We start from the raw sequence: 114,233 nt of genomic DNA, 5'->3' as shown, positions 1-114,233 counted from the left end.
TTCGCTCGCGGTCCACATCCGGTCGAACGTCTCCAGCAGGACGGGGTTCCCGCAGCCGTCGAGCAGGGTGCGGTGGAAGACGCGATGGGCTTCCGACCACGCGGCGCTGAGGTATTCGCCTTCTTCGGGAACGAACGGCGGCGTCCGGCTCAGCCGGTGATGGGCGGCGCGGACGCGGGCCTCCCAGTCGAGGTCGCCGCGTTCGACGGAGAGGCGCAGGACGAGCGGCTCGATGGTCCGGCGGGCTTCCGTGATCTCCTGCCAGCGCCGATCGGAGAAGGCGGGGACGGCGAAGCCGCGGTTGGGGAGCCGGTCGGCGAGGCCGTCGCCGACCACGCGGACGAGTGCCTCCCGGACGACCGCCAGGCTCACGCCGTGTTCCTTGGCGAGGTCCTGCGGTTTGAGCGCGGCGCCGGGGGCGTGGTCGCCGCGCATGATCGCGTCCCGCAGGCGGGTGTACACCTGCTCGGAGAGCATCTGCTTGTCCGGTGAAGCCATCTTCGGAGCATAGACGAACGGGCAGATAATCGATTATTTATGTTATGGTCGATTTATGAACGATCCCTTCGCGAGGCTTCCTGAGGTGGCCTCCTTCACCGTCACCAGTGCTTCTGTCGCCGACGGCGCCGCCTGGTCACCCGAACAGCTGGCCGGGAAGGACGTCTCACCGCAGCTGAGCTGGAGCGGTGCTCCGCGTGGCACCAAGAGCTACGCCGTCACCGTCTACGACCCCGACGCGCCGACCGGCTCCGGTTTCTGGCACTGGGCGGTCGCCGACATCCCCGCCGCCGTCACGGAACTGCCCGAAGGCGCCGGTGACGACGCCGGCTCCGGGCTGCCCGAAGGCGCCATCCAGGTACCCAACGACGCCCGTCTCGCCCGCTTCCTCGGTGCGGCGCCGCCCGCCGGGCACGGCGTGCACCGCTATTTCGTCGTGGTGCACGCCCTCGACGTCGAGTCGCTCGGCGTCCCGGCGGACTGCACGCCCGCCTTTCTCGGCTTCACCATGGCCTCGCATGTTCTCGGTCGCGCGGTCCTGGTCGCCACGTCGGAAACCCCTGGCCCCGAACGCATCGAGGTCTCCCGGCTCGTCCCCGCCTCCGCGGACGCGATCTTCGCGGTCTTGAGCGATCCGCAGGGACATGTCGACATCGACGCGTCGGGAATGCTCATCGACGCGGAAGGCGATCCGGTCGAGCGGGCGGGCGACCGGTTCGTGGTCCACATGGACCGGGAAGCGCTCGGGGACGTGCCCTTAGGCAAGTACGACGTCGAGGTCGTCATCACCACGCTCGTTCCTGGCGAGGAGATCGCCTGGACCGTGGAGGGCCGGATCCGGCCGCATGCCCGGCACATCTACGGCTACCGGCTGGAGCCCGCCGAGGGCGGCACCCTCGTCACGTCGTACTACGACTGGTCGGAGGTGAGCGAGGAGTGGAAGAACCGCATCACCTTCCCGGTGGTTCCCGAGTCCTCGCTCAAGGCCACGCTCGGGATTCTCGAGCGGACCGTGCGGCGTCGAGGCGATTCACCCACGCGCTGACGCCGAACACGACAGAATGTCCCGGTGCGGAACATCCTCGTAGCGATCGCCCTCGTCCTGCTCGGTGTCACCGGTTGCCAGGGCGGGGTTTCCGGTCAAGCCGAACCCGAAGGCGACAGTTTCGCGATCAAGGACGGGTCGCGGCTGCGGTTCCGTCCGGTCCTGGCGGAACTCCCGCCCGGCCCGGCGACGGGCGCGGCGACCGACCGCCAGAGCACGGATCCCGCCGCACAGCAGGCCGCCGCGGCGGCGTTGGACTGTTCGGAGGGGCAGGATCCGCTGGACGGCCGCGACGACCCGGCGCTCCCGCTGGTCAGCTGCGACCGTGTGCAGGGCACGAAATACCTGCTCGGCCCGGCGTTCCTCACCGGAGCCGACCTCAGCCGGGCGAACGCTCGCCTCGACACACAATCCGGGGGTCCGCTCATCGGGCTCAGCTTCACCGACGCGGGCGCGCGGACATGGGCCGACTGGACCGCGGCGAACGTCGGCAAGCAGGTCGCGATGGTGCTGAAGAGCCGGGTGCTGACCGCGCCGTCGATCCAGTCGGCCATCACCGGCGGGGAAACCCAGATCACCGGCAAGTTCACCATGGACGACGCGCGTCGGCTGGCGCGCGACATCGCCGGCGGCTGAGCCCGCGGAATACGATCACCGCACCCGACGTTTGAGCGTTCAACTACTTGAGGAGTTGGACATGGGTTACGAGATCCTGGGCACCCCGCAGGCGCCGACCTTCGGCCTGGACACGTTCGGCGACGTCGGGAACGACGCGAACGGCCAGCCGGTGAGCCAGGCCGAAGCCATCCGCGAGGTCGTGGCCGAGGGTGTCCTCGCCGACCAGGTGGGCGTGGACTACTTGGGCGTCGGCGAACACCACCGCGCGGAGATGGCGGTGTCCTCGCCGGACGTCGTGCTGGCCGCGATCGCGGGTCGGACCGAACGGATCCGGCTGGGCACGGCGGTCACGGTGCTCAGCTCGGACGACCCGGTGCGCGTGTACGAGCGGTTCGCCACGCTGGACGCGGTTTCCCGGGGACGCGCGGAGGTCACGCTCGGCCGTGGCTCGTTCACCGAGTCGTTCCCGTTGTTCGGGTACTCGCTCGAGGACTACGAAGCGCTGTTCGCCGAGAAGCTCGACCTGTTCACGCATCTGCAGGAGGAGAAGCCGGTCGACTGGTCCGGGACGGTCCGCCCGGCCCTCGAAGGCGCGCAGGCCTTCCCGGTCACCGAATCCGGCAGCCTGCCCGCGTGGGTCGGCGTCGGCGGCACCCCGCAGTCGGTCGTCCGCGCGGCGGCGTACGGCCTGCCGCTGGTGATGGCGGTGATCGGTGGGTCGCCGGAGCGGTTCACCCCGCTCGCCGACCTGTACCGGCGCGCGCTGAAGGAGGCGGGCCACCAGGAGCTCCCGATCTCGATGCACAGCCCCGGCCACATCGCCGAGACCGACGAACTGGCCGTCTCGCAGCACTTCTCGCACCACCAGGCCGCTTTCGCCAAGATCGGCGCCGAGCGCGGTTGGGGTCCGATGTCCCGGGCCGACTACGACGTCATGGCGGGCCCGCGTGGCGCGCTGTTCGTCGGCTCTCCCGAGACCGTCGCGCGGAAGATCGCCTGGGCGGTGCGGACGCTGGGCCTCTCGCGGTTCCAGCTCAAGTACAGCGTCGGCGCGCTTCCGCACGAGCAGCGCCTGAACTCCATCCGGCTCTACGGCGAGCAGGTCGTCCCGCGGGTGAAGGAACTGCTCGGTTAGGGTCGAAGCCGTGGTGTTCGATTCCGCGCGATTCGACCTTCAGCCCTACCTCGGTTTCGACATGGCCCGCTATGTCCGGCGGACCTATTGCAGCTGGGAGGATTCCGGCTGGGAGTCGCTGCTCGTCCAGCGGTTCGAGCACGTTCCCGTCGCGGAGGACATGCGCCTGCCGGCCGTCGCGGATCTGCATCTGGTCCTGCCGCTTTCGGGGCGGGCGGTGATGGAGACCCGCGGCGAAGGCCGGTGGAACCGGCACGAATGGGGGCCGGGACGGCTCGAACTCGCCGTTCCCGGCAAGCCCCTGCGGCGCCGCTATCGCGGGGACGAAGCGATGCGCAGCCTGCAGGTGCACATCCCGGGCACGACGGTGGAATCGGTCGCCGCGCGGCTCGGCGGCCGCGCGGTGGACCACGAGGCGATGGCGGCGTCCGTGGCCGAGGGTGATCCGCTGCTCGACGAGCTGGTCCGGGCGGTCGGGAACGCGAGCGAGGACGACGACCTCTACGCCGAATCCGCGGCCGCCTTCCTCACCGTGCACCTGCTCACCCGGCATGCGCGGAAGCCGGGCCCGCCAAGCGCTGGCCGGGAGGACGACCGGGTCCGCGCGGCCGTCGCGATGATGCGTGACCGCCTGGCCGATCCGCTCAGCGTCGCCGAAATCGCCGGCGAGGTACATCTGAGCGTCTACCACTTCATCCGGGTCTTCAAGGAGAAGACCGGTGAGACACCGCACCGTTTCCTCGGCGGGCTCCGGATCGAGGAGGCGCGAAGGCTGTTGCGGGGCACCGATCTCCCGATCGCCGCCATCGCGGGAAGGTGCGGGTTCGCCACCCCCGGCGCCCTGTCGGCCGCTTTCCTGAAGCACACCGGATCGCGGCCCTCGGAGTACCGCAATTCCTGATCACCGCGGCGCAATCCGGCGCATGGTGGCCCCGCCCGGCCGTTCCTAGGGTGATCCTTGTGAGTGGAACGCAGTCGTACGACGTCACCGCCGAATCGTCCGCACCGCCCGCCGCGGTGTGGGCCCTGTTGCTGGACGCCCGCAGCTGGCCGGTCTGGTCACGGGTCGGTTCCTTGGAAGTCGCCGCGTCACAAGGGCTTTCCGCCGATGGCCGGGACGAGGTCGGCGCGGTTCGCGCCTTCCGGACCGGCAAGACGGTCACCAAGGAGCGGATCACCGCCCTCGACCCGGAGCGCCGGTTCGCCTACGAGGGCGTGGACGTTCCGGTGATGCTGGACTATCAGGCCTCGGTCGATCTCTGCGAAACGCCCGGTGGGGGAACGCGGATCCGTTGGCACGGAACGTATCGCGTGGGCAAGGGGAGCGCGTGGATCTTCCGGTGGTACCTCCGCCGCTTCATGCGCGACATGGCGACCGGGCTCGCCGGTCACGCCGGCGGCCCGGTCCGGAGGCCATGACGGGGGATCAGTGCCGATGGGCGGCTTCGCGGTGGAAGCCCGCGATCATCGCTTCGGTGCTCGGCGGGTTGAACGGCTGGCCGAGGGTGCGCATGAGCGAGTTCACGCTGGGGCGGTACATCCCGGTCTTGCAGTAGCGGGAACCCTCGAAGACACCGACCGTGCCGCCGTCGGGAGAAGGCTTGCCGAGCCACTTGTACCACTTGGCTTGGCGGTCCTTCATCTGCTGGGCCGTGAGCGCGGAAGCGTTGGGCTCCCGGGGTTCCCGGGTGTCGCAAGTGCCGTAGTCGTACTCGTCGGCCAGCCCGCCGATGGAGTGCCCGAGTTCGTGGGCGACGATCTGGCTGGCCTGGATGTTGCCGCCGGAAGACGTCGCGACCCCACCGCCCGCGCCGCCGTACTTCGTGGTGTTCGCCAGCATGATGACCTGATCGACGTCCGGCGCCGCCGCGGCGTACTGGTTCGCCTTGGTTTCGTTGACGCACAACAGCCGTTCGATGCCGCCGCACCAGAAGTACGAGCCCAGCGCGGTGTTGCGCCGGATGCCCTGGGTCGGGTCGTTCGTGATGCCCGACTGGGGCGAGACGACGTCGACCTGCCAGAGGTTGAACTGCTTGCGGTAGCTCTTGTACGGCTCGATGGCGAACAGCGCCGCGATACTGGAGCGGACGTGCTGTGAGTACGTGCCCAGCTGGGTGGAGGTGTAGCCGTCACCGACGAAGACCAGGTCGAAGGTGGTCTCGCTGGGACCGTTGGTCTCGATCGGGGTCACCGCGGCGGCGGCCGCGATCTGCTGCGGCGCGGCCGCCCGGTCCGAAGCGGGCCGGGTGACGTCCACCCGGGTGATGGTTCCTCCGGGCTCGAAGGCCTCCATCGACGTCGTGAATCGGGGAGCCGCCGACGCCGTCGCGGGAACGAGCCCGGCGACGAGGACGGCGGTCAGCGCGACCATGAGGCAGGCGCGTCGCATGCGTACTCCTTGCGGGGAAGGGAGAGAGGGGAGTACGAAAAACGATCCCGACTTTCGACGGCTTCCGGCACATCCCAAGTGGCCATAAGGTCCGCGTGATGGACGTCGAGTTACGTCATCTGCGAGTGGTGTGCGCCGTCGCCGACGCGGGCAGCATCACGCGTGCGGCGATCGGGATCGGGAGCACCCAGCCCGCGCTGACCGCCGCCGTGCAACGGATCGAGCGCGCGTTCGGGGGAACCTTGTTCGTCCGGGGGCGCGACGGCGTCTTCCCGACGGCGTTCGGCGAATGCGTCCTCGTCCGCGCCCGTGCCGTCCTCGCCGCGGCGGACACGATGCACCGGGACGCCGCGCGTTTCCTGACGGAAGGCGAGAAACGTCCTGTCGCGCTGGGTGGGATCGGCGGGTCCATGGTCGTCGAGCTGGCGGACCGGCTCGGGGATTCCGGCCGGGGACAAGCGGTTTCGGTGACCACCGAGTTCTCGCCGTTGCGGCTGCTGGATCTCGTGGCCGGCGGGCAACTCGACGCCGCGGTCGTCGCCGACTATCCGGGCCATCTCCTGCCGTCGGCGCCAGGTGTGGCGTCGCGGCCGCTGGCCACGCAACCGGTGTTCGTGGCGATCGCCGCGGACCATCCCGCGGCCCGCCGCGCCGAGATCGACCTCGCCGAGCTCGCCGGGGAACGGTGGGTGCTCGGGCCGTCCGACGGTGCCGGATGGCCGGAGTGCTTCGAAGAAGCCTGTGCCCGTGCGGGATTCCGGCCGCAGGTCGCGCATCGGAGCACGGAATTGCGCCCGCTGCAACGCCTGATCGCGGCGGGGCGGGCGATTTCCCCGTGCCAGGTCACCTTTCCCTCGTCACCCGGGATCGCGATCCGGCCCCTCGCGGGGGATCCGCTGTGGATGCGGTATCTGATCGCGTGGAACGCGGACGGCGCCTTCGGCGGGGACACCGACGCCTTGATCGCGGCGGCCGAGGCGGCTTACCGCTCCGATACCGAAACCAGCCTCCCCTATCGCCACTGGCTCGCCCGCCGCGCGGGACCGGTCAACGGCAGACGTGCCATCGGGTGACACCTGGTCGGGGAATTCCCCTTGTCGGGCAAAGGGTCCTAGCCTCGGATCACCTCATCGACGAAGGGTAAGAAATTGCGTCTGCGCGCCCTGCTGGCCGCTGCTGTCCTGACCATCACCACCGCTCCGGCCGCGCTCGCCGCGCCGGACGTCGCCCACGGCACCGATGTCCCACCGGGGCGGTTCGGGTTCGTCGCGAAGATCGCGATGACGAAGATCCCACGTCCCGACGGTTCGACCTACGGCAGCTACTGCACGGGCGCGCTGATCGCGCCCAGCTGGGTCGTCACCACGGGGCACTGCTTCCACGACGCGCACCGCAAGCGGGTCGCGGGCAAGACGCCGTATCCGACGATGGTGACGTTGGGCCTGGTCGACGAGGCGGTCGAATCGGGTGTGGCCCGCAAGGCGACCGAAGTGCTGCAGGCGAAGGAAAACGATGTCGCCCTCATCAAGCTGGACACCCCGGTGACGACGGTGTCCCCGTTGAAGGTGAGCAGAGTGCTCCCGAAGGTCGGCCAGCAGCTGACCTTGGCGGGCTGGGGGAGCCTGACCGCCACGAATCCCGCTCCGGCCACCCGGATGCAGCAAGGCACCGTGCAGGTGGCGACGGTGGCACCGACGACGATCGGCGTCCGCGGCGCCGCGCCGTCGATCACGACCAGTGCCTGCACGTACGACTCGGGGGCGCCGTACTTCCTCGCCGAGGGCGCGGGTGGCGCGTTGGTCTCGCTGGAGGCCACCGGGCCGGCTTGCCCGCACGCCGGGATCGAGACGACCTCCCGCGCGGACGTCATCGCGGACTGGATCGCCACCCATACGGGCTAACGGACCGTTTCGGCCGGTGGCGCATCGGGTAGGTGGCGTGATCAGGAGGTATGTGCGATGACGAATCCTCGAACGACCGCCCCTCCGGCGCCGCCGGACCCCATGCCGCCGGACCCGGGTATTCCCGAACCGGTGCCTGATACGGGCAAGCCGGAACCGGTCCCGGACCCCGGGGTACCCGAACGGGTCCCCGCTCCGGCGCCGGACCGCCCGCTGCCGGAACCCGAGAGCCCGCCGGAATCCCAGCCGGGACCGGCGGGTCTCAGAGGGTGAACGCGAGCCAGAGCGCGAGCCAGGCGCAGGCCGCGATCGCGACGACGACCGCGAACACCCGCAGGCCGGCGGTGGCGATCCGGAGCGACGCCGTGCCGGTGTGGTGTCGGTGATTCCCCATGATTCCGCCCTCCTTCCAAGATCACCATCCGCTCCCGGCGCGCCCGGCGCAGCGGGGAAGGTCCATCCGGGTGACCCCGGCCGGGTGAGTGATACCCGCATTCAGAGGACGAAATGCGGGGGTTTCAGAGCCAGTTGTTGTGCGTGGCGAAGACGCCCAGCTGGAACCGGCTGGAGACGCCGGCGCGGTCCATCAGGGTTTCGAGATAGCGGAACAGGGTGCGTCTGCTGACACCGAGTTCGGCGGCGATCTCGTCGTCCTTGCGCCCGGCGGCGAGCAGGATCAGCAGCTCCCGCTCGACCGGCCGGATCGGTTGCCCGGACGTCCGGCCACGCCGGTCGATCGGGAGCGCGGCCGCCCAGGACGTCTCGAACAGTCCCTCCAGCGCGGAGAAAAGGCTGCAGGGGCGCACGATGACGATGGACTGGTTGCGATCGGCCTCACGGATGGTCAGCGCGATGGTGGCCGCACGGTCGTCGAACAGCGTCAGTTTGACCGGGAGTTCGGGCAGCAGACGGGCCTGCTCACCGGCTCGCAGGCACGGCAGGATGTTCGCGGCCAGATAGCCGGGATCGCCGAACGACGCTCCACTGTAGACACAGCGGTAACCGATCCCGCGCCGCAGTTGCTCCTCCTCCAGGAGATTCCGGCGGCCACCGGTGAAATAGGGCGGGGAATCGAGACGGCGCACCTGATGCCGCACCGTGGTCGCGAGATGCTGCAGCCGGGGGATGATGGCGTCGCCGGTGACCACTTCGAGCAGGTCCTGCGCGTTCGGCATCCCCGCGTGCGCCCGCCTGAACGCGCGGTACGCGGTCTGGACCGCGAGCCGCGCGTCGTGCAGTTCGGCCTGTCTTCGCGTGGTCAGCGCGGTGAGCGCCTCGCTGGGGTTCGCCGGGACGTACTCGTCTCCGTCCACTCCGGACGGCACCGCGAGACCGGCGTCGGCCAGTTCCTTCAGCGCCAGCTCGACGTTCTCCGCGTCGTCCTCCCGCCAGGCCAGCTCCGCGGCGGTGACGGGCGCGCTTTCGAGCATCCGCCGGTAGATCCGGGCGGCGGTTTCGCCGAGGCCCAGCCTGCCCAGTTGCGGGCCGAGCCCGTCCGGAGTCGCCGATGCCACTTCCTAGACGCCCGAGGTGTTCCGGATCCAGGTGCGGTTCGCCGAGATGCTGGTGTGCGTCGAGCTGTCCACCTTGTTGCCCGCGATGTGCACGCCGACCTGCTTGCCGCCGACGAAGACCGGCCCGCCCGAGTCGCCGCCGTTGGTCAGCCCGTTGCCCCGGCGGGCCTTGATCAGTCCATTCCCGACACTGGTCACCGTCATCCGGGCGACCTTGAGGTAACGCTGCAGATCGCCGTCTTCGTTGTAACCCCAGCCATAAACGTATTCGGTGTCGCCGACCGCGACGGAGGTGCCGAGGGACGCGTACGTCGTGGTCACGGAACGGTCCAGTTTCAACAGTGCGATGTCGGCGCCGCTGGACGGCGTGTAGATGTCGGCCACCACCGCGTACGTGCCGGCCTGGTGGTCGACGTCGCCCACCCGGACGGAGTATCCGGCGCCGGGTTCGTCGATGCAGTGCTGGGCGGTGAGCACCCAGCGGGCGCTGATGATCGAACCGGAGCACCACTGCTCGCCGTTCTGCTCGATCATGGCCGCCCACGGGCCGGACTGGGCGTATTCGCCGTCGATGATGGGGGCCGCGACGGCGGCGGGCGCGACCGTCGTGAGACCGGCCGCGCAGAGCAGTGCGGTGAGGAGACCTCGGATACGCATGGGTGCCTTCCAATGCAGGGGAATCAGGGAAATCGACGGGTCACCCGTTCACGGCCACGGCGGATCGCCGGGGATCGCCCGGCCGGATCCGATACCGGTTTTCCCATGCTAGGCAAGCGGATACGGCGGTTGATAGCGACTAAAGACGGGAGAAGACCGCGGCGGGCGGCGCGGGACCCGGGCTTTCGGCACTCGTGTGCCGGTGGCACCGATGTGCCAGGGAAGGGTTCTTTGGGTACGAGGTCGCCACTCACGCGGCGGTCGGGCGGCTGAGGTACATGAAGGCCCCCTTCCTGTACCTAGGCGCAAGGATGGGGGCCTTCATGTACTTGGGAAGGTGTGAAGGTCGAGTTTCCTCGGCTGAGCCGGGGGAAGGGGGCCTTCACGCGCAACCCGCCGTGTTTGGATTCGTTGATGAAGGATTTGGGACAGTGAACGTCCCAAATCCTTCATGGACAGGGCTCGACCCGGTCTGGTACGGAGCGAATCCCCTCACGTACAGGTCAGACGTAGATCAACGAATACCCGGTCGACTAGCGACGTCGGCGGCGCTCGGACGGCCGCGGATCGAGCAGTTCCTCGGCGAGCAGGATGGCCCGGTCCGAAAGTGTGACGGACAGCCGCTCCACCGACTCGCCGATCCGGCCCGCTTCCCGGCGCACGCCCTCGCCCACAGGTTTGCTGTGCCGATCGGCGAGGCCCGCGAGCCTGCTCCCCGAGACCAGCACCAGATCGGCGAGCCGCTCGCCCAGTTCGGTCAGCCGGTTCGCCGTCCTGCCCGCGCGGCGCGCCACGAGATCTTCGGTCTCCCGTCGCAGCTCACGGACCGCGGACCTCGACTCGGTCGTCGTGCCGGTGAGTGCCGACCTCAAGGTTTTCGTCACGTCCATCAGGGTTCGACCTCCACGCGGCTCGCCTGCGTTGAGTGTACAACTGTGCACCGTTTCTGGGGAATACGTGACCACGCCTTCCTGTGTTCCCTCGTATTCGGAGAACAAGTGTGTCGGTCAAGAGGTCAATACTGACCGGTGAACACATGTCGCAAAATTTCGGAAACAAGTCAACTTCTTGCATTTTGTCTCCGAGTTGTTGCATGCTCGTACGGCTCTGGCTCCCTCCCCGCCGTCTCAAAGAAGAGAAGACGCCATGACACGTATGCGCCTGTCCCGGATAGTCGCCGGTTTCCTGGTCGCCGGGCTTTCCGTCGCCGGACTCTCCTTCGCCTCCGCCGCGAGCGGGCCACCCGATCCCGCCGCCCCACCCGGTCCGGCGGCGCTCGCCGAAGTGCCGTTGACCCGCACGGTGTCGGCGAGCAGCGCGTTGCCCGGTTATCCCGTCGCGAACGCCGTCGACGGAAACCGGGAGAGCTACTGGGAATCCGCCAACAACGCGTTTCCTCAATGGATCCAGGCCGACCTCGGAGCGGCCAAAACCCTGTCGCGGATCGTGCTGAAACTGCCGTCCGGCTGGGAATCCCGCACTCAGACGCTCGCCGTGCGCGGAAGTACCGACGGCGCGGCGTTCACCGACCTCGCCGCGCCGACCGGTTACGCGTTCGAGTCGGGGACCAACACCGTCACGATTCCGATGACCGCGTCGGCCCGCTACGTCCGGCTGCAGGTCACCGCGAACACGCGCTGGCCCGCGGCGCAGCTTGCGGAATTCGAGCTGTACGGACCGGACACCGGTGACACCCAGGCGCCGAGCGCGCCCGCGAATCTCGCGCTGACCGAGCCCGCCGCCGGTCAGATCCGGCTGACCTGGGCGGCCTCGGCGGACAACGTCGGGGTCACCGGGTACACCGTCTACCGCGACGGCACGCCGGTCACGACGATCACCGGCACCACGTTCACCGAATCCCGGCCCGCCGGGACCCGGGTCGAGTACTTCGTGCGCGCCAAGGACGCGGCGGGCAACGAGTCCGGCGACAGCAACCACGTCGTGCGCTCCGGGACGAGCGCGGGCGCGAACCTGGCGGCGGGCAAACCGATCGAGGCCACCTCGGCGGTCCACTCGTTCGTCCCCGCCAACGCCAACGACAACAACACCGCCACGTACTGGGAGTCCGCCGCGGGCTATCCGAACTCGCTGACGGTGAAGCTCGGCGTCGACGCGGAGGTCGACTCGGTCGTGGTGAAGCTCAATCCGGACGCGATCTGGGGCGCGCGGACGCAGAACTTCGAGATCCTCGGCCGCGCGCAGGGTGCGACCGCGTTCACCTCTCTTTCAGCACGGGCTGATCACCGCTTCGACCCGGCCACCAACCAGAACTCGGTGGTCGTACCGGTCAGCGGACGCGCTTCGGACGTGCGCCTGCAGTTCTTCGCCAACTCCGGAGCGCCCGGCGGTCAGGTCGCGGAATTCCAGGTGATCGGCACGCCCGCGCCGAATCCGGACCTCGTCGTCACCGGCACGACGTGGACGCCGTCGAATCCGACGGAGACCAGCCAACTCGCCGTTTCGGCGACGGTGAAGAACACCGGCACCGCGAACGCGGCCGCCACGACCGTGAACGTCAGCCTCGGTGGCACCGTCGTCGGCGAAGCCGCGGTCGGGGCACTCGCCGCCGGCGCGTCCACGACGGTGACCGTCGACGCGGGAACGCGTCCACAGGGGACGTACACCGTGGCCGCGACCGCGGACCCGGCGGGCACGGTGGCCGAGCAGAACGAAACCAACAACACCTACACGTCGCCGACCGCGCTGGTCGTCGCGCAGGCGCCGGGGCCGGATCTCGAGGTCACCGGCATCACGTCGAACCCGCCCAACCCGGCGGCGGGTTCGGCCGTGTCCTTCACCGTCGCGGTGCACAACCGCGGCACGAGCCGCGCGGACGCTTCGGTGACGCGGCTGGCCGTCGGCGGCACCACGCTGACCGGCACCACCGGTGCGATCGAGGCGGGGGCCACCGCGAACGTCGCGATCGCGGGCACCTGGACCGCCGCCGACGGTGGCGCGACCCTGACCGCGACGGCCGACGCGACCGGCACGGTCACGGAGACCAACGAGTCCAACAACAGCCTCTCGCGGGCGATCGTCGTGGGCCGCGGCGCGGCCGTCCCGTACGTCGAGTACGAGGCGGAAGCCGCGCAGTACCAAGGACAACTGCTGGAAACCGACCCGTTGCGCACCTTCGGCCACACGAACTTCGCGACCGAGTCCTCCGGCCGCAAGTCCGTACGGCTGGCGAATCAGGGGCAGTACGTGGAGTTCACGTCGGCGAACGAGGCGAACTCGATCGTCGTGCGCAACTCCATCCCGGACGCCCCGGGCGGTGGCGGGCAGGACGCGACCCTCAGCCTCTACGTCAACGGGACGTTCGCGCAGAAGCTGACACTGTCGTCGAAGCACAGCTGGCTTTACGGCAGCACCGACGACCCCGAAGGCCTGACCAACACCCCGCAGGCCAACGCGCGGCGCCTGTTCGACGAGTCGCACGCGCTGCTGTCCCGCTCGTATCCGCCGGGCACGAAGTTCAAGCTGCAGCGGGACAGCGGTGACAACGCGGCGTTCTACATCGTCGATCTCATCGACTTGGAGCAGGTCGCCCCGGCGTCGGAGAAGCCCGCGAACTGCACGTCGATCACGGAATACGGCGCCGTGCCGAACGACGGGAACGACGATTCGGCGGCGATCCAGCGCGCGGTGACCGACGACCAGAACGGCGTGATCGCCTGTGTCTGGATCCCGGCGGGGCAGTGGCGGCAGGAGAAGAAGATCCTGACCGACGACCCGAACGTGCCCAACGGCGGCGGCCAGTACAACCAGGTCGGCATCTCCAACGTGACGATCCGGGGCGCCGGGATGTGGCATTCGCAGCTGTACTCGCTGATCGAGCCGCAGAACGCGGGCGGCATCAACCATCCGCACGAGGGCAACTTCGGATTCGACATCGACAAGAACACGCAGATCTCCGACATCGCCATCTTCGGTTCCGGCCGGATCCGGGGTGGTGACGGTGGCGCGGAAGGCGGCGTCGGTCTCAACGGCCGGTTCGGCACCGGCACGAAGATCACGAACGTCTGGATCGAGCACGCCAACGTCGGCGCGTGGGTCGGCCGGGACTACAGCAACGTCCCGGCGCTCTGGGGACCGGGCGACGGCCTCGAGTTCAGCGGTATGCGGATCCGGAACACCTACGCCGACGGCATCAACTTCACCAACGGCACGCGGAATTCGAAGGTGTTCAACTCGTCGTTCCGCACCACCGGTGACGACTCGCTCGCCGTGTGGGCGAACCAGTACGTGAAGGACCCTTCGCAGGACATCGCGCACGACAACGTGTTCGCCAATAACACGATCCAGCTTCCTTGGCGTGCCAACGGGATCGCGGTCTACGGCGGCTACGGCAACAAGATCGAGAACAACATCGTCCACGACACGATGAACTACCCGGGCATCATGCTGGCGACGGATCACGATCCGCTGCCGTTCTCCGGGGAGACGCTCATCGCCAACAACGCCCTGTACCGCTGTGGCGGCGTGTTCTGGGGCGAGCAGCAGGAGTTCGGCGCGATCACGTTCTTCGCGCAGGGCAAGGACATTCCCGGGGTCGTGCTGCGGGACACCGAGATCCACGACTCGACCTACGACGGTGTCCAGTTCAAGACGGGCGGCGGCGTCGTGACCGCGGCTCTCACCAACGTCAAGATCGACAAGTCCAACAACGGTGCGGGCATCCTCGCGATGAGCGGCGCCCGTGGCAGCGCGACCTTGACGAACGTGACGATCAGCGGCTCCGCGAACGGTGATGTCGTCCGTGAGCCGGGGTCGCAGTTCGTGATCAACGGCGCTCAGGTGCCGGCGGTGGTCTCGTCGGGCCGCCGCGGCACCCGGTAAGCGGAATCCGTGCCGGGGGCCGGAGTGGGCGACCACTCCGGCCCCTTGTCACGTCCCGGGGCTCAGCCCCGCCACGGCCAGCCGGAACAGCCGGTCCGCCCTGGTAGCCGGATCCGGGTGGTGCTCGGTGGCCAGGACGATGCCGACGATCAGCGTGATCAGATCCGCGACGGTGACGTCCGGCGGCACCGCGCCGTCCCGCGCGGCCCGCCGCAGGAGCGGTTCCCCGGCGGCCTCGATGGCGGCGGAACAGGAGTTCTCCTGTGCGGGGCCGTCGTAGGAGAGCGCGGCCGCCAGCCCACGGGCGGAGACGCAGTAGACGACGACCTCGTCGAGCCAGGTCAGGAGCGCTTTCCGGCTGTCTTCTTCGCCGGTCAAGGCGGCCGCGCGGGCGCACAACGCGGCGATCCGGCTCGCGGAGACCGCCTCCAGCAGCGCCCGGCGGGTGGGGAAGTGGCGGCGCACGGTCGCCGAGCCGACGTTGGCGGTGCGGGCGATCTGCTCCAGCGAGGCGCCGGAGCCGTGGGCCGCGACCTCTTCCTCGGCCACCGCGAGGATGCGCGCGTAGTTCCGCCGCGCGTCGGCGCGCTGACCGTCGGACATGCCTTCACCTCGGTGTTTGCGTAAGTGGCGGGGCCCGCCATATTGTAGCGGACGATAAGTGGCGGGCCCCGCCACTTAGTCGAGCGAAGGAGTCACCATGTCCGCAGCACCCGTTCTGGTCACCGGCGCCACCGGCAGGCAGGGCGGTGCGACCGCCCGCGCCCTGCTCGCGGCCGGCGTTCCCGTCCGCGCCCTCGTCCGCGATCCGGCCAGGGCGAAAGCCGTCGAAGCGCTCGGCGCCGAGCTCGTCGTCGGCGATCTCCACGACGTCGAGTCCGTGATCCGCGCGGCCAAGGGGGCCCGCGCCGTTTTCTCGGTGCAGATGCCCGGAATGAACGAGGACGGATTCGACTTCGCGGGCGAGGTGACTCAAGGCGTCAACCTCATCGAGGGTGCGAAGGCGGCGGGCGTGCCGCAGTTCGTGCACACCTCCGTCTCGGGAGCCGGTCAGCACGTCGAGGCGGACGGTTGGGCCGAAGGTCGCTGGGCATCGATGGAGCCGACGCTGGGCGCCAAGGCGGCGATCCAGGATCGCCTCCGCGAGGCGGGCTTTCCGCGGTGGACACTGCTCAAGCCGGGTTTCTTCATGGAGAACTTCTTGCCCGACATGAAGTTCCTGTTCCCGCGCGGGGTGGACGGCGGCCTGGTGAGCGTCATCAAGCCCTCGACGTCCCTTTCGCTCGCCGCCGTCGACGACATCGGTGCCGCCGCCGCGGCGGCCATCGCCGAACCGGACCGGTTCGCCGGGGTCGAACTCGAACTCGCGAGCGACTTCCTGACCATGACCGAGATCGCCGAGGTCCTGTCCGGTGCGCTGGGGACGAGGCTGACGGCTCCGAATATGAGCGTCGATCAAGCGGTCGCCGCCGGGATGCCGCCGATGGGCGCTTCGCACGAGTGGCTGAACGTGATCGGTCAGCCGGGGCGCCCGGAATTCGCGCGTGACCTCGGCATCCCGCTCACCGGCTTCGACGGCTGGGCGCGGAAATACCTTGCGTAGCGGGTGATCGTTGAGGCATGAGCATCAAGCCCCTGCTGGACCATCTCGACCGCGAGGATCCCGGAGGCGTCCTCGGGTTGTACCTCTACGGTTCCGCCGCGGCCGGCGGGCTCAAACCGGACAGCGACGTCGATCTGCTGCTGGTCACCCGCCGCTCGCTCGATGAAGAGGAACGCGCCGCTCTGGTGTCGCTGCTGCTGCGGCTTTCGGGCTGGCGTGGCCACGCCGACCGGTTTCCCGACGCGGCAGACCGGCGTCCGATCGAACTGACCGGGATCGTGGCCGGAGGCGAACCGGCTCGCCGGGATTTCCAATACGGGGAATGGCTTCGGGAAGATTTCGTCGAGGGCCGTCTTCCCGGGCCTGCCGAGGATCCCGATGTCGTGATCCTCGCTGCCACGGCCCATGCGGCGCACCGGGTTCTGCGCGGCGCCGCGCTCGCGGAGGTCGTCGATCCGGTGCCGCCGGATCAGCTCCGCGACGCGGCACTCGGCGTCATCCCAGGCCTTCTGTCCGAGATCGAAGGCGACGAACGCAACGTCCTGCTCACGCTCGCGCGCATCGTCGTGACCGTCGAAACGGGACGGATCGTCTCGAAGGACATCGCGGCGGAGATGGTCGACGGTGGTGTGCTGCTGGAACGCGCGCGGGCGGGGTACCTCGGCACGGCTTCCGATGACTGGACCGGGCTTTCGGCGGACGTGGCCTCGCTCGCGAGTGCTCTCGCGGACCGGGCGAGGGGCGTTTGACAAAGCGGAACACTGCTCCGTATGTTTGTGGAACAGTGTTCCGCTTAACTCACGAAGGAAGTTCACATGAATACGCCAGTGATCTCGATCGCCCCGGTGCAGCTGTCCACGCCGGACCGGTCCGTGGACCTGTGCCTGCGGATCTCCGTGCCGGCGACCGGGAACGAGCTGCCGATCATCCTGCTGTCGCACGGCCAGGGACCTTCGAACCATCTCTCGTCGTTGCACGGCTACGCCCCGCTCGTGAATCACTGGGCGGCGCACGGATTCGCCGTCGTCCAGCCGACCCATCTGAGCTCGCGGTCGCTGAACCTGCCGCCCGGCGACCCGGAAGCGCCGCTGTACCAACGGTCCAGGGCCGAGGACATGATCCGGATCCTCGACCGGCTCGACGAGATCGAGGACGCCGTCCCGCTGCTGCGCGGCAGGCTGGACCGGGGGAGGGTCGCGGTCGCCGGGCATTCGATGGGCGGGCACACCGCGAGCCTTCTGCTGGGCGCGCGCTACACCGATCCCCGCAGTGGTGAGGAAGTACGCCTCGCCGATTCGCGGATCTCGGCCGGTGTCCTGCTCGCCGCGCCCGGCCGCGGCGGCGACGCGGTCACCGGATTCGTGGCCGAGAACTATCCGTTCTTCGTCAGTACGGACTTCTCCGCGATGACGACCCCCGCGCTCGTCGTCGCCGGGGACAAGGACGACTCCGGCCATCTGACGGTCCGGGGCCCGGAATGGCACGCCGACCCGTACTTCCTTTCGCCGGGCCGGAAAACGCTGCTGACTCTCTTCGGTGCCGAGCACGGGCTCGGCGGGGTGTCCGGCTACGACGTCGCCGAGACGACGGACGAGAATCCGGATCGAGTGGCCGCGGTGGGGCGTCTCACCTGGGCTTATCTCCGCTCCGAGCTCTACCCGGGAGACACCGCGTGGCGGGCGGCCTGCGAGGAACTGGCGGCGGCGCCGGCTCCGCTGGGCCGGGTCGAGTCGAAGTAGTTCAGCTCACCGGGATCTCCGCCCACACCGTCTTGAATCCCGCGCCGGTGTCCACGCCCCATTCGGTGCTGATCGCCTCGACCAACGCCAGCCCTCGGCCATGCGGACTCGTCGGGTCGGTTTTGATCACCCGGTGCGGCCGCAGCCGAGGGCGGCGGTCGTCGACCTCGACGCGGACGACGTCCCGTCCCGAGGGGACGGAGACCCTGAGTTCGGCGACGCCGTCCGCGTGTTCGTGCGCGTTGGTGACCAGTTCCGTGGTCAGCAGTTCGGTGTCCGCGATGGTGGTGCGTCCGACCTCGCTCAGCCGCTCGCGCAGCCAGGCCCGGACCTCTCCCAGTGGCGGGGCGATGCCGGTGGGGAATTCGTACGTCTGTCGTGTTCTCGTGATACCCACGCGTTCTCCTTAGCGGGTTTCCCAGCTGGGCCAAGAGCATGGGCGCAGCCATGGAGTACCCAAGGAGCGCCGGATTCACACGCGGGCGTCCCCGGCGATCGCGGTGACCCTGATCTCGACCCGCATCTTCGGCGCGCCGAGGGCCGCGACGCCGATCTCGGTCCAGATCGGCGCCCGGTCGCCCATGTGCTCGCGGAACTGCGCCACCATCACGCGGTTGTGGGTCTCGCCGATGAAGCCCGGGATCTCCGGGACGTGGTACGAATCGACGGAGACGACGTCGCGCCAAGTGGCGCCCGCGGTGGCGAGGGTGCGGGCGACGTTCTCGAAGGCCTTGACGATCTCCTCCTCCAAGGATTCCGGGAAGGTCAAGTCGTCGTCCCAACCGCCCTGTCCCGAGATCTCGATGCGATCGCCGACGCGCACCGCCTGGCTGTAACGCATTTCGGTCAGTTGCCGGTCGCCGTAGCCGGGCGTGGCGAAGAACTCCGGCTGGGTCATGGTGGATCCTCTCGTTGACTTCATGCTTGAAGTCAAGCTAGCACGATTTCACTTCACGTGTGAAGTCACGCCGTTCTGGGTAAGGTTCCGTCATGGCCACCCAGGACCCGGACGAAGCGCTGTGGCTGACCCCTGCCGAAAAGGAGGCCTGGACCGGGCTGGTCTCCTTGGTCCTCCTGCTGCCGGGGCGGCTCGAGTCGCCGTTGCAGCACGATGCCGGGTTGACGCTGTTCGAGTATTTGACCCTCAGCCATATTTCGGAGGCCCCGGAGCGGCGGCTGCGGATGAGCGAACTGGCGTACCTCGCCAACGGCTCGCTCTCCCGTCTGTCGAATGTGGTCAAACGCTTCGAGCAACGCGGCTGGGTGGAGCGGACGCCGGACCCCGGCGACGGCCGGTACACCCTCGCCGTGCTCACCGACGACGGCTACGACGTGGTCGTCGCGGCCGCGCCCACGCACGTTCGTTCGGTACGGGAGCTCGTCCTCGACCCGCTGACTTCGGACGATCAGCAGGCGCTGGCCCGGATCGCCGCCAAACTGCGGACGCGGCCCGTCGATCTCGACTAGTGAACCGAAGGGTGAACGTGTCTTGCCGGGCGGAGTGTCCAGGACCAGGGCGGCACCTGCGACCGAACCGCCGCTCCCCGTAGCCGGCCGGGGGCGAAGGCTCCTTTCGTCGCATCAGACTCGGTGAAGGGAGCCTTCAGCCCACACCACTCCGCTAACGGCCCACGTTTGCCCTGCCTCTCGCCTAGTACTTCGAGGCGGTCGAATGTGCGCGCGAAGGTACGTTGTGCGCGCGTCGCGGAACCTGGTCCCCTGGCGGAGTTCATTCCGCACGAAGAGGGGGAACTCTCGTGGTCAAGAAGATATTGGCCGTCTTGTCGGTGTTCTCGATGGCGCTCCTGGGGCTCGCGGGAACGGCGCAGGCCGGGATCGTGCAATGGTCCGATGGTTACGAATCGAACCCGTTCGGTGTATGGGAACGGGGAATTCAAGGCGGTGACGGGCATTCCTGGTTCGATATCGGTATGGGAGTGGCCCGGACCGGCAACAACAACGGCTGGCTCTTCGCGGACAACGGCTGGTCGGCGATGCGGACGGCGAAGTCGCTCAGCAGTTTTCCGTCGAATCGGTCGAATTGCGCCGCCGCGATCCACGCCGACCCGGTCGGAGGCGGAGCGAACATCGGACTCGAGATCTGGGACCCCAACGGCTGGCGGAAAATCTCCCACACGGTGAAATGGATCGACGACTGGGCGGGCTATCAGCTCATCACGCTGCCCAATCTGAATCTGAACGGCGTGGGTACCGTCTATCTGCAGCCGATCTACGGCAACAACGGCGGACCGGCGAAGTACATCCGCTTGGATGACGCGATCATCCAGTGCGTCTACTGAGCGGACCCGATGTCTCGCCGCGGTATCGATCGGCGCGTCACGTTGCGACATTCGGTGACTGTTCGCCGGGTTGATACGGATTCCGTCCGGCCGAGGTGATCACGGAAAAGCAGGAAACTTCGACATCTCTCACGCTGAAGAGTGAGAGATGTCGAAGGTCCTTCGGCTGGACGGTGCAATGCGGACCTGGTCCGAGTAGTGCGGATTCGCGGTAACAGCCCGTTGGACGGCTTGACACAGGGCGCTCCGGGTGAAGCCCGGCTCTCGCGCTAACGAAAATCGAAATATTCCGTCTTTTCGAGGAAGCCCACAGCAATTCCGGCTCCGGCCGGGTCTGAGGAGGGAAGTCCATGTCACGAAGACCACTGCTCGTCGTCCTGGCCGCCGTCACGGCGATGTTCGCGTCCACCGCGGTCGCCGCCGCGGCCCCGCCGGGAGTCGACCCGGCCACGGTCGACCTCACCCTCAACGCGGGGCAGAGCACGACCGTGACCAAGAACGTGACGACCTCGGCCGTGCCGCCCAATCCCGACCTCGTCCTGCTCGCCGACACCACGGGCAGCATGGGCGGGCCGATCGGCAACGTGCGGTCGAACGCCAGCGCCATCACCGGTGACGTGCTCGCCGCGCAGCCGACCGCGCAGTTCGGCGTCGCCGAGTACAAGGACTTCACCGACTCGGTGCCGTTCAAGGTCAACCAAGGCATCACCGGGGACACGACCGCCGTCCAGGCGGGGATCAACCAGTGGGTGGCCACGGGCGGCGGGGACACGCCGGAGGCCAACCTGAACGCGCTTTACCAGCTGGCCACCGGCGCGGTCGCGTTCCGGCCGGACGGCACCCGCATCATCGCGTGGTTCGGCGACGCGCCGTCGCACGACCCGAGCGGCGGGCACACCCTGGCCCAGACCATCGCGGCGTTGCAGGCGGCGAAGATCCGCGTGGTCGCGGTCAACGTCGGCGGCCTCGACGCCACGGGGCAGGCATCCGCCATCACATCCGCGACGGGTGGCGTCCTGCTGAACAACGTCCCGGCCGGCCAGGTGTCGCAGGCCATTTTGGACGGGATCAAGTCCATCGAGGTCACGGTGACGCCGAAGGTGACCAGCTGCGACCCGCAGCTCACCGTTACCAACGATCCCGGCAGCGTCAAGGTGACCAGCGGCGAGGTCGCCACGTTCACCGAGACGATCAAGGCGGCGGCCGGCGCCGCTCCCGGCACCTACCAGTGCGTCGTCGACTACCAGGTCGACGGGGTTTCCCGCGGGTACATCGAGACCACCACGGTGCGCGTGCTCGGCTTGAGCATCAACGACGTGACGGTCGACGAGGGATCCGGGGGCGCGCAGGTCCCGGCGACGTTCACGGTGTCGCTGCTCGGCGGCCCCAGCCCGAACCCGGTGACGGTCCAGTACGCGACCGCCAACGGCACCGCGACCGCGCCCGCCGACTACGCGGCGGCGAGCGGGACGGTCACGTTCGCTCCCGGGCAGACGGCCAAACCGGTGACCGTCCTGGTCAACCCGGACACGGTCGACGAGCCGAACGAGACCTTCACGGTGAACCTCTCGGCCCCGTCGGGTGCCGGTCTTCTCGACGCGACCGGAGTCGGCACGATCGTCGACGACGACCGTGACGGCGTCTTCTCCTGCACGGGTACCGCGGCGAACGTCCTCGGCGTGACCGCGGCTCGGGCCAACCCGGCGAACCTGCCGTGTGCCGACGACCGCAGCACCGTCGCCGCCGCGACGCTCAACGCCGGTCTGATCAAGGTGGACACCAAGGTGCTGACCGCGTCGACCGATCTGACGCCGGACGACCAGTCGGCGGCTCCGGCCGCGGGCGATCGCGCGCTGGCGTCGGCCAAGATCGACAAGACGGTGATCAGCACGCTCGGGCTGACCATCGAGCTCGGCGTGATCCAGTCGCAGGCGACCGCGACCTGCCAGCCGTCGGCGGGCGGGCTCGCGCCGGTGCTGGCGGGCAGTTCGAACGTCGCCTCGCTGAAGATCAACGGTGAGTCGATCACGGTGGGCTCGGCGCCGCTGACCATTCCGCTGGTCATCGGTTCGCTGAAGCTCAACGGCCAGACCGTGGCGAACGGCGTCGTGAAGCAGCAGGCCGTCGCGCTGGACACCGCGCTCGCGAAGATCGTGCTCGCGGAGTCCCAGGCCGACGTGCACGGAACCTCGGCGCATCCGGCGGGCAACCCCTGCCGTCGCTGAGCCGCTGAACCCCGCCGGGACGGACGGATCCTCGTCCGTCCCGGCGGGACCGGTCAGGGGAGGGCCTTGATCGCGGCCGCGGTGGCGTCGGCGAGGAGCTTGTTGTCGATCTTGGCGTCTTTCTCCGCCCGGTCGGTGAGCACCGAGACGACGATCGGCGCGCGATTCGGCGGCCACACGACCCCGATGTCGTTGCGTGTGCCGTAAGCCGCCGTGCCGGTCTTGTCGGCGACCGCCCAGCCCGGCACGCCGGCGCGGATGTTCTGGTCGCCGGTGGTGTTGGCGCGCATCATGTCGACGAGGATCTTGCGCTTGTCCTCGGGGAGGGCGTCGCCGAGCGCGAAGGCGCGCAGGCCCACGGCGAGGGCGCGGGGCGTACTGGTGTCCCGGCTGTCGCCGGGCGCCGTGTCGTTGAGCGCGGGTTCGATCCGGTCGGCGTGGCTCGTGGTGTCGCCGATCCCGCGGAACACCGCGTTGAGTCCTTCGGGGCCGCCGAGTTCGCGGAAGAGCAGGTTCCCGCCGGTGTTGTCGCTGTACCGCAGGGTCGCGTCCATGACGGCGCGCAGCGGCAGGCCCGTCGCCACGTGCTTCTCCGTGACCGGCGAATTGGTGACCAGATCCTGCTGCCCGTAGGTCACCGTGCGGTCCAGTTCGGCGACCGGCGTCCGCTGCAGGACACCGCCGGCGCTGAACACCTTGTGTGTCGAGGCGTAGGCGAAGCGTTCGTCGGCGCGGAAGGCGACCTCGCGGCCGGTCGCGGTGTCCACCGCGTACACCCCGAGCCGGGCGCCGAAGGTTCGTTCGAGCTGTTCGAAATCGGTGCTCGCGGACGGCGCGACCGGGGTGGCGGCGGGCGGCTGTGCCGGAGCGGGCGTGGAACACGCGGCGAGTGACGCGACCGAGAGCGCCAGCAAGGCGGCCCACCGGCGAGAAGTGACGGACACGAGGATTCCTTTCAAGATCGTTCGATGTCCGCAGTCTGGCCAGCGCCGGTCATGCTGTCCAAGACACGAATGACGTCTTTCATGCGAAACGCGCATAGTATGTGGTCGTGGACCTGATCGGGAGTTGCCGGGCGTTCGTGAGCGTGAGCGAGGCCGGGACTTTCACCGCCGGAGCCGCCCTCGCGCGTATCCCGCAGCCGGTGGCGAGCCGCCGGATCGCCGCGCTGGAACGGCATTTCGGCGAGCGGCTGTTCGACCGCTCCACCCGGCGCGCCCTGCTCACCCCGTTCGGACGGGACATGCTGCCGTCGGCGAAACGGCTGGTGGCCTTGGCCGACACCCTGGAGCACGACGCGCGGCGCGCCAGGCTGCGGCCGATGCGGCTGGCGATGCCGGAAACCTGCACCGTCCGCGAGCTCGCCGAACTCGACGCGGCGGCGCGGGAGCTGGACGTCTTCCTGGAGTTCCGGCAGGCGCCGCCGAGGGAACGGGCGGAACTCGTGCGCACGCAGGAGGTCCGCGCCGCGCTCACCGCCGTCCCCGGCGAGGAGGGCAGCTGGAAGGTGCCGCTCGGGCTGGCGGGCGGAGGCAGGCCGCGGACGGACGTCCTCCATCTGGAAACGCTGCGGGTCGGCCGGTCCGGCGGTTCGCCTCGGCGGGTTTGGATCCAGCCGGAAGACGACGTCCCGCATCTGCGCGACCGTCTCTTCCGGATCCGCGACGCGGTGGGGCTGCGGCCCGCGCAGGTGTCCGTCGCCGATTCGCTCACCGCGGCCGCGGCGGCCGTGTTCGGTTCGGACGATCTGCTGTTGTGCTCGGCGGCGCAGGCGACCGAGCTCGGCCTGAGCTGGCGGACCATCGGCGAGATCCGGCTCGTGCGCGGGTTCGAGATCATGGCGGGGCCCGGCGAGGACGCGCAGCGGCTCCGGGCACGATTGGGGCCGGACATCGCCCGGTGTCTCGGCGCGGAGGAGACGACGTGAACACGGAAACGCTGCTCCTGCGGCTGCGCGCCGACTTGGCCGACGGAGGCCTGCGCGGTTCGTTCCTCGTGCGTGATCTGCGGACCGGCTTCGAGACCGGCATCGACCCCGACCTCGAGTTCCCGAGCGCCTCACTGGTGAAGATCCCGCTCGCCGCGGCGACCCTGGAGCGGATCCGGCGGGGCGAGCTGGACGGTTCGGCGGCGCTCGACGTCGAGCCGGGGCGGGCCACCGCGCCGGGGCCGACCGGGCTGACGCGGTTCCGGCATCCGGCCAGGGTGGCGATCGACGACCTGCTCTACCTGACCATGGCCATCAGCGACGAGACCGCCGCGGACGCGCTGTTCGCGCTGACGCCGCCCGCCGAGGTCACCAGGATGACGCGGGACTGGGGCATCACCGGGATCACCGCTCGGCATCCGGCCGCGGATCTGAGCGACACTCCTGCCGAACGCTTCGACCCCGCCGACGTCCACCTCGCGCACGCGCTCGCGATCAACGCGGGTACCGCGGGGCAAGGTCATCCCGTTCCGCAGCTCGACGTCACGCGCGCGAGCTCCGGTTCGGCCCGCGCGTTCGTGAACCTGCTCGAAGCGCTGTGGAAGCCGTCCAAAGTGGACGAACAGGTCGCGGCGCGGGTGCGTGAGCTCATGGGGCTCAACCTGTTACGTCAACGACTGAGCCCGGATTTCGTCTCCGACGCCACGAAATGGTCGTCGAAGACGGGCACCGTGCTGAACCTGCGGCACGAGGTCGGGGTGGTCGAGCACGCCGACGGCGGGATGTTCGCGATCGCCGCGCTGACCGAATCCCAGGTGCCCGCGGCGATCCAGCCGGAGGCCGAGGTGCTGATGGCCCGCGTGGCGCGGGAGCTGCGGGATCACCTGCGCGAGGGGTGACGTCACGTTCTCCGCCGCTGTCCGGTTCTTGAGGGAAAGGACCGGCGAAGTGGAGGATCGGCATGAAGGTCGTCATCGTGTGCGTTTCGGTGTCGCACGGCAACACGGAGAGGGTCGCCGAGGTCATGGCGGGGGTGCTCGGCGCCCGCGTCGTCAGCCCCGAGGAAATCGAGCCCGCCGACCTCGATTCGTGTGACCTGGTGGGATTCGGCTCGGGGATCTTCGGCATGGACTTCCATCCGCGGCTGCTTCGGTTCGTCGAGGAGTTGCCGGGGGAGCAGCGGCGGAAGGCGTTCGTGTTCACCACGAGCGGGCTGCCCGAACCGCCGTTCCGGCGCTACCTCCGCCGCCTCGCGCGGCTGCTCGGCCATAAGGGATTCGACGTGGTGGGCACGTTCTCGTGCCGTGGTTTCGACACGTGGTTCCCGTTCCGGCTCGTCGGTGGCATCGGCAAGAACCGCCCTGGCACGGCGGATCTCGACGCGGCGCGGCGGTTCGCCGAACGCCTTACGGCCTGAGCTGGAACGTGAGCAGGCTCGGTCCGTGGTCGTGCCCCGTCCCAGCTCCCGAGGCCTCCGGGCGGGGCAGGCAAAAGCGAGTACCCGAGAACTGAGGAAATGCTCATAATAGTGCCATGACCTGCAAAAATACCGAGGGCGCGCGATGATCCCGCGCCTCAAGGCCCCGGTCTCGCGCAAGATGACCACGCTGGAGGTCCGGGAGCGCGTCAGCCTCAGCCCGAACTTCGCGTCGGTCACACTCGGCGGGCCGGAGCTGAAAGATCTCGTCGTCACGGGCGCGGACCAGACGGTGCGGCTGTTCTTCCCCCGTGAGGGACAGCGCGGGCTGCGGATGCCCACCTTTTCGAACGAGACGTGGATGCCGGAGCTGATGTTGCTGCCCAAGTCGGTGCGGCCTTGGGTGCGCACGCTCACCATCCGCCGGGCTAGGCCCGCCGACGACGAGGTCGACATCGAGTTCGCCCTCCACGGGAAATCGCCGATGAGCGAATGGGTCCGCCGGGTGCGACCGGGCGATCCGGCCGGGATCTTCGACATGGGCACCACCTACCGGCCACCGGACGACGTCGGCGCTCAGCTCATCGTCGCCGACGAGAGCGCGCTGCCCGCCGCGTTGGCGATCCTCGACGACGCCCCGGAATCCCTTGCCGCGCAAGTGTTCCTGGAAGTCCCCGCCGCCGCGGACATCCGGCGGTACGACACGGCCGACGACGTCCGCGTCCACTGGCTCAGCAGGGACGACCCGGGACTTCGTCCAGGAACTTCGGCGCTGGAGGCGGTTCAGCGGGCATCGTTGCCGCAAGGGCGGTTCTACACCTGGGTCGCGGGCGAGTCCCGGCTGGCGACGTCGTTGCGCCGCCATCTGGTGTCCGAGCGAGGTGCGGCGAAGGCTGACATCTCGTTCGCCGGATATTGGCGGCACGGCTGGAGCTCTCCGGGCTGACCGTTCGTGTCGAGATCCCGCCATGTCGGGTATCCGCCAGCTCGCGGCCGTGTGGGAAACCTGATCACCCGTCTTTACTTCACGTACGGACGTCGGGGGGCTCCTGTCGAAAGGGTTCATGGTGATCAGTAGGACGAGAAAGACGCGGAGAGGCACGGTGGCCGTGGTCGCCGGCGCGTTCCTGGCCTCGGGCCTGGTACTGGCCCCCGCCGCGGGTGCGGCTCCCGCGGCCAAGGCCGAGCCGGACACCGCCGCGCTCGCCGGTGCGCTGACCAAGCAGGCCGTGGCCTGGGGCGAGTGCTCGTTCCCGTCCGTCGCGCCGGCGACGGAAGCGGAACTGAAGAAGGTCAAGGGCCTGGCCTGCGCCACGGTCCAGGTGCCGCGGGACTGGCACAACCCGCAGGACGGCAACACGATCGGCGTCCGCGTCTCCAAGACCGGGACCGCCTACCCCGGCACCGGCAGGCAGGGCATCGCGCTGGTCAACCCCGGCGGCCCCGGCGGCGAAGGCCTCCCGTGGGGCGCCGCGATGGCGATGCGGAGCCCCGTTCTGGCCTCGCAGTACGACTTCGTCGGCTTCGACCCGCGCGGCGTCGGCCAGAGCACCCCGCTGACCTGTAGCTACACCGTCCCGGACAGCACGGACCAGAACGTGATCAGCCGGGCGAAGGTCGAGGGCTGCCTGAAGAACCCGCTGACGAAGTTCATCACGACCGAGCAGACCGCGTACGACATGGACTTCATCCGGGTGCTGCTCGGGGAGAAGAAGACCAGCTACATCGGCTACTCGTACGGCACGTGGCTCGGCACCTGGTACGCCACCACGTTCCCGAGCAAGGCGCACCGCTTCCTGCTCGACTCTTCGACCGACGCGAGCCGCCCGACCCTGGAGAAGACCTGGGACCTGCAGCCGCGCAGCCGTGACCGCCAGTTCCAGGAGGCGCTGCTGCCCTACGTCGCGCGCAACGACGCCAAGTACAAGGCGGGCACCGACCCGCTGGAGATCCGCCGCAACTGGGAGAAGGCGGGCGGCACGCGGGAATTCGCGGGCATGCTCTACGCCGCGTGGTTCATCATCCCGGCGATGTACGACACCACCCAGTATCCGTCGGCGGCCTCCATGGTGGCCGCGCTGGCGAAGGGACCGGCGCCCACCGGGACCGACGCGGAGAAGCTGGAGCAGGTCGTCGCGAAGGCGCTCGCCACCCCGGGCCTGACCGACGCGAACAAGGCGTTCCTGAACAAGGCCAAGGGCAACGCGCTCGAGGCCATCGCGAAGAAGGACTCGGTCGAGCGCAAGGCCTCGTACCAGGGCGGCGCCGAGGTGGAGACCTGGGACGCGGCGTTCGAGGCGATCCGCTGCCAGGACGGCCAGTGGAACCAGAATCTGCACTACTGGACCTACTGGCAGGCCGACCTGACCGTGAACGCACCGTTCATCGCGCCGATCATGGCCCTGTCGGGTGCGCCGCTGTGCGCGTTCTGGCCGACCACCAACGCCAAGCCGGCGCCGGACGCCAAGACGTTCCCGAAGCTGCTGATCGCGCAGACCGAACTCGACGCGGCCACGCCGTACGAGGGCGCGCTCGCCACCGCGAACGGTCTGCCGGGCGCCAAGATGATCAGCGTCGACAACGAAGGCAGCCACGGGATCTTCCCGTACAACACCGACTGCGTCGACGACCCGATCGTCGCCTACTTCCAGACCGGTCACACGCCGAAGAAGAAGTTCACCGGTTGCCAGGGCCTGCCCTTGCCCGGTGAGGACAAGACGGTCGAGGTCGGCGGCAACCTCGGGCACGACGGGAAGATCAAGATCAAGATGATCACGCCCCAGGTGCGCAAGGCGAACGAGATCGTCCGTGAGCTGCTCGAAGGCACCGCCACGCCGGAAGCGGACGAGAAGGGCCTGCCCGCCAACGCCTGATCCCCGGCAGCGTCGCACAAGGGCTCCCGCGAACCGCTTTGGTTCGCGGGAGCCTCTTCGGCGTGATCCGTGACGGTTTCGTTATCGGTCCAGGCGCACGATCCGGCCGGTTTCCTCCTCAAGAAGGGTGAGGCGTGACATCGATGTCACGCCGATCGATCCTGGGGTGGGGGAGGAGAAGCGTCATGCTCGCCGAGTCGCGAGGCTTGTCGGTGGAGGCCGAGCAGCTGTATCGGGCCCTGTTGGAAGGGCGTCCTGGCCCGCCCGGTGCCGAACTGGCGGAGCTGGAGCGGTTCGGCCTGATCCGCGCCGGCGAGTCCGGTGTCGAGGTGTGCCCGCCGCGTGCGGCGCTGTCGGCGTTCGCGGCGCAGCACGAGGCCGCGGCCGTCCGCGCGCGGGAAGCGGCCGAGGTGCTCGGCGCCGCCTACTCCTTGCGGACGGGCCGCGACGCGGACTTCGTCGAGGTGCTGCGGAGCCGGGACGAGGTGATCGCCACCTTCGAAGCCATGCAGACGCAGGCGGGGGTGGACATCGTCGCGCTGGACCCGGGGTCGTACATGAGCCCGAAGGCCGAAGTGAGCACGGTGCAGCCGGGATCGATGGCGCGCGGCATCGCGTACCGCGTCGTCTACGACTCGTCCGTGCTGCGGACCGACGACGGATTCGCCCAGGTGCAGTCGAGTATCGCGCTCGGGGAGCAGGCCAGGGTGTTCCCCAGGCTGCCGCTGAAGCTGGTGATCGCCGACAGCAACCGGGCGCTGATCGCCGTCCCGAACTCCGACGCAGGTGACGTGCTGGCCTTGCTGATCCATCCGTCGATGCTGCTGAGCGCGCTGATCGAGTTGTTCGAATCGTTCTGGCGGATGGGGGTGCCGGTGCGGGCGGGTGGTCCGGACGACGCGGAAGCGACGCAGGAGCCGACCGTCGCCACGCGCCGTCTGCTCGCGTTGCTGAGCGGCGGCCTGACCGACGAGGCGATCGCCCGCGAGCTCGGGATCAGCGAACGCACCGTCCTGCGGCGGATCAGCCGCCTGCAACAACTGCTGGGCGCGCAGACCCGGTTCCAACTGGGAGCGCAGGCTTCGCGGCAGGGGTGGCTTTGAGTTTTATGGCGTGAGTGCCACTGGGGGCGCCCGGAATTGTCACGAGAGACCGGGGCCGGGTTTCGCGAGTGGTAAAGACGGTGCTCGGGGTATCGGACTCGCGAGTTCGGAGACGGATCTCGCGTGATCGGAGACGGATCTCGCGTGATTGGAGGCGTATCTCGCGTGAGTAGAGGCCGCACACCGAGTGCGGCCTCCGATCACGTGAGTTACGCCTGCAATCACGCGAGTTCGGCGTCTGATCACGCGAGTAACGACTTCGCCCCGGCCGCGAACCGTCTTCACTCACGAGGAGCCGAAATGCGAGCGACGCTCCTCATGATCGGGCTCGGGGCCTTCGTCACCACCCTCGACAACACGATCGTCGCGGCGGGCGCGCCTTCGCTCGCCCGGGAACTCGGGCTCGATCTGCCCACGCTGCAATGGGTGAGCATCGGCTACATGCTCCCGTTCGCCGGGTTGCTGCCGGTGGCGGGGACGCTGGTGGACCGTTCGGGCCAGGCGGCGACCCTGCGGGCGGGGCTGCTCGCGTTCGGTGCCGGTGCGGCCGCCGGAGGATTCGCCACGACGGCGTGGCTCGTCGTCTCCGCGCGGATTCTGCAAGGCGCGGCGGCGGCGTTCCTGGTCCCGGCCCTGCTCAGCCTGCTCCGCACCAACCTCGACGCGCGAAGACGCGCTGTGGGAGCGACGGTCTGGACCGCTTGCCTCGCGGCCGCCCTCGCTCTCGGCCCGACGCTCGGCGGGCTGCTGAGCGAATATCTGGGCTGGGGCTGGATCTTCTTCGTCAACCTCCCGTTCGTGGCGGCGATGCTGCTACTGGTGCGCAAGGTCGCCCTCGCCGATCGTGATCCGGCGGCGGGGAGGCCCGCCGTGCTGTCCATGCTGGTCGTGACCACCGCGATGGTCCTGACCACCGCCGCCGTGGTGGAACTGAGCGTCGTGCTCGGTGCGGTGGGGACGGCCTTCGCGATCTGGTTCGTGCTCAGGGAAAGACGCGCGCGTGTGCGGCTGGTGCCGAAGGCGCTGACCGGAACGCGGGTCTTCACCGGCGCGCTCACCGTGCAGCTGCTGTGGGGGCTGGGGGTTTCGGGAGTCTTCTTCTTCACGCCGTTGCTGCATCAGGAATCCCTCGGTCTCGGGCCGATGCTCGCCGGATTGCCGCTGGTCGTGGTGGCGGTCGCGGTCGTCGCCGCCACCCCGCTGGTGCCTTGGGCGGTACCGCGCTGGGGTCCACATCGGACGGTCGCGGCAGGGCTGACCACGGTGGCCGCCGGACTGCTGGCGCTCGCCGCGGTCAACCACCTGCCGGAAATACCGCCCAGGATTCCCGGGCTGGTGCTGATCGGCGCCGGATCGGCCCTGACCACCCCGCTGACCTCGTACGCGCTGGAAATCGTCGCCGAACGGCACGCGGGCACCGCCTCCGGACTGCTCACCGCGTCCCGTGAACTGTCGAGCGCGCTGGGCGTCGCGCTGATCGGGGCCGTGCTGTCCGTGGTCCGCGTGGCCCGGCTCGACGAAGGTGCCGCGGCCGCGCTGGCCGACGGCTACACGGCGGGCCTGCTGACCGCGGCGGCACTGCAACTCGCCGGAGCGCTCCTCGCGCTCCGGCTCCTGAACCCCCGAAGTTCGTCCCGAAGTGACAAGCGGGGTGCCCCCTTTCTCACTTCCCGGTGAGCACGTCCGCACGCGCACCGGCGTTCCATCATCCTTTCATTGACACCCTTCCCGGGACGTCCATACAGTTCCGGGCAGATAAAGAACGGTCTCCGGAATGGAATCCGCTTTCGGCAACGGCGCCGTTCCGAATTCACCCGCTCCTGCTCACGTCGTCAAACGAGGGGCCATGGAAACCATTTCGGAAACGGTCGTCGCCGCCCGCGGCACGGACGACGCACCCGGTGGGGAATCGTTCGCGACACTGCTGCGGTACTGGGCGTGGCGGCTCGGCGACGAGGTCGCGGTGACCTACCTCGACCATCGCGCCGGAGCGGACGGCCGGGCGATCACCCTGTCCTGGCGGGAACTCGACGAGCGTGTCGACGTCCTCGCCACCCGGCTGACCTCGTTCACCGGCGCGGGTGACCGGGCCGCGATCCTGGCGCGGCAGTCCGTCGACTACGTCGTCGCGTTCCTCGGCGCGATCCGCGCCGGGCTGGTCGCGGTCCCGCTGTTCGCCCCGGACCTCCCCGGGCACGCGGGCAGGCTGGCCGCCGTGCTCGCCGACTGCGCGCCGAGGGTCGTGCTCACGACCACCGACGGACTCGACGCCGCCGCCGGTTTCCTCGCCTCGACGGCGATCGAGCGCCCAGCCGTGCTCGCCGTCGACACCACTGCTCCGGTCGCGGCCGGTGACCGCTCCTGGCCGCGACCGGAACCGGACGGACTGGCGTACCTGCAGTACACGTCCGGTTCCACGAGGACGCCGGCGGGCGTGATGCTGACCCATCGCAACGCGCTCACCAACGCCCGCCAGGCGTGCGACGCCTACGCGATCGAAACCGGGACGACGTCCACGGTCAGCTGGCTGCCGCTCTTCCACGACATGGGCCTGATCCTCGGGATCGGCGCGCCCATGGCGGCGGGCGCGTCGTCGGTCCTGATGGATCCGCTCGCCTTCCTCGAACGTCCGTCGCGCTGGCTGCGCGCGCTCTCGGCGAGCCCCGGCGCGATCAGCGCGGCGCCCAATTTCGCGTACGCCTACAGCGCTTCCCGCGTGACCGAGGCCGAGAAGAGCTACCTCGAACTGAGCCGGGTCGTCTCGCTGATCAACGGCAGCGAGCCGGTCCTCCCGTCGACGATCGCGAAATTCCACGGCGCCTTCGAGGAGTGCGGGCTGCGCCCGGAGGTGCACCGGTCGTCCTACGGGCTGGCCGAGGCCACCGTGCTCGTGTCCGTCACCGAGGCGGGCAAGGCGCCGCGAGAGGTCGCCTTCGACCGCGATCAGCTCGCCACCGGCCTGGCGACGCCCGCGCTTCCCGGCGCGACGTCCACCACGCTCGTTTCGTGCGGGTTCCCGGTGGGGCAACGGGTCCGCATCGCCGATCCGGTCACCGGCGCGCTGGTCGAACCCGGCAGGGTGGGGGAGATCCAGGTCAACGGCCCGAACGTCGGAGTGGGGTATTGGGGACGGCCGGCCGCGGACGGTGTCTTCGGCCTGCCGCCGATCGACCCGGAGTCCGGCGCGGGCTGGCTCGCGACCGGGGACCTCGGCGTGCGCTACGACGGCGAACTGTTCATGACCGGCAGGCTCAAGGATCTCGTCATCGTCGACGGCCGCAACCACTATCCGCAGGACATCGAGCAGACCGTGGAGATCCATCCCGCGGTCCGGCCGCATTCCGCCGCGGTGTTCGCGATCGAGCGCGAAGACGGCGAAGCGGCGGTCGTGCTGGCGGAGCGTGCCAAGGGGAGCGAGACCGACCTCGTCGTGGCGACCGGCGAGATCCGGCGGGCGGTCTCGGCCGCGCACGGTCTGCGGCCGTACGACGTCGTCTTCCTCGCCCCGGGCGAGATCCCGCGCACCTCCAGCGGCAAGATCAGCCGGGCGCGGTGCCGGAAGTCCTATCTGGACGGTTCGCTGACCGTGCGGCGGCTCGGGTGACCGCGGAGATCCGCGCCTGGCTCATCGCGCGCGTGGCCGAGCGGACCGGCTCGCCCGCCGACCAGGTCGACCCCGATCGGCCACTGCACGAGAGCGGGCTTTCCTCCCGCGAGTCGATGGAACTGGCGGCGGAACTGGGCAGGCACCTCGGCCGCCCGATGCCGCTGACGCTGGTGTGGCAGTACCCGACGATCACCGCGCTCGCCGCCCGTCTGTCCACAGTGGAGGAATCCACGGCCGTCGTCGGTGAAGGCCGCGAAGAGGAACCGATCGCGATAGTCGGCCTCGGCTGCCGTCTGCCGGGCGGCGCGGACTCCCCGGAGCGGTACTGGCGGCTCCTGGACGCCGGACGCGACGGCATCCGCGAGGTCCCGGAAGACCGCTGGGAGACCCCCGTCCGCGGCGGGTTCCTCGACGACATCGCCGGTTTCGATGCCGAATTCTTCGGTATCACGCCGGGCGAGGCCGAGACGATGGATCCCCAGCAGCGGATGCTCCTCGAAGTCGCGTGGGCGGCGCTGGAACACGCCGGGATCCCGCCGTCCACGTTGCGCGGGAGCCGGACCGGGGTGTTCGTCGGGCTGTCGGCCGGCGAGTACGGCCACCTGACGATGGCCGATCCCGCCGCCGTCGACGTCTGGTCCGCCACCGGTGCCGCGACGAGTATCGCCGCGAACCGGCTGTCGTATCTGTTCGACCTGCGCGGACCCAGCCTCACCCTCGACACCGCGTGCTCGTCGTCGCTGGTCGCGGTGCACCAGGCGGTGCAGAGCCTCCGCCGCGGCGAATGCGGGGCGGCGCTCGTCGCCGGGGTGAACCTGCTGCTCTCACCCGCGGTCACGGCGTCCTTCGAGCGGGCCGGGGTGCTGGCTCCGGACGGGCACTGCAAACCGTTCGACGCCGCCGCCGACGGTATCGCCCGCGGCGAGGGCTGCGGGGTGATCGTGCTGAGACCGCTGAAGGCCGCTCGCCGTGCGGGCGACCGGGTGCTCGCGGTGATCCGCGGCAGCGCGGTCAATTCCGACGGCCGGTCGAACGGTCTCGTGGCACCCAGCCCCGGCGCGCAGGCGGACCTGTTGCGGGACGCGTACGCGGCGGCGGGCGTCGAACCGTCCTCTGTGGACTATGTGGAGGCGCATGGGACCGGGACCGAGGTGGGCGACCCGATCGAAGCCGGCGCGCTCGGCGAGGTGCTCGGCGCCGGCCGCGAACCCGGCCGTCCGCTCCTGATCGGCTCGGTGAAGGGGAACCTGGGGCATCTGGAAGGCGCGGCGGGGATGGCCGGGCTGATCAAGGTCGTCCTCGCGATGGTCCACCGGCGGCTGCCACCGACCCCGCATCATCACGAACCCAGCCCGCATATCGATTTCGCCGGTCTCCGCCTTCGCGTGGTGGACACCGGGACGGACTGGCCGCGCTACTCCGACGTCGTACGCGCCGGGGTCTCCGCGTTCGGTTTCGGCGGCACCAACGCCCACGTCGTCCTCGAAGAATGGCCTGCCGCGTCGTTCGCCGCCCGGGGGAAGGAGACCGAGAGGGCCCACGTGTTCGCGCTGTCCGCTCGTTCGGCCGAGGTGCTCCGGGCGCGGGCCGCCGATCTGGCCGACTGGCTCGAAGACCCTGCCCACCGGTCCGTCTCGCTGGACACGGTCGCCGCGACGCTGGCCAGGAGCCGGGACCATTTGCCTGTCCGTGGCGCGGTCATCGAGGAGGGACGCGACCGGGTGGCCGCCGCCTTGCGGGCGATGGCCGCCGGACGCGAGAGCGCCGACGTCGTCCTCGGCGAGGCCGCACCCGTGTCCGACGTCGTGTTCGTCTTCTCCGGCTACGGCTCCCAGTGGCCCGGGATGGGCCGTGTCCTGCTGCGTACCGAGCCCGCGTTCCGGGCCGAGGTGGAGGCGCTCGATCCGGTGTTCCGGGCCGAAGCCGGATTCTCCCTGCGCGCGGTGTTCTCCGGCGACTACGACCCGCCGGACCTCGGCGCGACGCAACTCGCGTTGTTCGGCATGCAACTCGCCCTCGCCGGGCTCTGGCGTGCGCACGGTGTCGTCCCGGCCGCGGTGCTCGGGCATTCGATGGGCGAGGTCGCGGCCGCCGTCGTCGCGGGCGCGCTGGACGTCGCCGACGGTCTGCGCGTGATGGCCACCCGCGCCCGGCTGCTGGCCGAGGTCGACGCCTCCGGCGAGGGCGCGATGGCGGTGGTCGAGCTGTCCCCGGCCGAACTCGCCGACCTGGAGGCGGACTTCCCCGGGATCACGGTCGCGGTCTACGCCTCGCCGGTCCAGTGCACCGTCAGCGGTGGAGCCGAGCAGGTCGAGGCGCTGGTGTCGCACGTCGAGAGCCTCGGCAGGCTGGCGAAGCGGCTTCCGGTCGGCGGCGCGGGCCATTCGGAAGCCGTCGACGCCGTTCTCGGCCGGTTCCGCGCCGAGCTCGCCGGGCTGTCGCCGCGACCGGTCGAAATCCCCTGCTACAGCAGCGTTCTCGACGATCCACAGTGGATGCCGGTGTTCGACGTCGACTACTGGGCGGCGAATCTGCGGCGTCCGGTGCGGTTCAGCCAGGCGCTGGCGGCGGCGACCGCCGACGGATACGGCGTGTTCGTCGAGATCTCGCCGCATCCGGTGGCACTCGCCGCGATCGAGCAGAGCACCGGAGCGCTCGCGGTGCCGTCCGCGAGCCGCAAGGTCGACGAGCGGCAGACGTTCCTCACCACGCTCGCCCGGCTCCACACCCTCGGGCTGCCCGTCGTACTCGACGACGGCGCCCCCCGCCCGCTTCCGGTCGAACTGCCCGGTCCGCGCTGGCGGCACCGGCGGTTCTGGCCGCGGCGCCCGGCGAACCGATCCGGTGGCACTCATCCGTTGCTGGGTGTCCACATCGAACAGCCGACCGGCGGCGGGCACCTGTGGCACGCGGACGTCGGGACCGAGACGCTGCCCTGGCTGGCCGACCACGCGGCGATGGGCGTCCCGCTGTTCCCCGCCGCCGGATTCCTGGAACTCGCGCTCGCGGCGGCGAAGTCGGTCCTGCGGCCTGGCGGGCAGCTTCGCGTCGGCGGCCTCGAACTGCACCGGGTCCTCCCGCTGGCCGCGCACACCGAGGTGACGACGAGCCTCAGCACCGGACCGTCCGAAGTGGACGTCTACGCGCGGTCCGCGGACGGCGGCTGGGTGCGGCACGCCACGGCCCGCGTCCGCGACGGGAACACCGCGGTGGTGCCGTTCGGCGCGGTCGGCGACGACGCCTGGCCGACCGACCTGTATCAGGTGCTGGCGGGAATGGGGCAGAGTTACGGTCCCGCTTTCCGCGGGTTGCGCGATGTCCTGGCGGCGCCCGGCCGGGCCTCGGCGTCGATCACCCTGCCCGCCGACGATCCGGCGTACGTCCTGCATCCGGTGATCGCCGACGCCTGCCTGCACGCGCTGGCCGCGGCCGCCGGAGACGTGCTGCGCGAAGCCGACGGCGTGTTCCTGCCGCTGACCTTGGGCGAAGTCGTGCTCACCGGCGACCCACGCCGCGGTGTCCGGGTCGACGCCGTACTCGACTCGCTCGATCCGGCCGGTGACGGCCTGGTCGGCGGGGTCCAGCTGGTCGACGCCGACGGTGTCGTCCTGGTCGAGTTCCGCGAGGTCTACTGCCGCCGGTTCCAGCGTTCGGCGCTGCCGGTGCCGATGGCGGATCTGCTGTTCGAGACGGTTTGGCGGCAGGCCGACCTGCCCTCGGCCGCGCAGGGCCCGCGCCGCTGGGTCGTCCTGCACGAGGACGCGCCGTGGCTGACGGCGTTGCGTGACCGGCTCGCCGGGGACGAACTGGTGACCGTCCCACTCGGGGATAGGGCGGCGCTGGCGGAAGCCCTGCGAGCCCGTGAGGTCACGGGGGTTCTGGCTTGCCTCGCGTCCGGTGACTTCGACCCGATGCGGGACGCGCGGATGGTCGCGACGCTCTCGGGTGTCGTCGCCGAACTGGTCGAACGGGCGCCGAGGCTGTGGCTCGTCAGCGCGGGCGCGTCGGCCGTCGAACCCGGCGAGCGCGGAGACCCCGGCCAAGCCTGGCTGCGCGGGCTGGTCCGCGTTCTCGCTTTCGAGCATCCCGAACTGCGGGCGAGCCAGGTCGACTTCGACGCCGAGCCGGATCCCGCCCTGCTCTGGGTCGGCAAGCTGGCGGCGGAGCTCCGCGCGGACGCGCCGGACGACGAGATCGCCTGGCGCGAGGGCGTCCGCTACACCCGGGTGCTGGCCCGGCCGGAACTCGGCGAACCCGGCCGTGAAACCGTTGTGCGCGAAGGCGCTTACGTGATCACGGGTGGTCTCGGCGGCCTCGGCCTGGTCGCGGCGGACTGGCTGGCCGGACGCGGCGCGACCAGGCTCGTCCTCTCCGGACGGCGTGGTGCGAGCCCCGCCGTCGAACCGTTGCTGGCGGATTTGCGTGACCAGGGCGTCGACGTCCGCGTGGTGGCGGCTGACATCGCGGCGCCCGGGACGGCTGAGGCGTTGGTCGCGACGGCGACCGAGGGCGGCCTGCCGTTGCGTGGTGTCCTGCACGCGGCCGGTGTGCTGTCCGACGGTGCCGCCGTCGGCCTCGACGACGACGCCGTCGAGGCCGTCTGGCGGGCGAAAGCGTTGGGGGCGTGGCGTTTGCACGAAGCGACGGCGGGCCACGAACTCGACTGGTGGCTGACGTACTCGTCGGCGGCCGCACTGTTCGGATCGCCGGGGCAGACCGCCTACGCCACCGCGAACGCGTGGGTGGACGCGCTCGTCGCGTGGCGCCGGGCCGCCGGATTGCCGGCGGCGACCATCGGCTGGGGCGCCTGGGGCGAGGCCGGAGCGGCCGTCGGCAACCGCAACCCCGTCCTCGAACCGCTCGGCACGGAGGAGGCGCTGGCGGCGCTGGACGCGGTGCTGCGCCGCGACCGCGCCTCGACCGGGATCGCCCGCGTCGACGCGGGGACCGTCCTGGCCCTGTTCCCGCGGCTGGCCGGACGGCCCTTCTTCGAAATCCTGGTACCGGGCGACGAACCGGTCACCGGACAGTCCACTTGGGACGGGCTGGACGCGCTGCGGGCCGTCCTGCCCGAAGCGGCCCGCGAGATGCTGGCCGACTACCTGGCCGGGCTCGTCGCCGGGATGCTCGGCCTCGCCGCGGACGAGATCGACCGGAACGCGCCGCTCACCCGGCTCGGCCTGGACTCCCTCACCGCCATGCGCGCCAGGGGAGTGGTGGAGCGCGACTTCGGCCTACCGCTGCCGATCCCGCTGCTGCTGCGTGGCGCGAGCCTCGGCGAACTCGCCGACCATCTCGCGGAACAGGCAGGGTTCGGCGAGGCGGGGTCGCGACCCGCCGTCCCGAGTGCTGCCGTCGGGCCCCGCGATCCGGCCGAACGCTGGATCGCCCGGCACTGGCAGGCGGAACTCGGCGGCGCGGAACCCGGCGTCCACGACGACTTCTTCGCCGTCGGTGGCGACGCCGAAGCAGCCGAGCGGTTGCGCGCCGTTTTCGCCGGGCAACTCGGAGCCGTCCCGGAACGGCTGTTCGCGACGCCGACGATCGCTGCGATGGCGGATCTGCTGCGCGACGCGATCGAGGGACGCGGAGGCTGTCCTGTCCGCCCGCTGCGCGAGGGTGGCGCGGATCCGGTGTTCCTGTTCCATCCGGCGGGTGGTCCGACGAGCGTCTACGAAGGGCTCGTCCGTCTGCTGCCAGAGGGCAGGCCCGTCTACGGGCTGGAACGGATCGACGAAGAGGACACGGTCGAGGACAAGGCCGAGTGCTATCTCGAGCTGATCCGGGAGATCCAGCCGCAGGGCCCGTACCGGCTGGGTGGCTGGTCGTTCGGCGGTTGCCTCGCCTACGAAACCGCCAGGCGGCTGACGGCGGCGGGGGAGCGGGTCGATCTGGTGTTCATGATCGACAGCATCCTGCCGCTGCCCGCGCCGGGGAAGCCGGCGCACGAGATCCTGCTGGACCGGTTCGACCGCTTCGCCGAACACGTCGAGCGGACCTACGGCGTCCCGCTGGACATCCCGCGCGAGGACCTCGTCCGGCTCGGCGACGACGAACAGATCCGGCTGGTGATCAGCAGGCTGGCCGCGCAGGTGCCCGGGATGGGGCACGGCGTGCTGCGGCATCAGTACGAGTCCTATGTGGACGCGCGCGTGGCCGAACGGTACGAGCCGGAACCGTATGCCGGGCCGGTGCTGCTGATGCGCGCGCAGGAGCCGCATCCGCTGACCACCACCCTCGATCCGCGGTACCTGCGCACCGACGAAGCCCTCGGCTGGGACGCCTTCTGCGCGGATCTGGAGGTCGTGCGGGTGCCGGGCGATCACCTGTCGATGATCGACCCGCCGCATGTCGAGGTGGTCGCCGCCGCGCTCGCGGCCCGGCTCGGGGCGCCCAAGGCGGCGCGGCCATGACCGACACGACGGCGTTCCGGATCGCGGACCTCGCCGCCCGCCGGGAAGATCTCCGGATCGCCGAGAAACGAGCCGTCGACCGGCAGCACGCCAAGGGCAAGCTCACCGCGCGCGAACGCGTCGAACTGTTGCTGGATCAGGATTCCTTCGTCGAACTCGACCAGTTCGCCCGGCACCGGTGCACCGAGTTCGGGATGGACGCCAACCGGCCGTACGGCGACGGCGTGGTGACCGGGCACGGCACCGTCGACGGCAGGCAGATCTGCGTGTTCTCCCAGGACTTCACCGTGTTCGGCGGCAGTATGGGGGAGGTCTTCGGCGAGAAGGTCCTCAAGGTGATGGATCTGGCGATGACGCTGGGCTGCCCCGTGGTCGGCATCAACGACTCGGGCGGCGCCCGGATCCAGGAAGGCGTCGTCTCGCTGGCCTACTACGCCGAACTCGGCAGGCGCAACGCGCTCGCGTCCGGTGTCATCCCGCAGATCTCGTTGATCATGGGGCCGTGTGCGGGCGGGGCGGTGTACTCGCCGGCGATCACCGACTTCACCGTGATGGTGGACGAGACCGCGCATATGTTCGTCACCGGCCCGGACGTCGTGCACGCCGTCAGCGGCGAGCGGGTGTCCGCTCAGCGGCTCGGCGGAGCCGCGGTGAACAGCGAGGTCTCCGGGAACGCCCATCACCGGGCCGCCGACGAGCACGACGCCATCGATTGGGTGCAGACCTTGCTCGGCTACCTGCCGTCCAACAACCTCGACGCCGCACCGGAATACGCCGACGAGACCGATCCGGAACTCACCGCCGCTGATCTCGAACTTGACCGCCTGGTGCCCGACTCGCTGAACCAGGCCTACGACATGGCAGAGGTAGTCTCGCGGCTCGTCGACGATGGCGAGTTCACCGAGATCCACAGTGCCTTCGCGCCGAACATGATCTGCGCGTTCGGCCGGGTGCGGGGCCGCACGGTCGGGGTCGTGGCGAACCAGCCGCGGCATCAGGCCGGCGTGATCGACATCGACGCCTCGGAGAAGGCGGCGCGCTTCGTCCGGTTCTGCGACGCCTTCGGCATCCCGATCCTCACCCTCGCCGACGTCCCCGGCTATCTGCCCGGTGAGGCGCAGGAACGGCACGGGATCATCCGGCGCGGCGCCAAACTGATCTACGCCTACGCCGAAGCGACCGTGCCGAAGGTGACCGTGGTGATCCGCAAGGCCTACGGCGGCGGGTACGCGGTGATGGGGTCGAAACACCTCGGCGCGGACGTCAACCTGGCGTGGCCCACCGCCGAGATCGCGGTGATGGGCGCCGAGGGCGCGGTGCGGGTGCTGCACCGGCACGAACTCGCCGCGCTGCCGCCGGAGCAGCGGACCGCGGAACGACGGCGGCTCACCGAGGCATACCGCGAACGGCATTCGAACCCGTACCTGGCGGCGGAACGCGGCTATGTCGATCAGGTCATCGCGCCGTCGCACACCCGCCTTCAAGTGGCGAGGGCCATGGACGCGCTGCGGACCAAACGGCAGACCCTCCCGGCCAAGAAACACGGAAACATCCCGTTGTGAGCAAGGAGAAGTGATGAAGCGAACCCGGCGGTGGGGTCTGCTGGCGCTGGCCATGGTGGCCCTGCTCGGAAGCTCGATCCCGGCGAGCGCGGCGCCCGCACCGGTGTCCGCCGACAACGGGGCGAAGGTCGTCGAGGAGACCTGGCTGGACGCGCGCACGGTCGACCTCAAGATCAGTTCGCCCGCGCTCGGCACCACCGGCATGGTCCGCCTGCTGGTCCCGACCGGCTGGGCCGCGCAGCCCACGCGGACCTGGCCGACGCTGTACCTGCTGCACGGCTGCTGCGAACCGGTCGACTACCGCTCGTGGGACCAGTTCACCGACGTCAAGGCGTTCACCGCCGACAAGGACGCCCTCGTCGTCATGCCGACGGGCGGGCCGGCCGGTATGTACACGAAGTGGTGGAACTTCGGGCTCAGGAGCACTCCCGACTGGGACACCTTCCACACCTTGGAGGTGCGGCAGATCGTCGAACGCGGCTACCGGGCGGGCACCCGCCGGGCGGTCGCCGGACTGTCGATCGGCGGGTACGGCGCGCTCGCGTATTCGTACAAGCACAAGGGGATGTTCACCGCGGCGGCGTCCTACAGCGGGGTGCCGAACACGCTCAACCAGGGAGCGCCGCTGTTCATCCAGGGGATCCTGGCCCGCGCGGGGATCTTCAACTACCTGGAGCTCTGGGGCGACAGCTGGGGGATGCGGCCGATCTGGACGGCGAACAACCCGTACGACAACATCGACGGCCTGCGCGGCACGGCGCTCTACATCTCGTGCGGGAACGGCAAGACCGGCCCGCTCGACCCGCCGGGCCAGTCCGACATCTTCGAACCCCAGGCGCTGGCTTCGTCGGTGACCTTCACGGATCGGTTGAAGGCCAAGGGGATTCCGGCGACCGTCGACTACTACGGCGACGGTACGCACAGCTGGCCCTACTGGCAGCGGGCGCTGCGGAACTCCTGGCCGGTGCTGGCGGGCGGGCTTGGCCTGTGAGCAGCCGCCGGACTCGCGTGATCAGACGCGGCACAGCGAGTCCGGCCTCCAATCACGTGAGTTCGGCGTCTGATCACTCGAGTCACGCGGTCGGCCCTCGCCGAGGCGTTGCGAAAGCCGCTTTCGCAACCTTCAACGTTGCGAAAGTGGCTTTCGCAACGTCAGTCGGTGGGCGCGGGGGCGACATGAGGTGGGGAATGCCGTGAAAGCCACTTTCGGGACACCAGACGTCCCGAAAGTGGCTTTCGCGACACCAGCACCGCGGGTCCTCCACGGACAGCCGCATTCAGAGGACGAAATGCGGAGACGTCAGCCGGCGATCAGTTCGGCGAAGCGTTCCGGGCTGACGTTCCCGCCGCTGATGATCACCCCGACCCGGCCCGGCGCGGGAATCCGACCGCTGAGCAGCGCGGCGAGACCGGTCGCCCCGCTCGGCTCGATGACCAGCTTCAGCCGTTCGAACGCGAACCGCATCGCGTCCCGGACCTGCTCGTCGGTGACCAGCGCGATGTCGTCCACGAGCCGCCGGTTGATCGAGAACGTCAGTTCGCCGGGGATCTCGGCGGCCTGGCCGTCGGCGATGGTCCGCGGCACCGGGATCGACACGCGTTCCCCCGCGTCCAGCGAGCGTTTGGTGTCGTCGCCCGCGGCGGGTTCGACGCCGATCACCCGGATGCCGGGCCGCGCGGCCTTCGCGGCGGTCGAGCTGCCCGCGATCAGGCCGCCACCGCCGACCGGGACGACGAGCGTGTCCAGGGATTCGGTGTCCTCCAGCAGTTCCAGCGCCGCGGTGCCCTGTCCCGCGATCACGTGCGGGTGCTCGTAGGGCGGGATGAGCGCGAGACCGCGGTCGGCCGCCAGCGCCTCGCCGATGGCGACGCGGTCGCCGGTGTACCGGTCGTAGGTGACGATCTCGGCGCCATAACCCGCGGTGGCGTCCTTTTTGGACTGCGGGGTGTCCTCCGGGATCAGGATGACCGCGCTGCTCCCGAGTTCGCGCGCGGCCAAGGCGACGGCCTGCGCGTGGTTGCCCGAGGAGTACGCGGCGATGCCCTTGGCCAGCTGTTCCGGCGAAAGCCGGGAGGCGGCGTTGTACGCGCCACGGAACTTGAAGGCCCCGACGCGCTGGAGGTTCTCGCATTTGATGAAGACCTCTGCGCCGACGAGCTCGTCGAGGGTGCGGGAACGCACGACCGGGGTCCGGTGCGCGACCCCGGCCAGGCGGGCGGCCGCGTCGCGGATGTCGTCGATGGTCACGGGGGCGGTCATGATGCTCCTTGTTCACGGATTTCGGCGAGATAGTTGTAGGCGGAGGCGCGGGAGATCCCGATCCGCGCCGCGACCTGGGGCACGGCCCGCCGCACGGCGAAGACTCCACGCGCGTGCAGGCTGCGGAACAGGTCGAGACGTTCTTCGCGGCTGAGCGCGGTCCACGGTTTGTTCAGCCGGAGTTGATGCTCGTCGACGATCGCGTCGACCACCGCGTCGACGTCGTCGCCGAAGGTGGTGGTCGGCGTTTCGGCGGCGGTGCCGACGTCGGCGAGTTCGCCGACGAGGGTCCGCAGCTGGCCCAGCGCGGTGACGTCGAGGTTCACGCACAACGCGCCGAACACCGAGCCGCCGCTGTCGCGCAGCAGCATGGTCGAAGACTTCACGAGCTTCCCGGACGCGGTCCTGGTGACGTAGTTCAGCTGGTCTTCGGCGTCGTCGCCGCGGGCGAGCAGGCCCATGCCGATCTCGCTCATCGATCCGCCGACGGTGCGGTCGGTGACCGAGCCGGCGATCGCGACCACCGACTGCTCCGGACGGCGGAAGTCGTGCACCACGACCTCGCAGAACGAGCCGAGTGTCGCCGCGATGCCGTCGGCGACCGGGGCGAGCGCGTCGAGGATCGCGTCCTGCTCAGACATCGCGTACCCGGGCGAGGGCTTCGACTTCGACGACGCCGCCGTACGGCAGGGACGCCACCCCGACACAGGTGCGGGCCGGCCTGGGCTCGGAGAAGAACTCCTCGTAGACCCGGTTGAGACCGTCGCGGTCGGCGATGTCGGTCAGGTAGACGACGACCTTCACCACGTCCGCGCGGGTCGCGCCCACCGACCGCAGCGCGGCGTCGAGGTTGGCGAAGGCCTGCGGGCATTCGGCGTCGAATCCGCCGGATACCAGCGTCCCGGTCTCGGTCACGCCGAGCCGTCCGGACACGGAAACCAGGTCGCCGCTGCGGAAGGCGGGCGGATACGGATGCTCGTTGGTCACGAGACCGACTGTATAAGTGCTGGACGGATTGTCCAACCGAATATGAAGTGACCTACCGCTCACGCGCGACGACGGTGATTGATATACCGTATACAGACAGGGAGGGGTCCGTATGACCATGAGTTCCGTGCAGGACGAGGACGGCCGCATCGTCGCGCCGCCGAGTATGGCCGACCTGGCCACCCAGGCGCTGCGCGCGATGATACTTTCCGGCGAACTCCCGCCCGGCACGCGTTTGGTCGAGGCCAAACTGACCGAGCGGCTCGGGGTGTCCCGCCCGCCGCTGCGGGAAGCGTTGCAGATCTTGGCCTTCGAGGGACTCGTCGTACCCCATCCGCGGCGTGGCGTCATCGTCCGCCCGCTGACCCGCCATGACGTCTACGAAATCGTCACCCTGCGCGAAGAACTCGAAGCCTTCGCCGTCCGGATCGGGATCCCGGTCCGCTCGCCGGAGCGGTTGCAAGCGTGCCGGGACGCCCTCGCGGCGTTCGAGCAGGCGGGCCGTGACGGCGACGAAGGTGTGTTCACGCAACGGAAGTACGACTTCCACCAGTCGATCGTCGCACTGGCCGGGCACGAGCGGGTGACCGAGGCCTATCGCGCGCTTTCCCTGCAGATGCAGCTGTGCATGGCCCTCAACCGCAGCGCCCGCCGCGACGGCGAATCGTTGATGCAGAACGTCGAACGGCACCGCGAGCTGCTCACGATCATCGAGGGCGGCGACCCCGACGCGGTGTTGCAGGCGCTGGCCGATCACGGTCACGGCAGTTTCCTCGACGCGGTGGTGGATCAGCTCGACGGCGGCACTCCCGATTCGGAACGCTGGCTGGCCGAGCGCCGGAGCCGGTAGCCGGCTCAGCCCCAGCCGGGCAGGATGAACAGCAGCCAGGTCGCGATCGGCGCGATCGCGCACATGCTGAATCCCCAGATCATCAGGCCCCGGAACACTTTGTCGTTCTGCCCGGCGGGCGCGTTCGCCACGACCAGTGCGCCGCTGGTGGAGAACGGCGACGAGTCGACGACCGAGGACGAGATCGCCAGCGCGATGATCATGCCGACCGCGCCGACCTCGCCCGCCAGCAGGAACGGCACCGCGAGCGGGATGAGCGCGCCGAGGATCCCGGTCGTCGACGCGAACGCCGAGACCACCGCGCCGATCGCGCAGATCAGGATCGCGGCCAGCAGCGGCGAACCGATCCGCGTCACCAGGTTGCCGAGCCAGTCGATCGTGCCGACTCGCTCCATCAGCGAAACGAAGGTGACGATCCCGCAGATCAGCAGCACTGTCGGCCACGCTACTTCGCCGATGGCCGCCTTGGCCGATCCCGGCGAGACCAGTGACAGCACGGTCGCCACGGTCAGCGCGGTGAAACCGACGTCGAGTTTGAACACCAGCGCGCCCACCGCCAGGGCCGCCAGCCCGATCAGCGTGAACACGTGGTCGCGCGTGAGTGGAAGACGCTCTTCGGGCTCCTCGGTGCCACCGCTGGAAGGTGCGCCGGTCATCGTCGTCACCGTCGAGGAACCGCTGTGGGCGAGCGCGGCGATCTTGGGCTTGGCCGACGACCGGCGGATCAGTTCGCGGCCGCCGAAGAGGAAGAACACCACGACACTCAGCGCCAGGTTGAAGACGAACGACGACACGAACAGCAGCCCCGGATCGCTCGGCAGGTTGTCGCGGGCGACGACGCCGTTGACGATGCTGCCGAAGATGCTGATGGGGGAGAAGCCGCCCGCGCTGGCGCCGTTGATGATCAGCAGGCCCATCAGCATCGGGTTGATCGAGTAGCGGCGGGCGAACCCCATCCCGATCGGCGCGATGATCGCCACCGCCGCCGGCACCACCGCGCCGACCGCGGTCAGGGCCGCGGTGACCACGAACATCACCCACGGGATCAGGGCGATCCGCCCGCCGACGGCGCGCACCACCAGGCGCACGAGCCGGTCGACGGTGCCGTTGCCTTTGGCGATCGCGAACAGCAGGGTCACCCCGACCAGGATGACGAAGAGATCGCCGGGAAAGCCCGAGACGATGTCGTCGGTGCTCTCCCCGGCGAAGACCGTGCCGATCACGAAGGCGGCGACGAACGCCAGCGCTCCCATGTGGACGGGGAGCACGGTCGCGATCAGGAAGACCAGGGCGAGCGCGACGACGGTGACGAGTTGTATGGACATCGGAATCCTCTGCGGTCGGCGCTGACACATTCAGGGAATCGGGTCGAAGTTGTTCCGGGTAGCCCCTCGACGGAGTTCGGTACACGGTATACCGTTCAAGCGGCGAGACCAAGGTCTCGTTCCCGAAACCTTCGAAGCCGAGCGTGGAGGCGCACATGACATACGCGGCCGGACGGCACTTCCTGCAGATCCCGGGGCCGACGAACGTGCCCGACGTGGTGCTCCGGGCGATGTCGGCGGCGACCATCGACCACCGCGGACCGGAGTTCCAGGAGCTGGCGACGCGGCTGCTGCGCGACATCAAGCCGGTCTTCGGCACCACGAACCCGGTCGTCATCTACCCCGCCACCGGGACCGGCGCGTGGGAAGCGGCGCTCACCAACACCCTCAGCCCCGGCGACACCGTCCTGGCCTTCGAGACCGGCCATTTCGCCACGCTGTGGCAGGAAATGGCGCGGGGGCTCGGCTTGCACGTCGAGTTCGTGCCCGGTGACTGGCGACGTGGTGCCGATCCCGAGGTGGTCGCTGACCGGCTCGCCGCCGACACCGCGCATCGGATCAAGGCGGTCTGCGTGGTCCACAACGAGACCTCCACCGGTGTCAGCAGCCGGATCCCGGAGATCCGCGCCGCGATCGACGCCGCCGGACATCCCGCGCTGCTGCTGGTCGACACCATCTCGTCGCTGGGCTCGATCGACTACCGGCACGACGAATGGGGTGTCGACGTCACCGTCGCGGGCTCGCAGAAGGGCCTCATGCTCCCGCCGGGCATGAGTTTCAACGCGATCAGCGACAAGGCCCTCGACGCCGCCAAAACCGCGAGCCTGCCGAAGATCTTCTGGGACTGGGGCCCGATGCTCACCGCGAACGAACGCGGATTCTTCCCCTATACCCCCAATACGAACCTCATGTACGGCCTGCGGGAGGCCTTGCGCCTGCTCTACGACGAGGGGCTCGAAAACGTCTTCGCGCGCCACGCCCGGCACGCGGCAGCGACGCGCGCCGCCGTCCGCGGCTGGGGCCTGGAGGTCCTGTGCCAGGACGAGCGCGAGCATTCCGGTGCGCTGACCGCCGTCCTGATGCCCGAAGGGATCGACGCCGACAAGGTCCGCGCGATCATCCTCGACCGGTTCGACCTGTCCTTGGGCGCGGGATTGGGCAAACTCGCCGGCAAGATCTTCCGGATCGGGCATCTCGGCGCGTTCAACGATCTCACCCTCGCCGGCACCCTCGCGGGAGTCCAAATGGGACTGACACTCGCCGGCGCCCCCGCCGATCCACGCGGGCTGCAGGACGCCCTCGAACTGCTGCAGAACGACTGAGGGCCCGCCGATGACCAGCCTTCTCGAAGAAACGTTGCGTGCGCGGATCACCGGGGAAGTCGCCTTCGACGACTACACGCGCCACCTGTTCTCCCGCGACGCGAGCATGTACTCGATCATGCCGCGCGGGGTCGTGTTCCCCGTCGATCAGGAGGACGTCGCAGCGGCCGTCGCCACCGCGGCGGAGTTCGGCGTGCCCGTCGTCCCGCGCGGGGCGGGTACCAGCCTGGCCGGGCAGACCGTCGGTCCCGGTCTGGTGCTCGACCTTTCGCGGCACATGAACCGCATCGTCGCACTCGATCCCGTCGCGCGGATCGCCGTCGTCGAACCCGGCGTCGTCCAGGACCAGCTCAACCAGGCGGCGGCCGCGCACGGGCTGATGTTCGGGCCCGACACCTCCACCAGCAACCGCGCCACGATCGGCGGCATGGTCGGCAACAACTCGGCGGGTTCCGGGTCGCTGACCTTCGGCATGACCATCGATCACGTCCGCGCGCTGGACGTCGTCCTCGCCGACGGCTCCACCGCCCGCCTGGAACCGGTGAGCGAGACCGAACGCCAGCGGCGCGCCGAGGCGGACACACACGAAGGCCGCATCTACCGCGAACTCCCCGAACTCGTCACCGCGCACGAGGACGCGATCGCCAAGGGCATGCCGCTGTTCTGGCGGCGTGCGTGCGGCTACCGGCTCGACCGGCTCTCCGGATTCGGCGAAGATAAACCCTTCGACCTGGCCAAATTCGTCGTCGGCGCGGAGGGCACGCTCGTGCTGGCCACCCGGATCGAAGTCGATCTGGTGCCCAAGCCGAAGAAGACCGTCTACGCGGTCGGGCATTTCGAAACGACGCACGGCGCCATTTCGGCGACGCTCGACGCGCTCAGCTGCGGGCCGCATCAGGTCGAGATGATGGACAAGACGATCCTCGACCTGTCGCGGCGGAAGATCGAGTACGCCGATCTCGGCAACCATCTCGTCGGCGATCCGGAGGCACTGCTGTTCGTGTCTTTTTCCGGCGACGACGAGACCGTGCTGGCGGCCAAACTCGACGAGGTCGCCGCGCTCTGGGAGCGCAACGGGCGCGGCTACCACACGCTCAAACTCGTCACGGCCGCCGAACAGGCGGCGCTGCTCAAGGTGCGCAAGTCCAGTCTCGGCCTGTTGATGGCGGCGGGCGAGGGGACCAAGCGGCCGCTGGCGTTCATCGAGGACACCGCCGTCGACCCCGAGCACCTCGCGGAATACACCGCGCGGTTCAAGGAAATCCTCGACGAGCACCGGCTCGAAGCCGGGTTCTACGGCCATTGTTCGGTCGGCTGCCTGCACATCCGGCCGTTCGTCGACCTCACCGACCCCGCCCAGGTCGACACGATGCGCGCGGTCGCGGAGAAGATCAAGGATCTCGTGGCCGAATTCGGCGGCGTGAACTCCTCCGAACACGGCGACGGCCTCGCCCGCTCGGAGTTCAACCGCGAGATCTTCGGCGACGAACTCTACGAAGCCATGCGCCAGGTCAAGAAGCTCTTCGATCCCGCGGGCACGATGAACCCCGGCAAGATCGTCGACGCGCCCTCGATGACCGAGAACCTGCGCGACCGCGACGCCCTGCCGCCCGCGCCGCCGCTGCGGACGATGCTGTCGTTCGAGGTCGTCGGCGGGATGCGCGGCGCCGCCGACCGCTGCATGAACATCGGTCTGTGCCGCAAGACCACCGGCGGGGTGATATGCCCGTCGTACCAGGTCACCCTGCAGGAGGAGCATTCCACGCGCGGCCGGGCCAACGCGCTGGTCAAGGCGCTGTCCGAACCGGATCCGAAGGCCGCGCTCGGCGGGGAACGCCTGCACGAGATCCTCGACCTGTGCCTGATGTGCAAGGCGTGCAAGAGCGAATGCCCGATGAGCGTCGACATGGCCTCGCTCAAGGCCGAAACCCTGCACCAGCACCACGAGGAGCACGGCACACCGCTGCGGTCGCGGATCTTCGGTTCGATCCGGTTCCTCAACCGGCTCGGCTCGGCGACCGCGCCACTGTCCAATGTGCCCGGTCGGATCGAGCCGCTCCGCAAGCTCATGGAACGGACCGTCGGCATCAAGGCCGAACGGCCGCTGCCGAAGTTCGCGCGGGAGAACCTCGTGCGCTGGAGTCGCCACCGGGTGACGGCGCCGGGGGCCGCGGGCACAGTGAACTGGCTCGCGGATTCCTTCACCACCTTCACCGAACCGCAGATCGGCAAGGCGGCGATCGAACTGCTCGAAAGTGCGGGCTGGGCGGTGGAACTCGCTTCCGGGGGCTGCTGCGGACGGTCGAGCCTGTCCAAAGGCCTGCTGGACGACGCCAAGAAGAAGGCCACCGGATTGGTCACGTCCTTGGCACGTGACACGGAACCGGGATCGCCGATCGTCGGCTGTGAGCCGTCGTGCGTGTTCACCTTGCGCGACGAGACTTTGGCGCTGCTGCCGGACCTTCCCGAAGCGCGGCAGGTCGAGGCACGGGTCCGCCAGGTCGAGGAACTGCTCGTCGAGGCCATCGACGACGGCAGGCTGAACCTGCCGGAACGATCGTGGCTGAGCGGGCGGCGCGTGGTCTTCCACGGCCACTGTCACCAGAAGGCGGAGGTCGGCACCGCCGCCACCATGGCGCTCCTGCGCCGCATCCCGGGGCTGGAGGTCGCCGAGATCGACTCCGGATGCTGTGGGATGGCGGGTTCGTTCGGTTTCGAGGCCGAGCATTACGAGACCTCGATGGCCGTCGGCCGCGACCGGCTCTTCCCCGCGCTGGAGCGGGAACCGGCCGGAACACTGGTCGCCGCCACCGGCGTTTCGTGCCGTCAGCAGATCTTCCACGGTGCAGGCCGCACGGCGTGGCATCCGCTCGAACTGGTCCGTGAAGCGCTCGGCGGTCCGGCATGAGGCTGATCCGCTTCGGCCGGGAGGAGGCCGCCAGGACGGGCTGCGTCGAAGGCGACGTCGTCCGCGCGTACGACCCGGCCACCGGCCCCGGCGAGGTCGTCGGTCCGCTGTCCGATATCCGGCTGCTCGCGCCGTGCGAGCCGCGCACGATCGTCTGCGTCGGCAGCAACTATCCCTGCCAGCTGAAGGAAAAAGGCCGCCCGTGGCCCGAGCGGCCCGCCCTGTTCCTCAAGGCCCCGAACGCCGTCACCGGGCCGGGGCAGCCGATCCTGCACCCGCGAGAGGTCGAACGCCTGGAGTACGAGGGCGAACTGGCCGTCGTCATCGGCAGGACCGCGCGGAACCTGACCGTCGGGAACGCTTTGGCGCACGTCCTGGGCTACACCTGCGCCAACGACGTCACCGCGCACGACTGGCGGGCCGACGGTCAATGGGCGCGGGCCAAGAGCGCCGACACGTTCCTGCCGCTCGGCCCCTGGATCACCACCGGTATCGAGAACGGAGACCTCGAGGTGACCACGCTGATCAACGATCGGCTCGCCCAGCGTGCCACCACGCGGGAGATGATCTTCGGCGTGCCGGAGATCCTCGCGTGGGTGACCCGCTGGTTCACCCTGCGCCCCGGCGACGTCGTCCTCACCGGCAGCCCGGCCGGGGTCGGGCCGATGGAGCCGGGGGACGAGGTCACCGTCGCGATCGAGGGGATCGGGGCGTTGACCAACCCGGTCCGCTAGACCACCTCGAAGTTCGTCATCATCGCCATGTCCTCGTGTTCGGCGTTGTGGCAATGGAAGACGTACCGGCCGCGATAGCCGTCGAAGCGGGCGATGACCTCGACCGATTCGCCCGGGGCCAGGTCGACGGTGTCCTTGATACCGCCGTCGAACGGCCCCGGCGGCCGCCCGCCACGCGAAAGGATCCGGAATCCCACCAGATGCAGATGCACGGGATGGTGGATGTCGGCGACGAATCGCCAGATCTCGGTGTCGCCGAGGCGCGGGCTCGCCGACATGAGGTCCGGCGAGAACGGCTCCCCGCCGATCACCCAGCCCGAACGACCGTGGACAGCGCCCGCGCGGAACGAGAAGTCGCGCGTGGTCGTGGCCTGCTCGCGGGTGAGCGGCGGGATCTCGCTGAGCTTGGCGGGAACCCGGCTGTCGTCCGCTGCACGGCGCGCGACGACGAACCGCATGACCTGGGCGGTCGAGCCGGTGCCGAGCCGGTTCACGAGGGTGACCTCGGTGCCGACCGGATACCGGCCGAAGTCGACGACGACGTCGTACCGTTCCGCCGGGGCGATGGGGAGATGGTCGTGTGCGCGCGGCGCGTCGAGCAGGCCCTGGTCGGCGCCGATCTGCACGAAACCGCCTCCGCCGGGCGGCGGCGGGTCGAGCGCCAGGTCGTACCGCCGCGCGTTGGAGCCGTTGAGGAGACGCAGCCGATACCGCGTGGCCGCGACTTCGTGCACCGGCCACGGCGCGCCGTTGACGAGGATCACGTCACCGAAAACACCCTCCACGTAAGCACTTTCGACTCCCGGCGTGGTCCGCAGCGAGCGGTCGAGGGAGGGATAGGCGAACTCGCCGTGCTCGTCGAAGGAACGGTCGGCGATCATCAGCGGCAGTTCACGTTCGCCCGACGGGAGGCCCAGGGCGTCTTCCTCGTCGTCGCGGACGAGGTGGAATCCGGCCAGGCCCCGGTACACGGCCGGACCGGTGAAGTCCATGCGATGGTCGTGGTACCACAGCGTCGCGGCCCGTTGCCGCAGCGGGAAGACGTAGTCGCGTTCCCCGTTCGAGATCCGGGCACGGGCGTCGACCATGCCGTGCCCGGCGTGCGCGGCGCTCCAGCCGGACCGCGGCAGGACGAGATCGGTCGGGTAGCCGTCGGATTCGGCCGGCGTGTGCCCGCCGTGCAGGTGGACCACCGTCGGCACGGGAAGCTCGTTGCGATGGTGCGCCACCACGGTCCGATCCCGCCGCGATTCGATCGTCGGGCCCGGGAAGATCCCTTCGTAGCCCCAGATCGGCGTCCGGACGCCGGGCAGGATCTCGGCCGTCGCCGTCCGTTGGGTGATCGTGTAATGATCGGCGTCGGCCGTCCTTTGTGGACGCAGGATCGGCGGGATCGGCAGCGGCACCCGGTAGGGTTCCGGCAAGGGGAGCCCGCTGCGCAGCAACTCGCCGGTCCCCGGCGCGCCTTGCGCGAGCAGGCGGGGAGCCGCGATCCCGGCGGCGGCGAGGACACCGGCCCCGCCGGCGAGCCCGAGGAAGGTCCTGCGAGGAAGGCGGCGGCTCATCGGCGTGCCCGCCAGATCTGCGGTCGCCAGACGGCGATGGTCGTCAGCACCGCTCCGGTGACCAGCGCGACGCCGAGGGGGATGTGCAGATCGAGCGCGCCCGCCATCCCGGCGAGGTACTGGCCGGTCTCGCCCGCGGCGAGCAGCAGGCTGATCCAGAACAGCCAGCGCGGTCCGCGCACCAGCCAGAGGACCAAGGCTGCGATGATCTGCGCGTACGCCAGGTACGAGACCGCGTCGGCACCCCAGCGGTGCAGCCAGAGCATGTCGTAATCGCCGCCGAGGTAGCCGCCCGCGAACACCGGCTGGCCGATGATCGCGACGGCGTGGGCGCTCACCAGCACCCGGTTCACCACCAGCGTCCCGTTCGCCTTCCGGCTCGGGCTGGTCAGGGTTTCACTCACGCGATCGAACGTAAGAGCCGAGGCCTTATGCTGTCCAAGACAAGATCGGTTATCTGTTCATAACAGGTGAGGTATCAGCAGTGGATCTTCTGGCCCTCCGGTACTTCCAGACCGTCGCCCGGCTCGAACACGTCGGCCGCGCGGCCGAGAAGCTGCGGGTCGCGCAACCCTCGCTCAGCCGGACCCTGGCCAGGCTGGAAAACGAACTCGGCGTACCGCTGTTCGACCGGCACGGCCGCCGGATCAGGCTCAACCGCTTCGGCACCGCGTTCCTCCGCCGCGTCGACCGGGCGCTGGCCGAACTCGACGACGCCCGTCAAGAGCTCGACGACGCCGCCGGGCTGGAGCGCGGCACCGTCACCGTCGCGGCCGAAAGCCTGCTCGCCCTCACCGATCCGCTTCGCACGTTCGTGCCTGGGCATCCGCTGGTGGACGTCCGGCTGTCCCAGGCGTCGGCGGAGGGCATGACCGAGAAGCTGCGGGCCGGCGACGTCGACCTGTGCATCTCGTCGCAACCCTTGGCGGGTAACGACATTCGCAGCCGCGTGCTGCTCGACGAACAGGTGTTCCTCTGCGTGCCGTCCGGGCACCGGCTCGCCGGGCGTGGTCACATCGGCCTGGCGGACCTCGAAGGCGAGCCGTTCCTCACCACGCGCCCCGGGTACTGGCAGCGCGCGCTCGTCGAGCGCCTGTTCGCGAAGGCCGGGCTCGAACTCCACATCGTCTGCGAGGGCGACGAAGCCGCCGTGCTCTTCCAGCTCATCGACGCGGGTCTCGGACTCGCGCTCGTGCCGTCGCTCGGACTGCGCCCCGAGACCAGCCAGACGGTGGTCTGGCTCGACGTCGACGATCCCGATTGCCGTCGCGTGCTCAGCGTCGCGTGGCGCGAGGACACCTATCTTTCGGCCGCGGCACAACGCTTCCGTGACCACGTCGTCGAGCATTTCCACGCACCGGCCGGGCCCCGGTCGCGGTGACCGGGGCCCGGACCGTGCTTACGGGTTGAGCGTGACGCTGTAGGCGCTCAGCGCCTCGCCGATCGGCTGGAAGTACGACGTGCCGCTGCCCTTGCCGGAGGTGATGCCCAGTCCGACGCTGCCGGAGAACAGGCAGCCGCCCGAGTCGCCGGGGTTGACCAGCGCGCTGGTCTGGATCAGCTGGTACACCGAGCCTTCGGCGTAGTTCACCGTGACGTTCAGCCGCTGCACCGAACCCGAGGTGAGCCGGGTGGTGCTGCCGCTCTTGCTGATCCGCTGCCCGACGGTGGCCGAACCGGCGGAGGCGATCCGCTGGGTGGAGCCGTTCCACAGGGTGACCGCGCCCGGCGCGCTGCCGGTGGTGTTGCGGATCAGGCCGTAGTCGTTGGTCGGGAAGCTGGCGCCCTGCGACGGCCCGACGTTCCACTGCGACACCGCGCGGGTGCAGTGGCCGGCGTCGAGGATGTAGTTCTGGCCGCCGCGGTTGGTGTTGAAGCCGACCGAGCAGCGGGTGCCGCCGCCGGTGATGGCCTCACCGTTGTAGATCGCGGTGTGCATCTCGCCGGTGGTCCGCTCTACGCGGACCCGGTCGCCGAGTGCTTCCGCGGCCTTCACGAGGGCGTCGGTGCCCTTCGCGGCGTCGGAGATGGTCAGCACGACCTGGTTGGCCTTGGGGTCGAGGCCGATCGAGGTGTGCGCGACCGTGGGCAGCGCCTGCAGGGCGTTCTGCGCGCTCGTGAGCGCCGCGGTGGAGTGCTTGACCACGCGGGCCCGCGCGCCGGTCGCGGTGACCTGGTCGGCGGCGGCCTGGTCGAGCACGTTCACCACCGGTTTGGCGGCGTCGTCGAGATACCCGTCGGCGGCACGGGAGCCGAGCGACGCGGTGACCTTCTGCAACGTTTCGACACTGGCCGTCTGCGTCCGGAGGAACTCGACCGCGGCGGCCTGGCTGATCCCGGCTTCGGCGGCGAGGGACGTCACCGCCTCGTGCTGCACCGTGGGGGAGTAGCCCGCGATGGTGGTGGCGGTGGCCGTGGACGGGGCGAGGAAGCCGACGGCCGCGGCTGCGGCCACCAGTGTGGTGGCGGTACGGGCTAAGGGGTTTGTGCGCATACCGGTGACTCACTTTCGCGAGGGAGGATCCAGCGCGAGGGGTGGCCGCACTGGACACAGTGGGGTCGCCGGGCACGGCCAAGGCGACCCGGCACCGGTGATCCGGTGCCGATCATGGTGATCCGCCGCACCGGTGGCGGATACCGACTTTCGTTGGACAGGAAGAAAAATAGGTAGCCGCACCGGGTGCTACCGGGTTAGACGCGCACAGTAAACGGTGGGACTCACGAGGCGTCGAAAGCCAGGCGGGCGAAGCGTTCTCCGATGAGCCGGTGCGTGGCCGCGTCCGGATGGAGGTGGTCGGGCAGTGGCAGCTCGGCATGGTCCGCCTCGCCGTACAGTTCGAGGCCGTCGAGGTAACGCAGGTGCGGATCGCTCCGCTCCTTGACGATGCGGGCGAGTTCGTCGCGGATCACGGTGAGCGTCAGCTTTCCCGCGGCGGTCTCCGCGGGATCACCGGTCGCCCTGAACCGCACTTTTCCTTCCCGCAAGGCCTCCGGGTCGAATTCGCCGGGCCCCGGCGTGTGCTCGTGGATGGGGCAGTACAGCGGCGAGACGACCAGCAACGGCGTGGCGGGATGGCCTTCCCTGATGGTGTCGAGGAAACCGTGCACCGCCGGGCCGAACGCGCGCAGCCGCAGCAGATCCGCGTTGACGACGTTGATCCCGATCTTGAGGCTGATGAAGTCGGCCGCCGTGTCGCGCATCGCGCGCGCGGTGAACGGGTCGAGCAGCGCACTGCCGCCGAAACCGAGATTGACCAGTTCCTTTCCGGCGATGGCCGCGGCTGTGGCGGGCCAGATCCCGGTCGGGGTCGCGGCGTTGGAGCCTTGGCTGATGGAGCTGCCGTGGTGCAACCACGTCTCGCCGCCGGGGGACTGGACACTGTGGACGGACGCGTCGGTGCGCAGGGCGACGAGCTGGGTCGTTTCGTTGTGCGGCAGCCAGATTTCGACGTTCTTCTCGTGCCCGGCCAGGCCGTCGAACCGCAGCGTCCGGACGGGGCCGGGCTGGTGCCGCGCGGTGCCGGTGGCCAGGTCGACGGTGATCGTGTCGCCGTCGGTCACGCTCGCTCTCCCGGCGAGCCGACCATCGACGAGCAGTTCGTAGACGCCATCGGGCCGGGGCGGCGCGCCGGCGAAGACCCGTTTGGTGGCCAGGACGTCCAGTTCGACGAGCGTCGCCGTGCTGCGGAAGACCAGCCGCACCCCGGACGGCTGCGCTTCCGCCATGGCCAGCTGGCCGTCGGGGATCTGCTGCCTGGCCCGGGCGGGCAGCCGGTGGGGGAGCACGCCGCGTTCGGTGTCTTCGAGGTCCAGCGCACCGCGGACGAGGGCGGCGCTGATCGGGGTGGTGAGCATTCTTCCGTTCATTTCGTTCGGGGCCAAGCGCGCAGCAGGACGTCGAGCGCGTCGAGGATCTCGGTCCAGCTCTCCTGCGGGCCGGGGGTGCTGTGGCTGAAGCCCCCGGCGGACTCCAAGCCGACGAAACCGCTGAACACACTGCCCAGCAGCCGGACGGCGTGCGTCTGGTGCGGCTCGGCCAGGTCGTAGCCGCGCAGGATCGCCCGCATCAGTTCGGCGTGCCGGACACCGGCGCTGGTGGACGCCTTCTCCGGGGCGAGTCGGAATCTCGCGGCGGTGAATCTGCCGGGGTGTTCGAGTGCGTAGTCACGGTGGACGTTCGCCAAGGTGATCAACGCGTCCTTGCCCGCCAGGCCGGCCACCGCGGTGGCGGCGAGATCGGCGAGTTCGGCCAAGGCCAGCAGGGCGATCTCGGTCTTCAGCTCGTGGGCGTTCCTCACGTGCGAGTACAGGCTCGCCGTCTTGACGCCGCACCGCTTCGCGAGCTCGGTGGGGGTCACGTGCTCGAAACCGATCTCGTCGGCGAGCTCCGCACCCGCCCGGACCACCCGTTCCGTGGTCAGTCCCGCTCTCGCCATGACGACCACCGTACCATAGTCCATTCGGGACTTGCCTAATCAGATTAGGCAGCCGAAACCTGGGTTCGGTAGCGCCCGGACCGGCGAAGACTGACCGCACCCGCCCCGGAAGTCTGGAGTCACGCCCATGCCGCTCGCCCTCGCCCGCGGATTCCTGACCGGGATCATCACCGGGACGACCCTGTGCGCGTTCGTCGTGGGGATCGTCATCGAGTACGTGCCACTGATGATCACGGGCGTCGGGCTCCCCATCGCCTACGGAGTCCTGCTCTACCTCGCCGGAGCGCCACGACGTGCTCGTGAGGCGAGGATCGCGCCGGTGATCGCGCTCGCCAAGATCGAGAGCCTCCGCGCGGGCGGCACCGAGACGGGTGACATCCCGGTCTACTTCGACCTCACCGTCGCCCCCGAGGGGTCGGCGACCTACCGGTTGAAGATCACCCACGGCATCAACCTGGTCGACCTCCCGGACTACCACGCGGGCGATGTCCTCGTCGTGCGGTATCCGCCGGACCGGCCGTGGAAGGCGGAGGTCGTCGAGCGGCTGTCACCGGAGTGGGAGCGCCGCGTGGCCGAGGCGGTGATCGAATCCGCCCCGGAGTCCAGCCTGGTGCAGGAACCGGCTGAGGGCTGCGCGTTCGGTGCGCTCGCGGTCCTCGGGTTCGTCCTCGGCGCGGCGCTCGTGCTGTACCTGTTCCGTGCGGAGCTGTTCGCGCCGGAAGAGCCCGTGCGGGCGGAGGAAACCCAGTCCAGCACGACCACGTCTTCCTCGGGATCGGCGACCGTGAACGTCGACAGATCCCTGCTGGGCGAAGGGGAACTGCGCCGCGCGATCGACTCGCTGGCGCTGGCCACGGATGTTTCCCAAGTGATCACCGCGGTCGTCGAGGACCGGCGCCTGACCGTGGTCTTCGCCCCGACGGGCGCCCAGGTGCCGCGGTTCGACCTCCGAGAGCCGGCGGTCGACCGCGTCCCTGCCCTGGTCGAGCGGGCGAAGGCGACCATCCACGTCGGGGATCCGAAGACGTGGCAGGTCACGATCATCCCGTTCGGGACCGCGGTGAGCAGCCGGGTGATCGTGACCGGCCCCGATGGCAGCGGCTCACTCGCGGACGGTGGCTGAAGCCGTGGTCAGGCTCCGTGCTTTCCCGGCGCGGCGCTGCCGGAGTACTCGCCGAGGCCGGAGATCAGCTCGGTCAGCTCGGCGTCGTTGTCGTAACGGCGCTGGTGCAGTTCGGCGATCTTCGCGCCCATCTCCGGATCCGGGTCGTCGGTGACGTCGAAGGACGCGAACCGGTCGACCAGCGGGAGCCCGACCCGGTCGGTGTTCCGGTGCGCCGGATGCATGAGGTACTCCCAGTACCCGTCGAGGTCTTCGATCGCGAAGACGGCACCCCATTCGTAGTCGCCGCCGAAATCGCGGCCGACGACGAAGGACTTCACCGCCGGGATGACCCGGCCCTGATTCCGGAGGCTCTCCAAGGCCTCCTCGACCTGCTCCGGCGAGGCGTCGGGCCGCAGGGTGAAACGGTTGCCGTGGTAGATCATCGTGCTTCCTTTCCGTTGTTCCGGTTCGAGAGAAGGGCGGCGAGTGCCGCTCCGGCACCCAAGGCGATGCCGGTCCAGGTGAACGCGTCGGCGATGCCGATGCCTTGGACGAGGGGTTGGACGACGAGCGGGGACAGGAACTGGCCGAGGAAGATCCCGGTGACCAGGCCGCTGAGCACCCGGCCGCGCCGCGCGGGATCGGCGGACTCGGCCAGGAGCAGGTTGAGGTTCGGGACGACGAAGCCGACGCCGAGCCCGCCCGCGAGCAGTCCCGTCACGACCTGGGCGACGGTGCCCGCGGTCCCGATCACCAGCCAGCCCGCGCCCATGAGCGCGACACTGACGGTGGTGATCGCGGTGGGGCCCAGCCGCCGACGCAGCCGCGGGAAGGTCAGCGCGCCGACGACGCCGGTCAAGGTGCTCCCGGCGACCACGGCACCGACGACGACGGGCCCGCTGCCGAAGCCCTGCAACAGGAACGGCAACTGGGTCGGCGCCATGTAGAAGACCAGCGTCACCACCAACGCCAGGACGTAGACCCCGACGACGCGGGCGGGCAGCCGGCCGCCTCCACCGACCGCGGGGCTGTTCCGTTCCGGTTCGCGCAGGGACACGATCGCGAAGACCACCACGATCGCCGAAACCGAGTAGATCCAGAACGGCGCATGCCAGCTCACGGTGGCCAGCAAACCGGCCAGTGGCAGGAAGACAACGCCGCCCAGGCTCGCGAATGCCTGCTGCAAACCGAGGAAGGAGGCGTGGCGTTCGCCGGTGAACCAGTCGGTGATCAGCGTGCTGACCGCGGTCATGATCCCGCCGACGGCCAGTCCGAGCCCCGCCCGGGTGATCAGCAGCAGGTAGAGGTCGTCCACGAAGAACCCGGCCGTACCGGAAACCGCGTAGAGCCCCAGCCCCGTCAAGAGCAGTGGACGGCGTCCGACACGGTCCGCGACGATCCCGGAGAGGGGCGCGCTGATCGCGATCGCGAGCGAGGTCACGGTCAGCGCCAACCGGACGAGAAGACCCGAACCGGGCGTATCGGCGAAGTCCTCCCGCATCGCGGGCAGGCTGGGCGCGATGATCGCCGCGGCCATGATGGTCAGGGGCGCGGCGGCCAGCACGGTGCCACGAGCCCGCCGCGTCGGTGCCAAAGTGTCCGTCACGCCACCAATTTCGCAGCGGGACACCGGCATTCGCGTCGGTGAAAATCGCCTATGTCCGGCCGCGCTCGGTAGCGTGCGAGGCATGACCGACGAGATCCTGCCCGCCATCGCCGGAGAGATCCTCACCGGAGATGCCGCCTTGTCCGTCGCCGGCCAGGACTGGGGGAAGCTGATCCACGCGAGGCCGGCCCTGGTGGTGCGCCCCGCTTCGGTGACCGACGTCGCCGTCGTGCTCAGGTTCGCCGCCGCGCGAGGCCTTCCGGTCGCCGCCCGCGGCGCCGGGCATTCGCCGTACGGGCAGGGGCAGGTCGAGGGCGGCATCGTGCTGGACATGACTTCGCTGCGGCCGCGTCGCGTGGTCACCGGTGATCTGGTGTCGGTGGACGCCGGTGCCCGCTGGCGGGAGGTACTGGAAACGACGTTGCCGCACGGGCTGGCACCGCCGGTGCTCACGGACTATCTCGAACTGACCGTCGCGGGCACGCTGGTGGTCGGCGGGATCGGGGGAGCGACCCACCACCATGGCACACAGACCGATGGCGTGGTGGAACTGGAGGTCGTCACCGGCACCGGCGAGGTGCTCACCTGTTCCCGCGAAACGAACGCGGACCTGTTCGACGCCGTGCTCGCCGGTCTCGGGCAATGCGGGGTGATCACCCGCGTGACACTGCGGCTGACCCCGGCCCCGGCGCGGGCCCGCCGGTGGAAGCTCTACTACGACACGCTTCCGGCGTTCCTGGCCGATCAACGCGCCGTGGTCCGCGACGGTCGTTTCGACTACGTGGAGGGACAGCTGATCCCCGTCGAGGACGGCTGGCGGTACATGCTGGAGGCGGTCGCCTACCACACGCCGCCCGCCGAACCGAGCGAGTCCGCGTTGCTGGACTCGCTCGAATTCGACGAGTCCGAAGACGAGGACACGGCGTACTTCGACTTCCTGAACCGGATGGCCGACGGGGAGGCGGCGCTCCGGGCGATGGGAAGCTGGTTCCGTCCGCATCCGTGGCTGAACGTGTTCCTCACCGACTACACGGTCGAGCGGTTCGTCGCCGAAACCCTCGCCGCCACCGGCGAATCCGAACTGGGGGCCACCGGGCTGATCCTCCTTTACCCGGTGCGGAACGACCGCTTGAAGACCGCGCTGTTCAGCGTGCCGCCAGGTGAGCTGTCCTGGCTCTTCTCCCCGCTGCGCGTCGGTTCTCCCGAGGATCCGCCGCACAACGCGCGCCTGCTGGAGCTCAATGTGGACCTCTACCGGAAGGCACGCGCCCTCGGCGGAAAGGTCTATCCGTCGAACGCGCTGCCGATGTCCACAGAGGACTGGCGCGCGCACTTCGGCGACGCCTGGCCGAAACTCGCCGACGCCAAGGCCCGGTACGCGCCGGGGAACCTGCTCAACCCCGGCCAGCGCCTGCACTGGTAGAAATGTCCGGTGCGGGACTTCTTCAAGGGTATCCGGATGTTCGGGCGAGGCCTCGGCATCCTGGCGCGGTCGCCGAGACTGCTGCTGATCGGCGCGCTGCCCGCGTTGCTGACCACGGTGCTGCTGATCGGCGGAATCGTCGCGCTGGCGTTCTGGATCGACGATCTCTCGCTGCTGATCACTCCGTTCGCCGACGACTGGTCGCCGGGCTGGCGGACGACGATCCGGGTGGCGGTCGGTGTCGCGGTGTTCGGCGCGGTGCTGGTGATCGCCATGATCGGCTTCACGGCGATCACCCTCGCCGTCGGAGGGCCGTTCTACGAGCACATCGCGGAGAAGGTCGAGGACGATCTCGGCGGCGTGCCCGGCGCGGTGGACCTGTCGGGGTGGCGGTTGCTGGTGATGGGCCTGAAGGACGGCCTGGCACTGGTGCTGCGTTCGCTCCTGTTCACGATCCCGCTGCTGATCGCGGGTTTCATCCCCGTCGTGGGGCAGACCGTGGTGCCGGTCCTGCTGGCCCTGGTGACGGCGTGGTTCCTGGCGCTGGAACTGATCGCCGTGCCGTTCTACCGGCGCGGGATGGGCCTGAAGCAGCGCCGGCTGCTGCTGCGGCGGCACCGCGCGCTGGCCCTCGGGCTGGGGCTTCCCGTGTCACTGCTGTGCCTGATCCCGTTCGCCGCGCTGATCGTGATGCCGGTCGGTTTCGTCGGCGGCGTGCTCGTCGCACGCGAGGTCCTGGCGGACGACATGGCCTAGAGGTCTGTGTCAGATGACGCAGACACCGGCGGCTCCCGGGCGCCATCGTTGGCGCGACACTGAGGGGAGCTTCCGATGAAGAGAGCGTTGTTCCTGGCCGCCGCCATCCCGATCGTCGCGCTGCTGACGACCGGTCCGGCGATGGCCGACGAGGGGATCGTGGCCGGGGTGGTCAAGGCCGCCGACTCCGGTGCGCCGGTGGCCGGGGCATGTGTGACGCTGTTCGATCTCGAGCTGAAGGAGACGGGTTCGGGGTGCGCGGGCGCGGACGGCCGCTACGAGATCGCGGGCGTCGTACCCGGCAAGTACAAGGCACGCGCGACCGCCGCCGGATACGCCGAGCTTTGGGCGTACAACAAGGGAAGCGCGCTCGCCGCCGAGGTACTGGACCTGCCGCACGGCCTGGACTTCTCGTTGCGGCAGGGCACGGCCACGGTCCGCGGGCAGATCACCGCCGAGGGAAGGCCCGCCGCGGGTGCCTCGGTGAGCCTCACCGATCAGAACCAACGGTGGTGGTCGACGGTCCTCACCGCGGCGGACGGCACGTATTCGTTCAGTGGTGTCAAGGCGGACACCTACACGATGGCGATCACCTACGGCGATCGCACGCAATGGATCCGGCAGAAGTCGAGCTTCCCGGAAGCAGACACCTTCGCGGCCGAGGAAGGTCAGGTCGCCGTCGTCGACGAGGCCATGGTGCCGTACGGAAAGCTCCGGGTGGTCGCGACCGACGAGAAGACCGGCGCGCCCGTCGCGGGCGCGTGCTCGCAGCTCAACCGGCCGCGTCCGCCGGAACTGCGGAAATGCGCGGGCGCCGACGGGGTCATGCTGTACGAGGACGTGCCGCCGTTCGACTACTACACACTGAGCGTTTGGGGCCCGGACGGTACGCATTACCCGGTCAACGGGCAGCAGGTCCATCTGCCCCCCGGCCAGACCACCGAATTCCGGGCGCCGATGAAGCCCGCCGCGTCGATCGTGGCCACCGTGCGGGACGCGAAGACCAAGGCGCCGCTGGAGCGGATCTGCGTCGACACCTACGCCCTCCCGATCGTCGGCGTCCTCGACGCGGACTATCAGTACTACTGCAGTGACGCGGACGGGAAACTGGTGATCGGGCCGATCGACCCCGGCGCGTACAAGCTGCTGGTCAAGCCGCTCGACGAGCGCTACGGCATCCAGTGGGCCGGGCCGGACGGCGGCACCGGCGACATCGGCCAGGCCCGTACGGTCACCGCCGAACTCGGCAAGGCCGTCCCGACCGCGGACATCAAGATGGATCCCGCCGGCACGATCACCGGCAAGGTCACCGATCGCGCCACGGCGGCGCCGGTGAACGGCGTCTGCGTCTACCCGTACGCGGTCGACCCCCGGATCGGCTTCCGCTTCGACGTGAACTGCAGCCGGAACGGCGGGGTCTACACGATCAAGGGCCTCGGGCCGTACAAGTGGCCGCTCGAATTCGCGTCCTCGCGGGGCGACTACGCGTGGCAGTGGTCGGGAGGCGGCGCGGACCGGTTCGCCGCCCGTCCGGTGCGGGTGCGGCCCGGCGCGACCGTGACCGAGAACGCCGCGCTGGTGCCGAACGGCGCGATCAGCGGACGAATCCTCGACAAGGACGGCAAGCCGACGTTCGGCTACGTCTACGCCTTCAGCGCGCGCACCGGTGACATCGTGGACTGGGCCACGCCGGATTCGAACGGGCAGTACACCGTCAACGGTCTCACCACGCAGAACGTCAAGATCAAGCACTACACCGATGCCGACTGCTGGTATCGCGACGCGGCCGATTTCGCTTCCGCCACACCGATTCCCGTCACCGCCGGGCAGACCACGGGAGGAGTGGACCTCCGCCCCTGCCGCCGCTGACAAAGTCCGTGAAGGCCTCCTTGAGGGACCCTGGGTCCTTCAAGGAGGCCTTCACGGACAGCTCCGTGCTAGCCGATGGGCTCGATCCAGATGTTGCGGAACCGCGGGTTCTCACCGGGATCCCCGTGGTCCTGCAAGCGGATCGCGCCCGGTGCCGCGCTTTCCGGGATGCTGTCGCCCGTGCCGCCGTCGATCGCCACGTCGTTGTGGACCACGACGCCGTTCCACACCACGGTCACGCGGGCGTTGTCGGTCTTGTTCCCGGCGCCGTCGAACCGGGCGGCACGGAAGGTGACGTCGTAGGTCTGCCAGGTCCCGGGCGCCGTCGCCATGTTCCGGTCAGGCGCCTTCTTCGAGTAGATCGCGCCCGCCTCGTTGTTGGCGAGCGTGGTGTCCCCGAAGGATTCGAGCACCTGCAGTTCATAGCGTTCCTGGAGGTAGACGCCGCTGTTGCCCCTTTGCTGTCCGGTGACCTCCGGCGGATAGTTCGGCTCGTTCCATTCGACGTGCAGCCGGAAATCGCCGAACTGCTGCTTCGTACGGATGTCCCCGCCGTTCGACTCCATCGCGCCGCCGGACACCGGCCAGGTCGCCGCGCCGCCCGCGCGCTTCTCCCACGCGTTCAGATCGGTGCCCTTGAACAACGAGATGCGCCGGGATTCGGTCAGGGTGAGGCTGTCGAGGTTGACGTTGCCCGCGTCGCCCGTGTCGTAGCGATAGGAGATCGTGTTCGCTCCGGCTTTGAGGTTGAGCGTCTCGGGCTGGGTGTTCCAGGTGTCCCAGTTGCCGGTGCTCGCGAGCCTGACCTGTTTCACCTTCGTCCCGTTGACGTAGACGGTCACCGATTTGGTCCCCGGCGCCGGATCCGGGCCGTTCGAGTAGCGCAAGGCCGCGTTGTAGGCACCGGACTTCGGCGCGTTCACGGTGAACGTCGTCGCGGCGCCCTGGTTCCAGTAGCCGTCGACGAAACCGGTGCCCGTGTAGCCGGCATGGTTCGTGTTCGTCCCCGCGCCACCGCTCAGCGCGGCCCGCTCCGCCTCGTAGGTCGTGCTCGCCGGCGGGCCGCCGACCAGGGAGTTGAGCGTGTACCAGGCTTCCGTGCTCCACAGCGCCGCACCGGACTCCGCCGCGAACGGACGCGGTGAGCGCAGGTGCACCACGTGCCCGGCCTTCAGCCCCGCCACCTGCAGGGTGACCTTCTTGCGGTCGGCCGACAGGCTCGCGGACGTGACGGACAACGTCTGCTCGTCGATCTTCGGCCCGCCGTAGGCCGGTGTGGGCTGGTAGCGCCATTGCTGTGCCTGATACTTCGCCGCGAGGTTCTGCGCGGTCCCGGCCGACAGCGGCTGGGTGTACTCCAGTTCGAAGCCGCCCGCGACGGCCCGCATCGCCCGGATGTCGAAGGCGTTCGTGCCGTTGGGTGTCACCTTTTGGAGGCCGTAGGCGAGTTTGCCGGGCTGTCCCCAGTTCCCGCCGCCGTCGATCCCGCCGGTGTAGATCGCGCCGTCGGGGCCGAGGCTGATCCGGCTGACACCCGACTCGAGGCCCTGGGTCATGCGGAAGACCGCACCCTGGTACTCGCCGTTGACCTTCTCCAGGAACGCTCGCTGCAGCCCGCCGTAGGTCACGTCGCCGTACACCATCTGCCCGGCGAACGGGCCCGTCGGCAGCATGACCATGTTGCTCGGCGAGTTCGCGATCTCGTTGTGCGGCAACCACAACACGGGCGCGGTCACCGGCTTCGCGTCGAACGGTCCCGCGGGATTGGTGTAGTGGTTGAAGAAGCGGTCCTGCTTGACCCGGACGAGTTTGTTCACGGGAAGCCAGCCGCCCTGGTTGTCGGTGACGAAGACGTCGCCTTCCGGTCCCCAGCCGATGCCGTGCGGGGTACGCAGCCCGCCGGCGATGTAGGAGACCTGGCCGGTGGCCTTGTTCACCTTGATCGTCGTGCCGCGGTTGGGCGCGGGCTGCGGGTCGGTCGTGGCGCCGCCGTAGTTGATGGAGACGGAAAGGTTGGCGTAGAAGTAGCCGTCCTTGTACAGCAGGCCGAACGCGAACTCGTGGAAGTTGCCGCCGAACGGCCAGGTGGCGACCGTGCGGTAGTCGTCGGTCACGCCGTCGCCGTTGGTGTCGTTCAGTTCGACGAGCCGCGTCTTCTCCGAGACGTACAGCTTGCCGTCGACGTACTTGACGCCCATCGGTTCCTTCAGCCCGCTGGCGACGCGCTGCGTGCGGACCTTGCTCGGGTCGGTGTTCCCGCTGACGTTGCTCAGCAGGTGGACCTCGCCGAGGACCTTGTCGGAGCCGCCCCATGTGGCGATCGCGAGCCGTCCGTCCGGGAGCCAGTCCATGCCGGTGACCTGCGGCTGGAATCCCTCGGGACGCAGGTTCGTCAGCGTGAAGCCGGGGTGGACGCCGTTGAGCGGCAAGCCGTCACCGGGGGAGTCCGTGGCGCCTTCGCATTCCTTGCGCCCGGGCGAGGTCACCCGCACGACGTCGGCGTCGGTGCTGAGCACCGAATTCGGCACGAGCGCGAAATCCGCCGCGCCCGGCGGCCGCCATTCGAGGGTGACCTGCTGATCGTTGGTGTTGTCGAAATGGTCGATCCGCAACGCGTGGTACCCGGTGCTCAACTGCACCGTTCCGGTCGCCGGGGTCGCCCCGTGCAGGCCGTCGTGGTTGATCACCGTCTGGCCGTCGATCCGGAGCCGGGAGCCGTCGTCGCTGGTGAGCCGGAATTCGTACTGGCCAGCGGTGGCGATGTTGATGTTCCCGATGACCTCGGAGACGAACCGCTCGTCGAGCCCGAAGTCGGCGGTGGTGGTCCAGCTGATCGTCGGCATCAGCTTGTCGACGTTGGGCGTCTGGCCGGATTTGATCGCGCAGAGCTTGGTGAGCTCGCGCTGGAGGTCGTACGTGCGGAGCGTGACACCGGGTTGCTGGGGTGGGATGGCCGCTTCGGCCGGGACTGTCGCCAGCCCGGTCAATGCCGTGACCAGCGCCAACGAGGCGACGATGGACCGGTTGAAGCGCTTGCGGACAAACGGAAGCATCGTTGCTCCTCGGGTCGGCGGCGGAGCACCTCTGTGACGTCGCTGAACCTAAGAGGACTTTCGATCGAAGTCAACGAAAGTATGTACAGAACGGACGAAAGTTAGTCCGAACGGTCGCGTTCGGGGTCTTTGCCTTCCCGTCTCGACCTGCGCCATTCAGGTGGGAACCGCGGGAACTCGCGACAACGGTCCGCCCCGGCGCGATTTCCCGGTATGGATCGTTGGTACGACGAGTCCCCCGGGCGCGGTGAAGGTTCTCCGCTGACCCCGCATCAGCTCCCGTCGGTGACCGCGACGTTCGTCGGGCGGGAAACGGAATTGGCGAAGGTCAGCGCGATCGCGGACCGAGGGGACGGCCGCTCCAACGCGATCGCGATCATCGCGGGCGCGCCGGGGGTGGGGAAGACCGCCTTGGCCGTGCAATGGGCGTCCGCGCAGCGCGAGCGTTTTCCCGACGGCGATCTCTACTGCGACCTTCACGGCTACGCGCCGGGTCCGGCCAGTACGTCACCTGAAGTTCTCGCCGGTTTCCTGCGCGCGCTCGAGGTTCCCGGGAAGAAGATCCCGCGAAGCCTGGAGGCGAAGTCGGCGCTCTTCCGCTCGTTGCTGAACGATCGCCGGTTCGTCATCGTCCTGGACAACGTCACCTCGCCGGACGCGGTACGCCCGCTGCTGCCCAGCACGCCCGGCTGTTTCGTGCTGGTGACGAGCCGCAGTAGCCTGTCGGGCCTCGTCGTGACCAACGGCGCCCGCCGGATCACCTTGGACATGCTGATGCCGTCCGAATCGGAGACCCTGCTCCGGACGGCTATCGGAGCGCGCCGTGCGGACGGCGAACCCGGCGCGATCAGGGAACTCGCGGATCTGTGCGGGCATCTGCCACTGGCGGTGAGGATCGCCGGCGAGCGGGTGGCGGCGCATCCGTATCTGAGGCTGGCGGACCTTCTCGGAGAACTCCGGTCGGAGGCACGAAGGCTCGACGCGTTCGAAACGGGTGACGACGAAATGTCCGCCCTGCGGCCGGTGTTCTCGTGGTCGTACCAAGCCTTGGATCCCGCCACGGCCCGCGTCTTCCGGATGCTCGGCCTGCATCCCGGACCGACCGTCAGCGTGGCCACCGCGTCCGTGCTCGTCGGCCCGCCCACGGCCGATGTCCGGCGCAGGCTCGACAAGCTCACCGCGGGGTGCCTGCTGAGCGAAGTCGACCGCGACAGATTTCGTTTCCACGACCTGCTGCGCGTCTACGCGAAGGAACGTGTCGATGCGGAGGAGTCCGCCGAAGAACGCGAGGAATCGCCCCGGCGCTTGATCGAGTGGTATCTCGCCTGCGCCGATTCAGCGGACCGGGTGCTCACGCCCATGCGAAGACGCGTCGCCCTCGAAGTCTCCCCGGACGTCTCCGGCAAGCTCGAATTCGGCACCTACGGGGAAGCGCTCGCCTGGTGCGAGGCCGAGCAGGCCAATCTGGTCGCGTCGGTGCACGCCGCGCTGGCCGCGGACTGGTCCTCGATCGCGTGCAGGCGCCCGCTCGCGCTGTGGGCGTTCTTCACCTTGCGGAAACCGTGGGCCGACTGGATCGCCACCTACAAAGCGGGCGTGGAGGCCGCGCGACGATGCTCCGACCAGTTCAGCGAGGCTTCCCTGCTGGCCGGACTGGGCATCGCGCACCGGGACCTGTGCCGGTTCGAAGAGGCGTTGGCGTATTTGGAGTCGGCGCTCGCCATCCGGCGGCGGATCGATGATTCCTGGGGGCAGGGCCAGGCGCTGATCAGTCTCGGGATCGCGTACCACGAGCAGGGCCGGTTCGCCGAAGCCCTCGGACACCACACAGACGCGCTGGAGGTCTTCCGGCTTCTCGGTGACGAATGGGGAGCGGCGCAGACACTGCATTTCCTCGGCCTCACGAACCATGGGCTGGGCCGATTCGACCAGGCTTACGAGAACCTCCGGCAGGCCTTGGACATCCGGCATCGGATCGGCTACCGCTACGGCGAAGCGGAGACGCTGGTGGGACTGGCCCTCGTCTTCCAGAAGATCGACCGGAGCGGCGAATCCGCAGGGCAGCTGAAGCGGGCCTTGGAACTACGTCGCGACATGGGAGATCGCTATGGTGAAGCGGCGGCGCTGGACCACTTGGGCCAGCTCTGGGCGAGAAAAGGCGAAACCGAGTGGGCGAAGACCTGCTGGGGTGACGCGTTGAACATCTTCAACGAACTCGGTGCGCCGAGGGCTGCGGAGGTGTACGCGCGGCTTCGTGAGGTTCAAGCGAGCTAGGGTTTTGACTGCGGAGGCCTATTGGCGGGAGATGTGATGGGCCGCCGGTTTTTGTTGCCATGGCGGACAGTTCTCGCACTGAGGCGGCTCGTTGTCGGAAAACGGCGACGGTGCTACGCGTCTTGCTCCATTTCTGGAATTCTTTTCACATTACTTGCTGGTGATACTGCTGTGGTGTGCGTTGCCGAAAATCGGCAATGCCTCTGTCGTTCGTGGGCCCGGGAATTGTCGGTGGTGGGTCGTAGGTTCGTGGGGTGGACACTCATTCCGCGCCTGTGGCGCTCTTGGAAAGCCTCACCGATCCCGAGGTGCTGGCCGCGGTGAACGATGCCGCAAATGTGTTGAACGACAAGGATTCCGTGGCGTTGGCGCAAGCCGCGTCAGCGGGGATCGCGCGTTTGGAGGCGGTGCGGTTTCGGGCGTTGGCGCAGCTGAACCGTCATCGTGAGGGCGTGCGGAGTGTGGCGCAGGAGGTGGCGCTTGACTTGTCCCTTGTGGACAATCATGCGGGCGCCATGGTCGCCGCCGCGGACGCGCTGACCACCCGCCTGCCCCGCACGCTGAATCTGATGGATGAAGGAAAACTCGCCGGATTCAGCGCGATGAAGGTTGCCACGGCCACCGCCTGGCTGTCCGATGAGGACGCTCTTGCGGTGGACGCCTTGTTGGAGGATCGGATCGGGGACAAGAATCCGGACCAGGTGCGGAAGGCGGCCAATCACGCGGCGAACACCATCGACCCCGAGGGCGCGGGTAAACGGGCTGAGCGGCATCGCGACGGCCGTCGTCTCACGTTGCGGCAGGGCGAGACCGGGGTGGCGTCGATCGAGGTCGAGGATGGGCCGGTGGAGAAGGTCGCTGCCGCTTATCAGCGGATCGATCGTGAAGCGCGGGCGCTCAAGACCAAGGAGGAACCCCGCACTCTCGACCAGCTCCGCGCCGATGTCGCGCTCGATCTTTTGCTCGGCGGTCAAGGCGGGGCGAGTGAACGCAGTGAAGTGTTCCTGTACATGGATTTGTTCACCTATCTCGGACTGAACGACGATCCGGCGGAACTGGCCGGGCATGGCACGATCCCTGCCGCGTTGGCCAGGGAAATCGCCGAGGGTGGGAACAGTGTGTTGCGGCGGATCATCACCGACCCGCTCTCCGGGCAGGTGCTTGACCTCGGCCGCGACCGCTATCGGCCGACCGCTGGTTTAGCCGAGTTCGTGCGGGTTCGGGACCGTGAATGCCGAAGACCCGGCTGTCACCGACCCGCCCAAGCCTGCGACATCGACCATTCGGTGCCTTGGCAGCACGGCGGCCACACCTCCGACACCGAACTCATCGACCTCTGCCGCCGCGACCATCGGTTGAAAGACGAACCCGGCTGGACCTACCACCTCGCCACTGACGGCACGCTCACGATCACCACGCCTACCGGGCAGCGCTACGACAGCACACCACCGCCGCTCCATGGACCCCGCCCGGGAAGCGACGTACCGCCACCGTTCTGAGCCGTCGCCGAAAAGCGGCAAAGGGCGAGGTGTGTGCTGGACTTCAGCTTTCCGGCCCGTCGCCGAAAAGCGGCAACGGACGGCTTGTGCCCGAGTAGAGGCAAGTCGTCAAGCGCGGTGAGGGGCGCTTTGCCCGCATCAGATGCGGTGAAAGTCCCCTTCAGCCACCCCGGGGCCAGAAGAACTCAAGACACGAATCCCATCCGGCGAGCTAGCGTTTCCGTGCCCACGCCACCAGCCCCCGTTTCGTCAGCGACAAAGGCACCGCCGTCTTGGTGGCCAGCCGCCACGCGGACGACTCGGGCAGACCCCGGCCGCGGAGGAACAGTGCGACCGCGGCGCGATCGGGAAGTGTCACCAACCGGGCGTCCCAGGCTCGGATCGACTCGACCTCGAACACCTTGCCCAGCAGAGGTTCGGCGGTTTCCGCGTCGAAGCTCGACGCCCGGCCCCAGCGAGGCAGCGCCCAGGCCAGCTCGGGATCGTTCCACCGGCTCGACGCCGAGACGGCCAGCAGCCCACCCGGGGAGAGGACCCGCCTTACCTCGGTGAGCGCTTCCACCGGGTCGGGCACATGGTGAAGCATCCACAACGCGGCCGCGCCGTCGAAGGTCGCTTCGCGGAAGGGAAGGCCGGTCACATCGGCCTGGACGGAGTATCCGGGCGCATGGGACACGTGCGACGCGAGGTCGGCCACCACCGTCGGCACGTTCCGGCGTACCAGCAGCCGGGAAAGTGCTCCGGTGCCGCCTCCGACGTCCAGAACCAGCGAACATCCTTCGGTCGCGAAGCCGGCGGCGATCTCCGGATGGACGTCACCGCACGAGGAGAACCACGCGGTCGAGAGCACATTGGCCGCGAAGCGTCCGGGATCACTCTCGTAATCGACGGGAACGGCGTCACTCACGACCTGACAGACTAGGGACGAGCGAGTCGGTTCGCGTCGTCTGCTCGGTGGGGTCTTTCGGGCATCAGGGTGAGGCCCGGCCTCGGATAGAGTGGCGGCCGGAGCGGGGGAGGGCGAGTGACGACGGCATCGGGCGAATCCCGGCTGAGGTCGGCCGTTCTCGCGCAGGCGTGGCAACGGATCGACGGCGTCGAGGTCCTCTCGTCCGCCGACGGCGGCCCACTGACCCGCACGATCAAGAAGATCATCGACCCGCTGGTGATCCGCACGGCGGCGCGTCCCCGGCTCGGCCGTCCGGTGCTGGACGCGGTCACGGCGGCGGAACTGACGGAACTCTTGCTCGCCGACACGGACAGGCTGCGCGCGACGGCCGCGTGGTTCACCCACCTCAAACGTCAGCGCCGCGCCCTGCGGATCACGGCGGGCAACGTGCAGGACGTCTGTTTCCCGCTGGCGTATGAACTGGCGACGGGCTTCGGCTCGCCGGGGCCCGACGCGGCGGCGACGGCCGCGGCGGCCTTGCGGGATCTCCATGGCGAGGGCGGCTCCGCGGGAGTAGATCAGCTCACCGCGTATCTCGCGGATCCGCGGCACGAGGCGCGGCTGACCGCGGAGTTGCAGCGCCGCTGGGCCGCCGAAACTGTTGTGCCGCAAGACATCGCCGCGCTTCAGACGTTCGTCGACGACCTTTCCGACGCTGCTTGGCGAACCCTCGCCGATTCGGCCGCCGGGCACGCTCTCGGGCTCGGGCTGAGAAAGGCGGGCGGGGCACGCGAGCTCAGCGAGATCGTCCGAGAGATCTCCGGGCTGCCCGCGCCGGATCTCGGTCTGCAGCGCGGAGATCGCACCGCCGTCCCGCCCCTGAACCGGCGCGACGAAACCGGCGCCGAACTCCTCGAACGCAGTGTCGAACGCCGCGTGCGCGCCACCCTGCGCCGTCTTCCTCCCGACGAACGGCCTCCCGTCGAGGACCTCGTCGACGACGAACTCACCCGGGTCGCCGCCGGATTCGGGCTCGGCCTGCCCGCGCTGGCCGCTTGCTTCGCGCTCGGTGTCGTCCTCGCCCCCGCGCTGCGGCCGCTCGACGGCGCGGCCCCCGCCGGGGTCCCTGAATTCGCGCGGCGGCTCAACGCGCAAGTCGCTCGGGAGGGTTACGTCCTGCACGCCCGCCGCGCGCTGGCCGGAGCCACACCGCTCACCCCACGGCCCGACGCCGCACTCCTGCGCGACCTTCGCGAGTTCGCCAAGCACTTCCTCAGCAGGCTGTGGGTCCGGCTGCACGGCTTCGACGTCCGCGGCGACCTGCCCGCCGACGCCGCCGACGTCCGCGACCTCGTCACCGGCGTGGTCCGCTCGACGTCACTGGACCTGCGGACGAAGGTGCGCCGCGCGCTCATGGCCCGCCTGCCGGATCTGGAGGCCGTGTCATGACGCATCCGGTGCACACGCCCGTCGTCGCGGCCGACGGCGGCCTCATCCGTTTCGCCCTCGCCGATCTGCTCGCGGGCAGGGCGACAACGATGCGCGTCGAGCTCAGTGACGCCGGGGCCGCCGAACCGTGGCTGACCCGGCTCGTGGGCGCGGAAGCGAGCCTCGCCGCGCTCGGCCAGGGCCACGCGGACCTCCCCGCCCGGCCGGAATTGGGCAGGCTCGCGCTGCTGTTGTGGCTCCGGCGCTGGTGGCCCGCAGGACCGTCGCTCGGAGTCCCGTCGCTGGACCCGGCGTTGCTGGACCTCGAAACGGCGGTCGCGACGGCCGACGTCGAGGACCTGGCCGAAGGGCTTCTCGACGGTTTCGAAGCCTCTCCGGCGGAACTGTTCGACGCGGCGATCGCCGACGGCGCACTCGCGGCAGCGGCGTGGCCGGTCGCCGACGACGTACGGGCACTGTGCGCGCGCCTCGCCGCCTGGTTCGACGATCAGGACGACGTCGTGCGCGCTGAAGCCGCGGCACGTGTGGAAACCCCGGCATCGAGCCAAAAAGCGTACGCACTGGCCGCGGGCCTCGATCCAGTCGCGCCCGGCGAAGGCGTACTGGCGAGCGGGCGTGCGAGCGTCGACTGGGCGCGGGTCCCGCCCGGAATCCTGGACGCCGGCGAGGACACGGTGGGCTGGCGGATCGTCGCCGCCGCGGCCGCCACCCGGCTCGAAGTCGTCGTCGCGGGCGCGTTCGCCGACGCGGCCATCAGCGCGTTCGCGAGCCACGAGGGCGAGCCGTTCGCGGAGGTCCCGCTGGAGCTGGGCGCCGGGCGGTTCAGCGGTACGGCCGACTTGGACGACGCCGCGGCCCGGCTGGCGGCGCGTGTCCCCGGTGGACAGATCGCCGTCGTCGTCGGGATGGCGGACGAGAGTGTCGCCGGGACCACCACGGAAGACCGGGCGGAGGTGGTCGCGCTCGTGCGGGCCCGCCCGCCCGAGCTCAGGACACTGGCCGAACGGGCGGCGGCCGCTTCCGCCGATGAGGAGTTCTGACGTGCTCGTCGGCATGCCGCCGCCCCGGAACCCGCCGGATCGCCCGCTTCCCCCCGAACTGGGTCCCGCGAGTTCGCACGGGTACAACTGTCGTTGCGTCGCACGGCATTTCGGTCTCGATCCGGCTCCGTACGGCGAACTCCCCGCGTGCTCGCTGTCCGAGCGCCAGTACCGAAAGCTGCTGGTGGAGGCGGCCAAGGTCCAAGACCAGGCCAAACGACTGGCCGTCACACGGAACGTCGCGGACGCGCAACGGAAGTACGCCCGGATGCGGGAGATCGCGCAGCGGCTCGACCGGACGGACCTGGAGCTCGCCGCGGTCAGCGACCTTGCCACGCTCTGCTATTCGGCGGGCGATCTGCGCAACGCGCGGCAATGCGCCGAAGCCGTGCTCAACGTCTTCAAGGTGAGCGCCGTCGCCATCGTCCACTTCGGACAGTACGCCGAGGCGCGGATGATCGAAGGCTCCCGCGAGGTCGCCGAGCGCGTGCTCATCTCCCTGGCCACCGAGGAAGGTGACGTCGTCAAGGCGCGCGAGCTGATCGCCGGGCAGCGGCGCCGGGCGGCGTTCCGCAAGGAGGCGGGGCCGGACCAGTATCCGCCCGAGCTGCTCGACGTCCATGGTGTCGACGAGCTGGAACTGCGCATCTTCGACGTGCGGGTGCAGATCGCGGCCGGGGATTTCGCCGGCGCGCGGACGGCGATCGAGGAGATCTTGGCGGCGTTGGACGCGCTCGCGGAGAACGACGAGGTCCGCGAGCGGGTCGTGCACCAGCAGGCCATGGTCAGGGCCGAACGTGCCCGGATCCGCCAGGCGGGTGGCGAGGACGCCGAGGCGCGGGCGGACCTGCTGAGGCTGACCGCTCAGCACGCGGGGAGCCCGATGGCCGCGAAGGTGGGCATCGGGCTGGCGGAGGCCCGCGCCCTCGCGGGTGATTTCCCCGGCGCGGTCGCCGCGATCGTCACCGCCCGCGACGAACTCGCGGCGGCGGGCCTGACCGGCGACGTCGCGGAGGCGAGCCACGCGCTGGGCACGTTGCTGCTGCACGCGGGCGACGTCGCGCAGGCCAAAGAGCAGTTCGAACACGCGAGAACGATCCGGACGGCCAACGGCGACGGTCCGGGTCTTCGTCTCGTGGACACGGCACTGGCCCGCTGCGCGGCCGCGGAAGGCGACTGGACGACGGCGGAGGACCACGCGAACCGCGCGAGGGAATCGGCGCGGACGGCGGGGGACTGGGCGGATCTCCTGCACACGGATTTCGTGGCGGCGTCGATCGGGTTCGCCCGGGGAGAAGACCTCCCCGCGGTGCTGGATCTGCTGCTCCCGCTGACGCTCGCGGCGGCGGAGTACCGGTTCGAGTTCGTCTCGCCGGAGGCGCGCACGGCGTGGGCGCGGGACATCGCCGCCCCGACGATGGGGATGGCGCTCGCGTTGCTGGCCCAGCTCAAGGAGCCGAGGCTCGCGGCGGAACTCGTCGAGCGCACCTGCGCCGTCGGCGCGTACACGGGCACGGAGGAGCGCACGCTGGACCTCACCGGCGCGCTTCCCACCCTCGAAGTGGGCCCGGTCGCGGAGGGACTTCCGTTGGCGGCACTGGGTTCCGTGACTTCGTCGCTTCCGCTGCGGCTCGCCCCGCCGCCCGCGCTGCGCTGGTCGCCGTCGTCGCCCATGGAACTGGACCGATGGCTCGCCGTCGCCGCCGAGCGGTACCGGCTGCCTCGTCCGGTCACCGACACCGTCGAGACCTGGCCCGCCGCGAAGCCCGGGCGCGAGACTTTCCTCCTGCGCTTCGCCGACGCCGGGCACACCTTCCTCACCTGGCGGACCACTGAGGACCTCGACACCGTCCACACGCACCCCATCGACTTCGCCCTGGTCGGGACCGCCCGTCAGGTCTTGGACGCCGCGTCCCCGACACCGCACGAAGGCGAGAGCGTGGCCGACGCGGTCCGGCGATCACTGGGCGAAGACGCGTTCGGGAGCTTCGCCGGGGAACAACGCCTGGCCCGCGTGCTCGCGCTCAACCTCCTGCCCGCCGACCTGGTCGAGCGTCTGCGTCGTGCCGCCGCCGGGGGAAACCGCCCACTCCTGCGGATCCAGCCGTCGCCGAGCCTCGCCGCTGTCCCGTGGGGACTGCTGGCGCTGCCCGACCGGCGGGCCGATCGTGTGCTGGAAATCGACGAGATCGGGCTCTGTTTCGACGGAGACGAGCGCGTCCTCGACGTCGCCGACGTCTCGCTGCTCGCCCCGACCGCGATCCCGCGCCGCCCGTCCTCGGCCGGCGGCCCGCCGGTCTACCTGCTCGACCCGCGCATCCCCGGCCAGAGCGCGTTCGGTGAGCTGGGTTCCGTGCTCGGCAAACAGGACGCGACGTCACCGTTGATCCGCCATCTCGACGAGCGGCTCGCCGACGGGCCGGTCCTTCCCGCCGTCGAACGCGGGCTCGATCTGGTGCGCCGCACCGACACCGACCGCCGCCTGCTCGCCGAACTCGTGGCGGGGCCCTGTTCGCGGCTGGTGTTCGTCGGGCACGTCAGCCGCGTCCGCGACGAGCACGGCGCGCAGACCGCGCTGCACCTGTCCTGCGCGGCCGATCTTCCGGGGACGGCCGCCCCGATCGGCGCGCACCGGCCGTTCACCGCCGCCGACCTCGCACTGTCCGAAATGGACATGCCCGCGCGGGTGGCGCTCGTCGGCTGTGCCAGCGCGAGCGATTTCGGCCTCGCCGAACCGTTCGGCGTACTGCTCGCCGCCGTCGCGGCCGGAGCCGGTCTGGTCGCCGCCACCGTCTGGGCGCTGCCGACGTCGGCCGCCGTGCCCGGCGCGGACCCGATGTCCGAACTGGTCATCGCCGTGGACACCGCGCTCGCGGGTGAGGATCCGGTCACCGAGCTGTGTGCGTGGCAGCGATCCCGGCTCGCCCGCTGGCGTGAGCGGCCCGAGCCCGCGACCTCTCCGGTCTTCTGGGCGCCGCTGACCTGCCTCGACGCGACCGACGACGGGAAAACCTGGGTTCGGTAGCGGGAGGGGCCGCCGAAGCTGTGTCCAGCACGAACGACACGGCGAAAGGCGGCACCCGATGTTCAAGAAGATCCGCGACAAGATCAACGACGCGACGCAGCAGGGCATGGCGCGGGGAGAGCAGGATTTCCAGCGCCACGCGGAGCAGTTCCGGCAGGCCGCCGCCGCGCAGGGCCACGACATCACGCCGCAGCTGCCGACTCCGCAGCTGGCCGCGCAGGCGTTCCGGAGCCTCAACGCCGACCCGGACATGGCGGCGTTCATGGCGTTGCCGATGGACGAGCAGTTGCGCCAGCAGCAGGAACTGCAGGCCTACGGCACCGAACTGCGGCGGCTCTACGACACCTGCGAGCCCGCCACGCTGGTGGTCCGCGGGCTGGAGCCGACCGGCCGGAAGATCGCCGGGCAGGCGCAGTACACCGCGACGCTCGAGGTCACCCGCGCCGACGGCACCACCTACCGGACGGTGACGCAGCTGATCACGCCGCTGGCGACGATCCAGCAGTACGCGCCCGGTACCCGGCACGAAGCCCGCGTCGACCCCGCCGACCCGGCGAAGGTCGCCGTGTTCGGCCCGATCGGTTAGGCGGTGGAGATGTTCGGGACTTTCGAGTTCGGCCTGCCGGAAGACTCCCGGCGGGCCCGCCGCCCCGGTCTGCGTCTGTGGCTGCTGGGCGTGCCCACGACGCTCGCCTGGGCGGTCGTGGGCTGGTCGGGCGCCCTCGGGCTGCTGGACGGTTTCCGGTTGATGTCGCTGAACCGCGTCGACGCGTGGGGGGCCGACGCGGGCCCGGCGGTCTCCCTCGTCCTGCTCTTCAGCATCTCGATCACGGTGGCTTCGTCGCTCGGGTTCGCGATGCTGTGGGGTGGCGGGATGTCGCTGCGCGGGATGGGCGTCGGCTTCCGGGCGAGCAGCCTGGCCGCCTCCCTCGGCATCGCGCTGGGCTCCGGCGCCGCGATTCCGTCCTGGACGCCGCCGGAGGCGGTGGGGAAGCGGCTGCCGTCCGAACCCTGGACCGATGTGGACTGGGTCGTCTACTACGAGCCGTATCTCGTCCCGGCGGTGGCCGGGGTGACCGCACTGGTGATGATCATGGTGCTGGGCCGGGCGTTCGTCACCAAGGCCGAAGCGGACGACCGCGCGCAGGCGCTGGCGCAGACCGGCCGCCAGGTGATGGGCACCGTGCTCGGCGTCGAATTCACCAACGTCTGGGTGATGGGGAATCCCCGGTTCACCGTGCAGGTCCGGTTCCCTGCGGACGAGGGGGAGCGGACCGTCGTCGCCACGATGATCACCCCGCCGTTGCAGGCACCGGCCCGCGGTTCGACGGTGAAGGTCACCTACGACCCGCGCGATCCGGACTCGGTCCGGATCGATCCGGATCCGGCGGATCGGGCGGCTGGCGGAAACCTCGGTGCCTTCCTGCCCCCGTTGTTCTGATCGCCCTCTACACTCCCGCGGATGGACGAACAGACGGCAGAGGTGTCCACCGCGCAGGCGGTCCGCAAGGCGATGATCCGGCTGGTCCCGCTCCTCGGGCTGCTCTATCTGCTCAACTATCTCGACCGGGTCAACGTCGGGTTCGCGGCGCTCACCATGAACGCCGACCTCGGCATCAGCTCGGCCGCCTACGGGCTCGGCGCGGGCCTGTTCTTCGTCGGGTACTTCTTCTTCGAGGTGCCCAGCAACGTCATCCTGCACAAGGTGGGCGCCCGGATCTGGATCGCGCGGATCATGGTCACCTGGGGCATCGTCGCCTCGGCCACCGCGTTCATCCAGGGCGAGGTCAGCTTCTACATCGTGCGGGTGCTGCTCGGCATCGCCGAGGCCGGGTTCTTCCCCGGCATCATCCTGTACCTGACCTATTGGTTCCCGCGTAAGCAGCGGGCCAAGATCGTCGCGCTGTTCTTCCTCGCGGTGCCCCTTTCCTCGGTCATCGGCAGCCCGGTTTCCTCCCTGCTCATCAAGCACGGCGATGGCGTCCTGGGCTTCGACGCCGGCTGGCGGTTCATGTTCTTCGCCGAAGGGGTGCCGTCGATCCTGCTCGGGGTGGCGGTGTTCTTCCTGCTGCCGAGCAAGCCGAAGGACGCGAAGTGGCTGACCCCGGGGGAGCGCACGGCGTTGCAGTCGGCCATCGACGCGGAGGACACCCGTGAGGTCGGCAAGGAGGTGAGCACCCGGTCGGCGCTGACCGATCCGCGTGTGCTCGCGCTGAGCGCCGTCTACTTCGGCATCATCTTCGGCCTTTACGTGCTCGCGTTCTTCCTCCCGCAGGTGATCAAGGGCTTCCAGCAGCAGTTCCAGACCAACTACAGCATCGTGGAGATCGGGCTCATCACGGCGATCCCGTACGCCGTGGCCGCCGTCGCCATGGTGTTGTGGGCACGCCATTCCGACCGCACCGGCGAACGGGCCGGGCACGTCGCCATCGCCGCGTTCGTCGGCGCGGTCGCGATCGCCGCCGCGCTGTATCTCGGCTCGCCGCTGTGGGTGATGATCGCGGTGACCATCTGCGCGGTCGGCGTGTTCACCGCGATCCCGGTGTTCTGGCAGCTGCCCAACGCCTTCCTGACCGGAGTCGGCGCCGCCGCCGGGATCGGCCTGATCAACTCCTTCGGTAACCTGTCGGGCTTCGTCGGCCCCTACCTCACCGGCTGGTTGCAGGGCCTGACTGGGAGCTTCCGCGCGGGGATGTGGGCCGTCGCCTTCTTCATGGCGATGGCGGGGGTCATCGCGTTGACCTTCCGCAACAAGGAGAAGAACCCGGTCAAGTGAGGTGGTCGAAGTCGCCGTTAACCCACCGGATATGGGTTTCGGCGCTTCGGCGCACGACAGCGCGGGCGTCACGATCGATCGTGTCCCCGCCCAGGGTGTAGAGCCGGTCGTAGGTGAGGTCGTCGAGCCGGTCGACGACGCGGCGGACCACGGCCCCCGACAGCGGGATGTGCTTGGGGAAGTTGCGCTGGAACGACACCCAGCCCGGCGCGAGCCCACCCGAGATCGTGTCGCCCGCCAGGATGCTGCCGTCCGGCGTCCTGGCGACGGCGCTGCCGCGCATATGCCCGCCGAGCCGGATGAGTTCGAGGCCGGGCAAGGGTTCCACGTGCTCGTCCCAGAACTCGAACGCCGGATCGGGTGCGGGCAGCCATTCACGGTTGCGTTCGTTGACCAGCACCGGGACCCCGCCCAGCGCGCGGCTCCAGCCGAGCTGGGCGCCGAACATGTGCGGATGGCTGGTGGCGATCACGGCGACGTCGCCGAGACCGCGTACGACGTCGAGCACCTCGGTGTCCAACCAGGACGGCGGATCCCAGAGCAGGGTGCCCGCCGGGGTCGTCGCGACGAACGACCAGTGCCCGATCGCGAACTGCGGGTCCCTCTTGACGCTGTGCAGCCCGCGGCCGTGATCCCGGTGCAGGGTCTTGTGCGGCACCGACATCAGTTCTTCGTGCGTCCACCAGCGTCCGGTGTGCGCGCCGAGGTCACCGGCCTCCTCCATGCCGACCTCGCCGCGGTCGAGCACGCACCGGGGCGGCTCCGGGGTGGCCGGGTGTTCGATACCGCACCTGTCGCAAATCCACATGATCGAGAGTCTGTGACCTCCAGTGCGCTGGAGGTCAAGACGCGTCTTCCCCCGGCTCGGCGAGCCGGGGGAAGACGGGTGATCAGCTGACGGTCGTCTTGCCGAGGACGGCGTCCTGGTCGGGCGGGTCGAGGGTGAGGTTGACGTCGAACTCGCCGAGCGAGCTGTCGGTGACGATATGCGAGGTCGCCGCGGCGTCCACGCTGCTGGTCGCCTCACCGGCGGGGGTCCCGGCCGGGATCGTGAAGTCGACCTTGCCCGTCGCGGTGAACTTCAGCGAACCTTCGGCGGGCACCTCGGTGTCCGGGATCGGCAGCTCGATGGGGATCGACACCTTCTGCTCGCCGAGCGCGATGTTCACCTTCGAGCTGATGGTGCCGGAGAGCTTCTTCGCACCGACCAGCCGGAGCCCGTCGCCTGCGGCCTGACCGGAATCGACGTCGAGGGTGAACGGCACCGAAATCGGCTCACCCGCCTTGGCCGTCGCCGGGATTTCCGCCTTCACCACCACCGCCACCTTCTGGTCGCCGATGATGGGGAAGCCGCCCTTGTACGTGAGATTCTTTTCGACGGCGGCCGCGTTTCCCGCCGCGGTGAGCATTACGGTTCCGGCGACCACGGCCGCGATCCCGGCCGCGCGGAATCGCCGGACACCCTTCCGTACGAGGGTTTCCGTCATGTCAGGTCCTTTCGTCGTTGAATGGGCTCGAAACCGAATGTAGGTGGAAAGTCACCAACGAGGAAAGGAAAAGATCTCTCGCGTTTTCTTTACGCTTCGATCTTGTCACGCGTATGGAGAATGGCGAGTTCGTGAATTGTCACGCGAAGGCGGAAAGGGGAAATGCCGTCCGTATTCTTGTCACCCCGGTGACAGGTGCTCCGTCCGTGCGGCGAGCGACTATCGTCTTGATCGTGACCGAACGACCTGAGCCGTGGCACCTCCGGACCCGCAGGTTCCTGCGCGCGACGGACCAGCGCGGTGAGCTGGTGCGCGGCGCGCGGTTCCTGCGCGGGCTCGTCCCCGGGAACGCCGAGCCGCCGGCGCCGTCGACGGGACGATCGTCCGACCGGCTCGCCCGCCTGCTCACGGAGGCGGGCGCCGACCGGCCCAGCGCCACCCGCGAGCTGGGGCTGGCCGCGGTCCAGGCCTGGCAGGCCGTCCGCCGCTCCGGCGCCCCGCCACTGTCCGCGGACGGCATCACCGTGCTGTTCACCGACCTCGTCGGCTTTTCGACCTGGGCGCTGGAGGCCGGCGACGACCGCGTTCTGGAGCTGCTGCGGGAGGTCTCCAAGGTGACCGAGTCGATCGTCGTCGGCCACCGCGGCAGCGTCGTCAAGGGGCTCGGCGACGGGGTGATGGCCGTGTTCGCCGATCCGGGGGAGGCGGTGAACGCCGCCTACGAGACATGCTCCGCCGTGAGCGTGATCAAGGCCGAGGGCTATCTGCCCCATCTGCGCGCGGGGCTGCACCGCGGGAATCCGCAGCGGGTCGGCGACGACTACCTCGGCGTCGACGTGAACATCGCCGCCCGGATCATGGCCGCCGCCGACGGCGACGAGGTCCTGGCCAGCGCGAGCGTCGTCGAAGAACTCGACCAGGACACCTTCACCGTGCGCCCGCGCCGGAACTTCCGGGCCAAGGGGACTCCGAGGGACCTGCGCGTCTTCCGCGTCGTTCCCCGGTACACGGCCGACGGCTGAATGTCCCCTCGATCACCTTCGCTTGCCTGATCCTCTATTTCTCTAGAGGCTTCCTCTATGGGCATAGAGCTGGACTCCGGGCAGATCGCCGTCGCGGCGCTGCTGGACGAGGTGCCGCGCAGGCGGCGTGGTGTCTACCTGTGGGGTTCCGTCGGGCGGGGCAAGACGATGCTGCTCGACGCCTTCCACGCGGCCGCGCCCGGTCGCAAGGGCCGATGGCATCTGCATCATCTGCTCGCGCATCTGCAGTCCACCGCGCACGACCTCGGCGGGATCGACCGGGCCGTCGCCGCGGTGCTGGACCGGCTCTCGCTGTTGTGCGTCGACGAGTTCCATCTGCACGACATCGGCGACGCGATGCTCCTGCGGCGTTTGCTGGACGCGGTGTTCGCCCGGAAGATCACGCTGGTCGCGACGTCGAACTACCCACCGGAAGGGTTGCTGCCGGATCCGCTCTTCCACGACAAGATCGAGGCCGTCGTGACGGCGCTTCGAGCACACCTCGACGTCGTTCGCCTCGACGGCGAGAACGACTACCGCCTGCCGGGGACCAGGCCGGGCCGATTCGTCGTCGGCGAGCCGCCCGAGTCGACGTCCGGTGTCACGTTCGGTTTCGACGAGCTTTGCGCGACGACGGAGATGTCGACCAGGGACTACCTGGAGCTGGCGGCGCGCCACCGCCGGTGGACCATCACCGACGTCCCGTCGTTGAGGACGGCGGGGGCCGACGCCACGATGCGGTTCCGGGTCCTGATCGACATCCTCGTCGATCAGGGCGTCGAACTGGCCGTCTACGCGCGGACGTCGCTGGACGAACTCTTCCGTGACCCTCCGGAAGTCCCGGATCTGGACCGGATCCGGAGCAGGCTCACCGCGCTGTCCGACGGGAAGGTCCACTGTGGAGTCAACTGACCGGCGGACCATGATCGCCGAAGCCGCGACGGAAATCCTTGCCTCACAAGGAATCCGCGGCCTGACGCACAGCGCGGTCGATGTCCGGCTGGACCTGCCTCGCGGCTCGACGTCGTACTACTTCCGCACACGCCAGGCGTTGCTGGAAGCGGTGGTCCGGCGTATCGCGGACACGTCCGCCCACCGCTTCCAGCTGACCGGCCTGGCGCATGCCGCCGTCGCAGGCCACACCGCCGCGGCGCGGGCGATGGCGGCGTGGCTCGACGACCTTTTGGTGAGCCGCCGCCATCACGTCACCGCCCGCTACGCGCTGACGATCGAACTCGCCGGCTTCCCCGAGCTCCACGAACTTCTCGCGCGGGCCCTGTTCTCCCGTGAGCACGCGGCGCGGTTGTGCGAAGCCCTCGGCGCGTCCGATCCCGGCACGGCGAGCGCGGACCTCGTCAGCCTGATCGAAGGCCTGCTGTTCGACCGGTTCGCCGGTGCGCGTTCCCTCGACGGCGTCGAGGCGGGCACCCCGGCCAGCGTCGACCAGTTCGCCCGGCCGCTGGAGGCCTACCTGCGGGGAATGCCTTAGCCGGGCATCTCCGAAGGCTGCGAGTCCAGCCCAGGCCTGGCTTTCGTCCAGCCGCCACGCGTGAAGTCCGGTACCGCCACCGGTTTCCCGCCGCGCGCGAGGGAGACCACGCTCAACGGAACGGGGGAGCACCAGGCAGCCGAGTCGTAGACGTCGATGTCCGGCACCAGCCCGGCGCGCATCTGCTGCACGATCCGCCACTGCAGCACGTAGTCCATGCCGCCGTGCCCGCCGAGGTTCGGATCGTCCTTGAGCTTCTTCCACAGCCAGTGGTCGTGGCGGTCGCGGTACGGCCCGAAGTCCTTCCACGCGTGACCGCTGTGGTCGGGCTCGACGTAGATCCGGGCGGGGTAGTCCTCCACGATGCCGCGGCTGCCGGCGAGGCTGTTGATGCGGCTGTACGGACGCGGCGAGCTGACGTCGTGCTCGGCGCGGATGATCCGGCCCTGCTCGGTCTCGATCAGGCAGGTCACCAGGTCGCCGTTGATGTAGGTCTCCTTCCACGACGGGTGACCCGGCGGCATATGGCGTTTCCGGTAATCGGCGAGGCCCTTCGGCTCGGTCGCCGTGGCGCGCAACGTGGCGAACCGGTCGCCCCGGTTGACGTCCATGCAGGCGGCGATCGGCGCGAGACCGTGCATCGGGTAGAAACTCGCGGTGCTGCGCGTGTGCCACTTCCGGCGCCACGCGTCGGTGTAGTACGTGTCGGAGAACAGCAGCTCGCGGAGGTCGTGCAGGTAACCGCCGTGCCCGTTGGTGACCTCGCCGAAGACGCCCTCGTGCGCCATCTTGAGGATCGCCAGCTCGTTGCGGCCGTAACTGCAGTTCTCGGCGAGGAACAGGTGTTTGCGGGTTTGTTCGCTGGTGTTGACGAGGTCCCACAGCTCGTCGAGCTCGGTGGCGATGGGCAGCTCGACGCCGACGTGCTTGCCGGACAGCAGCGCGGCCTTGCCCTGCGGGTAGTGGAACTCCCATGGCGTGGCGATGTAGACGAGGTCGATGTCGTCCCGCGCGAGCATCTTCTGGTAGGCGTCGGCGGATCCGCCGTACTCCGCCGGACGCGGACGCCCGTCGGCGGCGAGCTTGTCCGCGGCGGCCTTCGCGCGCTCGGCGCGGATGTCGCAGACGGCCGTGACCGCGGCGCCCGGGACGGCACTCCAGCCGCCGATCATGGACATCCCACGGTTGCCGAGACCGATCATCCCGATCCGGACGGTCCGGTGCCGTTCGAACGGGACGCCGATCATGCTGCGCTGGCCAGGACGGCGGGGCGAGCTCGCGGCTTCTTCCGCGGCGGTGGCGCTCGCCGGCATCGCGGCGAGCGCCCCGGCGGCGAGCGCGCCACCGAACAGTGTCCGCCGGGAGACAGAGGGCAGGTCGGCCATGAAGAACACTCCTTCGTGTCGCCTTCGGTGCCCAGACTTTGTCCAATCGCCGCCGGATATGTCAAGAGATGCGCCAAAGTGAGCAGTAAACTGCACTAATGCGCAGTTTGACTGTGTGTTCGCGGCCGGTTCGCGCAACCCGGGTGCGCGCGCACCCGGGTCACGCGTCGGGCTCAGCGCCGGATCATGACCTGATCGATGGACTTGCGCACGAGGTTCGGTACGACGCAGTCGTCCGCCGGGTAGCCCACCGGGATGACGGCGAACGCCTTCTCGTTCTGCGGCCGCTCGAGCAGCTCGCCGAGGAACCGCATGGGCGACGGAGTATGCGTCAACGCGGCCAGCCCGGAGAGGTGCAGCGCCGTGAGCAGCATGCCGACCGCGATGCCCACCGACTCGTCGACGTAGTAGTGCTTGTGCTTGGTGCCGTCCTCGTCGAGGAAGTAACGCTGCTGGAAGACCACGATGAGGTACGGGGCGTCGGTGAGATGGGTCTTCACGGCGTCGGTGCCCAGCGGGCGCAAGGCGGACAGCCACTCCTCGCCGAGCCTGCCCTCGTACGAAACGCGCTCTTCCTCTTCGGCGGCTTCACGAATCCGCTGTTTGGTCGCGTCGTCCTTGATGAGCACGAACGTCCACGGCTGCTGATGCGCGCCGCTGGGCGCGGTCGAAGCCACCGCGATGGCGTCGACGACCACCTGCTCGGGCACCGGGTCGGCCGAGAACATCCGCACGGTGCGGCGGTCGTCCATGCGGCGGCGCAGATCGGCGGCGGTGGCCAGCGATTCCTCCTCGGACATGCGCGCCGGGCGATAGGGCACCGGCTCGAAGGGGTCGCCGTAGGTCGGGGTCCACTGTGCTGCGGTCATGGTGGCGATTCTGTCGGCGGGAAGGGATTTCGGGAAGACCCGGCACCGGGTTATGTCCCTGGAGTTATGCCGCCATCTGTCTCAAGTGGACGGACGCCGGGTGTCGTAACCGGCGGGTGGTTCCGGTACCTAGAGGGGCACTTAGCGGTGGTGGGGGCGAAGAGATAAGTACCTACTGCACGACTTTCGGCGGTGTCCGATTTCTCTTGCCGCGTCCCAGAATCAGCACACCCGTCCCCATCGCGCGGCCGAATCCCGGCCGCAGAAATGAGTCGGAACCATGCGACTGCGCTCCTTCGCACTGATCGCCGGCACCGCCTTCGCGGCACTGCTCGGCGTCACCGCCCCCGTGGCGTCCGCCGCGGAACCGTCCTCCGACGTCCAGCCGATGATCATCGGCGGCCAGAACGCGTCGAGCGGCCCGTGGGCGGCCAGGCTCTTCGCCAACGGCCGGCAAACGTGTACCTCGACGATCATCGCGCCGCAGTACATCCTGACCGCGAAGCACTGCGTTGCCAGCGGTGGCACGTTCACCTTCCGGATCGGCAGTCTCGACCAGCAGAGCGGCGGCACCATGGCCACTGGCTCCACCGTCACGCGGCACGCGAGCGCGGACCTCGCGATCGTGAAGCTGACGACATCGGTCAACGCCACCTACTCGCCGCTGGGCACCACCGCCAACGTCTCCGTCGGCCAGACCGTCCAGGTCTACGGCTGGGGCGCGACGAGCCAGTGCGGCTCGGAGATCAACTGCCAGTCGCGCTACCTGAAGGTCGCCAACGTCTCGGTCACGTCGGTCTCCTGCCGTGACTACAACGGCGGCATCGCGGTGTGCGCGCGCCGCGGCGACGGCATCACCGCCGGCGGGGACTCGGGTGGCCCGATGTTCGCCTCCGGCCGCCAGGTCGGCGTCGCGTCGACGAGCGACCGGCAGACGACGACCGCTTACACGAACATCACGCGGTACCGGCCCTGGATTCAGCAGGTGGCCGGGGTCTGAGTTTCGGTTGTGGCGGGGCCCTTTCCGGCGGTTGCCGGGGAGGGCCCTGTTCGCATCACGGCATCAGCGCTCGCCGGGCCGGCTTCGCAGGAGATGGTCGATCAGATCCACGAACAACGTGAAGGTGCGGTCCACGCGTTCCCGGTCACCGGTGGCGAGCAGGTCGAGCTGCAGGCCGCGTGCCTGGGCCACGATCATCGTCGCCACCAGAGGCGCTTGCTCACGTGGACACCCGTCCGCGATGACCAGACCTTCCATCAGCGTCAACGAGTCCAGCACGACCTGCTGCCGGAAGCGCTCGTAGCGGTCGGGATCCCGTGCCGCCTGAGCGAAGACCTCGAACAGCAACCGGTAGACGGGCAGACGTTCCGCTGTCGTCGAGTCTCGCCACCAGGAGAGCAGGCTCGTCAGACGGGCGGGCGAGCCGGCCAGGCCCGTCGCGTCCGACAGCCGTTGGCGCAAGAGGTCGATGACCTCGGTGACGAGGTTCTCCTTCGAGCCGAAGTGATGCAGCAGCGTCCCGTGGCTGACTCCGACCGCCACGGCCAACGGCCGCATCGCCAGGCCGGTCAGCCCGTGCGACAGGACGTGGTCGGTCACGGCCTCGAGTAGTTCGGGCCGCCGATGCTGATAGCGGACGCGTCGGCCGTCGATGTGATCCGCGCTCATCACGTGACAGTACGCCCGGGCAAGATAGGTTGACCACTTGGTCGAGCTACTTCTACAGTGGCCGCCATGGCCACCGAGATCACCCGCCTGCACCACGCCGGTCACGTCGTCCGCGACATGTCCGCGGCGCTCGATCTCTATCGGCGTCTGGGTTTCGTCACGCCCGCGCCCGGTTACCCCGCGATGCCACCGCGGGAAGGGGGCGAGCCCGAGCCGTTCGGTGCCGCCAACACGCACGCCGACTTCCTGGGCGACTTCCTCGAACTGGCCACGGTCGTCACCGCCGACGGCCAAGTACCGTCCGATGCCCGGCTCGTCCCGCTGCAGGCCCCGCCCGACGTGTTGCCGACGCTGGTGGAGCGGATCGACACCACTCGCGCCAACCTGGCGGAATGCCTGGAACGCTTCGAGGGCTTGCACATCCTGATGTTCTCTTCGTCCGACATCGACGTCACCGCCACCCGGTTGACCGGCGCGGGCGTAGGGCATGGCGGAGTGAACACGGTGCGGCGTCCGGCCGGTGGCGAGGTCGAGACCGTCCGCTATCTGGAGATCGACGGCGCGCGGCCGGGCTTGGAGGCGGAAGGCAGGATCGGCGTCGTCGCGGACCTGGACCCACGGGTTCAGGCCACTCGGCTGGTCGACCACCCCAACGGCGCGGTCGGCCTCGTCGATGCCGTTCTCTGTACCGCCGACGCCGAACTGGATGCCGTCCAGGCGCGCTACGAGCGTTACCTGGGGCGGGCGCCCCGAAAGGAAGGGCCCTCCCGAGTCTTCGACCTCGATGGGGCGACGCTGACCCTCGTGCCCGCGTCCGGTCTCGCCGCGCTGTTTCCCGGCGAGCGGGCTCCCGCCCTGCCCGCCCTCGTCTCGTGCACCGTTGCCGTCCACGATCTGGCCGCCGCGGAGAACCTGTTGCGTAATAACAAGGTTCCACTGGTGCGGACGCCGTCCGGAGATGTCTTCGTGCCGGCCACCGCCGCGCTCGGCACCGCGATCGCCTTCCGGCAAGCGGAAGAATCCGCTGGTCAGGGGTCGGCCACGACCGTACGGTGAGCCCCATGTATGCCGGGCTTACGGAGCGCATCGAGGCGAACTTCGCCGAACATGCCTGCCACCTGCATCGCTGTACCGGCGGGATGACCGTTACGGAAACCGACGACCTGGTGATCGCCGACAGCCGAGGTCGCCGGTATCTACGACATCTCCACTCTGCCCGCCTTTCGGCGCCGGGGATTCGGCGGCGTGATGACTTTGGCCACTGTGGACAGTGCTCGCGCCGCTGGATACGACCGTGGCGATCCGAGCGTCCGCCGAGGACGAGCCGGTGTACCGCAGGCTCGGTTTCCGTGTCGCCGGCCGGTACACCGAGTACCCCGTCCCGATCGTTCCGCTGGAAGACCGCGGCTACACCACGCGGGAGCAGCTGATCTCCATCGGCTTCGAACACGTCCACGTGGAAAACGAGCGCTACGACGGCCCGCAAGCCGGTGTCGCCGACATCTGCGGAGTTCCCCACTACTTCGTCAGGCTGAATACCTTGTTCGGGGACGGTGATGAGTTCTCCGTCTGGCCGATCGACGACGAGACTCTCGCGCTCGAACAGGAAGCCTGGCGTCTCTACGTGAAAGCGTGGGACGCGGGGTACCACGTCGCCCGCCAGTGCACGAACGATGTTCGCGCAATGGCGTTTCGACGAACGCGATGCGCGCCACGACGACAGCGGACCCACCTACATGATGCGCTGGCGCTAGTTCCGCACGGATGTCGGTCGAGGTTCTTGCCGCTCGGTGATCGTGCCTCAGGCGAGGGTGGCGCCGTAGGCGGTGAGCACGGAGCGTAGTGGCTGGAAGAAGCTGACTTGGCTGTTCCCGCCGGACAGCACTCCGTAGCCGACGCCGGCGTAGAACAGCGGGCCGCCGCTGTCGCCGATCCCGATGGGGATGTCGGTGGCGATCGTCCCGACAACCTGTTTGCCACCGCCGAAGTTCACGGTCTGGTTGAGACCGAGGACCTTCCCGCACGTCTTCTTCGTGGTCATGCCGCTTTTGCACACCCGTTGTCCCACCTGTGGAGTGCCCGCGCGCAGGATCCGCTGGGTGCTGCCGTCGTAGAGGTCGACCCGGCTGTGCCCTGAGCCGGAAAGGTCCCGGACACGGCCGTAATCGGTCACCGGGAAATGGGTGTCCACGCTGGGGCCGATACCTTGCCAGTCCAGCCCGTGTTCGGTGCAGTGCCCGGCCGTGAGGATGTACCGGACATCCTTGACGAGGATCGCGAACCCCGCTGAGCAATAGTACGGTTCACGGCCGGGTCCCGGCGAGACCGTGTACATCGCATCGCCGCCGTTCACCGCCGGCTGCTGCGCCACACCGACCGCGGACGGCGCCGCGGAGACGACCGGGCAGGCCGACAGGACAGCCGCGGCCGTGGAAATCAGTACCCCGGCCAGCCTGCGGCGTGAGCAGCCGAACATGATCATGTCCTTCCGTCCTTTGGAGGCTGGATATGTGTGACCAGTCCAGTGCCACACGGTCCGCGACACAAACGGAGTCAGCCTGACGAGTGATCAGGAGCCGCCGTGTCTCGAACGGGAATGCCGGATTTCGGCCGGCCTGCGTGACGTAGCCCATTGCGCGCTTGGTGGCGTCCCGTCCCGACTGGCTACTGTTCGCAGAATGAACTTTCTTGATCATGTTCTTCTGGGAGTGCGCGATCTCGAGGAGGCGGCGGACCGGTTGCGTCGCGAGTGGGGTTTGGGAACTGTGCCTGGCGGATCGCCGGTTTCGGGGGTCGCCAACGCGATTGTTCCTCTCGCACCGCCGGTGTATCTGGAACTCGTCACCGTGACGGATGCCGATGCGAGTAAGGCCGCGGCGCGTTTGGCGGCCGTCACCGCGGCAGAAGACCGCCTGTTCACCTGGGCGGTCGAGCCGGACGATCTCGATGCCCGTGCAGCAGGTTGGGATGTCGAGCCGGTGAGCGGCGGTGGAGACACCGGGCGGTGGCGTTTGCTTGGCGAGGTGGAACAGAGTCGGCCGTTCTTCATCGAATACGACGTCGCGCGCGCCGGGCGCGTAGCGGGATGGCAACGCGCTTATACGGAGGCGGCGCATGACTGCGCGCCCGGCCGAGTGACGTACCTCGAAGTCGGCGGCGATGAGTCCGATGCGCGCCGGTGGGTGGGCGAGGTCGATGTGCCGCTGCGCCTGGTCGGCGGTGAGCCACGCCTTGCGGCCGTGGGGATCGCCACCGCCCGAGGGGAGATTGTGGTGTGCTGACGCGGCTGCTTCCAGTCAACTGTCATGGTGCTCTATGGCTCGTGGCACGAAGATCCAGCAGATAGGCGTCCTGCCGTTCACCGTATGGCAGAGACGCCACCTGTGAAATCCCGGCCATGTTGGCGATGCGGACCGGATCTACCGGATTTCGCTCGTTGTGGCGACGCATCCAGACGATGACGCCAAGGAGTTCCCTGGTTCGCCAGAACGATCTGGCACCGGCCAGCAACGCTCGAGGGTCACCGATTCCGGTTCGCACGTACGCCGATCTTCTCCGAGATGTTCATCGCGGGCCGGTACAGATCGACCGCGTGCCCGCCGGTCTTGCGCAGCGCCGGCGCGCGCTCGACGACGGTGACGGAGAAGCCGTGCCGGGTGAGCCAGTACGCCAGCACCGGGGCCGGCGACGCTGGCGCCGGAGATGAGAATCCGCATGCACTTAACCGGCCTGCGGGGCATGGTTAGCCGTGAAGGCCAAGAGGGGCCTGGCGGTACGCGGCGGATCCTCGAGGTTGGGCGAATGGCCGACACCGGGCAGCATCTCGACTGTCGCGCCGGGAACAGCGCGGTAGTCGCCGGCGGATGACGGGCGCCACCTGCGGTCCTCCTCGCCGAAGAGCACCAGCAGCGGTTTGCCGAGCGGCGCCAGCCGTTCCGGGAGTGTCCGCTCGTCCAGATACGCGCGGATCGCCTGCGATATCGCGCCGAACACGGCGAAGTCGATGTCGCGGAACTGGTCCACATAAGACCGGGGGATCTCGAAGCCGGGGCGGAATCCGTCGCTCATGGCCTTGCGGATCTGATCGTCGGTCAGATCCGCCCACGACGCCGCCCGGATGGGGACCTCCTTCGCGATATAGGCGGCCATGCCGGGGCCGGTGTTGATGAACACCAGCGCGGTCACCAGATCGGGCCGTTGCTCGGCGAGGGCGGTGGCGACCGCCCCGCCACTGGAGTGGCCGACGATGACCACCTGTTCGACGCCGAGCCCGTCCAGTACCGCGCCGACCCGGCGTGCCTGGTCCGGGACCGCATAACTCTCACCGTCCGGTTTGGCCGACTGGCCGCACCCGAGCAGATCGATCCGGATGACGTGATGGGATCCGGTCAACAGTGGCACCATCGGCTCCCACGAGCGGGCCGACGCGGCGGTCCCGTGGATGAGCAGGAGCGCTGGGGCGCCACGCGGGCCGTCCTGGCACACGTGGATCTCGCCGCCGTCCAGAGCCTTGCCGTTGGAAACAGTCATGCATGCACTGTCACCGCCGGTGCGCGCCGCAGGCTTGGACAAATGTTCCGCGCGGCCGGTGTGCGTAGCATGGCGGAATGGGGTCCGGCCTGTCCGAACGGGACGACGCGGTGTTGTGGGACATCACCTGCCCGAACCGGCCCAGCAGTGTGCCCGGGGTCGCCATGGCCGGGTTCGGTGACCGCGGCATCACCCCGCCCGGCCTCCGGTTGATTCCGCACCCGACCGTCACCCTGGTTCTGGTGTTCGGCGGCACGATCGCCGTGGAGGATGCGACCGGGCGTCGGCAGCAGGGCAGTTTCGCCACCGGGCTCGGGTTCGGCGACGCCCTCCGCGGACTGCAGGCGGATGCCTTCGAAGCCCTGCAGGTGCGCCTGTCACCGGTGGTCGCACACGCGGTTCTGGGTACCACCGACCTGGGCGATGCCGTGGTGACTCTCGACGACCTGTTCGGCCGGGAGGCAGCACGGATCAGCGACCGACTGGGCGAGCTTTCCTCGTGGGAGGACCGCTTCACGTTGACCGACGCGTGGCTCGCCCGTCGCTGTGCGGCGACGCCGCGGGTCGACCCGGAGGTGGCCTGGGCCTGGCGTCGAATCGGCGCCGGCCGTGGCACCGTTCGGATCGAACGCCTGGCGACCGAACTCGGCTGGAGCCGCAAACGTCTATGGTCCCGGTTCCAGTCACAGATCGGCTTGCCGCCCAAGCGTGCCGCGAAGCTTGTCCGCTTCGACCACGCTGTCCATCGCCTGGTCGCGGGGCAGGGTGCGGCCGGAGTCGCGGCTGACGGCGGCTACACCGACCAGTCCCACCTGCACCGGGACGTCGTGGCATTCACCGGTCTGACCCCCGCCACAGTGGTCGACGAACCCTTTCTCGCAGTCGACGACATCGCATGGGGCTGGCCACGACCGCGGAACTTTCGCGGCCGGCGAGGCCCGTGACGGGTGGCGCCACCTGGGGAGTCCGAATCATGCGGGACAGCTGTGGTGGAAGGTCATAAGCGTGGGGCCGATGGACGCGATGACACCGTCGTCGGTGATCACCGGCCTGCCGAAGCCACCGGAGTCCCCACTGGTGACGAGGGTGTGCGTGAGGACTCCGCTTTCCCAGACTCCGAGTGCGTAACCGTTGTCGGCGGTCCGGTAGGTTCCGGTCGTCCGGGTCCCGGAATCGACGGCGGGTTCGGCGGCCCAAGTGTCAAGCCGGCGGACGACCGTGCCGGTCAAGTCCCATTCGGTGGTCACGAATTGCTCATTCTCGTACGTCTCGCCCGCGATACGGCCGTTGCGGAACGCGGTGACGTATTCGGTGCCCAAGGCGAGCTTGGTCATCGTCCCGTCCGGATAGCGCACGAAGAAGTCGGTCTCGGAGGCGCTCGCGCGGATCAGGATGCGGCCCTGCTCGTCGATCTCGACCGGGCTGACGTAGCCGTAGACACTGGGATCGGGATTGATCGTCAGCACTGTGCCAGGCGAGGCGGCCGGCCAGATCGTCAGGTCGAAGGTGTCGCCGAGGCCGAGCGCGGTCCCGACGACGTCACCGGCGTCGTTGACGGCGAGTGCTCGTGCCGTCCGGTGGCCGGGCGGTATCGGAAGAGCGGTGAACCGGCCGTTCCGATAGACCACCGCGTCGGCTTCGCGGCTGTTGGCATAGGTCATTCCGACCACGGTGCCCGTGGAGTTGATGTCGGTCGGTTCGGTTTTCCTGCCGAACGCCCGGCCAAGGTCTTCGGCCACACCGTCGTGCCAGCGGATCGTGCCGCCGAAGGAACTGCTGCCTGCGAACCATCCGCCATTCGCGGCGGTGGAGACGTATGCCTGGGAGTGTCCTGCGGGTAGCGGAAGCGTGGCCTGTGTCCACGTGCAGTCACCGGCCTCGTACGCCCCGGCGGTGCCCGACGCGACCGTGAACATCGGAGCCAAAGCCACTATGGCGGCCAGGAAAGCCTTCTGGATGCGGTTCATGGTTTCCCCTCGTTCAGTCTCACCTGGAGCACGCTCGCGAGGTTCTTCAGGTTGCCTGCCGACAGCCGCACCCAGCGCGATCTCGCTGCCTTTGTCGTACGGCTCAAGCGTCGTGAAGCACGGACGCCTTACGCGCCCGGTGATTCGCCACGTTGACGCGGTTCCCGCAGAGTCCTGGCATACAATAGCGCCGCCGTCCGGGACGCGTCGTGTCGATGAAGACACCTCGGCAAGTCGGCGCGCCACAGGCGCGGAACCGTGCCACGTCGAGGGACTGGACGACGCCGAGTATTCCGACACCGCAGATCAAGGAAAGCGCGTCGGCGACGGTCGCGCCCTGCCGGAGCGAAACGGTCCATCGAGCGCGTCCTGAGGTGGCATCGAGGGAGACCTCACCGATCGACGAGGTGAGCGCGGTAGCGCCGGTGACGAGGCGGTCCCGGGTCGGATGGTCGATCAGATCGCGCACTGTGGCGCGCAGCCGGTGAACGGCGCGCAGGTCACTGGGCCGCGTGTTCACGGGGATCGAGTGCAGCTCAGCGAAGGCGGCAAGAGAGTCCAGGTCGGGCAGCTTGTCTTCGCCGTGCCACACCTCAGGCGCCGTGTTGACCAGATCGGTCGCGACGCCCGCCGCCCGGACGTAATCGTCTAACGCTACTTGCATCCCTTACCGACCTCTCGTACGTTCGCGGTTAACCGACACTTTAACCCTTACTGGGAGGTTCACCGTGGAGATCGACGCGTTGGTGTTCGACATCCTCGGCACGCTCGTCGACGAGCCGGCCGGGATCCGCGCGGCCGTCCGGGAGGCCGCGCCGGATGCCGACGCCGACGAGCTGGTCAGGCTGTGGCAGAGCCACGTCGAGACCGAGCAGCGGCGCATCGTCGCGGGGGAGCGGCCGTACGCCCCGAGTGACGTTCTCGACCGCGAAGCAGCCCAGCTCACCACAAAGACGGACGTGGTGCCGAAGCTGTCGCCGTGGCCCGACTCCGTCGAAGGACTGGCGAAGCTCGCTGAGCATCACACGCTGATCGGACTCTCGAACGCCAGCCGGACGAGCCTCCTCCGGATCAACGCCCACGCCGGCCTCCGGTGGCATCAAGCGCTCTCCGCCGAGGACGCACAGACCTACAAGCCGGACCCGGCGGTCTACGAACTGGCCGTCGACCTGGCCGAAACGAAGCCGGAGCGGCTGCTGATGGTCGCCGCCCACGCGTGGGACCTGAGGGGAGCGCAGAGCGTCGGTCTCCGGACCGCCTACGTCGCCAGGCCCGTCGGTGACCCGCCGACCGAGACGGACCGGTTCGACTTCCATGCCGACGGCCTCGCCGATCTGGCCGCTCAGCTCGCGAAACTCCGGATGTGATCAAAACTGTCGGTGCCTCCCGCTAGGTTCATCCCAGTCCCCACCGAGGCACCCCCGCAAGGAGAAGATGCGTTGTCAGACTGGGAAAGAGCGAGCACGGCCCGGGTGTTGCCACCCGCCCGCCCGCGCAAACTCGCGAAGGTCCCGTTCGTCGAACTGGCCGACGGACGGGTGCAGGGCGTGGTGTCCAGCGGATCGGACATCGGGCGGGTGTACGTCTCGTCGGTCGCGGCGAGTACGTACGAATTCTCCTGTAGTACCAACAACAACCGGCCGTGTGGTGGGGCGCGGGGGATGTTCTGCAACCACATTCTCGCCCTGATCAACGAATCCACCCTTCAATACGGAGCCGAGCGAGTGGCGCGATACCTGCGCGTCGAGGTTCCCGAGCCGACGGCGCAGGCCATTTCGCAGACCATGAGCGCGACACGGCCGTCGCAAGGTGACAGCACCGCCGCGGCTTCGGTGTTCAGCCAATTCCTGCGGCACTTGGCATACCTCGAATTCGAAGTGTCCACGGCTCCGGTGCCGGAGCTTCAGTGGTTCCCGTCGACCAGGGCGGTGGTCTGATGCGCGTCGATCTGCTCACCGATCCCATCGCCGGCCTCGACGAGGCATTGGCGGTCGTCGACGCTTTCGACGATGTGCTCGTCGCCGGGTTGCTTCGTCCTCAGAAAGTCGCCGGTCTGACCGAGCTCGCCGATGCCGTCGCCGGGTCGCCGTTGGCGGCGCGCGTCGCGGAGGCCGCCGAGAAGACCGCGGCCGGTGCGGCAGGGGAGGAACACTTCGTTTCCCTTGCAGCGGCGAGGATCGCGGTGTTCGGCTCCGTGCACGACGCGGTCTTCTCGCGCCTTGTCGAAGCGACTGGCAGGCCGCAGGACGAGGACTCGACCCGGCGAGTTTCCGAGACGGAGTCGCCGAATCTCCTCGCGGCCGCTCGGTCCTGGCTCGCCGACCTGGCCCGAGCGGGCTGGCAGGGTATCGACCACGACCTCATCTCGGGCTCGGCGCAGGTGATCTCGGCGCTGCTCGCCGAACCGAGCCTGCGACGGCTGGCCGTCCTGCTCGACGGTTTCGCGGCCGAGCTCGCGGCGTCGTGCCCTGGTGCGGCGTTGGATCGTGTCCCCGTCCGGCGCTGGGGCGACCTGTGGTCGCGCGCGATGGTTCTGACCTTGCCCGGGGCGGCGCCGGAGGTCGGCACGGTCACCGGCCGCCTGCTGCCGCTCGGCGTCGACCTGCTGGAACACTCGACGGCCGCGCAGGCCCAGGTCCACGCCGTGGTCGAACCCGAAGACGGCACGGCTCCCCGTCTCGTGCGTGCGAACGTGACAGTGCCCAAGCCGGACACGATCATCGGCGCCGGGATCTGGCAGTTGCTGCGCCCGCATCTCTCCCTGCTCACGGCGATCAGCGAGGGCCGCTCCATGGACCTCACCGGCATGCCGGGCACCGCCGAGGGCGACCTGCTCTGGCAGGACGAGTACGCCCGCCTTGGTGAGCCCGCGGACGCGTTCTCGACGGCGCGCGTCGTTCTACCGAAGGCCGTCACGCCGATGGTCGCGCCCTTGGACCGGCATCCGGTGCGGATCGCCGTCCCCGTCTTCCTCGAGGGTTACGACGTCGAGGGCGACGAGGACGAGGTGACGTTCACCTTCGCCGGGAATCGGCTCTTCGTCGAGACGGACCGCATCCCAGCGGCCGGTCCGCTGACGCCGAAGGCCGTCGCGAGTTCCAGCGCGTGCCTCGGCCTGATCCGGTGGGACGGCGGATTCCGCCTCCAGCCGCTCGCCGTCGAGACCACCGTGCGCAAGAAGACCACCGCCGTGCACGCCGGAGCCTGGGCCGGCGGCACCACGGACAAGGCCGGGGTGAAAGCCGAGAAGGCGGCCACCGACGCCGCGGCCGTGCTGCGCGAGCGTGCCGGAAGGCTGTTGCGGAAATGACCGAACCCGAGGACAACCGCCGTCAGGTCCTGTACTGGCGGCTGCTCGCCCGGCTCTTCGACACCGAGGAGCAGGCCGCGCTCGAATCGGCGAGCGTGGCCGTCGTCGAGGACATCGGCTTGCCGTCGGCGCTGCTGGATCCGAACGTCGCGGTCGACTCGGTCGTCCAGCGTCATCCGGAGCTGGCCGCCGAATTCGACGGCCTGATGGTCCCCGAAGCCGGGGACGGCCGGGACAAGGCGGCGGAAGTGCGGCGCGCGGCGCTCGTATCGAAGGTGCTGCTCAACGTCTTTGCTCAGCCGCCGCACACGGTGACCGCCAGCCGACTGTCCTGCTGGCAGTCCGACGCGGGCTGGCTCGAGCGCGCGCTGGGCTGCCGTCCGGGCGAACTGCGCGGCGGTCGTCCCGGTGGCGCCCCGACCGGGCTCGGCGGCACCGGAGGGGGCGGCACACCCGATCTGAGCACCCTGCTCCCGGCGATCGGCCCGGACCTCGGCGACATCGAGGCGGACCTCGTCAAACGGATGCATCTGCGCGAGGTCCTCGCCGATCCCGCGCTCGCGGCGAAGCTGAGCCCGAGTATGTCCCTCATCGAACAGTTGTTGCGGGACAAGGACAATCTGTCCGGCGTGGCGTTGGCCAACGCCAAATCGCTCATCCGGCGTTACGTCGACGAGATCGCGGAGGTCCTGCGGACCCAGGTCGAGAAGGCCTCGACGGGCAAGGTGGATCGGTCGGTCCCGCCGAAGCGCGTGTTCCGCAACCTCGACCTCGATCGCACCATCTGGAAGAACCTCACCAACTGGAGCCCGGAAGAGGAACGGCTCTACGTCGATCGCCTGTACTACAAGCAGACCGCGAAGAAGACCACGCCACAGCGGCTCATCGCGGTCGTCGACCAGTCCGGTTCCATGGTGGACTCGATGGTCAACTGCGCCGTGCTGGCCTCGATCTTCGCCGGATTGCCCAAAGTGGACGTTCACCTGATCGCCTACGACACGCAGGCGCTCGACCTCACCCCGTGGGTCCACGATCCCTTCGAAACGCTGCTGCGCACGAACCTGGGCGGCGGCAACGACGGCATGGTCGCGATGGGGCTGACCCAGCCGAAGATCGCCGAGCCCGCGAACACCGTGGTGGTGTGGATCTCCGACTTCTACGAGACCCGCGTCGAGCAGCTCTTCGAGAGCATGGCCGCGATCCACCGGTCCGGAGCGAAGTTCATCCCGGTCGGTTCGGTCACCAGCGCCGGACGGGGCAGCGTCAATCCCTGGTTCCGCGAGCGCTTCAAGGATCTCGGCACGCCCGTGATCTCCGGCCACATCACCAAACTCGTTCACGAACTGAAGACTTTCCTCACCTCCTGAACTCCCCGAAAGGCAAGACATGTCCGACCTGTTGCGCGCCCCCGCCGAGATCAAGTACGCCGAAGAGCTGGACTGGCTGGAATCCGTCGACGACAACCCCAAACCGTTCGCCTGGCGTCTGTCCCCGAAGATGCTGCGCCTGTTCATCCTGGGTTCCGAGCGTGCCGACGGCCTCGACCGTGAGATCTCGCAGAAATGGTTCGGCGACCGGAGCATCGTGGAGCGGGCTATCGTCACGCTCGCCTCGGACCGCGGGCTCCTGCTGATCGGGGACCCGGGCACCGGCAAGAGCTGGCTCGCCGAGCTGCTGGCCGCCGCGATCTCCCGCAACTCCACCCTCGTCGTGCAGGGGACCGCCGGCACCACCGAGGACCACATCAAGTACTCGTGGAACGTCTCGATGGTCATCGCGAAGGGCCAGTCCCGCGAGTCGATGATCCCGTCGCCGATCATGACGGCGATGGAGGCGGGCTCGATCGGCCGGTTCGAGGAGCTGACCCGGTCCACCAGCGACGTGCAGGACGCGCTGATCTCGATCCTGTCGGAGAAGTACATCTCGGTGCCGGAGCTGGACAGCGACGGCATCGTTTTCGCCAAACCCGGGTTCTCCGTGATCGCCACCGCCAACAGCCGCGACCGCGGCGTCAACGACCTGTCGTCCGCGCTCAAGCGCCGCTTCAACTTCGTCCGCATTCCCGTGGTGACGAACAAGAAGAGCGAGGCGGAGATCGTCCGCTTCCGCACCGAGGAACTGCTGCGCCGCCACCAGATCGAGCTGGACGTGCCGCCGACGCTGCTCGACGTGCTGCTCCGCAGCTTCGGAGACCTTCGCGCCGCGGCGGCGTCGGCGGGCAGCGACGACGAGAAGCTGGAGTCGGCGTTGTCCACGGCCGAGCAGATCGGCGTGCTCGAAGACGCGGTGCTGCACAGCAACTTCTTCGGCGAACGCGAGCTGACCGCCCGCACACTGGCCTCCTCGCTGGTCGGTTCGCTCGCCCGTCGTGAGCCGGAGGATCTGGCGATCCTCAACAAGTACCTGCACGGTGTCGTCGAGCCGCGCAGCAAGGACGAGGGCGGGGACTGGCCGGAGTTCCTCGACGGCGGCCGCGACGCGATCGCCACCCTCTCGTGAGCGGCGCCTTCGAGGCGTTGCGCGGCCAGTTGCAGGAGGCCGCGGCCGCCTTCGCCGACGGGCCCGGCGCACTGGAGGGCATCCTGCTCGGGCTCGTCGACGACGTCGACCGCGCGGTGCGGGAGCCGTTGGAGATCTTCCCGGTCTGCCACCATTCCCCGGCTTCGGCCGTCGCGATGGCACGGCGGTTGCGGGAGAAGCAGCCGAAGGTCGTCTACCTCGAACTGTGCGAGGACATGGCGCCGTTGCTGACCGAGCTGCGCAACTGCCGTCTTCCCGTGGCGGTGCAGGCGTTCGCGACGGAGGTCAAGGGATTCCCCGCGGAGTGGGCACCCTTGTCCGTGGTCGCGCCGATCACCGAGGCTTCGGCGGAATACCAGGCGATCGCGTACGCCCTCGACACCCCGGGCGTCGAGCTCGTCCTCGTCGACCGGTCGGCGGACCATGTCTTCCAATGGAACGAACGTGAGCCTGAGCCGTCCGCCGACCCGGACGCGCCGCCCGTCGAGGAGGAGGCCGCGCTGCACGGTGACGCGGTCGGCGTCGAGATCGGTGACCTGCGGCCGCGGTTCGCTGAACTCGAGGAACACCTGCTGCGGCACGGGCGGGTGCGGCACTGGTCGGAGTGGTGGCACCAGTACGTCGAGCTGCCGCTCGGTGACAGCGACCACGACACCTATCGCCAGGTCATGTTCCTGATCGGCAGCCTGTTCCGCCGTCTCGCGCCGGGGGACACCCGGCACGTGCGGGTGGACGAAGACCGCGAGCGCTACATGTGGACCCGCATGCGCGAGCACCTCGCCGCGTCGGGGGCGGATCCGGCGGAGTGCCTCTACATCTGCGGCGCCTTCCACGCGGCCAGCCGGGTCGCGGAGTTCGGCGTCGAAGGTACGGACGGGTTCGTGATCAGCCCGCGCAGCGAGAGCACCTGGCAGTACGGGCTGATCCCGTCGAGCCACGCCTCGATCGAGGCGCAGTTCGGGCTGGCCGGGGGATCGGTGTCGATCGCGGCGACCGAGTGGGCCAAGAACCTCAAGCGCACCAAGGTGAAGCAGTTCCAGCTGGAAGGGCAGGTGGGCGGGCCGAAGCGGAAGAAGGCCGCGGAGCTGCCCGCGCCGACGCCGGATCCGGTGGCAGTGGACCCATCGGACCAGCTTTCCGGCTTCCTGCAACGGCCTCCGGTACTCGACCGGCTGGACGAGGCGGAGCTGCTGGGCTGGTCGGTCGAGATCGTGCGGGCCGCGCGCCGGAACGGATACCTGGCCTCGACGGCTGACGCCATCGCGGTCTTCGAGACCTCGATCCTGCTGGCGGGCGTGCGTGACCGGGCCAAACCGACACCGTACGACTTCCAGGACGCGGCGGTCACCTGTATCGAGAAGGACGTCGTGCCCGGCAGGCGCGACGTGCGCCGCCTCGTCGAGATCATGATGGGCGGCGACCGGATCGGCCAGGTCGGGTACGACGCGTTGCCACCCTTGGCGCGCGACGTGCACGACAGGCTGGAGCCGCTGGACCTCAAGCTGCAGCAACGAGGTGTGCAGCGGGCGTTGCTCGACATCGCGTCGAGGCCGGAGCTGGAGCCCTGCTCCGATCTGCTGTGGATGCTGCGCTACCTGATGCCGCGCGGTGCGGCGAGGCCGATCATGGGCGAGCGGCGGCTCGGCGAGCGGCCGATCCAGGAATCGTGGGATCTGGCCCTGGGCACCCACCAGCGGGCCCTCATCGAGCTGGGCTACGAGGGGGTCAGCGTCGAGCAGGTGCTGGAGCAACGGCTTCGGCGCGCTGCCTACCATCCGCAGGCCACCGCAGCGAAGGTGCTCGGAGCTGTCGAAGACGCGACGCTCTACCTGCGTAGCGCCCGGCTCGCAGGAGAGCTGGGGACGCGTGCTCTGGAGGTGCTGGCCACCGAACGCACCGTCGACGGCGCTCCGGAAGTGTTGCGGCGGGTGCGGAGGCTGCTCGCGCACTACCGGACCAGCGAGCCGGTGCTGCCTCGGTGGATCGAGGAGTTCGTCAGGACGGGGTACGCGCACTACTGCACCCTGCTCCCGGCGGCCTTCGCCGACGAGGAAGCCGGTGTAGAGCAGGTCGCCGCGATGCTGGGCTTCCTGTTCAGCATGGAGTCGCTCGCCTTGTCGCTGGGGTGCGACCGCACGCAGCTGGAGCTGGCGATCGTCGGATCGCATCCGCAGGAGCCGTCGAAGGTGGCGTTGCTGTGGGCCGCGCAGGTGCAGCTCGGTCGTCTCTCCCGCGCGGAGCTACGGGAGCGGTGCGCCGAGCTGCTGGCGAACCCGATGGTGCTGCCCGCTTATCCGCGCTACCTGAGCGGGTTCGTGCACGCGTTGGAGCCGGCGCCCGGGCTGGCCGACTTCGTCGTCGAGGCGGTGTCGAACGCCTTCGCCGAGCTTCCGGACCGGTTGCTGTTGCCGTGGTTGCCGACGTTGATCACCACCCTGCGGTCCAGGGGCGCCGAGCTGGTGCCGCTGCTCGTGAGGGAAGCCGGCCGCATCTTCCCGGGACGGCTCGCGGCGCTCGATGAATGGGTTCCGCCCTGGAAGGACCAGCCGGAACCCGTCGCGGTGACGAGGAAGGCCAAGGGCGGCGACCTCGCCCTACTGGCGGCGTATCCGGCGGCGTGTGACGCGGTGGCGGGTCTGCTGGGCTGCGACGAGCCGTGGGGGAGCACCGCACCCACCGGTTTGGCGTTGCTCGAGCGGCATCCGGACTCCACAGCCGCGTTGGAGGAGGTGCTCACCGGAGTGTGAACTGAGGGGCTGTCGCCGGGGTTCCCGGCGACAGCCCGATCGGTCAGTCGGCGACCCAGCTTCCGTGGAAGCCCAGCGGTACCGGCCTGGGCAGATGGATACGTGCCAAGGGCTTCGCGGTGAAGTCCTGCGCCGCGAGGATCACGAGGTCCGACGCGTTGCGGTCGGGGTTGTTGACGTAGGCGAGGGCGTAGCCGTCGTCCTCGGCCCTGCCGCGGGAGGAAGGCACGAACACTGCTTCGCTCGCGTCGGCACCCCGGCCGAAACGGTGCACCTCAGAGCGCCCGTTCCGCAGGTCGTGCTTGATCAGCGCGTTGCCGAAGGAGCCGGACGGCTTGTCCAGGTAGACGTCGAACAATTCGCCGGGGGAGGCCGAGTAGCCATATCGGTGCCGTCGCGACACCAGGCTTTCGTTGACCCGCGGGAACTCCTGCGGCCGGTCGTCGAGAACGCGGCGCCGGACCCGCCCCTGCGCGAGATCGATCGTCCAGCGCTCCAGCACCGGCGGGCCCGACGCCGACGGACCACCGAAGCCCTGCTTGCCTGCCACCTCGAACGGAGCGGGCATCGTGGTCAGGTCGACCACCACCGTGGAGCCCTGCTCGTAGGCGTTGAGCGTATGGGAGTAGAACACCGGATCCACCCCGAACCAGCGGACCGGGCCACCGTCGCGTTTCATCACCCCGACCCGGGCCGGGTGATCCGTGTTCCACTGGTAGGGCACGACCTTGCCCGGCTGCGGATCGAAGGTGACCGGTACGTCGAAGACGACCACGTAGTTCTCGGTGAGCCCGAAGTCGTGCATCATCGGGCTGTCGGTGACCGGGATGCGGGTGGTCCGCACCACGCGGCCGGTCCGGTCGACCATGAGATGCCGCACGTGGTCCCAGGTCGGGTGATAGGTCACCGCGTGCAGCTCGTCGGCACGGGCGTCGAACTTGGTGTGCGCGGTGTAGGAGCCCTCCAGTGAACCGCTGAAATCGAACGGCCCCAACGTGTTCAGCTCGCCGTCGAGTTCGTACGGCGGGGCGCCCGACTCCTGGAGGGCGAGGATGCGGCCGTGATGGGCCATCACGTGCGTGTTCGGCGCGAAGTCCTCGGCGGGGACCGGCCACGGGTACCGTTCGCCGAGCTTCGCCGCGACCCCGGACGAACGGACCCAGCGGTTGCGGTACCACTCGGCCTTCCCGTCGCGCAGCCGGACGCCGTGCACCATGCCCTCACCCAGCATCCAGTGGTGCGCGCGCGGATCCTCGAGACCGAGAACGTTCGGCCCGGTGCGCAGGTATCGCCCGCAAAGATCGCTCGGAATGCGGCCGGTGACCGGCAGGCCGAACGCGGTCACCTCCTCCGTGACCGGCGCGAACGCGCCTTCGAGGAACGGGTAGCGCGGTTTCGCCGGAGCTTGCGCGGCGAAAGCGGATCCGCTGCTCCCGAAGCTCGCGGCGGCTCCACCGATGGCGAGCGCGGCCGCGCCGCGGAGCACGTTCCGCCTGGTCGGTTCGGTCATGGTCGATCCCCCGGTTCGTGACTTAACTGTGTATGCCATGAACAGTGTATGCCTTTACCGGTTTTGAGTGCAACAATGCCCCGATGGACGACGTCAAGATCGAGTTGCTGCCGCCGGGTACGGCGCTGGCCTGGGGACATGCCCCGGCGCCCCGGCGCGGGCCGAAACCGGGATACAGCCTCGAGCAGATCGTCGACGCGGCCATCGCGCAGGCCGACGCGGAGGGCTATGCGGCGCTGTCCATGCCTTCGATCGCCAAACGGCTCGGCGTCACCGCGAACGCGCTTTACCGGTATCTGAGCTCCAAAGAGGAACTGCTCGTCCTCGTGGCCGAAGCGGCCTGGGGGCCGCCGCCGGAACCGTCGTCCGGTGATTGGCGTGTCGCGGTCACCGCCTGGGCCCGCGCGCTCCTCGAACGTTGCCGCCGTCATCCGTGGCTGATCGACCTGCCGGTGCGGAGTGCGCCCAGCACGCCGAATCTCCTGGGGTGGCTGGAAAATTTCCTTGAGGGGATGGCGGATTCAGGGCTGAACACCCAGGACGTCACGGGCTGTGCGGTCTTGGTCGACGGATGGGTTCGCAGCACCGCGTCGTTGCTTCGGGACGTGAACGCGAGCCCTCCTGATCAGGTCCGGGCTCTGGGCTCGTTTCTGGGACCGCGCCTCGAAGCGCGGGGCTACCTGCGCGTCGCCGCCGTGATTTCCGGTGAGGCGTACGGCGAAGAAGGCATAGAGGAAGCGGACATCGAGTTCGGTCTCAGCCGCATCCTGGACGGTATCGAGGCGCTCATCGGGCGCAGCTGAACACCCCGTCCAGCCGGTAGTCGACGATCTCCGCCGCGCGCTCGGCCGTGTAGGCGTCGACCATGATCGCCGTGAGGAGGCCGGCGGACATCGTCGCGAGGGAGTCCGCCTCGAGCCGGGGATCGAGGCGCGCGGAAACGTCGCCTTTCTCCTGGGCCGCCCGGAGCAGTTCGGTGATCGCGTGGACCAGGTGAGGCAGAAGCGGTTCCTGGTCGGGATCCTGGCTGCCGCGTGTGACGTCGACGGCGAAATACGCGATCTGGACGGCTGAAAGCATGCGGGCGCGGTCGCCGTCCGGCAGCACCGCGGTCAGGTAGGCGCGCACGATGGTGCGCTCGTCACCGGTCTTCATCGCCTCGCCGATGGTCTTCCCGGCGTGCTCCGCGGTCAGCTCGACGATCCGCTGCCAGGAGAAGCGCAGCATCTCCTCCTTGGTCGGGAAGTAGTACTGGACCAGGTTCATCGAGATGCCCGCCTCCGCGGCCACCGCACGCAGCGTGACCGCCTGCAGGCCTTGGGCGGCGGCGATCCGGAAGAGCGCCTCCGCGATCTCGCGCCTGCGCTCTTGGTGGTCCACACGTTTCGGCACGCGGTCACTCTGCCATGCCGGTGAGGGTTGGCTGGAATGGCCACCCGCTGTTATGGTGCAAGTGCACTATAAAAACTCGAAGGAGGTCCGATGCTGGGGGAGTTCACCGACAAGAAGGCCGAAGAGCGCTTCTTCGCCGTCTACGACGAAATTCTGCGGAAGTGGCCGGTTCCCGCCGTGGAACTGGACATCGAAACGAGATTCGGCCCGACGCGGGTCCGTGGTTGCGGGCCGGTGGACGGCCCGCCGATCGTGCTGCTTTCCGGCGGGATGGGCACGTCGCTGTCCTGGTATCCGCATATCGCCGAACTCGCCGTCCGGCACCGGGTCTACGCCGTCGACTCCCTCGGCGAGCCCGGGCGGTCGATCCAGACCGCATCGGTCGAGTCCACGGAAGACTGCGCGGACTGGCTCACCGAGGTCGTCGAAGGCGTGCTCGCGGAAACAGGCCACGAAAAGGTCTATCTCGCCGGTGTTTCGCGAGGCGGCTGGCTGGCGCTGAACCTCGCGACGCGGTCCACCGCCCGGATCGCGGGTGTCGTCGCCATCGAAGCGGCTGGGTTCGGCGTGATCGGCCGGAGCTTCATCTGGTGGAGCCTGCGCGAGATCTTCCGCTGGTTCCTGCCCAGGTGGCTCCTGCGGTTGGTGGCGTCGGGTGATCCGGACGTGCGGCACACCGTGCGGCCGCTGCTCTTCGCCGCGCTCAAGTACAAGCAGCAGCTCCCTGAGATGCACCTGTTCAGTGACGACGAGCTGGCGGCGATCGACGTGCCCACCCGGATCGTCGTCGGCGAACGCAGCGTCATCCACGACGCTCGCGCGGTGGCGGCCCGGCTCGCATCACTGAACCCGCATATCGAGGTCGAGGTCGTGCCCAAGACCACTCATGGGTTGTCGCTGGAGAAGCCCGACCTGGTCACCGCCCGGATTCTCGAGGCCGCGCGTCACGCCGCGGCCACCTGATCCGGCCACGACGGGGAACGGCCCAGCAGGGCGACGATCGTGTCCAGATCGGACTGTCCCGTCGCCTCGACGGCCGGTGCGAACGCCGCGCCCGGCGTGGTCCGGCTCTTCCCGTTCGGGATCGCCTCGGCGAACCGCAGCCCGGCGTCGAGGACCTCTCGCTGGAACGTGATCGGCAGGCCGAGGGTCTTGGCCACGTCCCACGAATGCACCAGGTAGTCCACGAAATGGAAGCCGAGGGCCTGCTTCGCGGTGAAGGTGACTTCGGTGGAGAACTCGGGAAGGGCGAATTTCCGCTCGGCGAGATCGTGGGGGACGAAGGCGTTCAGTACGCGGTTCACCGACGCGCGGTAGGTGCCGACGGGGTCGTCGCCCAGCGGGAGCAGCCGCCAATGGTCGAGGTGGCTCTCGCCTTCGGCCGCGGCGGCGAAGCCGTGGTGCTGGGTGGCCATATGCGCCAGCAGACCGTGCAGGGTCCAGGCGCTGCACGGGGTCGGTTTGGCCAGGTCCGCCGGGGTGATCTTGGTGACGAGGTCAAGGCTGGCCCGGGTCACGACGGCGTCGAGCATGCGTAGTTCATCGATAGGCATGCGCCTATCATCTACGCATGCATACGAGTTAGTCAACCGGTTCCCGGACCTCGGTCGGTATGGTCTGCGCATGGCGGAGCAGGGGAGGCCGGATCTCGCGGCGATGCTCGGCGGGCTGATGCGACGGCTGATGAACGCCGAGACGCCGGTGCTGGCCGAGCACGGGTTGACCATGTGGGGCTACGTGGTGCTGAGCGCCCTCGACGACGGGCCCGTCCGCACACAGGCCGCGCTCGCCAAGGCGATCGGCGCGGACAAGACCCGGATCATCGGCACCCTCGACACCCTCCAGGAGGACGGGCTGATCACTCGCGAGCCGGATCCGAAGGACCGCCGGGTCCGGCTACTGGGGATCACCGAGGCGGGCCGCGCGTCGCGGCGATCGGCCCAAGCCCGGATTCAGGAGCAGGAGGAACGGTTGCTAGGCCAGCTGCCGGCTGCCGACCGCAAGACGTTCCTCAAGGCCGCGCGCGTGCTTTCCGAAGCGCGGTGGCCGTGAGTCAGCCCAGCTCCTCCACGACCATGCCCGCCGGATAGTCCGACGGCGACCGGCGCCACCACGCGCTGAAAGCCTGCGCCAGCCGTCGTGGCACTTCGACCTGCGCCCCGCCACCGTGGAACTCGATCGTCACCAGCAAGGCCTCGATGTCCCAAGGGATCCGCCGGGCCAGTTTCGCGTAATCGGCGCTGGCGGAGACGAACGTGACCGCTTTCGTCGCGCCGATCCGGCGCGCTTCCCCCAGAACGGCGTCTTCGAGTACTCCCGGCGGCCAGTCGCTGAGCCGCAGCTTCCGGTCGTAGTAGGAGATCGGCTCGTCGGCGCGCAGGATCCCGTAGCCGCCGCTGAGGATCAGCGTCCGCCCGTTCTCGGCTGCCTCGCCCAGCGCGCTGCCGACGTTCCGGTAGAAGTTCCCGCTGTAGCGCAGCCACGCGGGCCGCAGACCGCCGCTTTCGACCTTGGACCTTGCCAAGATCTCGGCTCGTGCGCGAAGCATCGGTTCCGACCAGGCCGTCGCGGTTTCCCCGGCCTGTCCGCCTCGGTTCTTGGCCTTGGAAGGGCCGAGAACGGTCAGTGCCTCGCGCGGATCGATCGCGTCGAGAACGTCGGCTGCCTCCATCGAAGGGATCCTATCGGCGACTCGCTGACCGGCCGCTGATCGGTGCCGGGCATGCTGGAGGGACCAGAGGCGCGGAGAGGGGGAACATGTCGCCACTCGTCGTGCACGGCCTGTGGTCCCGTGGCCGCGGGATCGTGCTGTGGGGTGAGCACGGCGATCGCCCGGCGACGACGTCGATGCGGCCGTCGACCGCGGCCCGGCCGCATCCGTTCGCCGCCTCGGTCGCGGATCTGACCGCCCTGCATCCCGGCAAGCCGGCGACGGCCGTGCTGCTGTTGCCCTCGCGGCGCGGCGGCCCGATCGCCTCACCCGAACTGGGTACCCGCGGCCGCCCGCAGCCGGAACCGACGCTGGAACCCTGGTCGGTGCCGGCGCTCTTGATCGACCCATCGGAGCTGGAGGACCTGGCCGAGACGGTCGGTTACGGCACGTCGGTCCGTCATCTCCGTGCCGTCGTCCGGCTGGCGGACGACCTGGTCCGCCGCGGCCGGGTGCTGCCGACGCTCGTGCGGAACGAGATCGTGGCGCGGGCGCGCTGGCGGCCGGTGGCCCGGGGCGGTGACGCGGTCGCGGTCCGCGCGCTGATCGCGGCCACCCCTCCCGTCGGCCGGGCCGAACATCCCGGACCGGATCCGGCGGCGCTCGTCACCGACGCGCTGCACACCCTGGTCGACGCGGCGGTTCGCGACCGGCTCGCGGCCGCCGGGCATGCCACGGAAAGCGATGGGCGCGAAGGCCCGTTCGGGTCATGGCTCCACGCGCTGAAGAGTGCCGACGACCGGGTCGGCCAGTCGCCGGGGCGCATGGGGATCGTCGCCGAGGGCATCGCCGCCTGGGACGCGCTCGGCGACACGGACCTCACCGAGGGCACCGTCTGCGTCCGGCTCGACGAGGTTCCGACGCTGCACGGCCCTGCCGACGATCCGGACGACCAGACCGGCGACGGGACCAAGTGGCAGCTGCGATTCCTCCTGCGCTCCGCGGCCGACCCCAGTCTCCTGCTCCCCGCCGAGGACGTCTGGTCCGGCAAGGCCGGCGCGAAGTTCACCGACCCCGAAGGTCTCTTCACCGCCGAGCTGGAGCGCGCCGCCGGGGTGCTGCCGCTGCTCGGGCCCGCGGTCGAGGCCGAGAAGCCGGGCGTTTACGACCTCACCGTCGCCGAAACCGTGGAGTTCCTCGACGGCGGCGCGGAACAGCTGGTCGCGGCCGGCTTCGACGTCCAGCTCCCGGCGAGCTGGGGTGGCAGGCGGAAGCTCGCGCTCAAGCTGTCCGTCCGCGGCGCGCCGGTCGACCAGGCCGCCGTGCACCGGCTCGGGCGGCATCAGCTCGCCTCGTACCGCTGGGCGCTAGCCGTCGGGGAGGACGCGCTGACCGACGAGGAACTCGCCGGGCTCGCCGCCGCGAAGTCGTCGTTGGTGCGGCTGCGCGGCCGGTGGGTGAGCGTGGATCCCGAACTGTTGCGCGCGGGCCTCGAGTACCTCCGCCGCGATCCGGACCGCGAGAAGCCGCCGCTGCCCACCCCGGCGGACCTCCTCGCCCTGCTCCATGGCGGTTTCGAAGCGCCGCTGCCGGTCACCGAAGTCACCACCGACGGCTGGATCGACGATTTCCTCGCCGGGCGGGTTCAGCGCACCATCGAACCGGTCGAGCCGCCGCCGACCTTCGTGGCGACGCTGCGGCCCTATCAGAGCCGCGGTGTCGCCTGGCTTTCGTTCATGACGTCGATCGGGCTCGGGGCCTGCCTCGCCGACGACATGGGGCTGGGCAAGACCGTCCAGTTGCTCGCGCTCGAAGCGATGGAGAGGGCGCAGGACGACAGGCGGCCGACACTGCTGGTCTGCCCGATGTCGCTGCTCGGGACGTGGCAACGGGAAGCCGCCAAATTCGCCCCGGAGTTGCGCGTCCACCTCCATCACGGCGCCGACCGCGGCCGCGTGCGGACCGAAGGCGTGGATCTCGTCGTCACCACCTACTCGACCGCCGCCCGCGACGCCGACGAACTCGCGGGCATCCGCTGGCACCGGCTCGCGCTCGACGAGGCGCAAGCGGTCAAGAACCAGAACACCGGACCCGCGCAGGCCTTGCGCCGGATCCCCGCCGGGCACCGGGTCGCCCTGACCGGGACGCCGGTGGAGAACCGGCTCGCCGACCTGTGGTCGCTTTCGGATCTGCTCAACCCGGGCGTCCTCGGTGGCAGGCAAGAGTTCCGAGAGCGGTTCGAGGTGCCGATCGAGCGACGGGGCGACCTCGCGGCCGCCACCGAGCTGCGCCGCCTGACCCGGCCGTTCTTGTTGCGGCGCCTCAAAACCGACCCCACCGTCCTCGCGGATCTGCCCGAGAAGATCGAGATCCTGCAGGAATACCGCCTCACCCGCGAACAGGTGACGTTGTACCGCGCGACCGTGGACGAGATGATGACGAAGATCGCCGACAGCGCCGGGGTCAAACGGCGCGGCAACATCCTCGCCGCGATCACCAAGCTCAAGCAGATCTGCAACCATCCCGCGCATCTGCTGCACGACGGTTCGCCGATCGGGCACCGCTCCGGCAAGGTCAACCGGCTCGAAGAACTCCTGGCGGAGATCCTGGACTCGGGCGACCGCGCGCTGTGCTTCACCCAGTTCGCCGAGTTCGGACACCTGCTCGTCCCGCATCTCTCGCACCGGCTGAACGTGAAGATCGCCTTCCTGCACGGCGGGCTGTCCCAGCGGCGGCGCGATTCGATCGTCGAGCACTTCCAGTCGGGCGAGGGTCCGTCGATCCTGCTCGCGTCGCTGAAGACCGGGGGAGCGGGACTGACCCTCACCGCCGCCACCCACGTCCTGCATCTCGACCGGTGGTGGAATCCGGCGGTCGAGGAGCAGGCCACCGACCGCGCCTTCCGCATCGGCCAGCGGCGCAGTGTCCAGGTGCGGAAATTCGTCTGCCCCGGAACCATCGAGGAACGGATCGACGACGTCATCACCAAGAAGGAGGCGCTGGCCGATCTCGTCGTCACCGACGGGGAGGACTGGCTCACCGAGCTGTCCACCGATTCGCTGCGCGAGGTCTTCACGCTCGGCCGGGAGGCGGCCGATGACTGACGGATTCCGCCGGGCGCTCGACGAGCTGGGCGTCCACAAAGGACTGGTGCCGCCCTGCACGGTCGACACGCTCACGCTGGGGCCGGGGGCCGCCGTCGCCAGGGTGCGGGTGACCAGGCAACGGTTCTACGAGGTCCGTATCGGCCTGCCGGCGTTCGGCAAACAGGTGTGGACGGCGGTCGTCGCCGCCGTCGTCGCGGACGAGCCCACGAGGACCGCCCTGCTCGACGGACGGGTGCCGGACGGCATCGATCGCTTCTTCGCCGCCGAGCAGGTGCCGCTGTTCCCCGAGGCGGCGTGGGAACTGTCGCTGGACTGCACGTGTCCCGGCACCCGTGTCCCGTGCGATCACCTCGTCGCGGGCCTGATCGCCCTCGAAGCGGACGCGGACCCGTTCGCGATCTTCACGCTTCGAGGGCGCGATCGCGCGACACTGCTCGAAGAGATCGGACGGCAGGCGGGCGCGCGCGTGACGGGCCCGGCCGCGGATGACGGGACACCCGGGCTCGACGAGGTGATGGACGACTTCTTCGGCTGGGGCCCGGCCGGGGACGTCACGAACCGGCGGCGGCCGCCCGCCGGGGATCCCCTGGGACTGCTCGACGAGGTCCCGCCGCTCAAGGCCACAGTGGACGGAACCTCGGTCACCGCCCTGCTGCGGCCGCTCTACCGGGCGATCACCGGTCAGGAGAAGTAGGCGTCGACGATCCTGTCGTCCACTTCGGACAGAGTGGCGGGGGACCACTTCGGAGCGCGGTCCTTGTCGATGATCTGCGCTCGGATGCCTTCGGCGAATTCGGCGGTTGAGAGAGCGTGGGCCGAGATCCGGTATTCCTGTGCCAGCACGGTTTCCAGATCGGGCATCGCCGCCGCCGACCGGAGCGCCCGCAGGGTCACCTTCAGTGCGGTCGGTGACTTCGCCTCGATCTCCTTGGCGGCGGTGGCCGCCGCGTCACCCGCGGCGTGGAGCCGGGCCAGGATCTCTTCGACGGTGCCCGCCGCGTAGCAGTGGTCGATCCAGGCGGCGTCCCCGGCCAGCGCGCTCGGCGGCGCCGGTTCGGCGATCGACTTCAGCGCGTCTTCCGTGGGACGCGACGTGAGCGCGTCGAGCAGGTCCGGGATCCGTTCGCTGGGCACGAAGTGGTCGGCGAGTCCACAGTGGATCGCGTCTGGCCCGGAGACCGCCCCGGCGGTGAGCGCGATATGCGTCCCGAGTTCGCCGGGAGTCCGTGACAACAGATACGTGCCGCCGACGTCCGGGACGAAACCGATACCGGTCTCGGGCATGCCGACGCGGGAGCGTTCGGTGACGATCCGGTGGCTGCCGTGCGCGGAGACGCCGACTCCGCCGCCCATCACCAGCCCGTCCATGAGGGCGAGATACGGCTTGGGGTAGCGCGAGATCAGGAGGTTGAGGCGGTATTCGTCGGCCCAGAACCGCAACGACGCGGTGCCGCCGGCGCGCGCGTCCTCGTAGATGGCGCGGATGTCACCGCCGGCGCAGAGCCCGCGATCGCCCGCGCCGTCGATCAGCACGGCACGGACACCCGGGTCGGCACGCCACGTTTCGAGGTGGTCGAGCATGGCGAGGACCATGCCGTGGTTCAGCGAGTTCAGCGCACGCGGCCGGTTCAGCGTGATCCGGCCGATTCCGCTCTCGACGAGGAACTGGACGTCATTCACCAAGCCACCCTAAAAGTAGGAAGTCCTACTATGTGGCGGTTGTGGCGTACGCCTCAGCCGAATTCGACGGCGCGAGCGGCGGGTCCGGGAAGTACCTCGTCAGCATGACCGTCTCCCACGCGATGGTGAAGTAGAGGATGCCGGTGGCCGCCCAGCCGGTGAGTGGTTCTCCCGGCCAAAGCAGCACGGAGGCCAGCGCGGTCAGTGATGCGGCGACGAGGGCGGGGAAGAGCACGGTGAGCCCGACGAAGGTGAGACGTCGCCCGCGCCCGCTCCGGATTCCGACGGCGGTAACGCCCCACAACGAGACGAGAACGCTCAGCGCGCTCAACCCGCCGACGTAGGCGGCACGCTCCCAGGGATCGAATTCCCAAGGCAGTGCG

100 protein-coding genes and 1 pseudogene (2 of these 101 cut by a window edge) are annotated in these 114,233 nt (G+C 69.3%); 61 read left to right on the top strand and 40 right to left on the bottom strand.

Annotated elements, in window-relative coordinates:
- Positions 1–477, bottom strand: partial view of a GntR family transcriptional regulator gene (locus tag AJAP_RS22085; protein ID WP_202965590.1) — the 5' portion only. The gene continues 156 nt to the left of window position 1, outside the view; 477 of the gene's 633 nt are visible here — the first part of the coding sequence; the start codon lies at positions 475–477; its stop codon lies beyond the left edge, outside the window.
- 76 nt (positions 478–553) lie between these two features.
- On the opposite strand from AJAP_RS22085, the gene AJAP_RS22080 reads away from it, so the two are divergent.
- From AJAP_RS22080 to AJAP_RS22060, 5 genes are all read left to right on the top strand, one after another.
- Entirely contained in the window at positions 554–1,543 is a 990-nt protein-coding gene (locus AJAP_RS22080; protein ID WP_038514872.1) for a YbhB/YbcL family Raf kinase inhibitor-like protein, read from the top strand.
- A gap of 24 nt (positions 1,544–1,567) precedes the next feature.
- Positions 1,568–2,179, top strand: a complete 612-nt coding sequence (locus AJAP_RS22075) for a SecDF P1 head subdomain-containing protein (RefSeq protein ID WP_038514869.1) — start codon at positions 1,568–1,570, stop codon at positions 2,177–2,179.
- Positions 2,180–2,240: 61 nt separating this feature from the next.
- The gene (locus tag AJAP_RS22070; RefSeq protein ID WP_038514866.1) at positions 2,241–3,296 is read left to right on the top strand and encodes an LLM class flavin-dependent oxidoreductase; all 1,056 of its coding nucleotides are present in this window, start codon (positions 2,241–2,243) and stop codon (positions 3,294–3,296) included.
- Between the two features lie 10 nt (positions 3,297–3,306).
- The gene (locus AJAP_RS22065) at positions 3,307–4,197 is read left to right on the top strand and encodes an AraC family transcriptional regulator (RefSeq protein ID WP_038514863.1); all 891 of its coding nucleotides are present in this window, start codon (positions 3,307–3,309) and stop codon (positions 4,195–4,197) included.
- Positions 4,198–4,250: 53 nt separating this feature from the next.
- Positions 4,251–4,715: an SRPBCC family protein gene (locus AJAP_RS22060; RefSeq protein ID WP_148311702.1), complete on the top strand. Its 465-nt coding sequence runs from the start codon at positions 4,251–4,253 to the stop codon at positions 4,713–4,715.
- Between the two features lie 7 nt (positions 4,716–4,722).
- Here AJAP_RS22060 and AJAP_RS22055 read toward each other — a convergent pair whose 3' ends face one another.
- Positions 4,723–5,685: a M64 family metallopeptidase gene (locus tag AJAP_RS22055; protein WP_038514857.1), complete on the bottom strand. Its 963-nt coding sequence runs from the start codon at positions 5,683–5,685 to the stop codon at positions 4,723–4,725.
- A gap of 98 nt (positions 5,686–5,783) precedes the next feature.
- Between AJAP_RS22055 and AJAP_RS22050 the strand changes: the two genes are divergently transcribed.
- Both AJAP_RS22050 and AJAP_RS22045 read left to right on the top strand, forming a co-directional pair.
- The gene (locus tag AJAP_RS22050) at positions 5,784–6,758 is read left to right on the top strand and encodes a LysR family transcriptional regulator (RefSeq protein WP_038514854.1); all 975 of its coding nucleotides are present in this window, start codon (positions 5,784–5,786) and stop codon (positions 6,756–6,758) included.
- Between the two features lie 75 nt (positions 6,759–6,833).
- Positions 6,834–7,586, top strand: coding sequence for a S1 family peptidase (locus AJAP_RS22045; RefSeq protein WP_038514851.1), 753 nt, complete (start codon positions 6,834–6,836; stop codon positions 7,584–7,586).
- Between the two features lie 262 nt (positions 7,587–7,848).
- On the opposite strand, the gene AJAP_RS45100 is transcribed toward AJAP_RS22045, so the two are convergent.
- From AJAP_RS45100 to AJAP_RS22030, 4 genes are all read right to left on the bottom strand, one after another.
- On the bottom strand, positions 7,849–7,980 hold the full coding sequence (locus AJAP_RS45100; RefSeq protein WP_255355316.1) for a hypothetical protein: 132 nt from the start codon (positions 7,978–7,980) through the stop codon (positions 7,849–7,851).
- 124 nt (positions 7,981–8,104) lie between these two features.
- A complete protein-coding gene (locus tag AJAP_RS22040; protein WP_038514848.1) occupies positions 8,105–9,100 on the bottom strand; it encodes a helix-turn-helix transcriptional regulator in 996 nt (331 codons plus the stop codon).
- Between the two features lie 3 nt (positions 9,101–9,103).
- Positions 9,104–9,757, bottom strand: a complete 654-nt coding sequence (locus AJAP_RS22035) for a S1 family peptidase (protein WP_038514845.1) — start codon at positions 9,755–9,757, stop codon at positions 9,104–9,106.
- Between the two features lie 533 nt (positions 9,758–10,290).
- Positions 10,291–10,647, bottom strand: coding sequence for a hypothetical protein (locus AJAP_RS22030; RefSeq protein WP_038514842.1), 357 nt, complete (start codon positions 10,645–10,647; stop codon positions 10,291–10,293).
- Between the two features lie 256 nt (positions 10,648–10,903).
- Here AJAP_RS22030 and AJAP_RS22025 point away from each other — a divergent pair, with 256 nt between their 5' ends.
- Complete coding sequence (locus AJAP_RS22025; protein ID WP_038514839.1) at positions 10,904–14,596, top strand: CARDB domain-containing protein; 3,693 nt, start codon at positions 10,904–10,906, stop codon at positions 14,594–14,596.
- Between the two features lie 48 nt (positions 14,597–14,644).
- Here the strand turns inward: AJAP_RS22025 and AJAP_RS22020 are convergent, their stop codons facing one another.
- Positions 14,645–15,199 (bottom strand): TetR/AcrR family transcriptional regulator, encoded by a 555-nt coding sequence (locus tag AJAP_RS22020; protein ID WP_038514837.1) that lies wholly within the window; start codon positions 15,197–15,199, stop codon positions 14,645–14,647.
- 97 nt (positions 15,200–15,296) lie between these two features.
- Between AJAP_RS22020 and AJAP_RS22015 the strand changes: the two genes are divergently transcribed.
- From AJAP_RS22015 to AJAP_RS22005, 3 genes are all read left to right on the top strand, one after another.
- Positions 15,297–16,199 (top strand): NmrA family NAD(P)-binding protein, encoded by a 903-nt coding sequence (locus tag AJAP_RS22015; RefSeq protein ID WP_038514834.1) that lies wholly within the window; start codon positions 15,297–15,299, stop codon positions 16,197–16,199.
- 17 nt (positions 16,200–16,216) lie between these two features.
- Positions 16,217–16,948, top strand: a complete 732-nt coding sequence (locus AJAP_RS22010) for an aminoglycoside adenylyltransferase domain-containing protein (protein ID WP_051972550.1) — start codon at positions 16,217–16,219, stop codon at positions 16,946–16,948.
- A 66-nt stretch (positions 16,949–17,014) separates the two neighbouring features.
- Complete coding sequence (locus tag AJAP_RS22005; RefSeq protein WP_038514832.1) at positions 17,015–17,938, top strand: alpha/beta hydrolase family protein; 924 nt, start codon at positions 17,015–17,017, stop codon at positions 17,936–17,938.
- Position 17,939: 1 nt separating this feature from the next.
- On the opposite strand, the gene AJAP_RS22000 is transcribed toward AJAP_RS22005, so the two are convergent.
- The gene (locus AJAP_RS22000) at positions 17,940–18,335 is read right to left on the bottom strand and encodes an ATP-binding protein (RefSeq protein ID WP_038514829.1); all 396 of its coding nucleotides are present in this window, start codon (positions 18,333–18,335) and stop codon (positions 17,940–17,942) included.
- 75 nt (positions 18,336–18,410) lie between these two features.
- Complete coding sequence (locus AJAP_RS21995; protein WP_148311544.1) at positions 18,411–18,836, bottom strand: Rid family hydrolase; 426 nt, start codon at positions 18,834–18,836, stop codon at positions 18,411–18,413.
- Between the two features lie 92 nt (positions 18,837–18,928).
- Here AJAP_RS21995 and AJAP_RS21990 point away from each other — a divergent pair, with 92 nt between their 5' ends.
- The 3 genes from AJAP_RS21990 (at position 18,929) to AJAP_RS21980 (ending at position 22,463) form a co-directional block, all read left to right on the top strand.
- Positions 18,929–19,405, top strand: a complete 477-nt coding sequence (locus AJAP_RS21990; RefSeq protein ID WP_038514824.1) for a MarR family winged helix-turn-helix transcriptional regulator — start codon at positions 18,929–18,931, stop codon at positions 19,403–19,405.
- A 290-nt stretch (positions 19,406–19,695) separates the two neighbouring features.
- A complete protein-coding gene (locus tag AJAP_RS21985; protein ID WP_038514821.1) occupies positions 19,696–20,238 on the top strand; it encodes a hypothetical protein in 543 nt (180 codons plus the stop codon).
- 350 nt (positions 20,239–20,588) lie between these two features.
- Positions 20,589–22,463, top strand: coding sequence for a Calx-beta domain-containing protein (locus AJAP_RS21980; RefSeq protein ID WP_038514818.1), 1,875 nt, complete (start codon positions 20,589–20,591; stop codon positions 22,461–22,463).
- Positions 22,464–22,516: 53 nt separating this feature from the next.
- Here the strand turns inward: AJAP_RS21980 and bla are convergent, their stop codons facing one another.
- Positions 22,517–23,407 (bottom strand): class A beta-lactamase, encoded by an 891-nt coding sequence (gene bla / locus AJAP_RS21975; protein WP_038514815.1) that lies wholly within the window; start codon positions 23,405–23,407, stop codon positions 22,517–22,519.
- Between the two features lie 101 nt (positions 23,408–23,508).
- Between bla and AJAP_RS21970 the strand changes: the two genes are divergently transcribed.
- The 11 genes from AJAP_RS21970 to AJAP_RS21920 all read left to right on the top strand — a co-directional run bounded on the left by AJAP_RS21970 (position 23,509) and on the right by AJAP_RS21920 (position 42,356).
- Positions 23,509–24,390 (top strand): LysR family transcriptional regulator, encoded by an 882-nt coding sequence (locus AJAP_RS21970; RefSeq protein WP_038514813.1) that lies wholly within the window; start codon positions 23,509–23,511, stop codon positions 24,388–24,390.
- Positions 24,387–25,289, top strand: coding sequence for a serine hydrolase (locus tag AJAP_RS21965; protein ID WP_038514811.1), 903 nt, complete (start codon positions 24,387–24,389; stop codon positions 25,287–25,289). The genes AJAP_RS21970 and AJAP_RS21965 overlap by 4 nt, the downstream gene beginning before the upstream one ends.
- Positions 25,290–25,351: 62 nt before the next feature.
- Positions 25,352–25,807 (top strand): flavodoxin family protein, encoded by a 456-nt coding sequence (locus AJAP_RS21960; protein WP_038514808.1) that lies wholly within the window; start codon positions 25,352–25,354, stop codon positions 25,805–25,807.
- A 145-nt stretch (positions 25,808–25,952) separates the two neighbouring features.
- Positions 25,953–26,753: a siderophore-interacting protein gene (locus AJAP_RS21955; protein ID WP_038514805.1), complete on the top strand. Its 801-nt coding sequence runs from the start codon at positions 25,953–25,955 to the stop codon at positions 26,751–26,753.
- A gap of 157 nt (positions 26,754–26,910) precedes the next feature.
- Positions 26,911–28,680, top strand: a complete 1,770-nt coding sequence (locus tag AJAP_RS21950; RefSeq protein ID WP_038514802.1) for an alpha/beta hydrolase — start codon at positions 26,911–26,913, stop codon at positions 28,678–28,680.
- Between the two features lie 185 nt (positions 28,681–28,865).
- Positions 28,866–29,783: a helix-turn-helix transcriptional regulator gene (locus AJAP_RS21945; RefSeq protein WP_038514799.1), complete on the top strand. Its 918-nt coding sequence runs from the start codon at positions 28,866–28,868 to the stop codon at positions 29,781–29,783.
- Between the two features lie 300 nt (positions 29,784–30,083).
- On the top strand, positions 30,084–31,460 hold the full coding sequence (locus AJAP_RS21940; RefSeq protein WP_038514796.1) for an MFS transporter: 1,377 nt from the start codon (positions 30,084–30,086) through the stop codon (positions 31,458–31,460).
- Positions 31,461–31,629: 169 nt separating this feature from the next.
- Positions 31,630–33,387 carry a fatty acyl-AMP ligase gene (locus tag AJAP_RS21935; protein ID WP_038514794.1) on the top strand — a complete coding sequence of 586 codons (1,758 nt, stop codon included), beginning with the start codon at positions 31,630–31,632 and terminating at the stop codon, positions 33,385–33,387.
- Entirely contained in the window at positions 33,384–39,803 is a 6,420-nt protein-coding gene (locus AJAP_RS21930) for a type I polyketide synthase (protein ID WP_038514792.1), read from the top strand. Before AJAP_RS21935 ends, AJAP_RS21930 begins: the two co-directional genes overlap by 4 nt.
- Positions 39,800–41,365, top strand: a complete 1,566-nt coding sequence (locus tag AJAP_RS21925) for an acyl-CoA carboxylase subunit beta (protein WP_038514790.1) — start codon at positions 39,800–39,802, stop codon at positions 41,363–41,365. Before AJAP_RS21930 ends, AJAP_RS21925 begins: the two co-directional genes overlap by 4 nt.
- A 13-nt stretch (positions 41,366–41,378) precedes the next feature.
- A complete protein-coding gene (locus AJAP_RS21920) occupies positions 41,379–42,356 on the top strand; it encodes an alpha/beta hydrolase (protein ID WP_038514788.1) in 978 nt (325 codons plus the stop codon).
- A 309-nt stretch (positions 42,357–42,665) separates the two neighbouring features.
- Here AJAP_RS21920 and AJAP_RS21915 read toward each other — a convergent pair whose 3' ends face one another.
- The 3 genes from AJAP_RS21915 to AJAP_RS21905 are packed head-to-tail and all read right to left on the bottom strand — an operon-like array spanning position 42,666 to position 44,612.
- Positions 42,666–43,625 carry a pyridoxal-phosphate dependent enzyme gene (locus AJAP_RS21915; protein WP_038514785.1) on the bottom strand — a complete coding sequence of 320 codons (960 nt, stop codon included), beginning with the start codon at positions 43,623–43,625 and terminating at the stop codon, positions 42,666–42,668.
- Complete coding sequence (locus AJAP_RS21910) at positions 43,622–44,266, bottom strand: helix-turn-helix transcriptional regulator (RefSeq protein ID WP_037336669.1); 645 nt, start codon at positions 44,264–44,266, stop codon at positions 43,622–43,624. The genes AJAP_RS21915 and AJAP_RS21910 overlap by 4 nt, the downstream gene beginning before the upstream one ends.
- Positions 44,259–44,612, bottom strand: coding sequence for a RidA family protein (locus AJAP_RS21905; protein WP_038514780.1), 354 nt, complete (start codon positions 44,610–44,612; stop codon positions 44,259–44,261). Before AJAP_RS21905 ends, AJAP_RS21910 begins: the two co-directional genes overlap by 8 nt.
- Positions 44,613–44,724: 112 nt before the next feature.
- Here AJAP_RS21905 and AJAP_RS21900 point away from each other — a divergent pair, with 112 nt between their 5' ends.
- Positions 44,725–45,462: a GntR family transcriptional regulator gene (locus AJAP_RS21900; RefSeq protein WP_083649712.1), complete on the top strand. Its 738-nt coding sequence runs from the start codon at positions 44,725–44,727 to the stop codon at positions 45,460–45,462.
- A gap of 5 nt (positions 45,463–45,467) precedes the next feature.
- On the opposite strand, the gene AJAP_RS21895 is transcribed toward AJAP_RS21900, so the two are convergent.
- Positions 45,468–46,787: an SLC13 family permease gene (locus AJAP_RS21895; RefSeq protein WP_038514778.1), complete on the bottom strand. Its 1,320-nt coding sequence runs from the start codon at positions 46,785–46,787 to the stop codon at positions 45,468–45,470.
- Between the two features lie 155 nt (positions 46,788–46,942).
- Here AJAP_RS21895 and AJAP_RS21890 point away from each other — a divergent pair, with 155 nt between their 5' ends.
- The 3 genes from AJAP_RS21890 to AJAP_RS21880 are packed head-to-tail and all read left to right on the top strand — an operon-like array spanning position 46,943 to position 51,751.
- On the top strand, positions 46,943–48,109 hold the full coding sequence (locus tag AJAP_RS21890; protein WP_038514775.1) for a pyridoxal-phosphate-dependent aminotransferase family protein: 1,167 nt from the start codon (positions 46,943–46,945) through the stop codon (positions 48,107–48,109).
- Positions 48,110–48,119: 10 nt separating this feature from the next.
- Positions 48,120–51,017, top strand: coding sequence for an FAD-binding and (Fe-S)-binding domain-containing protein (locus AJAP_RS21885; protein WP_038514772.1), 2,898 nt, complete (start codon positions 48,120–48,122; stop codon positions 51,015–51,017).
- Positions 51,014–51,751: a fumarylacetoacetate hydrolase family protein gene (locus tag AJAP_RS21880; protein ID WP_038514769.1), complete on the top strand. Its 738-nt coding sequence runs from the start codon at positions 51,014–51,016 to the stop codon at positions 51,749–51,751. The genes AJAP_RS21885 and AJAP_RS21880 overlap by 4 nt, the downstream gene beginning before the upstream one ends.
- Here the strand turns inward: AJAP_RS21880 and AJAP_RS21875 are convergent.
- The gene (locus AJAP_RS21875) at positions 51,748–53,316 is read right to left on the bottom strand and encodes a multicopper oxidase family protein (RefSeq protein WP_038514766.1); all 1,569 of its coding nucleotides are present in this window, start codon (positions 53,314–53,316) and stop codon (positions 51,748–51,750) included. The genes AJAP_RS21880 and AJAP_RS21875 overlap by 4 nt on opposite strands.
- Complete coding sequence (locus AJAP_RS21870) at positions 53,313–53,720, bottom strand: hypothetical protein (protein WP_037336683.1); 408 nt, start codon at positions 53,718–53,720, stop codon at positions 53,313–53,315. The genes AJAP_RS21875 and AJAP_RS21870 overlap by 4 nt, the downstream gene beginning before the upstream one ends.
- Positions 53,721–53,800: 80 nt before the next feature.
- On the opposite strand from AJAP_RS21870, the gene AJAP_RS21865 reads away from it, so the two are divergent.
- On the top strand, positions 53,801–54,697 hold the full coding sequence (locus AJAP_RS21865; protein ID WP_038514763.1) for a LysR family transcriptional regulator: 897 nt from the start codon (positions 53,801–53,803) through the stop codon (positions 54,695–54,697).
- An 18-nt stretch (positions 54,698–54,715) separates the two neighbouring features.
- Here the strand turns inward: AJAP_RS21865 and AJAP_RS21860 are convergent, their stop codons facing one another.
- From AJAP_RS21860 to AJAP_RS21850, 3 genes are all read right to left on the bottom strand, one after another.
- A complete protein-coding gene (locus tag AJAP_RS21860; protein WP_038514760.1) occupies positions 54,716–55,810 on the bottom strand; it encodes a S1 family peptidase in 1,095 nt (364 codons plus the stop codon).
- 224 nt (positions 55,811–56,034) lie between these two features.
- Positions 56,035–57,171, bottom strand: a complete 1,137-nt coding sequence (locus tag AJAP_RS21855; protein WP_148311543.1) for an SGNH/GDSL hydrolase family protein — start codon at positions 57,169–57,171, stop codon at positions 56,035–56,037.
- 8 nt (positions 57,172–57,179) lie between these two features.
- Positions 57,180–57,752: a TetR/AcrR family transcriptional regulator gene (locus AJAP_RS21850; protein WP_038523598.1), complete on the bottom strand. Its 573-nt coding sequence runs from the start codon at positions 57,750–57,752 to the stop codon at positions 57,180–57,182.
- A 127-nt stretch (positions 57,753–57,879) separates the two neighbouring features.
- On the opposite strand from AJAP_RS21850, the gene AJAP_RS21845 reads away from it, so the two are divergent.
- Positions 57,880–58,875, top strand: a complete 996-nt coding sequence (locus AJAP_RS21845) for a hypothetical protein (RefSeq protein WP_038514755.1) — start codon at positions 57,880–57,882, stop codon at positions 58,873–58,875.
- A gap of 8 nt (positions 58,876–58,883) precedes the next feature.
- On the opposite strand, the gene AJAP_RS21840 is transcribed toward AJAP_RS21845, so the two are convergent.
- Both AJAP_RS21840 and AJAP_RS21835 read right to left on the bottom strand, forming a co-directional pair.
- Entirely contained in the window at positions 58,884–59,300 is a 417-nt protein-coding gene (locus AJAP_RS21840) for a Dabb family protein (protein WP_037336691.1), read from the bottom strand.
- Positions 59,297–60,463 (bottom strand): MFS transporter, encoded by a 1,167-nt coding sequence (locus tag AJAP_RS21835; protein WP_038514752.1) that lies wholly within the window; start codon positions 60,461–60,463, stop codon positions 59,297–59,299. Before AJAP_RS21835 ends, AJAP_RS21840 begins: the two co-directional genes overlap by 4 nt.
- 82 nt (positions 60,464–60,545) lie before the next feature.
- On the opposite strand from AJAP_RS21835, the gene AJAP_RS21830 reads away from it, so the two are divergent.
- From AJAP_RS21830 to AJAP_RS21820, 3 genes are all read left to right on the top strand, one after another.
- Positions 60,546–61,886, top strand: coding sequence for an FAD-binding protein (locus AJAP_RS21830; protein WP_038514750.1), 1,341 nt, complete (start codon positions 60,546–60,548; stop codon positions 61,884–61,886).
- A 9-nt stretch (positions 61,887–61,895) separates the two neighbouring features.
- Positions 61,896–62,642, top strand: coding sequence for an EI24 domain-containing protein (locus tag AJAP_RS21825; RefSeq protein ID WP_038514747.1), 747 nt, complete (start codon positions 61,896–61,898; stop codon positions 62,640–62,642).
- Positions 62,643–62,717: 75 nt separating this feature from the next.
- Positions 62,718–64,511: a carboxypeptidase-like regulatory domain-containing protein gene (locus tag AJAP_RS21820; protein WP_038514745.1), complete on the top strand. Its 1,794-nt coding sequence runs from the start codon at positions 62,718–62,720 to the stop codon at positions 64,509–64,511.
- Between the two features lie 68 nt (positions 64,512–64,579).
- Here the strand turns inward: AJAP_RS21820 and AJAP_RS21815 are convergent, their stop codons facing one another.
- Complete coding sequence (locus AJAP_RS21815; protein ID WP_038514742.1) at positions 64,580–67,564, bottom strand: family 16 glycoside hydrolase; 2,985 nt, start codon at positions 67,562–67,564, stop codon at positions 64,580–64,582.
- 213 nt (positions 67,565–67,777) lie between these two features.
- Here AJAP_RS21815 and AJAP_RS21810 point away from each other — a divergent pair, with 213 nt between their 5' ends.
- Both AJAP_RS21810 and AJAP_RS21805 read left to right on the top strand, forming a co-directional pair.
- A complete protein-coding gene (locus tag AJAP_RS21810; RefSeq protein ID WP_051972548.1) occupies positions 67,778–69,838 on the top strand; it encodes an ATP-binding protein in 2,061 nt (686 codons plus the stop codon).
- Between the two features lie 275 nt (positions 69,839–70,113).
- On the top strand, positions 70,114–71,337 hold the full coding sequence (locus AJAP_RS21805) for an HNH endonuclease signature motif containing protein (protein WP_038514739.1): 1,224 nt from the start codon (positions 70,114–70,116) through the stop codon (positions 71,335–71,337).
- Positions 71,338–71,548: 211 nt separating this feature from the next.
- Here AJAP_RS21805 and AJAP_RS43065 read toward each other — a convergent pair whose 3' ends face one another.
- On the bottom strand, positions 71,549–72,244 hold the full coding sequence (locus tag AJAP_RS43065) for a class I SAM-dependent methyltransferase (protein WP_158073270.1): 696 nt from the start codon (positions 72,242–72,244) through the stop codon (positions 71,549–71,551).
- Between the two features lie 117 nt (positions 72,245–72,361).
- Between AJAP_RS43065 and AJAP_RS21790 the strand changes: the two genes are divergently transcribed.
- From AJAP_RS21790 to AJAP_RS21765, 6 genes are read left to right on the top strand one after another with little or no spacing between them, the layout of a single operon-like run.
- Positions 72,362–73,675 carry a hypothetical protein gene (locus AJAP_RS21790; protein WP_038514736.1) on the top strand — a complete coding sequence of 438 codons (1,314 nt, stop codon included), beginning with the start codon at positions 72,362–72,364 and terminating at the stop codon, positions 73,673–73,675.
- On the top strand, positions 73,672–74,715 hold the full coding sequence (locus AJAP_RS21785; protein WP_038514734.1) for a hypothetical protein: 1,044 nt from the start codon (positions 73,672–73,674) through the stop codon (positions 74,713–74,715). Before AJAP_RS21790 ends, AJAP_RS21785 begins: the two co-directional genes overlap by 4 nt.
- On the top strand, positions 74,702–77,740 hold the full coding sequence (locus AJAP_RS21780; protein ID WP_228694546.1) for a tetratricopeptide repeat protein: 3,039 nt from the start codon (positions 74,702–74,704) through the stop codon (positions 77,738–77,740). Before AJAP_RS21785 ends, AJAP_RS21780 begins: the two co-directional genes overlap by 14 nt.
- Positions 77,741–77,798: 58 nt before the next feature.
- On the top strand, positions 77,799–78,326 hold the full coding sequence (locus AJAP_RS21775) for a hypothetical protein (protein WP_038514728.1): 528 nt from the start codon (positions 77,799–77,801) through the stop codon (positions 78,324–78,326).
- Positions 78,327–78,335: 9 nt separating this feature from the next.
- Positions 78,336–79,181, top strand: coding sequence for a DUF3592 domain-containing protein (locus AJAP_RS21770; protein WP_038523588.1), 846 nt, complete (start codon positions 78,336–78,338; stop codon positions 79,179–79,181).
- 21 nt (positions 79,182–79,202) lie between these two features.
- Positions 79,203–80,516 carry an MFS transporter gene (locus AJAP_RS21765; RefSeq protein WP_038514727.1) on the top strand — a complete coding sequence of 438 codons (1,314 nt, stop codon included), beginning with the start codon at positions 79,203–79,205 and terminating at the stop codon, positions 80,514–80,516.
- Here the strand turns inward: AJAP_RS21765 and AJAP_RS21760 are convergent.
- The gene (locus tag AJAP_RS21760; protein ID WP_228694544.1) at positions 80,509–81,324 is read right to left on the bottom strand and encodes an MBL fold metallo-hydrolase; all 816 of its coding nucleotides are present in this window, start codon (positions 81,322–81,324) and stop codon (positions 80,509–80,511) included. The two genes, AJAP_RS21765 and AJAP_RS21760, sit on opposite strands and share 8 nt — an antisense overlap.
- 82 nt (positions 81,325–81,406) lie before the next feature.
- The gene (locus AJAP_RS21755; protein ID WP_038514724.1) at positions 81,407–82,003 is read right to left on the bottom strand and encodes a DUF6801 domain-containing protein; all 597 of its coding nucleotides are present in this window, start codon (positions 82,001–82,003) and stop codon (positions 81,407–81,409) included.
- 227 nt (positions 82,004–82,230) lie between these two features.
- On the opposite strand from AJAP_RS21755, the gene AJAP_RS21750 reads away from it, so the two are divergent.
- Genes AJAP_RS21750 through AJAP_RS21740 form a run of 3 tightly spaced genes read left to right on the top strand, consistent with a single transcriptional unit; the run spans position 82,231 to position 84,514 of the window.
- The gene (locus AJAP_RS21750) at positions 82,231–83,025 is read left to right on the top strand and encodes an adenylate/guanylate cyclase domain-containing protein (protein ID WP_038514721.1); all 795 of its coding nucleotides are present in this window, start codon (positions 82,231–82,233) and stop codon (positions 83,023–83,025) included.
- A 57-nt stretch (positions 83,026–83,082) separates the two neighbouring features.
- Entirely contained in the window at positions 83,083–83,937 is an 855-nt protein-coding gene (gene zapE, locus AJAP_RS21745) for a cell division protein ZapE (RefSeq protein WP_038514718.1), read from the top strand.
- On the top strand, positions 83,924–84,514 hold the full coding sequence (locus tag AJAP_RS21740; protein WP_202965541.1) for a TetR/AcrR family transcriptional regulator: 591 nt from the start codon (positions 83,924–83,926) through the stop codon (positions 84,512–84,514). The genes zapE and AJAP_RS21740 overlap by 14 nt, the downstream gene beginning before the upstream one ends.
- Here the strand turns inward: AJAP_RS21740 and AJAP_RS21735 are convergent.
- Complete coding sequence (locus AJAP_RS21735; RefSeq protein ID WP_038523583.1) at positions 84,511–85,899, bottom strand: Gfo/Idh/MocA family protein; 1,389 nt, start codon at positions 85,897–85,899, stop codon at positions 84,511–84,513. The genes AJAP_RS21740 and AJAP_RS21735 overlap by 4 nt on opposite strands.
- Before the next feature lie 173 nt (positions 85,900–86,072).
- Positions 86,073–86,768: a nitroreductase family protein gene (locus AJAP_RS21730; RefSeq protein ID WP_038514713.1), complete on the bottom strand. Its 696-nt coding sequence runs from the start codon at positions 86,766–86,768 to the stop codon at positions 86,073–86,075.
- A gap of 280 nt (positions 86,769–87,048) precedes the next feature.
- Here AJAP_RS21730 and AJAP_RS21725 point away from each other — a divergent pair, with 280 nt between their 5' ends.
- The gene (locus AJAP_RS21725) at positions 87,049–87,768 is read left to right on the top strand and encodes a S1 family peptidase (RefSeq protein WP_038514711.1); all 720 of its coding nucleotides are present in this window, start codon (positions 87,049–87,051) and stop codon (positions 87,766–87,768) included.
- 63 nt (positions 87,769–87,831) lie between these two features.
- On the opposite strand, the gene AJAP_RS21720 is transcribed toward AJAP_RS21725, so the two are convergent.
- On the bottom strand, positions 87,832–88,437 hold the full coding sequence (locus AJAP_RS21720; protein ID WP_051972547.1) for a TetR/AcrR family transcriptional regulator: 606 nt from the start codon (positions 88,435–88,437) through the stop codon (positions 87,832–87,834).
- Positions 88,438–88,503: 66 nt separating this feature from the next.
- Between AJAP_RS21720 and AJAP_RS21715 the strand changes: the two genes are divergently transcribed.
- The gene (locus AJAP_RS21715; protein WP_038523577.1) at positions 88,504–89,493 is read left to right on the top strand and encodes a VOC family protein; all 990 of its coding nucleotides are present in this window, start codon (positions 88,504–88,506) and stop codon (positions 89,491–89,493) included.
- Between the two features lie 214 nt (positions 89,494–89,707).
- The gene (locus tag AJAP_RS42535; RefSeq protein WP_051972546.1) at positions 89,708–90,280 is read left to right on the top strand and encodes a hypothetical protein; all 573 of its coding nucleotides are present in this window, start codon (positions 89,708–89,710) and stop codon (positions 90,278–90,280) included.
- On the opposite strand, the gene AJAP_RS21705 is transcribed toward AJAP_RS42535, so the two are convergent.
- Positions 90,239–90,919, bottom strand: a complete 681-nt coding sequence (locus AJAP_RS21705) for a S1 family peptidase (protein WP_228694542.1) — start codon at positions 90,917–90,919, stop codon at positions 90,239–90,241. The two genes, AJAP_RS42535 and AJAP_RS21705, sit on opposite strands and share 42 nt — an antisense overlap.
- A gap of 196 nt (positions 90,920–91,115) precedes the next feature.
- On the opposite strand from AJAP_RS21705, the gene AJAP_RS21700 reads away from it, so the two are divergent.
- Positions 91,116–91,718, top strand: coding sequence for a VOC family protein (locus AJAP_RS21700; RefSeq protein WP_084098275.1), 603 nt, complete (start codon positions 91,116–91,118; stop codon positions 91,716–91,718).
- A gap of 22 nt (positions 91,719–91,740) precedes the next feature.
- Here the strand turns inward: AJAP_RS21700 and AJAP_RS45350 are convergent, their stop codons facing one another.
- The 3 genes and pseudogenes from AJAP_RS45350 to AJAP_RS21695 form a co-directional block, all read right to left on the bottom strand.
- Positions 91,741–91,977: a hypothetical protein gene (locus AJAP_RS45350; protein WP_073842440.1), complete on the bottom strand. Its 237-nt coding sequence runs from the start codon at positions 91,975–91,977 to the stop codon at positions 91,741–91,743.
- Position 91,978: 1 nt separating this feature from the next.
- Positions 91,979–92,153: pseudogene (locus AJAP_RS43690) on the bottom strand (FAD-dependent oxidoreductase); the annotation flags it as partial.
- Positions 92,154–92,157: 4 nt separating this feature from the next.
- A complete protein-coding gene (locus AJAP_RS21695; protein ID WP_038514706.1) occupies positions 92,158–92,967 on the bottom strand; it encodes an alpha/beta fold hydrolase in 810 nt (269 codons plus the stop codon).
- A gap of 77 nt (positions 92,968–93,044) precedes the next feature.
- Between AJAP_RS21695 and AJAP_RS21690 the strand changes: the two genes are divergently transcribed.
- Complete coding sequence (locus AJAP_RS21690) at positions 93,045–93,911, top strand: AraC family transcriptional regulator (RefSeq protein WP_038514703.1); 867 nt, start codon at positions 93,045–93,047, stop codon at positions 93,909–93,911.
- A 27-nt stretch (positions 93,912–93,938) separates the two neighbouring features.
- Here AJAP_RS21690 and AJAP_RS21685 read toward each other — a convergent pair whose 3' ends face one another.
- On the bottom strand, positions 93,939–94,934 hold the full coding sequence (locus AJAP_RS21685; RefSeq protein WP_038514700.1) for a hypothetical protein: 996 nt from the start codon (positions 94,932–94,934) through the stop codon (positions 93,939–93,941).
- A 103-nt stretch (positions 94,935–95,037) separates the two neighbouring features.
- Positions 95,038–95,598: a CGNR zinc finger domain-containing protein gene (locus tag AJAP_RS21680; protein WP_038514697.1), complete on the bottom strand. Its 561-nt coding sequence runs from the start codon at positions 95,596–95,598 to the stop codon at positions 95,038–95,040.
- 64 nt (positions 95,599–95,662) lie between these two features.
- On the opposite strand from AJAP_RS21680, the gene AJAP_RS21675 reads away from it, so the two are divergent.
- From AJAP_RS21675 to AJAP_RS21650, 6 genes are all read left to right on the top strand, one after another.
- The gene (locus AJAP_RS21675) at positions 95,663–96,301 is read left to right on the top strand and encodes a haloacid dehalogenase type II (protein ID WP_038514694.1); all 639 of its coding nucleotides are present in this window, start codon (positions 95,663–95,665) and stop codon (positions 96,299–96,301) included.
- Positions 96,302–96,373: 72 nt separating this feature from the next.
- Positions 96,374–96,871, top strand: coding sequence for a hypothetical protein (locus AJAP_RS21670; RefSeq protein ID WP_051972545.1), 498 nt, complete (start codon positions 96,374–96,376; stop codon positions 96,869–96,871).
- A complete protein-coding gene (locus AJAP_RS21665) occupies positions 96,871–98,244 on the top strand; it encodes a hypothetical protein (RefSeq protein ID WP_228694540.1) in 1,374 nt (457 codons plus the stop codon). The genes AJAP_RS21670 and AJAP_RS21665 overlap by 1 nt, the downstream gene beginning before the upstream one ends.
- The gene (locus AJAP_RS21660) at positions 98,241–99,611 is read left to right on the top strand and encodes a VWA domain-containing protein (protein ID WP_038514686.1); all 1,371 of its coding nucleotides are present in this window, start codon (positions 98,241–98,243) and stop codon (positions 99,609–99,611) included. Before AJAP_RS21665 ends, AJAP_RS21660 begins: the two co-directional genes overlap by 4 nt.
- 19 nt (positions 99,612–99,630) lie before the next feature.
- Positions 99,631–100,743, top strand: a complete 1,113-nt coding sequence (locus AJAP_RS21655; RefSeq protein WP_038514683.1) for an ATP-binding protein — start codon at positions 99,631–99,633, stop codon at positions 100,741–100,743.
- The gene (locus AJAP_RS21650) at positions 100,740–103,511 is read left to right on the top strand and encodes a DUF5682 family protein (protein WP_038514680.1); all 2,772 of its coding nucleotides are present in this window, start codon (positions 100,740–100,742) and stop codon (positions 103,509–103,511) included. Before AJAP_RS21655 ends, AJAP_RS21650 begins: the two co-directional genes overlap by 4 nt.
- 43 nt (positions 103,512–103,554) lie before the next feature.
- On the opposite strand, the gene AJAP_RS21645 is transcribed toward AJAP_RS21650, so the two are convergent.
- On the bottom strand, positions 103,555–105,021 hold the full coding sequence (locus AJAP_RS21645; protein ID WP_038514676.1) for a carotenoid oxygenase family protein: 1,467 nt from the start codon (positions 105,019–105,021) through the stop codon (positions 103,555–103,557).
- An 83-nt stretch (positions 105,022–105,104) separates the two neighbouring features.
- Between AJAP_RS21645 and AJAP_RS21640 the strand changes: the two genes are divergently transcribed.
- Positions 105,105–105,824, top strand: a complete 720-nt coding sequence (locus AJAP_RS21640; RefSeq protein WP_038514673.1) for a TetR/AcrR family transcriptional regulator — start codon at positions 105,105–105,107, stop codon at positions 105,822–105,824.
- On the opposite strand, the gene AJAP_RS21635 is transcribed toward AJAP_RS21640, so the two are convergent.
- The gene (locus tag AJAP_RS21635) at positions 105,808–106,413 is read right to left on the bottom strand and encodes a TetR/AcrR family transcriptional regulator (RefSeq protein ID WP_038514670.1); all 606 of its coding nucleotides are present in this window, start codon (positions 106,411–106,413) and stop codon (positions 105,808–105,810) included. The genes AJAP_RS21640 and AJAP_RS21635 overlap by 17 nt on opposite strands.
- A gap of 90 nt (positions 106,414–106,503) precedes the next feature.
- Here AJAP_RS21635 and AJAP_RS21630 point away from each other — a divergent pair, with 90 nt between their 5' ends.
- Positions 106,504–107,376, top strand: a complete 873-nt coding sequence (locus AJAP_RS21630; protein ID WP_038514668.1) for an alpha/beta fold hydrolase — start codon at positions 106,504–106,506, stop codon at positions 107,374–107,376.
- Here the strand turns inward: AJAP_RS21630 and AJAP_RS21625 are convergent.
- Positions 107,358–107,966, bottom strand: coding sequence for a TIGR03086 family metal-binding protein (locus tag AJAP_RS21625; protein WP_038514666.1), 609 nt, complete (start codon positions 107,964–107,966; stop codon positions 107,358–107,360). The genes AJAP_RS21630 and AJAP_RS21625 overlap by 19 nt on opposite strands.
- Before the next feature lie 70 nt (positions 107,967–108,036).
- Here AJAP_RS21625 and AJAP_RS21620 point away from each other — a divergent pair, with 70 nt between their 5' ends.
- Complete coding sequence (locus AJAP_RS21620; RefSeq protein ID WP_038514663.1) at positions 108,037–108,465, top strand: MarR family winged helix-turn-helix transcriptional regulator; 429 nt, start codon at positions 108,037–108,039, stop codon at positions 108,463–108,465.
- A gap of 1 nt (position 108,466) precedes the next feature.
- On the opposite strand, the gene AJAP_RS21615 is transcribed toward AJAP_RS21620, so the two are convergent.
- Positions 108,467–109,084, bottom strand: coding sequence for a YaaA family protein (locus AJAP_RS21615; RefSeq protein ID WP_038514661.1), 618 nt, complete (start codon positions 109,082–109,084; stop codon positions 108,467–108,469).
- 86 nt (positions 109,085–109,170) lie between these two features.
- Here AJAP_RS21615 and AJAP_RS21610 point away from each other — a divergent pair, with 86 nt between their 5' ends.
- Complete coding sequence (locus AJAP_RS21610) at positions 109,171–112,167, top strand: DEAD/DEAH box helicase (protein ID WP_038514658.1); 2,997 nt, start codon at positions 109,171–109,173, stop codon at positions 112,165–112,167.
- Positions 112,160–112,864, top strand: a complete 705-nt coding sequence (locus tag AJAP_RS21605; RefSeq protein ID WP_038514656.1) for an SWIM zinc finger family protein — start codon at positions 112,160–112,162, stop codon at positions 112,862–112,864. The genes AJAP_RS21610 and AJAP_RS21605 overlap by 8 nt, the downstream gene beginning before the upstream one ends.
- Here AJAP_RS21605 and AJAP_RS21600 read toward each other — a convergent pair.
- Together AJAP_RS21600 and AJAP_RS21595 are read right to left on the bottom strand one after the other, a co-directional pair.
- On the bottom strand, positions 112,852–113,850 hold the full coding sequence (locus tag AJAP_RS21600) for an enoyl-CoA hydratase/isomerase family protein (protein ID WP_038523570.1): 999 nt from the start codon (positions 113,848–113,850) through the stop codon (positions 112,852–112,854). The two genes, AJAP_RS21605 and AJAP_RS21600, sit on opposite strands and share 13 nt — an antisense overlap.
- Before the next feature lie 28 nt (positions 113,851–113,878).
- Positions 113,879–114,233: the end of a DUF3376 domain-containing protein gene (locus AJAP_RS21595; protein WP_038514653.1), read on the bottom strand. Its footprint extends 1,610 nt past the window's final position; only the last 355 of its 1,965 coding nucleotides appear in the window; its start codon lies off the right edge, out of view; the stop codon is at positions 113,879–113,881.

The sequence above is a fragment of the Amycolatopsis japonica genome, from assembly GCF_000732925.1.
In the GTDB taxonomy this organism is placed as follows: Bacteria; Actinomycetota; Actinomycetes; order Mycobacteriales; family Pseudonocardiaceae; genus Amycolatopsis; species Amycolatopsis japonica.
This window is presented reverse-complemented; position numbering and strand designations above follow the sequence as displayed.

What these genes read in the sequence shown, in the direction of transcription:
- AJAP_RS22080 (WP_038514872.1), top strand. Translation starts at nt 554, where the DNA reads ATGAACGATCCCTTCGCGAGGCTTCCTGAGGTGGCCTCCTTCACCGTC.
- AJAP_RS22070 (WP_038514866.1), top strand. Translation starts at nt 2,241, where the DNA reads ATGGGTTACGAGATCCTGGGCACCCCGCAGGCGCCGACCTTCGGCCTG.
- AJAP_RS22055 (WP_038514857.1), bottom strand. Translation starts at nt 5,685, where the DNA reads ATGCGACGCGCCTGCCTCATGGTCGCGCTGACCGCCGTCCTCGTCGCC.
- AJAP_RS22050 (WP_038514854.1), top strand. Translation starts at nt 5,784, where the DNA reads ATGGACGTCGAGTTACGTCATCTGCGAGTGGTGTGCGCCGTCGCCGAC.
- AJAP_RS45100 (WP_255355316.1), bottom strand. Translation starts at nt 7,980, where the DNA reads ATGGGGAATCACCGACACCACACCGGCACGGCGTCGCTCCGGATCGCC.
- AJAP_RS22035 (WP_038514845.1), bottom strand. Translation starts at nt 9,757, where the DNA reads ATGCGTATCCGAGGTCTCCTCACCGCACTGCTCTGCGCGGCCGGTCTC.
- AJAP_RS22030 (WP_038514842.1), bottom strand. Translation starts at nt 10,647, where the DNA reads ATGGACGTGACGAAAACCTTGAGGTCGGCACTCACCGGCACGACGACC.
- AJAP_RS22025 (WP_038514839.1), top strand. Translation starts at nt 10,904, where the DNA reads ATGACACGTATGCGCCTGTCCCGGATAGTCGCCGGTTTCCTGGTCGCC.
- AJAP_RS22020 (WP_038514837.1), bottom strand. Translation starts at nt 15,199, where the DNA reads ATGTCCGACGGTCAGCGCGCCGACGCGCGGCGGAACTACGCGCGCATC.
- AJAP_RS22015 (WP_038514834.1), top strand. Translation starts at nt 15,297, where the DNA reads ATGTCCGCAGCACCCGTTCTGGTCACCGGCGCCACCGGCAGGCAGGGC.
- AJAP_RS22010 (WP_051972550.1), top strand. Translation starts at nt 16,217, where the DNA reads ATGAGCATCAAGCCCCTGCTGGACCATCTCGACCGCGAGGATCCCGGA.
- AJAP_RS22005 (WP_038514832.1), top strand. Translation starts at nt 17,015, where the DNA reads ATGAATACGCCAGTGATCTCGATCGCCCCGGTGCAGCTGTCCACGCCG.
- AJAP_RS21995 (WP_148311544.1), bottom strand. Translation starts at nt 18,836, where the DNA reads ATGACCCAGCCGGAGTTCTTCGCCACGCCCGGCTACGGCGACCGGCAA.
- AJAP_RS21990 (WP_038514824.1), top strand. Translation starts at nt 18,929, where the DNA reads ATGGCCACCCAGGACCCGGACGAAGCGCTGTGGCTGACCCCTGCCGAA.
- AJAP_RS21980 (WP_038514818.1), top strand. Translation starts at nt 20,589, where the DNA reads ATGTCACGAAGACCACTGCTCGTCGTCCTGGCCGCCGTCACGGCGATG.
- AJAP_RS21960 (WP_038514808.1), top strand. Translation starts at nt 25,352, where the DNA reads ATGAAGGTCGTCATCGTGTGCGTTTCGGTGTCGCACGGCAACACGGAG.
- AJAP_RS21955 (WP_038514805.1), top strand. Translation starts at nt 25,953, where the DNA reads ATGATCCCGCGCCTCAAGGCCCCGGTCTCGCGCAAGATGACCACGCTG.
- AJAP_RS21945 (WP_038514799.1), top strand. Translation starts at nt 28,866, where the DNA reads ATGCTCGCCGAGTCGCGAGGCTTGTCGGTGGAGGCCGAGCAGCTGTAT.
- AJAP_RS21940 (WP_038514796.1), top strand. Translation starts at nt 30,084, where the DNA reads ATGCGAGCGACGCTCCTCATGATCGGGCTCGGGGCCTTCGTCACCACC.
- AJAP_RS21935 (WP_038514794.1), top strand. Translation starts at nt 31,630, where the DNA reads ATGGAAACCATTTCGGAAACGGTCGTCGCCGCCCGCGGCACGGACGAC.
- AJAP_RS21925 (WP_038514790.1), top strand. Translation starts at nt 39,800, where the DNA reads ATGACCGACACGACGGCGTTCCGGATCGCGGACCTCGCCGCCCGCCGG.
- AJAP_RS21920 (WP_038514788.1), top strand. Translation starts at nt 41,379, where the DNA reads ATGAAGCGAACCCGGCGGTGGGGTCTGCTGGCGCTGGCCATGGTGGCC.
- AJAP_RS21915 (WP_038514785.1), bottom strand. Translation starts at nt 43,625, where the DNA reads ATGACCGCCCCCGTGACCATCGACGACATCCGCGACGCGGCCGCCCGC.
- AJAP_RS21910 (WP_037336669.1), bottom strand. Translation starts at nt 44,266, where the DNA reads ATGTCTGAGCAGGACGCGATCCTCGACGCGCTCGCCCCGGTCGCCGAC.
- AJAP_RS21900 (WP_083649712.1), top strand. Translation starts at nt 44,725, where the DNA reads ATGACCATGAGTTCCGTGCAGGACGAGGACGGCCGCATCGTCGCGCCG.
- AJAP_RS21895 (WP_038514778.1), bottom strand. Translation starts at nt 46,787, where the DNA reads ATGTCCATACAACTCGTCACCGTCGTCGCGCTCGCCCTGGTCTTCCTG.
- AJAP_RS21890 (WP_038514775.1), top strand. Translation starts at nt 46,943, where the DNA reads ATGACATACGCGGCCGGACGGCACTTCCTGCAGATCCCGGGGCCGACG.
- AJAP_RS21885 (WP_038514772.1), top strand. Translation starts at nt 48,120, where the DNA reads ATGACCAGCCTTCTCGAAGAAACGTTGCGTGCGCGGATCACCGGGGAA.
- AJAP_RS21880 (WP_038514769.1), top strand. Translation starts at nt 51,014, where the DNA reads ATGAGGCTGATCCGCTTCGGCCGGGAGGAGGCCGCCAGGACGGGCTGC.
- AJAP_RS21875 (WP_038514766.1), bottom strand. Translation starts at nt 53,316, where the DNA reads ATGAGCCGCCGCCTTCCTCGCAGGACCTTCCTCGGGCTCGCCGGCGGG.
- AJAP_RS21860 (WP_038514760.1), bottom strand. Translation starts at nt 55,810, where the DNA reads ATGCGCACAAACCCCTTAGCCCGTACCGCCACCACACTGGTGGCCGCA.
- AJAP_RS21855 (WP_148311543.1), bottom strand. Translation starts at nt 57,171, where the DNA reads ATGCTCACCACCCCGATCAGCGCCGCCCTCGTCCGCGGTGCGCTGGAC.
- AJAP_RS21850 (WP_038523598.1), bottom strand. Translation starts at nt 57,752, where the DNA reads ATGGCGAGAGCGGGACTGACCACGGAACGGGTGGTCCGGGCGGGTGCG.
- AJAP_RS21845 (WP_038514755.1), top strand. Translation starts at nt 57,880, where the DNA reads ATGCCGCTCGCCCTCGCCCGCGGATTCCTGACCGGGATCATCACCGGG.
- AJAP_RS21840 (WP_037336691.1), bottom strand. Translation starts at nt 59,300, where the DNA reads ATGATCTACCACGGCAACCGTTTCACCCTGCGGCCCGACGCCTCGCCG.
- AJAP_RS21830 (WP_038514750.1), top strand. Translation starts at nt 60,546, where the DNA reads ATGACCGACGAGATCCTGCCCGCCATCGCCGGAGAGATCCTCACCGGA.
- AJAP_RS21820 (WP_038514745.1), top strand. Translation starts at nt 62,718, where the DNA reads ATGAAGAGAGCGTTGTTCCTGGCCGCCGCCATCCCGATCGTCGCGCTG.
- AJAP_RS21815 (WP_038514742.1), bottom strand. Translation starts at nt 67,564, where the DNA reads ATGCTTCCGTTTGTCCGCAAGCGCTTCAACCGGTCCATCGTCGCCTCG.
- AJAP_RS21810 (WP_051972548.1), top strand. Translation starts at nt 67,778, where the DNA reads ATGGATCGTTGGTACGACGAGTCCCCCGGGCGCGGTGAAGGTTCTCCG.
- AJAP_RS21785 (WP_038514734.1), top strand. Translation starts at nt 73,672, where the DNA reads ATGACGCATCCGGTGCACACGCCCGTCGTCGCGGCCGACGGCGGCCTC.
- AJAP_RS21780 (WP_228694546.1), top strand. Translation starts at nt 74,702, where the DNA reads ATGAGGAGTTCTGACGTGCTCGTCGGCATGCCGCCGCCCCGGAACCCG.
- AJAP_RS21775 (WP_038514728.1), top strand. Translation starts at nt 77,799, where the DNA reads ATGTTCAAGAAGATCCGCGACAAGATCAACGACGCGACGCAGCAGGGC.
- AJAP_RS21770 (WP_038523588.1), top strand. Translation starts at nt 78,336, where the DNA reads ATGTTCGGGACTTTCGAGTTCGGCCTGCCGGAAGACTCCCGGCGGGCC.
- AJAP_RS21765 (WP_038514727.1), top strand. Translation starts at nt 79,203, where the DNA reads ATGGACGAACAGACGGCAGAGGTGTCCACCGCGCAGGCGGTCCGCAAG.
- AJAP_RS21760 (WP_228694544.1), bottom strand. Translation starts at nt 81,324, where the DNA reads ATGTGGATTTGCGACAGGTGCGGTATCGAACACCCGGCCACCCCGGAG.
- AJAP_RS21755 (WP_038514724.1), bottom strand. Translation starts at nt 82,003, where the DNA reads ATGACGGAAACCCTCGTACGGAAGGGTGTCCGGCGATTCCGCGCGGCC.
- zapE (WP_038514718.1), top strand. Translation starts at nt 83,083, where the DNA reads ATGGGCATAGAGCTGGACTCCGGGCAGATCGCCGTCGCGGCGCTGCTG.
- AJAP_RS21735 (WP_038523583.1), bottom strand. Translation starts at nt 85,899, where the DNA reads ATGGCCGACCTGCCCTCTGTCTCCCGGCGGACACTGTTCGGTGGCGCG.
- AJAP_RS21730 (WP_038514713.1), bottom strand. Translation starts at nt 86,768, where the DNA reads ATGACCGCAGCACAGTGGACCCCGACCTACGGCGACCCCTTCGAGCCG.
- AJAP_RS21725 (WP_038514711.1), top strand. Translation starts at nt 87,049, where the DNA reads ATGCGACTGCGCTCCTTCGCACTGATCGCCGGCACCGCCTTCGCGGCA.
- AJAP_RS21720 (WP_051972547.1), bottom strand. Translation starts at nt 88,437, where the DNA reads ATGAGCGCGGATCACATCGACGGCCGACGCGTCCGCTATCAGCATCGG.
- AJAP_RS21715 (WP_038523577.1), top strand. Translation starts at nt 88,504, where the DNA reads ATGGCCACCGAGATCACCCGCCTGCACCACGCCGGTCACGTCGTCCGC.
- AJAP_RS21705 (WP_228694542.1), bottom strand. Translation starts at nt 90,919, where the DNA reads ATGATCATGTTCGGCTGCTCACGCCGCAGGCTGGCCGGGGTACTGATT.
- AJAP_RS21700 (WP_084098275.1), top strand. Translation starts at nt 91,116, where the DNA reads ATGAACTTTCTTGATCATGTTCTTCTGGGAGTGCGCGATCTCGAGGAG.
- AJAP_RS21695 (WP_038514706.1), bottom strand. Translation starts at nt 92,967, where the DNA reads ATGACTGTTTCCAACGGCAAGGCTCTGGACGGCGGCGAGATCCACGTG.
- AJAP_RS21690 (WP_038514703.1), top strand. Translation starts at nt 93,045, where the DNA reads ATGGGGTCCGGCCTGTCCGAACGGGACGACGCGGTGTTGTGGGACATC.
- AJAP_RS21685 (WP_038514700.1), bottom strand. Translation starts at nt 94,934, where the DNA reads ATGAACCGCATCCAGAAGGCTTTCCTGGCCGCCATAGTGGCTTTGGCT.
- AJAP_RS21680 (WP_038514697.1), bottom strand. Translation starts at nt 95,598, where the DNA reads ATGCAAGTAGCGTTAGACGATTACGTCCGGGCGGCGGGCGTCGCGACC.
- AJAP_RS21665 (WP_228694540.1), top strand. Translation starts at nt 96,871, where the DNA reads ATGCGCGTCGATCTGCTCACCGATCCCATCGCCGGCCTCGACGAGGCA.
- AJAP_RS21660 (WP_038514686.1), top strand. Translation starts at nt 98,241, where the DNA reads ATGACCGAACCCGAGGACAACCGCCGTCAGGTCCTGTACTGGCGGCTG.
- AJAP_RS21655 (WP_038514683.1), top strand. Translation starts at nt 99,631, where the DNA reads ATGTCCGACCTGTTGCGCGCCCCCGCCGAGATCAAGTACGCCGAAGAG.
- AJAP_RS21645 (WP_038514676.1), bottom strand. Translation starts at nt 105,021, where the DNA reads ATGACCGAACCGACCAGGCGGAACGTGCTCCGCGGCGCGGCCGCGCTC.
- AJAP_RS21640 (WP_038514673.1), top strand. Translation starts at nt 105,105, where the DNA reads ATGGACGACGTCAAGATCGAGTTGCTGCCGCCGGGTACGGCGCTGGCC.
- AJAP_RS21630 (WP_038514668.1), top strand. Translation starts at nt 106,504, where the DNA reads ATGCTGGGGGAGTTCACCGACAAGAAGGCCGAAGAGCGCTTCTTCGCC.
- AJAP_RS21625 (WP_038514666.1), bottom strand. Translation starts at nt 107,966, where the DNA reads ATGCCTATCGATGAACTACGCATGCTCGACGCCGTCGTGACCCGGGCC.
- AJAP_RS21620 (WP_038514663.1), top strand. Translation starts at nt 108,037, where the DNA reads ATGGCGGAGCAGGGGAGGCCGGATCTCGCGGCGATGCTCGGCGGGCTG.
- AJAP_RS21615 (WP_038514661.1), bottom strand. Translation starts at nt 109,084, where the DNA reads ATGGAGGCAGCCGACGTTCTCGACGCGATCGATCCGCGCGAGGCACTG.
- AJAP_RS21610 (WP_038514658.1), top strand. Translation starts at nt 109,171, where the DNA reads ATGTCGCCACTCGTCGTGCACGGCCTGTGGTCCCGTGGCCGCGGGATC.
- AJAP_RS21605 (WP_038514656.1), top strand. Translation starts at nt 112,160, where the DNA reads ATGACTGACGGATTCCGCCGGGCGCTCGACGAGCTGGGCGTCCACAAA.